Annotated in this window: 100 protein-coding genes and 1 tRNA gene (2 of these 101 only partly in view); 71 read left to right on the top strand and 30 right to left on the bottom strand. The window is 65.7% G+C overall.

Going from position 1 to position 115,343, the window contains the following annotated elements:
• From U5760_RS20305 to U5760_RS20295, 3 genes are all read left to right on the top strand, one after another.
• Positions 1-577: the 3' portion of a restriction endonuclease subunit S gene (locus U5760_RS20305; RefSeq protein ID WP_322014069.1), read on the top strand. It extends 11 nt beyond the left edge of the window; 577 of the gene's 588 nt are visible here — the last part of the coding sequence; its start codon lies off the left edge, out of view; its stop codon occupies positions 575-577.
• Positions 570-2,048, top strand: a complete 1,479-nt coding sequence (locus tag U5760_RS20300; protein ID WP_322014068.1) for a class I SAM-dependent DNA methyltransferase — start codon at positions 570-572, stop codon at positions 2,046-2,048. The genes U5760_RS20305 and U5760_RS20300 overlap by 8 nt, the downstream gene beginning before the upstream one ends.
• A 123-nt stretch (positions 2,049-2,171) precedes the next feature.
• Positions 2,172-3,158, top strand: coding sequence for an Abi family protein (locus U5760_RS20295; protein WP_322014067.1), 987 nt, complete (start codon positions 2,172-2,174; stop codon positions 3,156-3,158).
• A 101-nt stretch (positions 3,159-3,259) separates the two neighbouring features.
• On the opposite strand, the gene U5760_RS20290 is transcribed toward U5760_RS20295, so the two are convergent.
• The gene (locus U5760_RS20290) at positions 3,260-4,459 is read right to left on the bottom strand and encodes a tyrosine-type recombinase/integrase (RefSeq protein WP_322014066.1); all 1,200 of its coding nucleotides are present in this window, start codon (positions 4,457-4,459) and stop codon (positions 3,260-3,262) included.
• Between the two features lie 391 nt (positions 4,460-4,850).
• On the opposite strand from U5760_RS20290, the gene U5760_RS20285 reads away from it, so the two are divergent.
• Positions 4,851-5,468 (top strand): 2-hydroxychromene-2-carboxylate isomerase, encoded by a 618-nt coding sequence (locus U5760_RS20285; protein WP_322014065.1) that lies wholly within the window; start codon positions 4,851-4,853, stop codon positions 5,466-5,468.
• A 60-nt stretch (positions 5,469-5,528) separates the two neighbouring features.
• Here the strand turns inward: U5760_RS20285 and U5760_RS20280 are convergent, their stop codons facing one another.
• Positions 5,529-6,512 (bottom strand): nitronate monooxygenase family protein, encoded by a 984-nt coding sequence (locus U5760_RS20280; RefSeq protein ID WP_322014063.1) that lies wholly within the window; start codon positions 6,510-6,512, stop codon positions 5,529-5,531.
• Positions 6,513-6,745: 233 nt separating this feature from the next.
• Between U5760_RS20280 and U5760_RS20275 the strand changes: the two genes are divergently transcribed.
• Positions 6,746-7,276 (top strand): PadR family transcriptional regulator, encoded by a 531-nt coding sequence (locus U5760_RS20275; protein WP_322014062.1) that lies wholly within the window; start codon positions 6,746-6,748, stop codon positions 7,274-7,276.
• Positions 7,277-7,431: 155 nt separating this feature from the next.
• A tRNA-Met gene (locus U5760_RS20270) sits at positions 7,432-7,508 on the top strand.
• Here the strand turns inward: U5760_RS20270 and U5760_RS20265 are convergent.
• Positions 7,487-7,657 carry a hypothetical protein gene (locus tag U5760_RS20265; RefSeq protein WP_322014131.1) on the bottom strand — a complete coding sequence of 57 codons (171 nt, stop codon included), beginning with the start codon at positions 7,655-7,657 and terminating at the stop codon, positions 7,487-7,489. The two genes, U5760_RS20270 and U5760_RS20265, sit on opposite strands and share 22 nt — an antisense overlap.
• A 335-nt stretch (positions 7,658-7,992) precedes the next feature.
• Here U5760_RS20265 and U5760_RS20260 point away from each other — a divergent pair, with 335 nt between their 5' ends.
• The gene (locus U5760_RS20260) at positions 7,993-8,217 is read left to right on the top strand and encodes a YozE family protein (RefSeq protein WP_322014060.1); all 225 of its coding nucleotides are present in this window, start codon (positions 7,993-7,995) and stop codon (positions 8,215-8,217) included.
• Between the two features lie 217 nt (positions 8,218-8,434).
• Here U5760_RS20260 and U5760_RS20255 read toward each other — a convergent pair whose 3' ends face one another.
• Positions 8,435-9,130, bottom strand: coding sequence for an aspartate/glutamate racemase family protein (locus tag U5760_RS20255; RefSeq protein WP_322014129.1), 696 nt, complete (start codon positions 9,128-9,130; stop codon positions 8,435-8,437).
• A gap of 145 nt (positions 9,131-9,275) precedes the next feature.
• On the opposite strand from U5760_RS20255, the gene dinB reads away from it, so the two are divergent.
• Positions 9,276-10,439, top strand: coding sequence for a DNA polymerase IV (gene dinB / locus U5760_RS20250; RefSeq protein ID WP_415914137.1), 1,164 nt, complete (start codon positions 9,276-9,278; stop codon positions 10,437-10,439).
• Between the two features lie 85 nt (positions 10,440-10,524).
• Positions 10,525-11,811, top strand: coding sequence for an amidohydrolase family protein (locus U5760_RS20245; RefSeq protein WP_322014059.1), 1,287 nt, complete (start codon positions 10,525-10,527; stop codon positions 11,809-11,811).
• Positions 11,812-11,897: 86 nt separating this feature from the next.
• Here the strand turns inward: U5760_RS20245 and U5760_RS20240 are convergent, their stop codons facing one another.
• From U5760_RS20240 to fixL, 4 genes are all read right to left on the bottom strand, one after another.
• On the bottom strand, positions 11,898-13,997 hold the full coding sequence (locus tag U5760_RS20240; protein WP_322014058.1) for a M3 family metallopeptidase: 2,100 nt from the start codon (positions 13,995-13,997) through the stop codon (positions 11,898-11,900).
• 221 nt (positions 13,998-14,218) lie between these two features.
• Complete coding sequence (folD, locus tag U5760_RS20235; RefSeq protein WP_322014057.1) at positions 14,219-15,079, bottom strand: bifunctional methylenetetrahydrofolate dehydrogenase/methenyltetrahydrofolate cyclohydrolase FolD; 861 nt, start codon at positions 15,077-15,079, stop codon at positions 14,219-14,221.
• A 237-nt stretch (positions 15,080-15,316) separates the two neighbouring features.
• Positions 15,317-15,964 carry an oxygen response regulator transcription factor FixJ gene (fixJ, locus tag U5760_RS20230; RefSeq protein ID WP_028224405.1) on the bottom strand — a complete coding sequence of 216 codons (648 nt, stop codon included), beginning with the start codon at positions 15,962-15,964 and terminating at the stop codon, positions 15,317-15,319.
• Positions 15,961-18,489, bottom strand: a complete 2,529-nt coding sequence (gene fixL / locus U5760_RS20225) for an oxygen sensor histidine kinase FixL (RefSeq protein ID WP_322014056.1) — start codon at positions 18,487-18,489, stop codon at positions 15,961-15,963. Before fixL ends, fixJ begins: the two co-directional genes overlap by 4 nt.
• Positions 18,490-18,779: 290 nt before the next feature.
• Here fixL and aceE point away from each other — a divergent pair, with 290 nt between their 5' ends.
• The 3 genes from aceE (at position 18,780) to lpdA (ending at position 25,094) form a co-directional block, all read left to right on the top strand.
• Entirely contained in the window at positions 18,780-21,476 is a 2,697-nt protein-coding gene (aceE, locus tag U5760_RS20220; RefSeq protein ID WP_322014054.1) for a pyruvate dehydrogenase (acetyl-transferring), homodimeric type, read from the top strand.
• An 80-nt stretch (positions 21,477-21,556) separates the two neighbouring features.
• Positions 21,557-23,230: a dihydrolipoyllysine-residue acetyltransferase gene (aceF, locus tag U5760_RS20215; RefSeq protein ID WP_322014053.1), complete on the top strand. Its 1,674-nt coding sequence runs from the start codon at positions 21,557-21,559 to the stop codon at positions 23,228-23,230.
• An 85-nt stretch (positions 23,231-23,315) separates the two neighbouring features.
• Complete coding sequence (gene lpdA / locus U5760_RS20210) at positions 23,316-25,094, top strand: dihydrolipoyl dehydrogenase (protein ID WP_322014052.1); 1,779 nt, start codon at positions 23,316-23,318, stop codon at positions 25,092-25,094.
• 218 nt (positions 25,095-25,312) lie between these two features.
• Here lpdA and U5760_RS20205 read toward each other — a convergent pair whose 3' ends face one another.
• Positions 25,313-25,885 (bottom strand): phasin family protein, encoded by a 573-nt coding sequence (locus tag U5760_RS20205; protein ID WP_322014051.1) that lies wholly within the window; start codon positions 25,883-25,885, stop codon positions 25,313-25,315.
• A gap of 673 nt (positions 25,886-26,558) precedes the next feature.
• Here U5760_RS20205 and pbpG point away from each other — a divergent pair.
• On the top strand, positions 26,559-27,749 hold the full coding sequence (gene pbpG, locus U5760_RS20200; RefSeq protein WP_322014050.1) for a D-alanyl-D-alanine endopeptidase: 1,191 nt from the start codon (positions 26,559-26,561) through the stop codon (positions 27,747-27,749).
• 154 nt (positions 27,750-27,903) lie between these two features.
• Here pbpG and U5760_RS20195 read toward each other — a convergent pair whose 3' ends face one another.
• Complete coding sequence (locus U5760_RS20195; RefSeq protein ID WP_322014049.1) at positions 27,904-28,710, bottom strand: IclR family transcriptional regulator; 807 nt, start codon at positions 28,708-28,710, stop codon at positions 27,904-27,906.
• Between the two features lie 224 nt (positions 28,711-28,934).
• Here U5760_RS20195 and U5760_RS20190 point away from each other — a divergent pair, with 224 nt between their 5' ends.
• From U5760_RS20190 to iscX, 12 genes are all read left to right on the top strand, one after another.
• Positions 28,935-29,657, top strand: coding sequence for a (Fe-S)-binding protein (locus U5760_RS20190; RefSeq protein ID WP_322014048.1), 723 nt, complete (start codon positions 28,935-28,937; stop codon positions 29,655-29,657).
• Between the two features lie 54 nt (positions 29,658-29,711).
• Entirely contained in the window at positions 29,712-31,151 is a 1,440-nt protein-coding gene (locus U5760_RS20185) for a lactate utilization protein B (protein ID WP_322014047.1), read from the top strand.
• A gap of 163 nt (positions 31,152-31,314) precedes the next feature.
• Positions 31,315-31,545, top strand: coding sequence for a hypothetical protein (locus U5760_RS20180; RefSeq protein ID WP_322014045.1), 231 nt, complete (start codon positions 31,315-31,317; stop codon positions 31,543-31,545).
• A 110-nt stretch (positions 31,546-31,655) separates the two neighbouring features.
• Positions 31,656-32,138 (top strand): low molecular weight protein-tyrosine-phosphatase, encoded by a 483-nt coding sequence (locus tag U5760_RS20175; RefSeq protein ID WP_322014044.1) that lies wholly within the window; start codon positions 31,656-31,658, stop codon positions 32,136-32,138.
• Between the two features lie 188 nt (positions 32,139-32,326).
• A complete protein-coding gene (gene iscR / locus U5760_RS20170) occupies positions 32,327-32,860 on the top strand; it encodes a Fe-S cluster assembly transcriptional regulator IscR (RefSeq protein ID WP_322014043.1) in 534 nt (177 codons plus the stop codon).
• A gap of 58 nt (positions 32,861-32,918) precedes the next feature.
• Positions 32,919-34,142 carry an IscS subfamily cysteine desulfurase gene (locus U5760_RS20165; protein WP_322014042.1) on the top strand — a complete coding sequence of 408 codons (1,224 nt, stop codon included), beginning with the start codon at positions 32,919-32,921 and terminating at the stop codon, positions 34,140-34,142.
• A 92-nt stretch (positions 34,143-34,234) separates the two neighbouring features.
• Positions 34,235-34,645, top strand: coding sequence for a Fe-S cluster assembly scaffold IscU (gene iscU, locus U5760_RS20160; protein ID WP_322014041.1), 411 nt, complete (start codon positions 34,235-34,237; stop codon positions 34,643-34,645).
• A 160-nt stretch (positions 34,646-34,805) separates the two neighbouring features.
• Positions 34,806-35,129: an iron-sulfur cluster assembly protein IscA gene (gene iscA, locus U5760_RS20155; protein ID WP_028224420.1), complete on the top strand. Its 324-nt coding sequence runs from the start codon at positions 34,806-34,808 to the stop codon at positions 35,127-35,129.
• Positions 35,130-35,231: 102 nt separating this feature from the next.
• On the top strand, positions 35,232-35,777 hold the full coding sequence (hscB, locus tag U5760_RS20150) for a Fe-S protein assembly co-chaperone HscB (RefSeq protein ID WP_322014040.1): 546 nt from the start codon (positions 35,232-35,234) through the stop codon (positions 35,775-35,777).
• Positions 35,778-35,886: 109 nt separating this feature from the next.
• Positions 35,887-37,758: a Fe-S protein assembly chaperone HscA gene (gene hscA, locus U5760_RS20145; RefSeq protein ID WP_322014039.1), complete on the top strand. Its 1,872-nt coding sequence runs from the start codon at positions 35,887-35,889 to the stop codon at positions 37,756-37,758.
• A gap of 180 nt (positions 37,759-37,938) precedes the next feature.
• Positions 37,939-38,280: an ISC system 2Fe-2S type ferredoxin gene (fdx, locus tag U5760_RS20140; protein WP_028224423.1), complete on the top strand. Its 342-nt coding sequence runs from the start codon at positions 37,939-37,941 to the stop codon at positions 38,278-38,280.
• A 22-nt stretch (positions 38,281-38,302) separates the two neighbouring features.
• Positions 38,303-38,500, top strand: a complete 198-nt coding sequence (gene iscX / locus U5760_RS20135; RefSeq protein ID WP_322014038.1) for a Fe-S cluster assembly protein IscX — start codon at positions 38,303-38,305, stop codon at positions 38,498-38,500.
• 147 nt (positions 38,501-38,647) lie between these two features.
• Here the strand turns inward: iscX and U5760_RS20130 are convergent, their stop codons facing one another.
• From U5760_RS20130 to U5760_RS20110, 5 genes are all read right to left on the bottom strand, one after another.
• Positions 38,648-39,394 (bottom strand): glycine zipper 2TM domain-containing protein, encoded by a 747-nt coding sequence (locus U5760_RS20130; protein WP_322014037.1) that lies wholly within the window; start codon positions 39,392-39,394, stop codon positions 38,648-38,650.
• Between the two features lie 327 nt (positions 39,395-39,721).
• Entirely contained in the window at positions 39,722-41,257 is a 1,536-nt protein-coding gene (lysS, locus tag U5760_RS20125; protein WP_322014036.1) for a lysine--tRNA ligase, read from the bottom strand.
• A 283-nt stretch (positions 41,258-41,540) separates the two neighbouring features.
• A protein-coding gene (gene prfB, locus U5760_RS20120; RefSeq protein ID WP_156966893.1) for a peptide chain release factor 2 occupies positions 41,541-42,645 on the bottom strand; the annotation gives its coding sequence in 2 pieces (ribosomal slippage) (positions 41,541-42,563 and positions 42,565-42,645; 1,104 coding nt in all).
• A 73-nt stretch (positions 42,646-42,718) separates the two neighbouring features.
• Complete coding sequence (recJ, locus tag U5760_RS20115; RefSeq protein WP_322014035.1) at positions 42,719-44,425, bottom strand: single-stranded-DNA-specific exonuclease RecJ; 1,707 nt, start codon at positions 44,423-44,425, stop codon at positions 42,719-42,721.
• A gap of 21 nt (positions 44,426-44,446) precedes the next feature.
• Positions 44,447-45,562: a regulator gene (locus U5760_RS20110; RefSeq protein WP_322014127.1), complete on the bottom strand. Its 1,116-nt coding sequence runs from the start codon at positions 45,560-45,562 to the stop codon at positions 44,447-44,449.
• A 335-nt stretch (positions 45,563-45,897) separates the two neighbouring features.
• Between U5760_RS20110 and U5760_RS20105 the strand changes: the two genes are divergently transcribed.
• From U5760_RS20105 to ftsB, 9 genes are all read left to right on the top strand, one after another.
• Positions 45,898-47,151: a lipoprotein-releasing ABC transporter permease subunit gene (locus U5760_RS20105; RefSeq protein WP_322014034.1), complete on the top strand. Its 1,254-nt coding sequence runs from the start codon at positions 45,898-45,900 to the stop codon at positions 47,149-47,151.
• Positions 47,144-47,875 (top strand): lipoprotein-releasing ABC transporter ATP-binding protein LolD, encoded by a 732-nt coding sequence (lolD, locus tag U5760_RS20100; protein WP_322014033.1) that lies wholly within the window; start codon positions 47,144-47,146, stop codon positions 47,873-47,875. The genes U5760_RS20105 and lolD overlap by 8 nt, the downstream gene beginning before the upstream one ends.
• Before the next feature lie 10 nt (positions 47,876-47,885).
• A complete protein-coding gene (locus U5760_RS20095; protein WP_322014032.1) occupies positions 47,886-48,674 on the top strand; it encodes a TatD family hydrolase in 789 nt (262 codons plus the stop codon).
• Between the two features lie 104 nt (positions 48,675-48,778).
• Positions 48,779-51,397, top strand: a complete 2,619-nt coding sequence (locus U5760_RS20090; RefSeq protein WP_322014031.1) for a ComEC/Rec2 family competence protein — start codon at positions 48,779-48,781, stop codon at positions 51,395-51,397.
• 85 nt (positions 51,398-51,482) lie between these two features.
• Positions 51,483-52,286, top strand: a complete 804-nt coding sequence (locus U5760_RS20085) for an alpha/beta hydrolase (protein WP_322014126.1) — start codon at positions 51,483-51,485, stop codon at positions 52,284-52,286.
• A 144-nt stretch (positions 52,287-52,430) separates the two neighbouring features.
• A complete protein-coding gene (locus U5760_RS20080; protein ID WP_322014030.1) occupies positions 52,431-54,092 on the top strand; it encodes a CTP synthase in 1,662 nt (553 codons plus the stop codon).
• A complete protein-coding gene (kdsA, locus tag U5760_RS20075; protein WP_322014029.1) occupies positions 54,089-54,943 on the top strand; it encodes a 3-deoxy-8-phosphooctulonate synthase in 855 nt (284 codons plus the stop codon). Before U5760_RS20080 ends, kdsA begins: the two co-directional genes overlap by 4 nt.
• Before the next feature lie 386 nt (positions 54,944-55,329).
• The gene (gene eno, locus U5760_RS20070) at positions 55,330-56,613 is read left to right on the top strand and encodes a phosphopyruvate hydratase (protein WP_322014028.1); all 1,284 of its coding nucleotides are present in this window, start codon (positions 55,330-55,332) and stop codon (positions 56,611-56,613) included.
• 123 nt (positions 56,614-56,736) lie between these two features.
• Positions 56,737-57,162: a cell division protein FtsB gene (ftsB, locus tag U5760_RS20065; RefSeq protein ID WP_322014027.1), complete on the top strand. Its 426-nt coding sequence runs from the start codon at positions 56,737-56,739 to the stop codon at positions 57,160-57,162.
• Positions 57,163-57,236: 74 nt separating this feature from the next.
• On the opposite strand, the gene U5760_RS20060 is transcribed toward ftsB, so the two are convergent.
• The 3 genes from U5760_RS20060 to U5760_RS20050 form a co-directional block, all read right to left on the bottom strand.
• Positions 57,237-57,575, bottom strand: a complete 339-nt coding sequence (locus tag U5760_RS20060) for a hypothetical protein (protein ID WP_322014125.1) — start codon at positions 57,573-57,575, stop codon at positions 57,237-57,239.
• Positions 57,576-57,678: 103 nt separating this feature from the next.
• On the bottom strand, positions 57,679-58,641 hold the full coding sequence (gene hslO, locus U5760_RS20055) for an Hsp33 family molecular chaperone HslO (protein WP_322014026.1): 963 nt from the start codon (positions 58,639-58,641) through the stop codon (positions 57,679-57,681).
• 62 nt (positions 58,642-58,703) lie between these two features.
• Positions 58,704-59,228, bottom strand: a complete 525-nt coding sequence (locus U5760_RS20050; protein ID WP_322014025.1) for a gamma carbonic anhydrase family protein — start codon at positions 59,226-59,228, stop codon at positions 58,704-58,706.
• Between the two features lie 197 nt (positions 59,229-59,425).
• Here U5760_RS20050 and U5760_RS20045 point away from each other — a divergent pair, with 197 nt between their 5' ends.
• The 10 genes from U5760_RS20045 to U5760_RS20000 all read left to right on the top strand — a co-directional run bounded on the left by U5760_RS20045 (position 59,426) and on the right by U5760_RS20000 (position 68,815).
• Positions 59,426-60,346, top strand: coding sequence for a ferritin-like domain-containing protein (locus tag U5760_RS20045; RefSeq protein ID WP_322014024.1), 921 nt, complete (start codon positions 59,426-59,428; stop codon positions 60,344-60,346).
• 72 nt (positions 60,347-60,418) lie between these two features.
• Positions 60,419-61,303, top strand: a complete 885-nt coding sequence (locus U5760_RS20040) for an alpha/beta hydrolase (RefSeq protein WP_322014023.1) — start codon at positions 60,419-60,421, stop codon at positions 61,301-61,303.
• 153 nt (positions 61,304-61,456) lie between these two features.
• The gene (locus tag U5760_RS20035; protein ID WP_322014022.1) at positions 61,457-62,287 is read left to right on the top strand and encodes a 3',5'-nucleoside bisphosphate phosphatase; all 831 of its coding nucleotides are present in this window, start codon (positions 61,457-61,459) and stop codon (positions 62,285-62,287) included.
• Between the two features lie 230 nt (positions 62,288-62,517).
• On the top strand, positions 62,518-63,156 hold the full coding sequence (locus U5760_RS20030; protein ID WP_322014021.1) for an L-threonylcarbamoyladenylate synthase: 639 nt from the start codon (positions 62,518-62,520) through the stop codon (positions 63,154-63,156).
• 100 nt (positions 63,157-63,256) lie between these two features.
• On the top strand, positions 63,257-63,922 hold the full coding sequence (locus U5760_RS20025) for a site-2 protease family protein (RefSeq protein ID WP_028224443.1): 666 nt from the start codon (positions 63,257-63,259) through the stop codon (positions 63,920-63,922).
• A 4-nt stretch (positions 63,923-63,926) separates the two neighbouring features.
• Positions 63,927-65,129, top strand: coding sequence for a tryptophan--tRNA ligase (locus tag U5760_RS20020; RefSeq protein ID WP_322014020.1), 1,203 nt, complete (start codon positions 63,927-63,929; stop codon positions 65,127-65,129).
• Positions 65,130-65,140: 11 nt separating this feature from the next.
• Positions 65,141-65,839, top strand: coding sequence for a class I SAM-dependent methyltransferase (locus U5760_RS20015; protein ID WP_322014019.1), 699 nt, complete (start codon positions 65,141-65,143; stop codon positions 65,837-65,839).
• Positions 65,840-65,883: 44 nt separating this feature from the next.
• Positions 65,884-66,789, top strand: a complete 906-nt coding sequence (gene dapA / locus U5760_RS20010; protein WP_322014018.1) for a 4-hydroxy-tetrahydrodipicolinate synthase — start codon at positions 65,884-65,886, stop codon at positions 66,787-66,789.
• A gap of 102 nt (positions 66,790-66,891) precedes the next feature.
• Positions 66,892-68,034, top strand: a complete 1,143-nt coding sequence (gene bamC, locus U5760_RS20005) for an outer membrane protein assembly factor BamC (RefSeq protein WP_322014017.1) — start codon at positions 66,892-66,894, stop codon at positions 68,032-68,034.
• A gap of 7 nt (positions 68,035-68,041) precedes the next feature.
• Positions 68,042-68,815, top strand: a complete 774-nt coding sequence (locus U5760_RS20000; RefSeq protein WP_322014016.1) for an MBL fold metallo-hydrolase — start codon at positions 68,042-68,044, stop codon at positions 68,813-68,815.
• A gap of 143 nt (positions 68,816-68,958) precedes the next feature.
• Here U5760_RS20000 and U5760_RS19995 read toward each other — a convergent pair whose 3' ends face one another.
• Positions 68,959-69,657, bottom strand: a complete 699-nt coding sequence (locus U5760_RS19995; RefSeq protein ID WP_322014015.1) for a Bax inhibitor-1/YccA family protein — start codon at positions 69,655-69,657, stop codon at positions 68,959-68,961.
• A gap of 353 nt (positions 69,658-70,010) precedes the next feature.
• Here U5760_RS19995 and ndk point away from each other — a divergent pair, with 353 nt between their 5' ends.
• The 17 genes from ndk to U5760_RS19910 all read left to right on the top strand — a co-directional run bounded on the left by ndk (position 70,011) and on the right by U5760_RS19910 (position 89,491).
• The gene (gene ndk / locus U5760_RS19990) at positions 70,011-70,436 is read left to right on the top strand and encodes a nucleoside-diphosphate kinase (RefSeq protein ID WP_027793532.1); all 426 of its coding nucleotides are present in this window, start codon (positions 70,011-70,013) and stop codon (positions 70,434-70,436) included.
• Between the two features lie 148 nt (positions 70,437-70,584).
• Complete coding sequence (gene rlmN, locus U5760_RS19985; protein ID WP_322014014.1) at positions 70,585-71,739, top strand: 23S rRNA (adenine(2503)-C(2))-methyltransferase RlmN; 1,155 nt, start codon at positions 70,585-70,587, stop codon at positions 71,737-71,739.
• A 238-nt stretch (positions 71,740-71,977) separates the two neighbouring features.
• Complete coding sequence (locus U5760_RS19980; RefSeq protein ID WP_322014013.1) at positions 71,978-73,114, top strand: RodZ domain-containing protein; 1,137 nt, start codon at positions 71,978-71,980, stop codon at positions 73,112-73,114.
• A 103-nt stretch (positions 73,115-73,217) separates the two neighbouring features.
• Positions 73,218-74,537: a flavodoxin-dependent (E)-4-hydroxy-3-methylbut-2-enyl-diphosphate synthase gene (ispG, locus tag U5760_RS19975; protein ID WP_415914136.1), complete on the top strand. Its 1,320-nt coding sequence runs from the start codon at positions 73,218-73,220 to the stop codon at positions 74,535-74,537.
• A gap of 57 nt (positions 74,538-74,594) precedes the next feature.
• A complete protein-coding gene (gene hisS / locus U5760_RS19970; RefSeq protein WP_322014012.1) occupies positions 74,595-75,932 on the top strand; it encodes a histidine--tRNA ligase in 1,338 nt (445 codons plus the stop codon).
• Positions 75,933-76,032: 100 nt separating this feature from the next.
• Positions 76,033-76,662, top strand: coding sequence for a tetratricopeptide repeat protein (locus U5760_RS19965; protein ID WP_322014011.1), 630 nt, complete (start codon positions 76,033-76,035; stop codon positions 76,660-76,662).
• Positions 76,663-76,731: 69 nt separating this feature from the next.
• The gene (gene bamB, locus U5760_RS19960) at positions 76,732-77,880 is read left to right on the top strand and encodes an outer membrane protein assembly factor BamB (protein ID WP_322014010.1); all 1,149 of its coding nucleotides are present in this window, start codon (positions 76,732-76,734) and stop codon (positions 77,878-77,880) included.
• 366 nt (positions 77,881-78,246) lie between these two features.
• The gene (gene der, locus U5760_RS19955; protein WP_322014009.1) at positions 78,247-79,584 is read left to right on the top strand and encodes a ribosome biogenesis GTPase Der; all 1,338 of its coding nucleotides are present in this window, start codon (positions 78,247-78,249) and stop codon (positions 79,582-79,584) included.
• Positions 79,585-79,745: 161 nt separating this feature from the next.
• A complete protein-coding gene (gene hfq / locus U5760_RS19950; RefSeq protein WP_028224456.1) occupies positions 79,746-79,982 on the top strand; it encodes an RNA chaperone Hfq in 237 nt (78 codons plus the stop codon).
• A gap of 58 nt (positions 79,983-80,040) precedes the next feature.
• Positions 80,041-81,228 (top strand): GTPase HflX, encoded by a 1,188-nt coding sequence (gene hflX / locus U5760_RS19945; protein WP_322014008.1) that lies wholly within the window; start codon positions 80,041-80,043, stop codon positions 81,226-81,228.
• A 121-nt stretch (positions 81,229-81,349) separates the two neighbouring features.
• Positions 81,350-82,816, top strand: a complete 1,467-nt coding sequence (gene hflK, locus U5760_RS19940; RefSeq protein ID WP_322014007.1) for an FtsH protease activity modulator HflK — start codon at positions 81,350-81,352, stop codon at positions 82,814-82,816.
• A gap of 12 nt (positions 82,817-82,828) precedes the next feature.
• Positions 82,829-83,731 (top strand): protease modulator HflC, encoded by a 903-nt coding sequence (locus U5760_RS19935; RefSeq protein ID WP_322014006.1) that lies wholly within the window; start codon positions 82,829-82,831, stop codon positions 83,729-83,731.
• A 42-nt stretch (positions 83,732-83,773) separates the two neighbouring features.
• Positions 83,774-83,965: a DUF2065 domain-containing protein gene (locus tag U5760_RS19930; protein ID WP_028210024.1), complete on the top strand. Its 192-nt coding sequence runs from the start codon at positions 83,774-83,776 to the stop codon at positions 83,963-83,965.
• Between the two features lie 102 nt (positions 83,966-84,067).
• Positions 84,068-85,219, top strand: coding sequence for an ATP phosphoribosyltransferase regulatory subunit (locus U5760_RS19925; protein WP_322014005.1), 1,152 nt, complete (start codon positions 84,068-84,070; stop codon positions 85,217-85,219).
• Positions 85,220-85,398: 179 nt separating this feature from the next.
• Positions 85,399-86,745, top strand: a complete 1,347-nt coding sequence (locus tag U5760_RS19920) for an adenylosuccinate synthase (protein WP_322014004.1) — start codon at positions 85,399-85,401, stop codon at positions 86,743-86,745.
• 26 nt (positions 86,746-86,771) lie between these two features.
• Positions 86,772-87,347 (top strand): phosphoribosyltransferase, encoded by a 576-nt coding sequence (locus U5760_RS19915; protein WP_322014003.1) that lies wholly within the window; start codon positions 86,772-86,774, stop codon positions 87,345-87,347.
• Positions 87,348-87,604: 257 nt separating this feature from the next.
• Positions 87,605-89,491 carry a potassium transporter Kup gene (locus U5760_RS19910; protein ID WP_322014002.1) on the top strand — a complete coding sequence of 629 codons (1,887 nt, stop codon included), beginning with the start codon at positions 87,605-87,607 and terminating at the stop codon, positions 89,489-89,491.
• Positions 89,492-89,578: 87 nt separating this feature from the next.
• Here U5760_RS19910 and U5760_RS19905 read toward each other — a convergent pair whose 3' ends face one another.
• A complete protein-coding gene (locus U5760_RS19905; protein ID WP_322014001.1) occupies positions 89,579-91,948 on the bottom strand; it encodes a Tex family protein in 2,370 nt (789 codons plus the stop codon).
• 354 nt (positions 91,949-92,302) lie between these two features.
• Between U5760_RS19905 and U5760_RS19900 the strand changes: the two genes are divergently transcribed.
• The 3 genes from U5760_RS19900 (at position 92,303) to U5760_RS19890 (ending at position 95,849) form a co-directional block, all read left to right on the top strand.
• Positions 92,303-93,196, top strand: a complete 894-nt coding sequence (locus tag U5760_RS19900; RefSeq protein ID WP_415914141.1) for a colicin transporter — start codon at positions 92,303-92,305, stop codon at positions 93,194-93,196.
• 81 nt (positions 93,197-93,277) lie between these two features.
• A complete protein-coding gene (locus U5760_RS19895) occupies positions 93,278-93,511 on the top strand; it encodes a DUF465 domain-containing protein (protein WP_322014123.1) in 234 nt (77 codons plus the stop codon).
• 76 nt (positions 93,512-93,587) lie between these two features.
• Complete coding sequence (locus tag U5760_RS19890) at positions 93,588-95,849, top strand: ATP-dependent DNA helicase (protein WP_322013999.1); 2,262 nt, start codon at positions 93,588-93,590, stop codon at positions 95,847-95,849.
• A 279-nt stretch (positions 95,850-96,128) separates the two neighbouring features.
• On the opposite strand, the gene U5760_RS19885 is transcribed toward U5760_RS19890, so the two are convergent.
• Together U5760_RS19885 and U5760_RS19880 are read right to left on the bottom strand one after the other, a co-directional pair.
• Positions 96,129-96,404, bottom strand: a complete 276-nt coding sequence (locus tag U5760_RS19885; RefSeq protein ID WP_322013998.1) for a hypothetical protein — start codon at positions 96,402-96,404, stop codon at positions 96,129-96,131.
• Between the two features lie 231 nt (positions 96,405-96,635).
• Positions 96,636-97,868, bottom strand: a complete 1,233-nt coding sequence (locus tag U5760_RS19880) for a cupin domain-containing protein (protein WP_322013997.1) — start codon at positions 97,866-97,868, stop codon at positions 96,636-96,638.
• Positions 97,869-97,900: 32 nt separating this feature from the next.
• Between U5760_RS19880 and U5760_RS19875 the strand changes: the two genes are divergently transcribed.
• Positions 97,901-98,446 carry a peptidylprolyl isomerase gene (locus U5760_RS19875; protein WP_322013996.1) on the top strand — a complete coding sequence of 182 codons (546 nt, stop codon included), beginning with the start codon at positions 97,901-97,903 and terminating at the stop codon, positions 98,444-98,446.
• A 90-nt stretch (positions 98,447-98,536) separates the two neighbouring features.
• Here the strand turns inward: U5760_RS19875 and U5760_RS19870 are convergent, their stop codons facing one another.
• The 4 genes from U5760_RS19870 to U5760_RS19855 all read right to left on the bottom strand — a co-directional run bounded on the left by U5760_RS19870 (position 98,537) and on the right by U5760_RS19855 (position 104,969).
• A complete protein-coding gene (locus U5760_RS19870; RefSeq protein ID WP_322013995.1) occupies positions 98,537-99,928 on the bottom strand; it encodes a hypothetical protein in 1,392 nt (463 codons plus the stop codon).
• Entirely contained in the window at positions 99,894-102,596 is a 2,703-nt protein-coding gene (mutS, locus tag U5760_RS19865) for a DNA mismatch repair protein MutS (protein WP_322013994.1), read from the bottom strand. The genes U5760_RS19870 and mutS overlap by 35 nt, the downstream gene beginning before the upstream one ends.
• 120 nt (positions 102,597-102,716) lie before the next feature.
• A complete protein-coding gene (lplT, locus tag U5760_RS19860; RefSeq protein ID WP_322013993.1) occupies positions 102,717-104,015 on the bottom strand; it encodes a lysophospholipid transporter LplT in 1,299 nt (432 codons plus the stop codon).
• A gap of 156 nt (positions 104,016-104,171) precedes the next feature.
• Complete coding sequence (locus U5760_RS19855; RefSeq protein ID WP_322013992.1) at positions 104,172-104,969, bottom strand: inositol monophosphatase family protein; 798 nt, start codon at positions 104,967-104,969, stop codon at positions 104,172-104,174.
• A gap of 381 nt (positions 104,970-105,350) precedes the next feature.
• Between U5760_RS19855 and U5760_RS19850 the strand changes: the two genes are divergently transcribed.
• On the top strand, positions 105,351-106,190 hold the full coding sequence (locus U5760_RS19850) for an RNA methyltransferase (RefSeq protein WP_322013991.1): 840 nt from the start codon (positions 105,351-105,353) through the stop codon (positions 106,188-106,190).
• A gap of 182 nt (positions 106,191-106,372) precedes the next feature.
• A complete protein-coding gene (gene cysE, locus U5760_RS19845; protein WP_322013990.1) occupies positions 106,373-107,203 on the top strand; it encodes a serine O-acetyltransferase in 831 nt (276 codons plus the stop codon).
• A 71-nt stretch (positions 107,204-107,274) separates the two neighbouring features.
• Here the strand turns inward: cysE and U5760_RS19840 are convergent, their stop codons facing one another.
• The 4 genes from U5760_RS19840 to U5760_RS19825 all read right to left on the bottom strand — a co-directional run bounded on the left by U5760_RS19840 (position 107,275) and on the right by U5760_RS19825 (position 110,110).
• Positions 107,275-108,072 (bottom strand): UDP-2,3-diacylglucosamine diphosphatase, encoded by a 798-nt coding sequence (locus U5760_RS19840; RefSeq protein WP_322013989.1) that lies wholly within the window; start codon positions 108,070-108,072, stop codon positions 107,275-107,277.
• Positions 108,073-108,109: 37 nt separating this feature from the next.
• Entirely contained in the window at positions 108,110-108,604 is a 495-nt protein-coding gene (locus tag U5760_RS19835; protein WP_322013988.1) for a peptidylprolyl isomerase, read from the bottom strand.
• A 129-nt stretch (positions 108,605-108,733) separates the two neighbouring features.
• Positions 108,734-109,321 carry a peptidylprolyl isomerase gene (locus U5760_RS19830; protein ID WP_322013987.1) on the bottom strand — a complete coding sequence of 196 codons (588 nt, stop codon included), beginning with the start codon at positions 109,319-109,321 and terminating at the stop codon, positions 108,734-108,736.
• A 69-nt stretch (positions 109,322-109,390) separates the two neighbouring features.
• On the bottom strand, positions 109,391-110,110 hold the full coding sequence (locus U5760_RS19825) for a tetratricopeptide repeat protein (RefSeq protein WP_322013986.1): 720 nt from the start codon (positions 110,108-110,110) through the stop codon (positions 109,391-109,393).
• 261 nt (positions 110,111-110,371) lie between these two features.
• Here U5760_RS19825 and cysS point away from each other — a divergent pair, with 261 nt between their 5' ends.
• From cysS to tilS, 4 genes are all read left to right on the top strand, one after another.
• On the top strand, positions 110,372-111,769 hold the full coding sequence (gene cysS, locus U5760_RS19820) for a cysteine--tRNA ligase (protein ID WP_322013985.1): 1,398 nt from the start codon (positions 110,372-110,374) through the stop codon (positions 111,767-111,769).
• Between the two features lie 46 nt (positions 111,770-111,815).
• Positions 111,816-112,850, top strand: coding sequence for a DNA-3-methyladenine glycosylase (locus U5760_RS19815; RefSeq protein ID WP_322013984.1), 1,035 nt, complete (start codon positions 111,816-111,818; stop codon positions 112,848-112,850).
• 199 nt (positions 112,851-113,049) lie between these two features.
• A complete protein-coding gene (locus U5760_RS19810) occupies positions 113,050-114,021 on the top strand; it encodes an acetyl-CoA carboxylase carboxyltransferase subunit alpha (protein WP_322013983.1) in 972 nt (323 codons plus the stop codon).
• Positions 114,022-114,064: 43 nt separating this feature from the next.
• Positions 114,065-115,343 carry the 5' portion of a tRNA lysidine(34) synthetase TilS gene (gene tilS, locus U5760_RS19805; protein WP_322013982.1) on the top strand. The gene runs 164 nt beyond the window's last position, so the window shows 1,279 of its 1,443 coding nt (coding positions 1-1,279); the start codon lies at positions 114,065-114,067; its stop codon lies off the right edge, out of view.

The raw sequence follows: 115,343 nt of genomic DNA, 5'->3' as shown, positions 1-115,343 counted from the left end.
GCTCGGCACCATTGCCAAAGTCCACACCGCCGTCGTTTTTCGCGACCAGGCCCCGAAGGAGGGGCCTGACGGTAACGTGCGCGCACTGGCCATCCGAGACCTGGTGGCTGGCAAACCCCTGCGCTGGCACGAACTGCCGTGGCTGCATGTGCAAGAGCGGCATCTCGCGCACTGCCTTCAGCGCGGCGACATCGTGATCCCGTCGAGGGGAGACTACTACAGTGCTTGGCTCTTCGAAGGTGCCGACGATCCGGTCTTCCCCTTGGGGCAGCTCAACGTGATCCGCCCGACCTCCCAACTGGACGCGCGCTACCTGGTCTGGCATCTGAACGAGCCGTCGACGCAACAGCAGATTTCTCTGCTGTTGACCGGCACCACTATCAAGGCGCTGACCAAAGCTGCGCTTCTTTCGCTGGAAGTTGAAGTTCCGCCCATGCCGAAGCAGCGCCAGATTGCCGAACTCGATCAGACGACACAGGAGATTGTGGCCATTCGACATCGCCTGAACGAGATCGACCGGGCCGAGATCGCCCATGTGACGAGACAAGTACTGCGCAGTGGGGCCACACATGCTTGACCCCGCTCGACAAGATGCCATTCGGTCTGCCGTTCTTCAGGCCTGCGACGCATTCCGCGGAATTTGCAGGCCGATGGACTACCGAGACCTCGTCTTGGCAATGCTGATGGTAAGGTTCCTATCTGACGTTGCGTCAGCCCACGGCAGTCAGGCCGCCGTAGTCTCTAGCGACGCCTCTTACTGGGTGCCGGACGAATTCCGCTTCGGTTGCCTCGCCGCTGCCCGCAACAGCGCTGACCCTGACTTGGGGGAACGCATCGATTCGGCCCTTGCTGCCATCGAGCGAGCCAACTCTGGCCTGCGCGACGTCTTCCGGGGCATCAGCTTCAACTCGACCGTGCTTGGCAACGTTGAACAGAAGGAGCGTGTGCTCGGCCGTCTGTTGGATGCGATCGGCGTCAGCGCTTTGAATTTTGGCGAGAGTGGCGGTCTGGCGAATGAGGGCGTCGCCTTTACGTGTGACTTCCTGATCAGGCATACCGCAGAAGTCGGGGGTAGATGGGGCGGCGAGTTCTACACTCCGCCCGAGTTGTCTCAACTGCTGGCACGTTTGATGGCACCCTCGGGCGGCGAGGCGATCGGTGACCCCTGTTGCGGAACAGGTTCACTGCTGATCGCGTGCAGTCAGTTCGCTAGGGCGGGGTCGGGGCAGGGTGGGTGTTCCCTCTTTGGTCAGGAGAAGAGCGGCTCGACTTGGGCGCTGGCCAAGATGAACATGGTTCTTCATGGTGAGACTCATCATCAGCTTGAGTGGGGTGATACCCTCCGTGCTCCCAAGCTGCTCGACGCTTCTGGCGGATTAAGGCGTTTCGATGTCGCCGTTTCCAGCCCCCCGTTCTCGCTCCACGACTGGGGGCACGAGATGGCGGAGAGAGACATCTATCAGCGCTACCGGCGCGGCGTTCCTCCGAGAATGGTCGGCGACTACGCATTCATAAGCCACATGGTCGAGACGCTCGCGCCTGAGACGGGCCGCATGGCAGCGGTCGTGACCTTGGGTGTGCTCTTTCGTACTGGGGCAGAGCGGCAGATCCGAGAGCAACTAGTCCACGAGAACCTGATCGATGCAGTAATCGCTTTGCCAACCAAGATGTTCGCCCATACGGCTATCCCGGTCGCAATTCTTGTGCTGCGCAAGAAGAAGGCTGACGACGGCGTGATATTCATCGATGCCAGCGACACCTATCAGCATGGCAAAACGCAGAACGTGCTGCGTGAATCCGATCTGAGCATGATCGTGGACATCTACCGTCAGCGGCAAGACGTTGAACGGTATGCTCGCCTCGTGGACCCAGCCGAGATCGCGGCGAACGACTTCAACCTCAGCGTGGCTCGGTATGTGGCGGCTGCGGCAGATGAGGAGGCGGTTGACCTCGACGCCTTGCGCGCCGAGCGTGTTCAACTCAAGTCCGAACTGGCACGGCTGGAAGCCAAGCTGTCAGCGTTGCTGAAGGAGGCTGGTCGTGCGTAGCACAAAGGAAAACGGCCGCTTACGCGGCCGCCCCCTCTTTTGCGTCTTGGGATCCAGCGTCCGTCCGAAGAGGGAGCTACTGAACCATGTTACCCAAGCGCTTACAAGAAAAGTATAACACGTATGCTGAAACTGATCACGGGCAATCCTGCGGGGAATTTGGCACACATCCAAGCGCTTTCGCATGCGCGACTGAGCAACTACCGAAGCTTTTTCGGTGCAACTGATGACGGCGAGGTGCTGGGACTCTACCACTGGAACGACGAGCTGAGCGCTGTACTCTTTCGCACGATCTCTCTGGTGGAGGTGGTGCTTCGGAATCAGTTCCATCATGCCATGAGCCAGCGCTATGGTGCAGTGGGCGGCCAAGGCTCCAAGGACTGGTACGCTCACGTTGCCCTGAGTAGCCTGTCGAAGGCTAAGATCATGGACATCACGCACTACAAGCGGGGATATCAGTTGCTGCCGCGCGTGCCTGCCCCCTCTCCCGATGATGTGGTGTCTGGTCTGACATTCGGGTTCTGGCCGCGCCTTCTTGACCTCACGGTCGATATTCACCAACAATCCGTGGCGTGGGGTCCCATCCTCGTGGACGTTCTTCCCGGACATCGGCAGCGACAGGCAAGCTACTGGGCCAAACTGAAACACCGAGATGCCCTCTTTGCTAGGCTCGATTTGTGTAATGAGCTGCGAAATCGCATCGCTCACCACGAGCCCATCTGGAAATTGGGGCCACTGATGGTTGAGAGTCGTTCCCGCCACGGCTCGCCGGTGGCGATCCACGCGCCGGCACCCGTGACGCCCGCGGATGCGCTGGACCGGTTACGTACGCTATACGACCGTGTTACTGAACTCTTGGGCTGGTTGTCTCCGGCCGTGGCGGCTAAGTACATGGTCAGCGACATGCATCTGCGCTGCCTGAACCTGCTGCAAATCGGCACGCTGCGCGATTTTCGTCGCGCATTGCCGCCGGCCGAAATTAATCTCGCGACAGTATCCAACCTGAGATCCCTGCGAAAGGCACTCCGGTACGCGGCGCGCCATAAGCAGCCAGTGCTTATTAAGGATGGGCATCGCTTGATCGGCCATCTGTCCTGCAACACATTGTGAGCATCAAATCTGATGCCGCATATGCAGTCAGGTCAGCTGTAACCCGCATTCACGCTGGTGGTTAAGGCACTGCGGTTTGCAAATCCCAGTCCATCATGGACTTACGAGGGCGCTCGCGCTAAGTTGTCTATTAGATCCGCCCAACGTTGCAGCAACTCTCGACGCTCATCTAACAACTGCGCGCGATTGTACGTGCGACTTACCGTAGAACCGATGCTGTGCGCCAAACATAGTTCGATGACGTCGTTTGGCTCAAGAGCTTCGTGCCAATAGGTACTGAACATCGCCCGAAAGCCATGCGGTTTTGCTTCTTCCGCGAATCCCATGCGGTCCATCACGTTGTTGACGCTTCGGCCTGCCATTGGGCGTAGAGGATCGCGTTTGTTCGGAAACATGATGTCCCTGCCAGATATGGAGCGTAGCTCGCGTAGAAGCGCAACGGACTGCCGCGACAGCGGCACGACATGTTCCTTTCCACCCTTCATGCGTTGAGGTGGAATGCGCCACTCTGCTGCATCAAAATCGATTTCCGCCCACCGACCGCCGAGTACTTCGCTTTTGCGTGCGGCATTCAAAATGATAAGCCGAATTGCGATTTTTCCCTGCAACTCGGCGGAATCGGCCTCTAGTGCGCGCAGGAAGTCACCCAGGCGCTCAAGCTTTAATGCTGCGTGGCTGACCTTGGGTCCTCGGCCGATCAATTTCAACGGGACGATGTTGGCGGCAACAATCCCGTGGTCGGCAGCGTGCTCCCATATCGCACTCAAATAGTTGCGTAGGTTGTGAGCGACTTCGGGTGTGCGGGAAGACACGTCTTTTAGCAATTCCGCCAAATCGAACCGCGTGACGTCTGCCATCAGACGGTCGCCCAGTTTCGGCATCAGATGTCTGGCTATCTCTCGCTCGCGTTGATTGATGGATGCCGGGCGCAACGCCCCGTCAGTACGTGCACGCCAAGCTTCGCACACAGCCCGGAACGAGCCGATCTGGCGTTTTAACTCAGCGATTTTTCGTTCGGCTTCTTGGCGCCTTCGATCCTCGGTCGGATGTATGCCGAGCGCCACCAGCTTGCGGCTATCTTGATGCTTGCGTCGCGCGTCGGACAGCCCAACATCCGGATACTGTCCAAGCGACACCAAAACGGGCTTGCCCAGCACCGTGGCGCGGTATTGCCACAGACGTGTGCCGTTGGGTTTGACGAGCAGATGAAGTCCACCACCGTCTGTCAGCGTGTAGTTGCGCTCGTGCGGTTTTGCGTTCCGGCAGGTGGCGTCCGACAGCTTGGTTGAGTGAGCATGCATGGCCGTATATCGGACTATGGATATACGGAAGGATATACATTTTTCTTCCGGATCACCTGAATCATCTTCGGATCGCTACGGAAGAAAACCCCTGTAAACACGAGGCCTTCAGCCATTTCTACGGATGCTACCGGACCCCATCGGACAACAATTACGTTATCAGGTGGCGATTTTCATAAGCGGCTCGATCGGCTGAGAGCGGTAAAACGGGATGCAGGGATGCGCGCCGGGGTTTCCGGGCGCGCGCGACGCGTCATTATGTACCGCTTCAGCTGGCAGACGGGAGATAACGTTCGAGGCGGCAACGCGCCGGGTCGGCCTCGATTGTCGCGTGAACGCTGCGCCGGTATATTGGCCGATATGGCAGAACACGATTCATGGCGGAGGCACGATGAGCGACACGAAAGTGCAGTTTCTGTTCGATTTTGGCAGTCCTAATGCTTACCTGAGTCACAAAGTGATCGGGCAAATCGAGGCGCGGCAGGATGTGCGCTTCGAGTATGTGCCGGTTTTGCTGGGCGGCCTCTTCAAGCTGAGCGGCAACCGCTCGCCGGCGGAAGCGTTCGCGGGCATCGAGAACAAACAGAAGTACATGATGCTGGAGATGCGCCGCTTCATCGCGCGGCACGGACTGAGCACTTATCGCCACAATCCCCACTTTCCCGTGAACACGCTGCAACTCATGCGCGGTGCGATCGCGGCGCAACGCAACGGGACCTTCGAGCGTTACGTCGATCGCATGTTTGCGCACATGTGGGAAGACGGCCTCAAGATGGACGACCCGGCGGTGCTGCGCGCAACGCTCGAAGCCGACGGCTTCGACGGTGCGGCATTCGAGGCCGCTATCGGCGACCCGGAGGTGAAGGGCGCACTGCTGACGAACACCCATGCCGCGTTCGAACGCGGCGCGTTTGGCTCGCCGACGTTCTTCGTCGGCGACGAGATGTTCTTCGGCAAGGACCAGTTGCGCGACGTCGAAGAGGAGATCGCGCGCATGAAGGCGCGCTAGCGGCAAGTAAAAAGCCGATGCCCCCGTGAGAGGCATCGGCTTCGTGCGGTGGCGCGCGGCTTAGGCTTCGGCCGTTTCCGCCGTCGCGGCGGTGACGCCGAGCCGCGCGCGGGCGGCTTCGTATTCGCGCTTCAGGCGCGCGATCAATTCGGCCGCCGGCAGGATACTCTTCACCGCGCCGATCCCCTGGCCCGAGCCCCAGATGTCTTTCCACGCCTTCGCGTGCGACGATCCGAAGTTCATCTTCGAAGGATCGGACACGGGCAGCGCATCCGGATCGAGGCCGCTTGCCACGATGCTCTGACGCAGATAGTTGCCGTGCACGCCGGTGAAGAGATTCGAATACACGATGTCGCCAGCGTTGCCCTCGACGATCATCTGCTTGTACGCATCGACCGCGTTGGCCTCGTTCGTCGCGATGAACGCCGAGCCGACATAGGCGAGATCGGCGCCCGCGGCCTGTGCGGCCAGAATCGCATTGCCGTTGCCGATTGCGCCCGAAAGCAGCAAGGGGCCGTCGAACCACTCGCGGATCTCATGGATCAGCGCGAACGGCGAGAGCGTGCCGGCATGACCGCCCGCACCGGCGGCGACTGCGATGAGGCCGTCGGCACCTTTCTCGATCGCCTTCTTCGCGAACGTGTTGTTGATGATGTCGTGCAGCACGATGCCGCCCCAGCCATGCACGGCCCGGTTCACTTCCTCGCGCGCACCGAGCGACGTGATCACGATCGGCACCTTGTATTGCGCGCAGACGCCGAGATCGTGCTCGAGGCGGTCGTTCGACTTGTGCACGATCTGGTTCACGGCGAACGGAGCGGCCGGATTGTCGGGATGCTTCGCGTTGTGTTCGGCCAGTTCGGTGGTGATGCGGTCCAGCCATTCGCCGAGCACGTGCTCGGGCCGGGCGTTGAGCGCGGGGAAGGAACCGACCACGCCCGCCTTGCACTGCGCGATGACGAGATCGGGGTTCGAAATGATGAAGAGCGGCGAGCCTACGACGGGAATCGAGAGGCCGCGGCGCAGCACGGCGGGCAGGGACATCCAAATCTCCTGGAAGGGGACGGCGGCCGCGGTTTGAGGGCGGCCGCCGTCGTGATCTTCGTTGCATCCATATGGCACCGAATTGGCACCGAATCCGGGGCGCGCAAGGCGCCGGGCGGTTCGACAGGACTAAACATAGCAAAGCCGAGGACACTATGCAACTGGTTGCATAGTGTCCTCGCTCGGGAGGATTAAGGGTCGGCATGGTGAGGGCGGTGGTTTAGAATCGCCGCATGTCCACGCCCCACGCCATCCTGATTGCCTTGCTGGAGAAGCCTTCGAGCGGCTACGACCTCGCGCGGCGCTTCGATCGTGCGATCGGCTACTTCTGGCAGGCCACGCATCAGCAGATCTACCGGGAACTCGGCCGCATGGTCGAGGCAGGGTGGGTCGCGGTGATCGAGGACGAGGCGGCGGCCGCGTCGCGCAGGAAGGTGTATTGCGTGCTGCCGGTGGGGCGCGAGGAGGTGAGCCGCTGGGTGCGCGAGACCCCGCTCGGGCCCGACGACCGCAATGTGTTCCTGCTCAAGCTGCGCGCCGATGCGGTGATTGGACCGCTTGGGCTGGGCGAAGAATTGCTGCGGCTGATCGACGAGAACCGGGTGCGGCTTGAAACCTATCGGCAGATCGAGGCGCGGGACTTCGGTGCGCCGTCGCTCGCGCGCGCCCAGCAGGTGCAGTATGCGATTCTCAAGGCGGGGATACAGTCGCAGGAGATATGGCTGGAATGGGCTGAGGATGTGAGGCCGCTGCTGGGAGTGTAGGAGATGGATTTGGTTGGGACTCCGGATTAACTCGGGGGCGTTGGCGATCGATGCTGCCGTGCTTCGTTCGTGCTCGATCCCGGATTTCGTGGTGCCATTGAGAAAAGTGTTTGACGTAACGGCTGCAAGGCCCTATAATTCTTTTCTCTGACGGACGCGGGGTGGAGCAGTCTGGCAGCTCGTCGGGCTCATAACCCGAAGGTCGTAGGTTCAAATCCTACCCCCGCAACCAGGCAAATCAAGGCTTACACGGTATCGACGTGTAGGCCTTTTTTGCTTTCTGGCGTCCATTTTGCCTTGGGTGTAGCCGGCACGCAGTAATCTCTCCACTTCCTCGATTTCGCGGTCCAGCACGGTTTCGGCCAGCAGCTTCTTCTTCATCTGCGAGTTTTCGCTCTCAAGGTCTTTCAACCGTCGCGCATCCGACACCTCCAAAGAATTCAGTTCAAAGTTTCCATCGCGATCCTGTTCGTTGTCGTCGGGGCGTGTGGCGGGCTGCCGCAGTCAAGATCGGATTAATCCGATGTGCCTGACGGCTATACGCCCCTATCCTGATTTACGAGTCGAGATCGAGTGAACGAAGGGAAGGTTAGGGGCGGCAACTACTGATCGATACCATATTCATATCGATGAATATATATATCGGATTCCTTATTTTATTGGAGTCTCGTGGTGTGAATCTACTACGTGCTGGATACTTTTAATGGAGCAAAGTAATGATCAAATCATTCCAGGAGTGGATCAAAACTCAAACTGAACGCAACGATACCGTGGGTCGTTTGGCGCGCGATGTGAGCGCAGATGAGCGAGCCCCCGGCGGACCGTGGAAGGCAAACTGGCTCGATTATCTTGTGCTACGCAATGCCGGCCTTGGTGCGATGGCTGCGTTTGAAGCGGCTTGGGACGAATATGCCGTCTTGTTTCTGGATAAGTACCGTTAATCCACAGCCATGGAATCGACTGCGTGATGTCTGGTGTGCTCTTCTTCGCGGTCATCCCTGTGTTGTTCGGCGGCATGGCCGCTATCCCTGCGCTGTTCTGGAGTTGTATGCAGTGGCGGCTCAGTTCAATAAGAGTGAAGGGGCGTGTGTCGATTCCCGGCGCACAACCATCCCGGATATTTTCGCAATTCTGCGCGTGAACGACTTGTGTGTCTGCTTAGTCTTCAACCGCCCAATCCACCGCCGCCTGTGCATGTAGCGCGGTAGTATCGAATACCGGCAAAGCCGAATCGCCGGCGCCGATCAACAGAGTAATCTCCGTGCACCCCAGAATGACCGCTTGCGCACCGCGCACCTTGAGGTCTTCGATCACGCGTTGATAGACACACCGCGATTCGTCCTTGACGACGCCGTGGCACAGCTCGTCGTAAATGATGCGATGCACGTCCTCGCGTCCGCTTTCATCGGGCACGATAGCTTCGATACCGTGCCGCTCGCGCAGTCGCCCCACATAAAAATCCTGCTCCATCGTATAGCGCGTGCCAAGCAACCCGGCGCGTGTTACGCCCGCGGCCTTGAGCGCCGCACCCGTGGGATCGGCGATATGCAGAAAGGGCACCGCGATCGCCGCCTCGATCGAAGCGCAAACGCGATGCATCGTGTTCGTCGCCAGCAGAACCATCTGCGCGCCACCGCGTTCGAGCTGCGCGGCAGCTTCGGCCATCTGCACGCCCAGTCCATCCCAGTCGCCCGCCCGCTGCATCGCCTCGATGCCCGCGAAGTCCACGGTCACCATGAGGCTGCGCGCATTGTGATGTCCGCCTAAGCGCGCTTTGGCGTAGCGGTTCAGCAGCCGGTAGTACTCCGCGGACGACTCCCAGCTCATGCCGCCTATCACGCCTATCGTCTTCATGGTTTTCGCTCTTTTCGCTGGATCAGTAGCCAGGTTGAGCGCACGAGTATAGGCCGCCGTGCGCCCGCGTACAGATACGGTGTAGTCCCGCAATAGCGGTACGGTCAGGGGACCGATCACTGACAGTTCTCTTGAAAATGGCACTGTGTTTTTGTACAGTATCGATACCTTGAACGCGCCCACTTTCGCCCCGCCGCAGCCCGCCGCGAGCAGCTCCGCCCGCAAGATCATCCATTGCGATTGCGACTGTTTTTATGCGTCGGTTGAAATGCGCGACGATCCTTCGTTGCGCGGGCGTCCGCTTGCCGTCGGCGGGCGGCCCGACCAGCGCGGCGTCGTCGCCACCTGCAACTACGAGGCGCGGCGTTTCGGCGTGCATTCGGCCATGTCGTCGGCGCTCGCCATGCGCAAGTGTCCCGATCTGCTGATCTTGCCCTCGGCGATGGAGAAGTACCGCATCGCGTCGCGCCAGATCATGGCGATCTACCGCGACTACACGTCCGACGTCGAGCCGCTCTCGCTCGACGAAGCCTATCTTGACGTCACCCACGCCACGCGCTGCAAGGGCAGCGCCACGCTGATCGCGGAGGAAATTCGCGAGCGGGTACGGCAGACCGTGGGCGTGACGGTGTCCGCGGGCGTCGGGCCGAACAAGTTCATCGCGAAGATCGCGTCCGACTGGAACAAGCCCGACGGCCTCTTTGTCGTGCGTCCGCACGAGGTCGACGCTTTTGTCGCCGCATTGCCGGTGCGCAAGATTCACGGCGTCGGCAAGGTGACGGCCGGCAAGCTCGAGAAGCTGGGTCTCGCCACCTGTGCACAGCTGCGCACGTGGTCGCTGATCGATCTGCATCGTCACTTCGGCGTATTCGGCAAGCGGCTTTACGAGCGCGCGCGCGGCATCGACGAGCGGCCCGTGTGCGCGGACCAGGAGCGCAAGTCGGTGAGCGTCGAGACGACCTACGTGAACGATCTGATGACACTCGAAACCTGCAGCGAGGAGCTCAAGCCGCTCGCCATGCAACTCGACGCGCGCATTGAGCGGGCCGGCTGTGCGCACGCGGTGCGCAAGCTCTATGTGAAGATCCGCTTCGCCGACTTCCAGCGCACGACGGTGGAGTGCGTGCGCGACGCAACCGATCTGCCCACGTTTCTCGCGCTGCTCGAGAAGGGGCTTGCGCGGCGCAAGCTGGGCGTGCGACTTCTGGGCGTGGGCGTACGACTCGAAGAGGAGAACCCCGCGCTGCGCGGCCAGTTCGCGCTCTTCGACGAGGACCCCGAAGACGAAGACGGCGAGTTTCGTGCCTGAGAAGCCCGCGTCGCCCCGGTGCGGCATCGCGCTGGCGCGCCTTTTCTGGCGCCGATAGAATCGGCGCAACGAGGAGGAGCCGTTCATGGACCTGATCATCCGCCGCGCCGTGCTCGCGCAAGGGCATCCCGCCGACCATGCCACCGTCGATATCGGCATCGATGCGGGCCGCATTGCGGCCGTCGAACCGCACCTCGCCGCGCAGGCGCGTGAAGAGATCGACGCTGCGGGTGCGCTTGTGAGCGCACCGTTCGTCGATGCGCATTTCCACATGGATGCCACGCTTTCGTACGGTCTGCCGCGCGTCAACGCCTCGGGCACCTTGCTCGAAGGCATCGCGTTGTGGGGCGAGCTCAAACCGTATCTCACCCAGGAAGCGCTCGTCGAGCGCGCGTTGCAGTATTGCGACTGGGCCGTCGCGCGCGGGTTGCTGGCGATCCGCAGTCACGTCGATGTTTGCGACGAGCGCCTGCTGGCGGTCGAAGCGCTGCTCGAAGTGAAGCGCCGCGTGGCGCCGTATCTCGATCTGCAACTGGTGGCGTTTCCGCAGGACGGGCTGTTGCGCAGCCCCGGCGCGTTCGAGAACCTGAAGCGCGCGATTGCGCTGGGTGTCGATGTGGTGGGCGGCATCCCGCACTTCGAGCGCACGATGGCCGACGGCGCCGAGTCCGTGCGTCTCCTCTGCGAGTTCGCGGCGCAACAGGGCCTGCGCGTGGACATGCATTGCGACGAGTCCGACGATCCGCTCTCGCGCCACATCGAAACGCTGGCGGCGCAAACGCACCGTTTAGGTCTGCATGGTCGCGTGGCGGGCTCGCATCTCACGTCCATGCATTCGATGGACAACTACTACGTGAGCAAGCTGCTGCCGCTCATGCGCGAGGCGGGCGTGGCGGCGATCGCGAATCCGCTCATCAACATCACGCTGCAAGGTCGTTCGGATACCTATCCAAAGCGGCGCGGCATGACACGCGTGCCGGAACTGATGGCGGCGGGCATCGACGTTGCGTTCGGCCACGACTGCGTGATGGATCCGTGGTACAGCTTCGGTTCGGGCGACATGCTCGAAGTCGCGCACATGGGGCTGCACGTTGCGCAGATGACGGGCGTGGCGGCCTCGCGCGCGTGCTTCGACGCCGTAACGGTGAATCCGGCAAGGATCCTGGGGCTCGAAGGCTACGGCCTCACGCCCGGGTGCGCGGCGAACTGCGTGGTGCTCGACGCGCGCGACCCCATCGAGGCGATCCGTTTGCGCGCAGCGCGGCTTGCGGTGGTCAGCCGGGGCCGGGTGGTGAGCCGGCAGCCGGCGCAACGCGCGGCGCTCGCGCTCGAAGGCCGGCCGCAGAGCGTCGATTTCAAGCTGCACCGTTAGGGCAGAAGGCAATAAAAAAACGCGCAAGGGAGCCGGTCCCATGCGCGTTTTTTCTGCCAGGCGCGTAACGACGTACGCGCCTTGACTCAATGCTGGGCCGGTGGCTGCTCCATGCCGTTGTGACGCAGCAGCGCATCGATGCTCGGTTCGCGTCCGCGGAACGCCTTGAACGATTCCATCGCCGGGCGGCTGCCGCCCACCTCCAGAATCTCCTTGCGATAGCGCGTGCCCGTGGCCGCATCGAGCACGCTCGACTTCGCCGCCTGCGCCGCTTCTTCGAACGCCGCATAGGCGTCTGCGGAAAGCACCTCGGCCCACTTGTAGCTGTAGTAGCCCGCCGCATAGCCGCCCGCGAAGATGTGGCTGAACGTGTCCGGCCAGCGCGAGAACGAGGTTTGCGGAATCACGTGATAACGCTCGTTGATCTCGCGTGCGAGGTCGTTGACGCTCTTGCCTGCCGACGCGTCGAAGTCGACGTGCAGCGCCATGTCGAACATCGAGAACACGATCTGGCGCAGCGTGCCGAGGCCGCTCTGGAAGTTCTTCGCGGCGAGCATCTTGTCGAACAGTTCGCGCGGCAGCGGCTTGGCGGTATCGACGTGCGAGGTCATCTCGCGCAGCACGTCCCACTCCCAGCAGAAGTTCTCCATGAACTGCGAGGGCAGTTCGACCGCGTCCCATTCCACGCCGTTGATGCCCGACACCGCGAGCTCGTCCACGCGCGTGAGCATGTGATGCAGGCCGTGGCCGAACTCATGGAAGAGCGTGATCACTTCGTCGTGCGTGAAGCACGCGGGCTTGCCGCCCACGGGTGCCGAGAAGTTGCACGTGAGGTAGGCCACCGGCGTTTGCACGCCGTTGCCTTCGAGCTTGCGGCGCGAGCGCGCGTCGTCCATCCACGCGCCGCCGCGCTTGCCTTCGCGCGCGTAGAGATCGAGATAGAACTGCGCGACGAGCGTGCCGTCCGTGTTTTCCACGCGGAAGAAACGCACGTCCGGGTTCCACACAGGCGCGCTGTCCTTGCGGATGCGCACGCCGAAGAGCGTCTCGGTCACCTTGAAGAGGCCCGGCAGCACGAAGTCTTCGGGGAAGTACTGCTTCACCTCGTTCTCGGAGAACGCGTAGCGCTGCTGGCGCAGGCGTTCGGAAGCGAAGGCCATGTCCCACGGCTCGATCTGCGCGAGGCCCAGTTCGTTCGCGGCGAATTCGCGCAGCGCGTCCCAGTCCTTTTCCGCGTGCGGGCGCGCACGCGTGGCGAGGTCTTCGAGGAAGCTCATCACCTGCTGCGGCGACTCGGCCATCTTCGGCGTGAGCGAGACTTCGGCGAAGTTGTTGTAGCCGAGCATCGTCGCTTCTTCGTGGCGCAGCTTCAGCTGTTCCGCGATGATTTCGGTGTTGTCCCATTCGGCCTTGCCGCCGCCGTACACGGGGCCCAGTTCCGACGCGCGCGTCACGTACGCGCGATACATCGTTTCGCGCATTGCGCGGTTTTCCGAGTACTGGAGCACCGGGAAGTACGAAGGGAAGTGCAGCGTGAATTTCCAGCCTTCCTTGTTCTCGCGCTCGGCGGCTTCGCGCGCCGCGGCGATCACGTCTTCGGGCAGGCCCGCGAGTTCCGCTTCGTTCGCCGCGTAGTACGCGTAGCCGTTGGTGGCGTCGAGCACGTGGTCCGAGAACGCTTTCGCGAGCGCCGCCTGGCGCTCCTGCAGTTCGGCGAAGCGCGGCTTCTGGTCTTCGGGCAACTCGGCACCCGAGAGGCGGAAGTCGCGCAGCGCGTTATTGAGGATCTTCCTGCGTTCGCCCGAAAGCAGCTCGAACGAGTTGTGCGTGGTGATGGCCTTGTACTTCTCGTAGAGCGCGAGGTTCTGGCCGACGCTCGCCCAGAACTCGGTCACGCGCGGCAGGTTCTCGCCATAGACGGCGCGCAGCTCCGGCGTGTCGGCCACGGCGTTCAGGTGGCCGACCACGCCCCAGGCGCGCGAAAGCGGCTCGCTCGCGCGCTCGACCGGTTCGACCACGTCGTTCCACTGGGCGGGCGTCATCGGTTCGGCGGCGCGGTCCACGGCGGCCTTCGCGTTGGCGAGCAGCACGTCGAGCGCGGGCGTCACGTGTTCGGGGCGGATCTCGCCGAAGCGCGGCAGGCCGGTGAAGTCGAGCAGCGGATTATCGGAGGGAGTAGTAGCCATGGTGCTTCCTGTTCCTGTCTGTCGCGGTTCGCGTTGAATGGGGTCCGGGGGCGCGGCGGCCCCCGACACATCGAGTATTGGGGCGCGGTGCTCGCTTCACAACCGGCCGATGCCAGCAAATTAACAGATGTCGGCGCTCGCCGGCGAAACGGTGGCGCGCGCAAAGCAAAAGCGGCCCGCAAAGGGGCCGCTCTGGCATGGCTGATCCTGCCCGGCTTGCCTCAGGCTGCGTTGGCTGCGGCCCGCTCGGCGGCTTCGATCGTGTTCACGAGCAGCATCGTGATGGTCATCGGGCCCACGCCGCCCGGCACCGGCGTGATGTAGCCGGCCACTTCCTTGACGCCCGCGAAATCGACGTCGCCGCACAGCTTGCCGTTGTCGTCGCGGTTCATGCCCACGTCGATTACCGTCGCACCGGGCTTGACCATGTCGGCCGTGAGGATGTTGCGCTTGCCCACCGCCGCCACGACGATGTCGGCTTCGCGCGTATGCGCGGCGAGGTCGCGCGTTTTGCTGTGGCAGATCGTGACCGTGGCGCCCGCTTCGAGCAGCAGCATCGCCATGGGCTTGCCGACGATGTTCGAGCGGCCGATCACCACCGCATTCGCACCCGTGAGCGCGATCTTGTGGGCCTCGAACATCTTCATCACGCCATAGGGCGTGCAGGGGCGAAAGAGCGGCTGGCCGGTCATGAGCGCGCCGGCGTTGGCGATGTGAAAGCCGTCGACGTCCTTCTCGGGCGCGATCGCCTCGATCACCTTGTGGCTGTCGATGTGCTTCGGCAGCGGCAATTGCACGAGAATGCCGTGGATTTTCGGGTCGCGGTTCAGTTCGTCGATGCGCTTGAGCAGGTCCGCTTCGGAAAGCGTGGCCGGATAGCGGTCGTAGGACGAATGAAGGCCGTTGTCCTCGCACGCCTTCACCTTGTTGCGCACGTAGACTTCGCTCGCCGGATTGTCGCCGACCAGCACAACGGCGAGGCCAGGCTGATGGCCGCGGGCGGTGAGGGCGGCGGCGCGTGTGGCGACGTCGGCGCGCAGTTGCTTGGAGAGGGCGTTGCCGTCGATGAGGGTGGCTGTCATGGTCGGTCGGGCTTCAGAGTGGGCGATGCGGGGCAAGGGCGCCCGAGGTTGCCGGGCGGTTTTCAGGCGCAGGCGGCGCGTGGCCGCCGGGCTCTTGCGAAGGCCGACATTATACCGTCGCGGCGTGGCGCTTCGGATGCGGTGGGCAGGCGGGTACGGAAGGGAACACCGCCCCCGCGCAGGTTCGGCCACGAGGAGCGGCCGGCGCGCGGGAGGCGGGAGGCAGGGTGGTGCCGCTTATTGTTGCGGCTGCTGCGGCTTGTTGGAGAGCGCGAGGCGCAACAGGTCGGCGACCGTGTTGACGTTCAGCTTCTCCATGATGTTCGCGCGGTGCGCTTCGACGGTCTTGATGCTGATGCCCAGATCGTCGGCGATCTGCTTGTTCAGGCGGCCCGCGATGATGCGCTCGAGCACCTGGTGCTCGCGCGCCGTGAGCTTGCCGAGGCGCTCGGCCGCGGCGCGCTGCTGCTGCACGTTGGTGCTTTCGCTGCGGGCCTTTTCGAGCATGCGCTCGACGAGCTTGCGCAGTTCGGCTTCGTCGAAGGGTTTTTCGATGAAGTCCATCGCGCCCTTCTTCATGGTCGAAACGGCCATCGGCACGTCGCCGTGGCCCGTCACGAAGATGATCGGCAGCGAGGCGTTATCGGCGATCAGGCGCTCCTGCAATTCGAGCCCGCTCATGCCCGACATGCGCACGTCCAGGATCAGGCAGGCGATCTGCCCGGCTTGCTGGGCGGGCTGGTACGCCTCGAGGAATTCCTCTGCGCTCAGGAAGCACTGCACGCGGTAGCCATTGGCTTCAAGCAGCCAGCGCAGGGAGTCTCGTACGGCCTCATCGTCGTCGACGACAAAGACGGTTTCCTGGGTAGTGACTGGGCTGTTCATGGCTCTCCCGTAACGGTTGTTGGAGTCGGCTCGTCGGAGCCGTCGCGAGACGGCGTATCCGCTTCGCCTATCGGCAGACTGCAATGGAACGTCGCGCCGCTGATGTGGCCGTCTGCTTCGACGTTGTTGACCACCCAGAGGCGCCCTCGGTGCGATTCGATAATCGAGCGGCAAATATTCAGCCCCATGCCCATACCGTCGGACTTGGTGCTGTAGAACGGTTCGAAGAGGCGTTCGGCCGTGGCTTCGTCCACGCCCGGGCCCTGGTCGACGACGCTGATGCACACGTTGCCGCCTTCGCGCTTCACGAGCACGCGGATCACGGGGTCTGCGGCCGCATCGGGCAAGTTCGGGCGTGCTTCGGCCATGGCTTCGGCAGCGTTCTTCAGGAGGTTGACGAGCACCTGCTCGATCAGCACCGGATCGACGTAGATCACGGGCATGCGCGAGCGCATGTCGGTCACGATGCGGATGCGGCGCTTGCGCGCCTCGATTTCGGCCAGACCCACGGCATCGGCGACGATGTCGGCCACCCGCGTGGCCTGGCGCTTGGGTTCGGAGCGCTTCACGAATTCGCGGATGCGCTTGATGATCATGCCCGCCCGCACGGCCTGCTGGGCGGTTTTCTCCAGCACCGGCAGCAGGTTGTCGGGCGCGGCGCGCCCCGACTTCACGAGCGCCACGGTGCCCGAGGCATAGTTGTTGATCGCGGCGAGCGGCTGGTTCAGCTCGTGCGCGAGCGAGGAAGCCATTTCGCCCATCGTCATCAGGCGGCTCGTGAACTGCAGCTTTTCGTCCTGCTGGCGGGCGAGTTCCTGGGCCTGCTTGCGCGTGGTGATGTCGGTGGCGATCTGCATCTGCGCGAGATGGCCGTCCACCCACTGGATGTACTGGCGCCGCACCTCGAACCACTTCTGGATGCTCTCCACGTACACCTCCTGCGCGTCGGCCGTGCTCTCGGTGAGCGCGGTGGCGGGCAGGCCGGCGAACGCGTCGACCATGTCGATCGAATCGGAGGAGGCGTTCGCCGAGTCGAATCCGCCGCCGCCCGCGAGCTCCAGATGGCCGTCCGGGCGGATGCCGAAGAGGTGGCGGTAGTAGCGGTTCGCGAACAGCAGTTCGGCTTCGTCGGCGGCGAGCACGGAGACGGCGGCGTCGAGGCTTTCCAGCACCGTGGTGAAGCGTTCGTGCGCCGCGGCGAGTTCCTCGCGCGCGCGCTTCGGCTCGGTGATGTCGGTCATCGACGACATCCAGCCCGTTTGACGGCCCGAGCTGTCGATGAGCGGCGAGACATAGAGCCGCGCATGGAACTGCGAGCCGTCCTTGCGCCGCACGCGCAATTCGAACCCCGAGGAGGGCGCCTTGCCGCGCAGCGTCATGTCGAGCTGGCGCTGCATTTCCGGGTAGGCATCGCGCGGCCAGTAGGGGAACGGCGCGTTCTTGCCGACGAGATCCGCTTCGTCCCAGCCCGTCATGCGGCAGAACGCCGGATTCACGTGGGTGATGCGGCCGTGCATGTCGAGCACGCGCATGCCGATCAGCACCGAATTTTCCATTGCGCGGCGGAAGAACGCTTCCGCATAGAGCGCCTGCTGCGCCTCGAAGCGCTGGCGCGTGTGCTTCCACAGGCTCCAGAGGCTCCACAGCACGAAGCACGAGAGCCCCGCGACCAGCCACACGAGCGTGTTGTTCGTGAAGTTGGTCATCTGCGGGTACGAGTACACGCGCACCGACACGCCCTGGCCCGGCGGGTCGAGCGGCAGGTCGTAATAGACGTCGCGCGGCAGGCGCGGTCGCGTCGAGGTGGTGGCGAGCTCGCGGTTGTTGACGTCGAGAATCGAGATCTTGTACTTGGCCGACAGCTCGGGCGGGATGTCGTGCTTCAGGATCCCTTCGACCGAGAACACGGCCGCAATCGAGCCGAGAAAATCGCGGTCGCGGTATACAGGGGTTTGCAGCGTGATGTAGCCGTTGCCGAGGTCGTCGTAAATAAGCGGCGAATACACCTGGCGGCGCGTCTCGCGCGCTTCGGTGAAGGCCGCCTTCACGGCCTCGTCCATCTGCTCGTCGTTGGGTTTGGCGAGGCGCTGGCCGAACACCGGCATCGCCGTATTGGGCCAGCGCGGCTCTTGCGCACTCGTGTACCAGTTCAGATAGAGGATCTCGGGATGGCCCTGCATGATGTCCGTGGTGGACGTCTGGAACGACTGCGGGTCGGCGTGGCCGGCGGCCAGATCGCGCGCGAGCGCCTGCAGCTGCTCCTGCGCGCCTGTCATCGAGAGACGGATCTGCTGCTGGGCCCAGGCCACATTGCGGTAGAGCGTGTCTTCCTGCTGCTGCTGCTCGCGGCGGTTCAGGCTCCACAAGATCAGGCTCATGACGATCAGAAAGACGAGGATCGACAGGAGCGGCGTCAGCAAATAGGAATTGGACCACCAGGGTCCGTGGTGCCAGCGGGACGGCGACGTGTCGCCGGGCGTACCGGGCGGCCGCGCCGAGCGAGCGAAAAGCCGTTCGGTCAACATGGCAAGGATTGTAGCTCAGCGTAAGACACGGAAATGACGCGAAAAAAACGGTAAATCGCCGATAAACGGGCGCAAACTGGCCGTTATCGACGCAGGGGCGCGAACGATTCAGCGTGCGGTGCAGCAATTTTCCACATTATAAAATTCGATCTCGCAATTCGAAAATTTTGTTGCGCGAGGTCCGGGGGGGTCATTACAATCGCCCGAAAGCTGCTGCGGTCGGCCCCGGCTCGTCCCGAACAGTCGCCCGCATGGTCCGTTCAACAGCGTTCCCCAATCAGGAGACGAGCATGTCCGCAGTACCCGACGAAGTCCTGAAGTACGTAGCCGCCGACAAGGACGAAGATCCGCAGGAAACCGCCGAATGGCTTGAAGCGTTGGACGGCGTCATCTCGACGGTCGGACCCGACCGTGCGCACTACCTGATCGAAAAGCAGATCGAATTCGCTCGTGTACATGGCGAGCACCTGCCGTTCTCGGCGAACACGCCGTACATCAACACCATCCCCGTCGCCAACCAGGTGCAGAACCCGGGCGACCAGGACATCGAACACCGCATCCGCTCGTACACGCGCTGGAACGCCATGGCCATGGTGCTGCGCGCGGGCAAGCACACCAACGTGGGCGGTCACATCGCCTCGTTCGCTTCCGCGGCCACGCTCTACGACGTCGGTTACAACCACTTCTGGCACGCTCCCACCGCCGAGCATGGCGGCGACCTCGTGTTCGTGCAGGGCCACTCGTCGCCGGGCGTCTACTCGCGCGCGTTCCTGCTGGGCCGCCTCTCCGAGCAGCAGCTCGACAATTTCCGCCAGGAAGTGGACGGCGGCGGCATTTCGTCGTACCCGCACCCGTGGCTGATGCCGGACTTCTGGCAGTTCCCGACCGTCTCGATGGGCCTCGGCCCGATCATGGCGATCTACCAGGCACGCTTCATGAAGTACCTGCAGGCGCGCGGCATCGCCAAGACCGAAGGCCGCAAGGTCTGGGCCTTCCTCGGCGACGGCGAGACGGACGAGCCGGAATCGCTCGGCGCAATCGGCATGGCCGGCCGCGAGCATCTCGACAACCTCGTGTTCGTCATCAACTGCAACCTGCAGCGCCTGGACGGCCCGGTGCGCGGCAACGGCAAGATCATCCAGGAACTCGAAAGCGAGTTCCGCGGCGCCGGCTGGAATGTCGTCAAGGTCATCTGGGGCAGCCGCTGGGACGCATTGTTCGCACGCGACAAGTCGGGCGCGCTGATGCGCCGCATGATGGAAGTCGTCGACGGCGAATACCAGACGTACAAGTCGGAGTCGGGCGCGTACGTGCGCGAACACTTCTTCAACACGCCTGAGCTGAAGGCGCTCGTCGCCGACTGGTCCGACGACGACATCTGGAACCTGAACCGCGGCGGCCACGACCCGCACAAGATCTACGCGGCGTTCCACCAGGCCCAGCACGCGAAGGGCCAGCCGACCCTGATCCTCGCCAAGACGATCAAGGGCTACGGCATGGGCGAAGCCGGCCAGGCCATGAACATCACCCACCAGCAAAAGAAGATGCAGGTGGATCAGCTGAAGAAGTTCCGCGACCAGTTCCGCCTGCCGATCACGGACGAGCAGATCGTCGACGTGCCGTACCTCACGTTCGAGGAAGGCTCGAAGGAACTCGAATACATGCGCCAGAAGCGCATGGACCTCGGCGGTTACCTGCCGGCGCGCCGCCAGAAGGCCGAGTCGCTGCCGGTGCCGGCGCTCGACGTGTTCGAGCCGCTGCTCAAGGGCACGGGCGAAGGCCGCGAGATCTCCACGACGATGGCGTTCGTGCGGATCCTGAACATCCTCCTGAAGGACAAGGCGCTCGGCAAGCGCGTCGTGCCGATCGTGCCGGACGAGTCGCGTACCTTCGGCATGGAAGGCCTGTTCCGCCAGATCGGCATCTGGAACCAGGAAGGCCAGAAGTACGTGCCGGAAGATTCCGACCAGCTGATGTTCTACAAGGAATCGCAGACGGGCCAGATTCTCCAGGAAGGCATCAACGAAGCCGGCGGCATGTGCGACTGGATCGCGGCCGCGACGTCGTATTCGACGCACGGCGAGATCATGGTGCCGTTCTACATCTTCTACTCGATGTTCGGCCTTCAGCGCATCGGCGACCTGGTGTGGGCTGCCGGCGACATGCGTTCGCGCGGCTTCCTGCTGGGCGGCACGGCGGGCCGCACGACGCTGAACGGCGAAGGCCTGCAGCACGAAGACGGCCACTCGCTCCTGTGGGCCGCTTCGGTGCCGAACTGCGTGAGCTACGACCCGACCTTCGGCTACGAACTCGCCGTGATCATGCAGGACGGCCTGCGCCGCATGGTGCAGGACCAGGAAGACGTGTTCTATTACATCACCGTGATGAACGAGAACTACGAGCACCCGGCGATTCCGCAGGGCGAGCATGTGGCGGCCGACATCATCAAGGGCATGTACGCGTTCCGCAAGGGCGCGGACAACGTCAAGGCACCGCGCGTGCAACTGCTGGGCGCGGGCACGATCTTCAACGAAGTGATCGCTGCCGCCGACCTGCTGAAGAACGACTGGGGCGTCGAAGCCGACCTCTGGAGCGTGCCGAGCTTCACGGAACTCGCGCGCGAAGGCCACGAAGTCGAGCGCTGGAACCTGCTGCATCCGAGCGAGCCGCGCCGCGAATCGCACGTCGAGAAGCTGCTCAAGGACACGCAAGGCCCGGTCATCGCCTCGACCGACTACGTGCGCGCGCTGGTCGACCAGATCCGTGGCCTCGTGCCGCGCAAGTTCGTGGTGCTCGGCACCGACGGTTTCGGCCGTTCGGATACGCGTGAGAAGCTGCGTCACTTCTTCGAAGTCGATCGTTACTGGACGACGGTTGCCGCGCTCAACGCGCTGGCTGACGAAGGCAAGATCGAGCGCAAGGTCGTCGCCGACGCCATTGCGAAGTACAACCTCGATCCGTCCAAACCCAACCCGATGACCGTCTAACGCATCACCCCCGTGTGCATCGCAGGCGCGCCTCCCCGAAGCGGGGAGGCGCGGCTTATGCGGTCCTGGAGACATCAACAATGAGTCAAACGATCGAAGTCAAGGTGCCGGACATCGGCGATTACAAGGACATCCCTGTGATCGAGGTGCTGGTGAAGGCGGGCGATACCGTCGAGAAAGAGCAATCGCTCATCACGCTGGAGTCGGACAAGGCGACGATGGACGTGCCGAGCCCCGCGTCGGGCACGGTGAAGGAAGTGAAGGTCAAGTTGGGCGACAACGTGTCGGAAGGCTCGCTCGTGCTCGTGCTGGATGGCGCTGCGGGTGCGAGTGCCGCTGCTGCGCCGGCCGCAGCGCCTGCTGCCGCCCCCGCGGCCGACAAGGCGGCTGCGAGCGCACCGGCTCCGGCTGCTGCGCCGGCCGCCGCCCCCGCTGCGAGCGGCGGCGTGCAAAGCGTCAAGGTCCCCGATATCGGCGACTACAAGGACGTACCGGTGATCGAAGTCGCCGTGAAGGTGGGCGACCGCGTCGAGAAGGAGCAGTCGCTCGTCACGCTCGAATCGGACAAGGCGACCATGGACGTGCCGAGCCCGGTGGCCGGCGTCGTGAAGGAAGTGAAGGTCAAGGTCGGCGATGCGGTGTCCGAAGGCACCGAGATCTTCGTGATCGAAGCCGAAGGCGCTGCGGCTCCGGCCGCCGCTCCCGCGCAGAAGGCGCCGGTCGAAGTGCCGTCGGACGCTCCCGCGGCGCCCGCGAAGCCCGCGCCTGCCGCACCGTCGGCGCTCGCGCAGGCGCCGATCATCCCGGCCGGCGAAGGCGGCGCGCGCCGTCCGAGCCATGCTTCGCCCTCGGTGCGCAAGTTCGCGCGCGACCTCGGTGTCGACGTGGCGCGTGTCACGGGCACGGGTCCGAAGGGTCGCATCACGCAGGACGACATCACCGCTTTCGTGAAGGGCGTGATGACGGGCGCGCTGGCGGCGCCCGCCGCGGCTGCCGCACCTGCAGCCGGTGGCGGCGCGGGTTTGAATCTGCTGCCCTGGCCGAAGGTCGACTTCACGAAGTTCGGCCCGATCGATACGCAGCCGCTCTCGCGCATCAAGAAGATTTCCGGCGCGAACCTGCATCGCAACTGGGTCATGATCCCGCACGTCACGAACAACGACGAAGCGGACATCACCGACCTCGAAGCGCTGCGCGTGCAGCTGAACAAGGAAAACGAGAAGTCCGGCGTGAAGTTCACGATGCTCGCCTTCGTGATCAAGGCCGCGGTTGCCGCGCTCAAGAAGTTCCCGGCGTTCAACGCGAGCCTCGACGGCGACAATCTCGTTTTCAAGCAGTACTACCACATCGGTTTTGCTGCGGATACGCCCAACGGCCTCGTCGTCCCGGTGATCCGCGACGCGGACAAGAAGGGTCTCGTCGACATCGCGAAGGAAATGGCCGAGCTCTCGAAGCTCGCGCGCGAAGGCAAGCTCAAGCCGGACCAGATGCAAGGCGGCTGCTTCTCGATCTCGTCGCTCGGCGGCATCGGCGGCACGCACTTCACGCCGATCATCAACGCACCGGAAGTGGCGATCCTCGGCCTGTCGAAGAGCGCGATGAAGCCGGTGTGGGACGGCAAGCAGTTCGTGCCGCGTCTCACGCTGCCGCTGTCGCTCTCGTACGACCACCGCGTGATCGACGGCGCGGCTGCCGCGCGCTTTAACGCGTATCTCGGCCAGATCCTCGGCGATTTCCGCCGCGTGATCCTGTAAAACCGCTTCGGCCGGCTCGCGCCGCCGCGCCGCACTTTGAAGTGCGCGACGGCGGCCGTGGCCGGTCGTCTCTGAAGGGGACACCATGAGTCTCGTCGAAGTGAAAGTGCCGGATATCGGCGACTTCAAGGACATCGACGTCATCGAAGTCAACATCAAGGCGGGCGACGTCATCGAGAAAGAGCAGACGCTGCTCTCGCTCGAGTCGGACAAGGCCACGATGGAAGTGCCGAGCGATGTCGCCGGCACCGTGAAGGAAGTGAAGATCAAGGCCGGCGACAAGGCTTCGCAGGGCACCGTGGTCGCATTGGTCGAAGTGTCGGCGGGCGCGGCTGCGCCGGCTCCGGCTCCTAAGGCCGAAGCGCCGAAGGCAGCAGAAGCGCCGGCAGCGCCGAAAGCTGCCGAAGGTTCTAAAGCGCCGGCACCGCAAGCCGGCAGCTTTAGCGGCAGCGCCGATATCGAATGCGACATGCTGGTGCTCGGCGCAGGCCCCGGCGGCTACTCGGCTGCGTTCCGTTCCGCCGACCTCGGCATGAAGACCGTGCTGGTCGAGCGTTACTCGACGCTCGGCGGCGTGTGCCTGAACGTGGGCTGCATTCCGTCGAAGGCGCTCCTGCACACGGCGCTCGTGATCGACGAAGCCGCTGCGCTCGAGTCGCACGGCATCTCGTTCGGCAAGCCGCAGATCGATCTGGACAAGCTGCGCGACTTCAAGTCGGGCGTCGTCAAGAAGCTGACGGGCGGTCTCGCCGGCATGGCGAAGGCGCGCAAGGTCGAAGTCGTGACCGGCGTGGGCACTTTCGTCGATCCGCATCATATGGAAGTGGCGGGCGAGGGCGGCAAGAAGGTCGTCAAGTTCAAACAGGCGATCATTGCGGCCGGCTCGCAAGCCGTGAAGCTGCCGTTCATGCCCGAAGATCCGCGCGTGGTCGATTCGACCGGCGCGCTGGAACTGCGCCAGATTCCGCAGAAGATGCTCGTGATCGGCGGGGGCATCATCGGCCTCGAAATGGCGACCGTCTATTCGACGCTCGGCGCGCAGATCGACGTGGTGGAAATGCTCGACGGCCTGATGGCCGGCGCGGATCGCGATCTCGTGAAGGTCTGGGAGAAGTACAACGCGAAGCGCTTCGCGAACGTCATGCTCAAGACGAAGACGACGAAGGCCGAAGCGAAGGAAGACGGCATCTACGTCACGTTCGAAGGCGAGAAGGCGCCGGCCGGGCCGCAGCGCTACGACCTCGTGCTGGTCGCCGTGGGCCGTTCGCCCAACGGCAAGAAGATCGGCGCGGACAAGGCCGGCGTCGCGGTGACCGATCGCGGCTTCATCGAAGTGGACAAGCAACTGCGCACCAACGTGCCGCACATTTTCGCGATCGGCGACGTGGTCGGCCAGCCGATGCTCGCGCACAAGGCCGTGCATGAAGGCCACGTGGCGGCAGAAGCGGCGCACGGCGAGAAGGCGTACTTCGACGCGCTGCAGATTCCGTCGGTGGCCTACACCGATCCGGAAGTGGCGTGGGCGGGCAAGACCGAAGAGCAGTGCAAGGCCGAAGGCATCAAGTACGGCAAGGCGGTGTTCCCGTGGGCCGCTTCGGGCCGCGCGATCGCCAACGGCCGCGACGAGGGCTTCACCAAGCTGATCTTCGACGAAGAGACGCATCGCGTGATCGGCGGCGGCATCGTCGGCCTGAATGCGGGTGACCTCATCAGCGAAGTCTGCCTCGCCGTGGAAATGGGCGCGGATGCGACCGACATCGGCAAGACGATCCACCCGCACCCGACGCTGGGCGAATCGGTGGGCATGGCGGCCGAACTGTACGAGGGCGTCTGCACGGACTTGCCGCCGCAAAAGAAGAAGTAAGCTGCGCGCGGCACGGTCTGCGCTGCGCACAAAAGCAAACGGCGCACCCCGCGAGGGGTGCGCCGTTTTTCTATGGGTTCTGCGAGAGGCGCCGGAGCGTAAAAAAAGTCCCGGTCAAGAGGCCGGGCAAGCGGCACGCCCGTGGGGCATGCCGGAGCGTCGGGTCCGGCACAACGGTGCGCATCACGCCTGGCGGCGCACCGCGTCAGCACCGGGCGTTAGACCGCCTTCTTGGCCGTAGCGGCAGCCGAGCGCGAAGCTTGCGCGGCAGCCTTGCTCGCGGCAGCCGTTGCCGCGTTGAAGTTGCTTTCGGCGATTTCGACGGCTTGCTTGGTGGCCTTGTGAACCGTTTCGTAGGTCGTGTTCGCGGCGTTGATGGCCGACTTGATCACGGCAACGGCGGTTTCCGAGCCGGCCGGTGCGTTCTTCGCGACGTTGTCGACGAGCGATTGCACCTTGCGGTTCTGTTCTTCGTAGTGGGCTTCAGCGACCTTCGCGAATTCGGCTTGCGTGGCCGATGCGATTTCGTACACGTGACGGCCATACGACAGCAGCTTTTCGGCGAGCGGCTGGGCATAGCTCGTTTGCAGGGCCAGCAGTTCCTGCGCGTCCTTCACGGACAGCGCGCGCTGCGCATGCTCCTGCGTTTCCGCCAGATTCGAGCGGACGGCCTGAAGGTTCAATTCGACGAGCTTTTCCACGCTCTCGAATGCCTTGCCGGTCAGACCGAAGAGGGTTTCGAGGTTGGCTTTCTGGGCAGCGGCGAATTGCTCAGGGGTCAGCAGACTCATGTTTACGCTCCTGGATGGATGACGGGCCGTCTGATGCGGTCCGTGTAGATAAGTGGCAAGACTCGAGGCGATCTGCTGCGGGCTTTGTGCGTCGCAGCATTGACATCGATTTTAGGATGCTGCCGAAGAAAGTCAAGCCCATTTTGTGCGTCGCACAATGTCGATAAATTCTTATTAAACAGACGCTTATGCGTGCTGGGTAGGGTCGAAGCAGAATGGCGACGCTGCTTCGCCGCGCAGGGCCCGCACGGGTAGAGCGGAGTTCGGCAGTCGCACGCGAGATTGGGCAAGATCGCGCTCTGACAATGCTGTAGGCGAGCGTGGATATGCGTACAAGATATTCCCGACACGTCCACCAGAATGGATAATGGAACGTTAAAGATTCATTGCAGTCGAATGCGCGTCGCGTACGCGATCGCTCCCCGGTATTTTCCCTCTATCAAGTTTTACCTGACTCGGGCCGTAATTCCCGTCAAAACGAGGTAGGCGCCGAGTCGGTAGGGAAGGTCCGGCGTTCCGATTGCTGCAGTCAATGGGTGCGTGAAGCCTATCGGTCATTTCAATCGAAAGTCAGACTTCGGTTTAATGAGTGGCGATAAGTGCTTCAATTTGCGAAATTTTCGTGGTTTTACTACACTTGGCGAACAATCCCGCCGCTTCATCCAGAACACCAATGAAATCCGACAAGCTCCTGTCGTTCAGACTGATGCCCGGTGCCGTGGTCAGCACCGCGCTGTCGGTGGCTGTTTCCGTAGCCATCAGTGCGACGATCGCCCTGCCCGCGAGCGCTTTCGCTGCAACGCAAGATGCTGCAGCGCCGGCCAAGACGACGAAGGCGAAGAAAGTAACCAAAAAGGTTGCCAGGCCGGCCGCGGCGGCGCCGGCCAAGGTCTCGCAGAAATCGGCCAGGGGCGCGCGCACGGTCGCAGCCAATGACGACGACACGCGCCCGGTGGCGAAGAAAAAACGCGTGAGCTACACGATGAACGGCCACCACCAGGCGGTGCGCCGCGTTGCCTATGAGCCGCGCCAGCCGACCGTGGGCCAGGCATTCGGCCTGCATGAGTCGCCGGACGCGCTGATGCTGCGCTCGGGCGTGGCCTACGTCGTCGACCAGAACACGCTCGAACCGCTCTTCGACAAGAATTCGCACGCCGTCGTGCCGATCGCCTCGATCTCGAAGCTGATGACGGCGATGGTCGTGCTCGATTCGAAGGCGCCGATGACCGAGCAGGTCGAAGTCACCGACGAAGACCGCGATTACGACAAGAACACGGGCTCGCGCCTCTCGGTCGGCTCGGTGCTCTCGCGCGAAGACATGCTGCACATCGCGCTGATGGCCTCCGAAAATCGCGCAGCCGCGGCGCTTTCGCGCTACTACCCGGGCGGCCGTCCGGCGTTCATCGCCGCGATGAACGCAAAGGCGAAGCAGCTCGGCATGACCGATACGCACTTCGAGAACTCGACGGGCCTCTCCAGCCAGAACGTCTCGAGCGCGCGCGATCTCGCGAAGATGGTCAATGCGGCCTATCAGTACCCGATGATCCGCCAGTTCTCGACCGACCATAGCTACACGGTGTTCACGGGCAAGCGCACGATCGCCTACAACAGCACGAATGCGCTGATCCGCAACCCGTCGTGGGACATCGGCCTGCAGAAGACCGGCTTCATCAACGAAGCGGGCGAATGCCTCGTGATGCAGGCGACCATTCACGATCGCCCGGTCATCATGGTGCTGCTCGATTCGAGCGGCAAGTACTCGCGCTTTGCCGATGCGACACGCGTGCGCGCCTGGCTCGACAACGGCGGTGCCGACCAGCAGCCGCGCATTACGAGCGCGGACGCGGGCGGCGCCGGGACCTGATCGACGGGTTTCGCGTAGTCCGGCGCTTCGTTCCCGTGCCCATGCAAAACGCCCCGCAGTTGCGGGGCGTTTTCGTTGGCAGAGGCTGGAATGCGCGGCCTGGATGCGGCCTTGGATGAGGCACAAGCGCGCCGCCGGAATCAGGCTGGAATCATCAGGCTGGCTGAACGTTGCCCTCGGCGGGCTGCGCGTGATAGCCGAGCGATTCCGAAATCACAAGCGCGGTCTTGCTCAGTTGGCCGAGCCACGAATCCTGCAGGCGATCGGCCGGCGCCGAGAGCGAGAGCCCTGCGACCAGCTTGCCGGTATCGTCGTAAATGCCTGCGGCGATACAGCGCACGCCTAGTTCCAGCTCTTCGTTGTCGCGCGCGCAGGACTGCTGGCGCACATGCGCGAGTTCGCGCTCGAGGCGGCTCAGGTCGGTAATGCTGTTGCGCGTATGGCCCGACAGGCCCGTGCGCGTGGCGTAGGCCCGCACGCGGTTGGCTTCGTCGGCGGCGAGGAAGAGCTTGCCGACCGAAGTGAGGTGCAGCGGCGCCCGGCCGCCGATCGCGCGCACCACCTGCATGCCCGAGCGCTCCGAATAGGCGCGCTCGATATAGACGATTTCGTCGCCCTGGCGCACCGAGAGATTCACGGTCTGGCCGGTGAGGCGGTGCAGCTCGCGCATCGGCGTGAGCGCGGCGTCGCGCACCGAAAGGCGCGCCTTCACGAGATTGCCCAGTTCCAGCAGGCGCATGCCGAGCCGGTAGGTGCCGGGGTCGGAGCGATCGACGAGGCGGCAGCTCACCATGTCGTTGAGAATGCGGTGCGCCGTGGAGGGGTGCAGTTCGGTGCGCTGCGCCAGTTCCTTGAGACTGACAGGGTCGCTGTGCGCGGCCAGCGCGTCCAGAAGGCGCATCATGCGCTCGATTACCTGAATCGAGGTCTTCGGATCTGGCGTGTTTCCACTTTCGCTCATGGGTTCAGATTCGGTTGACGCCGCGGTTGAGGCCGACGTCGACACCGAGGTCGACATATCAGGCGGAAAATCCATTGTATCTCGTATCGTGAAAAAAGTAAGCGGCTGCCGGGGAGTCGCGCCAGGGCCGCGATGCGTTTGATTCGCGCGCGATGCGCGTTCGATGGATTGGTGGCGGCTGCGAAACGTCGGATAATCGGGGACGGTTTTAGAGAGGAGCCCCTATGCGAGTCGGTTTGTTCGTCACCTGCCTCATCGACACGATGCGTCCCGAAATCGGCTTTTCTGCCATCAAGCTGCTGGAGCAGGCCGGCTACGAGGTGGACGTGCCGCCCGCGCAAACCTGCTGCGGGCAGCCCGCCTACAACTCGGGCGACCGGGCGCTCGCACGGGACCTCGCCGAAAAGACGCTGCGCGAATTCGAGCAGTACGACTACGTGGTGGTGCCGTCGGGCTCGTGCGGCGGCATGATCCGCGCGCATTACGGCGATCTCTTTCGCGACGATCCGGAGCTGATGCGCCGCTACGGGCTGTTGCGCGAGCGCGTATACGAGCTCACGGACTTTCTCGTCAGCGTCGCGAAGGTGGAATTGCCGGCGGGCGAATTCCCCGGGCCGGTCACGTATCACGATTCGTGCTCGGGCCTGCGCGAACTGGGCGTCAAGGCGCAGCCGCGCACGCTGCTCGCGCAGCGCGGCGTGCAGGTGCAGGAGATGAAGGACTGCGAGCATTGCTGCGGCTTCGGCGGCACGTTTGCGGTGAAGTACGGCGCGATCTCGACTGCGATCGCCGACGAAAAATGCGCGAACGTGCGCGCGAGCGGCGCCGGCACCGTGGTGCTCGGCGACCTCGGCTGCATGCTCAACATCGAAGGGCGCCTGCGCCGCACGGGCGACACGGCTACGCGCGTGCTGCACGTGGCCCAGGTGCTGGCCGGCGACGTCTGACGCGCCGCCCGCAGCGACCTTCCCTAGCGCTCTTCGCACCAGGATTCCCGAACCATGCAAGTCCAGTCGATGCAGTTCAAGGCGCGCGCCGGCCAGAAGCTGGCCGACCAGCGTCTCCAGCAGAACCTCACGAAGCTCTCGACCAAGTTCGTCACGGCCCGCGCCGCCGGCATGACCGAGATCGACTTTCCGGCCACGCGCGACGCGCTCAAGGCGCGCCGCAACCGCGCGCTGGAGAACCTCGACGTCTGGCTCGAGCAGTTCGAGACCGAGGCCACGCGCCGCGGCGTGACGGTGCTCTACGCCGAAACCGCGCGCGACGCGGCGAGGCTCGTGGCCGAGATTGCCCGGCAGCACGACGTGCGCAAGGTCATCAAGACGAAGTCGATGGTGTCCGAGGAAATGCAGCTCAATACCGTGCTCGAAGGCATGGGCGTGCAGTCCATCGAAACCGATCTCGGCGAATACATCCTGCAGATCAACGGCAACGAGCCGCCGAGCCACATCATTGCGCCCGTGGTCCACAAGGACAAAGAGGAGATCGCCGATCTCTTCGCGAAGACGCACCACAAGCCGCGTCTGACCGAGATTCCCGACATGACGCGCGAGGCGCGCGAGATGCTGCGCCCGCACTTTCTTTCAGCGGACATGGGCGTGACGGGCGGCAACTTCCTTGTGGCCGAAACGGGCTCGGTCGTGCTCGTGACGAACGAAGGCAACGAGGGCATGTGCACGGTGATGCCGCGCGTGCATGTGGCGGTGACGGGCATCGAGAAGGTGCTGCCCACGCTCGAAGACCTCGCGACGGCCATGCGTCTTCTGCCGCGCTCGGCCACGGGGCAGGCCACGTCGAATTATTTCTCGGTGCTGACGGGGCCGCGCGGCAAGGACGACCAGGACGGCCCGGAGCATATGTACGTGGTGCTCGTGGATGGCGGTCGCACGGGGCTCATCGGCGGCGAATTCCAGGAGATGCTCCGCTGTATCCGCTGCGGCGCGTGCATGAACCATTGCCCCGTTTATCAGAAGGTCGGCGGCCACGCCTATGGCTGGGTCTATCCGGGGCCGATGGGCTCGGTGCTGACGCCGAGCTATGTCGGCCTCGACAAGGCCCTCGATCTGCCGCAGGCCGCCACGCTCTGCGGCGAATGCAACAGCGTCTGCCCGGTGGGCATCCCGCTCTCGGATCTGCTGCGCAAGCTGCGCGAGAAGCAGACCGAGCGCCATCTGCGCCCCTGGCGCGAGCGCGCCGCGCTGGCCGTGTGGGGCTGGTTCGCGCTGCATCCCGGCGCCTATGCGCTGCTGACCAAACTGGGGGTGCGGGTGCTGGAGCGCCTCGGCGGCGAGTCGCGGCTCATCCGCAAGCTGCCGCTCGCGCGCGGATGGACCGATGGCCGTGACATGCCGGCGCCCGTCGGGCGCACCTTCCGGGAGCTCTACGCGGCGCAACGCACCCACCTCGACACGACGCGGCGCCAGAACGGCGCGGGTTGAGCGGGCGCGAGTGGCGCGGTCAAGCCGGGTCTGACCACTGTTTAACCTGGAGCAACAGTGTGTTTGGCGTTGCCGGGTTTTTCCTGATTGCGGATGTCTATATCATTTCGACTGGCGATAGTGCGTCCCGTACCCGTCGCCCCAAGTCGAGAGAGTCCGCATCATGAAAAAGAAAATATCGATGTACTGGCCGCTGGCGCTGATCGTGTCCTGCGCGGCCATCGCGTGGGCCCATGCCTGGAATACGGCCCAGCAGCAAATGCCGCTTGCCGCCGACCAACTGAGTGCCGAACTGGCCCGTGCCGTGTCGTACGGCCTCGTCGGCAGCGAAGGCAAGGTCCCCGTCAAGACGCCCGTGGCCGGCGAAACGCTGCCGCGCGCGAGCACCATCTAAGCGTCCGGCGCGGTTGCGCCGGGCGGCTTTGCTCAGTGCTTTGTATAATCGCGCCTTCGCTTCATAGCTTCTTATATTGCCCATCGTTGCCCTTCGCGACGTTCGATCCGATGAAAAAGGTTTCCGTCTGTTTCGTCTGCCTCGGCAACATCTGCCGCTCGCCCACGGCTGAAGCCGTGATGCGGCACCTGGTCGGGCAGGCGGGGCTGGCCGGGCGCATCGACGTCGATTCGGCCGGCACGGGCGACTGGCACGTGGGCGAGGCACCCGACGAGCGCGCCCGGCGCGCGGGTGAGCGCCGCGGCTACGACCTCGCGCCGCTGCGCGCGCGCCAGATCGGCGCAGACGACTTCGCGCGTTTCGATCTGGTCGTCGCCATGGACGACGCGAACGTCACGGCGCTGCAAAAAGTGGCGTCGGCTGCGACGCGCGACAAGATTCGCTTGCTGATGGAGTTCGCGCCGCAGCGTAATGAACGCGTCGTCACCGACCCTTATTTTGGCGGCGAAGCCGGTTTTGAAGCGGTGCTCGATCAGTGCGAGGCGGCTTGCACGGGTTTGCTGGCTGCATTGCGCACCCAACTGGTCGACTGAAGCCGCCGGTGGCGGCGGGTGGCCACCGAAGAGCGCGAGGAGGGACGCAAGCCCCGATTCGCATTTTGGGTAGTTTGTGGCTATTCGCAGCCCGCCTAATAACCCGTATCGCGGTGCGGATACTTGACTAAACTAGTCATGTATTTATACTTGACGAAAATTGTCGAGAATTGCGGTTCCCCTACATCATGAGACTCACCACGAAAGGCCGTTTCGCCGTCACGGCGATGATCGACCTGGCCCTGCGCCAGGAGCAGGGCCCGGTGACGCTTGCGGGTATCAGCCAGCGCCAGCATATTTCGCTGTCGTACCTCGAACAGCTGTTCGGCAAGCTCCGCCGTCATGAAATCGTCGAATCGGTCCGCGGGCCGGGCGGCGGCTACAACCTCGCGCGCCGCGCGGAGGACGTCACTGTGGCGGACATCATCATCGCCGTGGACGAGCCGCTCGACGCCACCCAGTGCGGCGGCAAGGGCGCGTGCGAAGGCACCAAGCAGCACGACGGCCACTGCATGACGCACGAACTCTGGTCCACGCTGAACCAGAAGATGGTGGAGTATCTCGATTCGGTGTCCCTCAAGGACCTGGTGGACAAGCAGCGCGCCCGCGAAGGCGCCGCGCCCGCCGTCCTGCGCGACCGCCGCGCCGAGGCGCCCGCGCTCGATCCGGTGCGCAGCGTGCCGCTCGGGCCGAACTCCATATTCAACATGGCCGGCTCCTGAACCGGGACCAAGGCCAGCGCAATACACAGAGCAGCACACAGAATCCCCGGAGCGATAGATGAATAACGACATTCCCCACCTGCCCATCTACATGGACTACAGCGCGACGACCCCGGTCGATCCGCGCGTGGTGGACAAGATGATTCCGTACCTGCGCGAGCAGTTCGGCAATCCGGCGTCGCGCAGCCACGCCTACGGCTGGGATGCGGAACGTGCGGTCGAAGAAGCGCGCGAGAACGTCGCGGCGCTCGTGAACGCCGACCCGCGCGAAATCATCTGGACCTCCGGCGCCACCGAGTCGGACAACCTCGCGATCAAGGGTGCCGCGCACTTCTACAAGAGCAAGGGTAAGCACATCATCACGGTGAAGACCGAGCACAAGGCCGTGCTCGACACCTGCCGCGAGCTCGAGCGCGAAGGCTACGAAGTCACCTATCTGGACGTCAAGGACGACGGCCTGATCGACCTCGAAGCATTCAAGGCCGCGATCCGTCCCGACACGATCCTCGTTTCCGTCATGCACGTGAACAACGAGATCGGCGTGATCCAGGACATCGAGACGATCGGCGAGATCTGCCGCGAGAAGGGCATCATCTTCCACGTGGACGCCGCGCAATCGACGGGCAAGGCGCCCATCGACCTGCAAAAGCTCAAGGTCGACCTGATGTCGTTCTCGGCGCACAAGACCTATGGCCCGAAGGGCATCGGCGCGCTGTACGTACGCCGCAAGCCGCGCGTGCGCATCGAAGCGCAGATGCACGGCGGCGGCCACGAGCGCGGCATGCGCTCGGGCACGCTCGCCACGCACCAGATCGTGGGCATGGGCGAAGCGTTCCGTATCGCGCGCGAAGAGATGGCCACCGAGAACGAGCGCGTGCGCATGCTGCGCGACAAGCTGCTGCGCGGCCTCTCGGAAATCGAAGAAACCTACGTGAACGGCGACATGGAAAAGCGTGTCCCGCACAACCTGAACATCAGCTTCAACTTCGTCGAAGGCGAGTCGCTGATCATGGCGGTGAAGGACGTGGCGGTGTCGTCGGGCTCGGCCTGCACGTCCGCGTCGCTCGAGCCGTCGTACGTGCTGCGCGCGCTCGGCCGCAACGACGAACTGGCGCACAGCTCGATCCGCTTCACGGTGGGCCGTTTCACGACCGGGCAGGACGTGGACTATGTGATCAACCTGCTCAAGTCGAAGATCGCCAAGCTGCGCGAGCTTTCGCCGCTGTGGGAAATGCACAAGGACGGCATCGATCTTTCGACCATCCAGTGGGCGGCGCACTAAACGCGCGGCATTGCGAACATCGACCCGGCCGCCGCGCAACTGGCTGAAAAGAACAGCGTGCAGCGCGGCCAACGAATTGAAGGAGTGTGATCATGGCATATAGCGACAAGGTTCTGGACCATTACGAAAATCCGCGCAACGTCGGCTCGTTCGCGAAGGACGACGACGCAGTGGGCACCGGCATGGTCGGCGCGCCGGCCTGCGGCGACGTGATGAAGCTGCAGATCCGCGTGGGTGCGGACGGCGTGATCGAAGATGCGAAGTTCAAGACGTACGGCTGCGGTTCGGCCATCGCGTCGAGCTCGCTCGTGACCGAGTGGGTGAAGGGCAAGACGCTCGATCAGGCGCTCGACATCAAGAACACGCAGATCGCGGAAGAGCTCGCGCTGCCGCCGGTGAAGATCCACTGCTCGATCCTCGCGGAAGACGCGATCAAGGCAGCGGTGGCCGATTACCGCCAGCGCCACACGGCCGACGCGAAGGCCGACGCCGACGCGGCCTGAGGGCGCACAAAGGCCGAAGGGTCTTGGGCAGGCAGGAGCGCAGCGGACGGCCAGGCCGCCCGCTGCGGGATTAACGACTTTGAATGCAGGCAGCCCGGGCGCGGCGGCGTGACGGAACGGCAAGGCCGGACCACACGGTGCAGGGCGCGGCGAAAACGCTATGGCAATTACGTTGACGGAAAAAGCGGCACAGCACGTGCAGAAGTATCTGACCCGGCGCGGCAAGGGCGTGGGTCTGCGCCTTGGCGTGCGCACCACGGGCTGCTCGGGGCTTGCCTACAAGCTCGAGTACGTGGACGAACTCGCGTCTGAAGACAACGTGTTCGAGAGCCATGGCGTGAAGGTGATCGTCGATCCGAAGAGCCTCGCCTACATCGACGGCACGCAGCTCGACTTCGTGCGCGAAGGGCTCAACGAAGGCTTCAAGTTCAACAATCCGAACGTGAAGGACGAGTGCGGCTGCGGCGAGTCGTTCCGCGTCTGAGTCCGCGCGTAGCGGTGAAAAGGCGGCCTGTGCCGCCTTTTTGACTTTTGATGGGTGCGCGCGGCGCGCCCGCGGGAAGCCGCCCGGGGCGGCATACATTCGATGACCTCGCTTTCTTCGCTCTCCTCGCTCTCCGATAGCCACTTCGTTCTCTTCGGCCTGCCCGAGCAGTTCGAGATCGACGCCGATGCGCTCGACCATGCCTACCGCACGGTGCAGACGCAGGTGCATCCCGACCGTTTCGCCGCGGCCGGCGACGCGCAAAAGCGCGTGGCGATGCAGTGGGCCACGCGCGCGAACGAGGCGTACCAGACGCTGCGCGATCCGCTCAAGCGCGCGAAGTATCTGCTGCACCTGCGCGGCATCGACGTGGAGGCCGAGAACAATACGGCGATGGAGCCCGCGTTCCTCATGCAGCAGATGGAGTGGCGCGAGGCGATCGAGGATGCGGTGGGCGCGAAGAACGTCGACGCGCTCGACGCGCTGGCGGCCGAATTGCGCGACGACGAGCGCGCGCGGCTGACGAAGCTCGCGGCGCTGATCGGCAGCGGTTCGAACCAGCCGGCCGCCGAGGCGGTGCGCCAGCTGATGTTCATCGAGCGCGTGGCGGCCGAGATCGACGTGCAGATCGAGCGTCTGGAAGGCTGAATGGGGCGAGCGCCGGGCCGCCTGGGTAGAGCGGGGCAGGGCGCGAGCCGAACGGATTGAAAACGGATTTAAGCAAGGGGCCATACGGGCTCCCCACAAGATCACACAGATGGCATTACTGCAAATCTCCGAACCCGGCATGGCGCCGGCGCCGCATCAGCGGCGGCTCGCGGTCGGCATCGACCTCGGCACGACGAACTCGCTGGTCGCCGTGGTGCGCAGCGGCGTGCCCGACGTGTTGCCCGACGAGGACGGCCACGTGCTGCTGCCTTCCGTCGTGCGCTATCTCGCGGGCGGCGGCCGCCGCATCGGCCGCAAAGCCAAGGCCGAAGCCGCCACCGATCCGCGCAACACGATCGTCTCGGTCAAGCGCTTCATGGGCCGCGGCAAGGCTGAAGTCGAAGGCGCGGCAAACGCGCCGTACGAATTCGTCGATGCCCCGGGCATGGTGCAGATCCAGACCGCCGACGGCGTGAAGAGCCCGGTCGAAGTCTCTGCGGAAATTCTTGCGACGCTGCGCCAGCGCGCCGAAGACACGCTCGGCGACGAACTCGTCGGCGCGGTCATCACGGTGCCCGCGTATTTCGACGAAGCGCAGCGCCAGGCGACCAAGGACGCCGCACGCCTCGCCGGCCTGAACGTGCTGCGCCTGCTGAACGAGCCGACCGCGGCAGCCATCGCCTACGGCCTCGACAACGGCGCCGAAGGCCTCTACGCGGTCTACGACCTGGGCGGCGGCACCTTCGACCTGTCGATCCTCAAGCTCACCAAGGGGGTGTTCGAGGTGCTCGCGGCAGGCGGCGATTCGGCGCTCGGCGGCGACGACTTCGATCACGTGCTCTATCGCTACGTGCTGGAGCAGGCCGGGCTCGACGCCAGTACGCTCGCGCCTGAAGACGTGCGCCTCCTGCTCGATCACGTGCGCGACGCGAAGGAAGCGCTCTCGTCGGCGCCGGCAGTGCTGCTCGACGTGACGCTGTCGAGCGGCAAGCAGATCGCGCTGACGATCGACGAAGCACGCTTCGAAACGCTCACCCAGGAACTCGTGCAGCGCACGCTCGCGCCTACCCGCAAGGCGCTGCGCGATGCGAAGGTTGCGGCGAAAGACGTGAAGGGCGTGGTGCTGGTCGGCGGCGCGACGCGCATGCCGGTGATCCGCCGCGCGGTCGAGCAGTACTTCGGCCAGGCGCCGCTCACGAATCTCGATCCCGACCAGGTGGTCGCGCTCGGCGCGGCGATCCAGGCCGACCTGCTCGCGGGCAACCGCGGCGGCGAAGACGACTGGCTGCTGCTCGACGTGATTCCGCTCTCGCTCGGCGTCGAGACGATGGGCGGCCTCGTCGAGAAGATCATCCCGCGCAACTCGACCATTCCGGTCGCGCGCGCGCAGGACTTCACGACCTTCAAGGACGGCCAGACCGCGATGGCGATCCACGTGGTCCAGGGCGAGCGCGAGCTCGTCTCCGACTGCCGCTCGCTCGCGCGTTTCGAACTGCGCGGCATTCCGCCGATGACGGCGGGCGCGGCGCGCATCCGCGTGACCTATCAGGTGGATGCGGACGGCCTGCTTTCCGTGTTCGCGCGCGAGCAGCATTCGGGCGTGGAGGCTTCGGTGGTGGTGAAGCCGTCCTACGGCCTCGCCGACGACGACATCGCGAAGATGCTCGAAGACAGCTTCAAGACCGCCGAGGTGGACATGCGCGCCCGCGCGCTGCGCGAGGCGCAGGTGGAAGCCGAGCGCATCATCGAGGCCACCACGGCCGCGCTCGCCGCCGACGGCGAGCTGCTCGACGCCGACGAGCGTCGTGCGCTCGACGCGCTCGTGGACGCGCTGCGCGGCGTCGCGCAGGGCGAGGACACCGGTGCGATCGAGGCGGCCACCAAGGCGCTCTCCGAAGGCACCGACGAATTCGCCGCGCGCCGCATGGACAAGGGCATCAAGCGCGCGCTCGCGGGCAAGCGGCTCGACGAGATCGGCTGAGCGCCTGGACGGCGCGTCCGGCAAGGATCGAAGCGGCGCATGCGAGTGCTTGCAGGCGCCGCCGCGCCTGCGTGCTTTCCCGATGCAGGAAAGCGCGCGGCGCCAGTAGAATGGGCGCAGGCCGCCGTCGAGGACGGGGGACTGCACCCGATACGAACGTTATTGGAAACGGAATTCACAATGCCTCAAATCGTGGTGCTGCCCCATGTCGAACTGTGCCCGGAGGGCGCGGTGATCGAAGCGAAGCCGGGCGAGAGCGTGTGCGACGCGCTGCTCGAGCACGGCATCGAGATCGAGCACGCATGCGAGAAGTCGTGCGCGTGCACGACCTGTCACGTGATCGTGCGTGAAGGCTTCGACGCGCTCGAGCCGTCCGAGGAAACCGAGGATGACCTGCTCGACAAGGCATGGGGTCTGGAGCCGACCTCGCGGCTGTCGTGCCAGGCGCTCGTGCCGAAGGACGACGACCTGGTGATCGAGATTCCGCGTTACTCGATCAATCACGCGAAGGAAAACCACTAAGCCCGAAGAGGAGCGCGCAGCCATGAAATGGACCGATGTGCAGGACATCGCGGTGGCACTGACCGACACGCATCCGGAAGTGGATCCGCAATACGTGCGCTTCACCGATCTGCATCGCTGGATCACGGAGCTCGAAGGCTTCGACGACGATCCCGAGCGCTCGAACGAGAAGATCCTGGAGGCGATCCAGGCGGCGTGGATCGAAGACGCCGGCTATTGATATTGAGCGGATGGATGACTGCGTCCCGGTGGGCGCAGCCGCTTGCAGGGCGTAAAAAAGGCGATTCGCTCATTGAGTGAATCGCCTTTTTGTTTGCTCGGCTTGCTACGCGCATCTCCACGCGTCAGACGCCGCCTCAGGTCGCGATCAGGTCGCGACGAGCGTACCGTTCTCCACGCGCACGCGCTGGCCTTGCTGGAACGGCGGCGCTTCGTGGTACGTGAAGTAGCGCAGCTTGCCGCTTTCCATGCGCACGCGCACCGAGTAGCTCGTGCTGCTGCGCAGGTGCTTCTCGACCGAGTTACCGGCAACGCCGCCGCCGAGCGCGCCGAGCAGCGTCATGGCGGTGCGTCCGCCGCCCGCGCCGAACTGGTTGCCGATCAGGCCGCCGGCCACCGCGCCGCCCACGGCGCCGATACCGGTGCCATGGCCTTCATGCTTGACGGCCGAAATCGCCACGACCGTGCCACACGATTCGCATGGCGCCGGGGCCGGTTGCGCATCCTGGGCATCTTGCTGCGGTTGCTGGGCATATTGCGGTTGTTGCTGCGCCGGGGCGCCCGGCGCGACTGGCATCGGTTGTCCCGCTTGTTGCTGTGGTTGCTGCAGTTGCTGCGCGGTCGGCTCCGCTGGCGCCGTGTTCTGCGCGACCTGCGCGTTTTCGCCTTGCGGGGCCGGCGCTGGCTGCGTCGAATCGACCACAGGCTGCGAGGCCATCATGGCCGTCTGGCCGGTCTGGGTCTGGGCGTTCTGTTCGCTGCTGCTCGACGCCTTCGGGAAGACGCCCGTGATGGCGGCCGTGGCCGCGAGGCTCGCGACGATGACGGCCGCAGCGGCCGCGGCGATCAGGGGATGCAGACGCTTGCGTGAGGTATTCGGATCGGGTTGATTCATGATGGGCTCCGTCTTCAGCAGAGTTGATGTTTATGAGACAGAGTCTGAGCCAGAACGATTCCCGGCGAGTTTCAATTTGTAACCCCGGCCCAGTGCAGCGGCCTTGCGCCTTGGCGCAGGCGGGCGGCGAGGCGCATGGATGCTTGTTCTGACGAATCGGGTGGGGGCCGGCTGCGGGTTTCGACCCCAGCAGCTTTTACCGATGGTTACAAACAGAATGCAAGCGGGAAGGGCATCCGGAGCCGCAAAGCCCCAAAACAAAGGGCGCATGCGGCGTGAACCGCATGCACCCCATGGGCGCGACCGCTAAGCGGTAAGCAGCGCGACTTAGTCTTCGCGGCGCAGGTGCGGGAAGAGGATCACGTCGCGGATGCTCGGGCTGTCGGTCAAGAGCATCACGAGACGGTCGATGCCGATGCCGCAGCCGCCCGTCGGGGGCATGCCGTACTCGAGCGCGCGGATGTAGTCGGCGTCGTAGTACATCGCTTCCTCGTCGCCGGCGTCCTTCTGCTCGACCTGTTTCTTGAAGCGCGCGGCCTGGTCTTCCGGATCGTTCAGCTCCGAGAAACCGTTGGCGATCTCGCGGCCCGTGATGAAGAGCTCGAAGCGTTCCGTGACGCCCTGCTGCGTGTCCGAGGCACGCGCGAGCGGCGACACTTCCACCGGATAGTCGATGATGTAGGTCGGCTCCCAGAGCTGCGATTCGGCTGTCTCTTCGAAGAGCGCCAGTTGCAGCGAACCCACGCCGGCGTTCAGGAACGCGGGCTGGTTCGTGTCCACGCCGAACTTCTTGAGCTCGCTGCGCAGGAACGCGGTGTCGGCCAGTTGGGCGTCGGTGTAGTTCGGCGCGTACTTCTGGATCGCCTGCGTGATCGTGAGGCGATGGAACGGCTTGCTCAGGTCCAGCTCGCGGCCCTGGTAGGTGAGCACGGCCGTGCCTTGCGCGTCGACGGCGGCCTGGCGGATCAGCGCTTCGGTGAAGTCCATGAGCCACGCGTAGTCGGTGTACGCGGCGTAGAACTCCATCATCGTGAATTCCGGATTGTGACGCGGCGAAACGCCTTCGTTACGGAAATTCCGGTTGATCTCGAACACGCGTTCGAAGCCGCCCACGACGAGGCGCTTCAGATACAGCTCGGGCGCGATGCGCATGAACATCTGCATGTCGAGCGCATTGTGGTGCGTGACGAAAGGCTTGGCCGCCGCGCCGCCCGGGATGGGGTGCAGCATCGGCGTTTCGACTTCCATGAAGCCGGCGTCGGCCATGAAGCGGCGCACCGACGAGATCGCCTTCGTGCGCGAGACGAAGGTGTTGCGCGACTCGGGCGTGACGATCAGGTCGACGTAGCGCTGGCGGTAGCGCGTTTCCTGGTCGGCGAGGCCGTGGAACTTGTCCGGCAGCGGGCGCAGCGCCTTCGAGAGCAGGCGCAATTCGGTGCAGCGCACCGACAGCTCGCCCTTGTTCGTGCGGAACAGCACGCCTCTCGCCGCGACGATGTCCCCCAGGTCCCACTTCTTGAACGCTTCGTAGGTGGCGTCGCCCACGTCGGCGGGCGTGATGAAGAACTGGATCTGGCCCGAGCCGTCGCGCACGGTGGCGAAGCTCGCCTTGCCCATCACGCGCTTGAGCATCATGCGGCCGGCGATCGCCACTTCGAGCGGCTGCGCTTCGAGCGCGTCCTTGTCGGTTTCGGCGTAGTCGCGCTGCAGGTCGGCGGCGTGGTGGGTGGGGCGGAAGTCGTTCGGATAGGCGACGCCCGTTTCGCGCAGCGCGCGCAGCTTTTCGCGGCGCTCGGCGATGATCTGGTTGTCGTCCAGGTCGGGCGCGGCGCTGGCCGCAGTCGGCTGGGTCGGTTCGGTCATGTTGGCTCGGATTCGGTGATACGGCGATGTTGCGGATTTCGTGGTGCCCGCGCGGCGCGCCGTGCTGCACGGGCGCCTGCCGGCGATGCTTGCGCGACTCTAGCGCGATTTTGCCCGGATTTTGCCCGATTTTTGCCGGGCGTTTGTCCGGGGCGCGCCGGACTGCGGCGAACGCGCTACGTTCTTCGCGGGGCGCCGGGGCAGGGCGCGGTGCGCGCCGCCCCGGAAATTGCGATGCGTGAGCGGGCCGGGGCGCCCGAGGATACCCCGGGGCCGCGGCGGCTTACACGCCCTGTTTCAGGCTTGCGCTGATGAAGTCGTCGAGATCGCCGTCGAGCACGGCTTTGGTGTTGCTGATTTCGACGTTGGTGCGCAGATCCTTGATGCGGCTGTTGTCGAGCACGTAGGAGCGGATCTGGTGGCCCCAGCCCACATCCGACTTGCCCGCTTCGAGCTTGTCCTGCTCCGACTGGCGCTTGCGCATTTCGGCTTCGTACAGGCGCGATTTGAGCATCGCCATGGCTTCGGCGCGGTTGCGGTGCTGCGAGCGGTCGTTCTGGCACTGCACGACGATGCCCGACGGAATGTGCGTGATCCGCACGGCGGAGTCGGTCTTGTTGATGTGCTGGCCGCCCGCGCCCGAAGCGCGGTAGGTGTCGATGCGCAGATCGGCCGGATTGACCTCGATCTCGAACGAGTCGTCGATCTCCGGATACACGAACACCGACGAGAACGACGTATGGCGCCCGCCCGACGAATCGAACGGCGACTTGCGCACGAGGCGGTGAATGCCGGTTTCGGTGCGCAGGAACCCGTAGGCGTATTCGCCCTCGACCTTTATCGTCGCGCTCTTGATGCCGGCCACGTCGCCTTCGGACTCTTCGAGCACTTCGGTCTTGAAGCCCTTGCGCTCGCAGTAGCGCACGTACTGGCGCAGCAGCATGGAAGCCCAGTCGCAGGCCTCGGTGCCGCCCGCACCCGCCTGGATGTCGATGAAGGCGTTGTTCGGGTCGGCCGGATTCGCGAACATGCGGCGGAACTCGACGTCGGCCACGCGCTTCTCGATGGCGGCGGCGTCGGCCTCGCAGGCGACGAGCGTGTCTTCGTCGTCTTCTTCGCGCGCCATCTCGAAGAGGTCCTGCGCATCGCGCGTGTCGTTCTCGATGCCGTCGAGCACGTGCACCACGCCTTCGAGCAGCTTCTTTTCCTTGCCGAGACCCTGGGCGTGCTTCGAGTCGTTCCAGACGTTAGGGTCTTCGAGTTCGCGGTTGACTTCGATCAGTCGCGTGGACTTGGCATCGTAGTCAAAGATACCCCCGTAGCTCGCCCGCGCGTGCGCGCAGGTCGGCCAGAGAGGCTTCGATCGCGTTGAGACGTTCCGCTTCCATTTGTGTCGTGATCCGGGGCGTAAAACCTTGAATTATAGCCGATTGGGCCGTCGTCAAGGCCGGCTTTACGGTCTCAGTCCGCCGCGTGCTCCACCACGAGCTGCACCCGCGACACGCCGTTCCAGGTGTCGCGCACGAGCCGGTAGGCCACGGTGGTGTGCTGCGGCAGCGGCTCGGTGTGGTTGAACCAGATGGCGTTAAAGCGCTGGCGGCCGCGCAAAAGCTGCAGCTTCAGATGCTTGTCCTTCACGAGCGCCTGCGAAGCCACTTCGAATTCCCCCGCGAACACGGGCGCCGGGAAGCCCTGGCCCCAGACCGCCGCATCGAGCATTTCGACGAAATCGGGCGTGAAGTAGGCGTCTTCGAGATCGCCGTCGGTTTCCACGGTGCGTGCGAGCGCCTCGGCCGAGAGCCATTCGCGGCCCACGCGCTCGAAGGCGTCGGCAAAGCGCGGCACGTCGGCGGCGGCGAGGGTCATGCCGGCCGCCATCGCGTGGCCGCCGAACTTGTGGATGAGGCCGGGCTCGCGCTTCGAGATCAGGTCGATGGCGTCGCGCAGGTGGAAACCGGGGATCGAGCGGCCCGAGCCCTTTACGAGTTCGCCGCCTTCGTCGGCGGGCGCGAACGTGAACGACGGGCGATGGAACCTCTCCTTCAGCCGCCCCGCGACGATGCCGATCACGCCCTGATGCCAGCCCGGATTGAACAGCGTGAGCGTGGCCTTGCCTTCGGGATCGACGTCGGCGAGATCGGCGAGGGCCTGCTGCTGCATGCCCGCCTCGATTTCGCGCCGCTCGCGGTTCATGCCGTCGAGCTGCTGGGCGAGGGCCCAGGCGCGGCCCACGTCGTCGGTGGTCAGGCACTCGATGCCGAGCGACATGTCGGAGAGGCGCCCCGCGGCGTTCAGGCGCGGCCCGAGCGCGAACCCCAGATCGAAGCCGGAGGCGCTGCGCGCTTCGCGGCCCGCGGCCCGGAAGAGTGCGGCGATGCCGGGCTGCATGCGGCCGTTGCGGATGCGCTGCAGCCCTTGCGCCACGAGCACGCGGTTGTTGCAGTCGAGCTTCACGACGTCGGCGACCGTGCCGAGCGCGACGAGATCGAGCAGGCCGTCCAGACGCGGCTCGGGCCGGCCGTCGCCGAATACGCCGCGGCGGCGCAGTTCCGCGCGCAGGGAGAGCAGCACGTAGAACATGACGCCCACGCCCGCGATGCACTTGCTCTCGAAGTCGCAGCCCGGCTGGTTCGGATTGACGATGGCGCGGGCGGCGGGGAGCGTGTCGCCGGGCAGATGGTGGTCGGTCACGAGCACGTCGATGCCGAGTGCGTTCGCGGCTTCCACGCCCTCGACGCTCGCGATGCCGTTATCGACCGTGATCAGCAGGTCGGGCCGCCCGCCCGGCTGCTTCGCCGCGAGCGCGACGATTTCGGGCGTGAGGCCATAGCCGTACTCGAAGCGGTTGGGGACGAGGTAGTCGATCCGGGCGCCGAGCATGCGCAGCCCGCGCACGGCGACGGCGCAGGCGGTGGCGCCGTCGCAGTCGTAGTCGGCGACCACCAGCATGCGGCGGTTCGCTTCGAGCGCGTCGGCGAGCAGCGCGGCGGCGGCGTCGAGGCCCTTCATGCCGGCGGGCGGCATCAGGCGGCCGAGGCCGGTTTCGATCTCGTCGGGCTGGCACACGCCGCGCGACGCGTAGAGGCGCGCCAGCACCGGATGCAGGCCGTGACGGACGAGGGCTTCGGCGTCGGCGGGGGAACAGGCGCGAGTGACGATTCGGGTCATGCGGGACGGCTTCGGTTGGGTTTATTCGATGAAAAGCGACGCGAGCACACGGCGCCGCCAGAATTTGCGCAGGTCGGCGCGCGTGATCGACAGATCGACCGAGCCCGTGTCGCCGCATAGCGTGAGGTCGAGCGCGGCGAGCTGGCCTGTCTGCAGCGCGGCGAGTGCGGGGGCGAACCAGTCGCGCTCGAGTGCGGCGAACGCGGCGTTCCAGCGCCCCCAGTCCTGCTGGATGAAGGGTGCCGAAAACGGGTCGAGCTCGACGAGGGTCGTGCCGGTCTGGTTTGCGTTTTCTGCCGACGTTGCCCACGCGGCGAACGAGGCGGGAGCGCTGTCTACACCGGCGCCTGCGGCCAGCGCGAGGCCGCGCGTGGCGGCCGCGTCCGAGCGCACCTGCGCAAACGGGCTCTTCACCGGGCGCAGCGTGCCTTGCGCATGGAACCAGATGGAATTCACGGCGGGCAGGCCGTGCGCCTCGCGGGCTTCGTTCACCGGATGCTCGAACCAGGCCATTTGCACCTCGTTCTGCACTTTCATCCAGGCGCGCGAACGCTGGCCCGAGCCCGCTTCGTGCGGCAGCCAGATTTCGATGTTGCGCCCGCTCGCGCGCAGCGGCGAAGCGCCGGCCAAGGTGCCGAAGATGTCGCTCGAGAGATACCAGCGCCGCGGCGTCGGCGCCTCGACGCGCACGCCCAGTTCCTCGATGAGCGGCTTCGCCACGGCGTAGAGCGTGGCGGCATCGGCATCGGCCAGTTCGAGCGAGGCGGGATCGATCAGCACCAGATGGTCGTGCGCGATGCGCACGTGCACGGGCTGGATACAGGCCCAGGTGGCGTCGCCGGGCGTGCCGCCGTCGGCGAGCAGCATGTAGGGCGCGAGCGGGGCTTCGTCGTCGGCGGCCGCCGGGTGGGAGGCACGCGAATCGGCCGTGCCGAATCGCTTCGCGACCCAGCGCTCGTGCGGCAGCGTGCGCTGGAAATCCTCGCCGATTACCGCCCCGCCGGCCGTGGCGCGGGCAACGAGCTTGTCGAGCGCCGGTGTGTCGAGCCCCGCGAGCGCTGTCGAGGCCGCTGCGGCGGAAGGCAGCGCGAAGGGGAGAAGCAGGTGGAGTCGGTCGGCGGGCATGATGGGCCGAATTGTACTTCGGCGCTTCGTCCATCGGGCGCTCCGCTCGGGTAGTCCGGCGGGGTGTCGCGGGAAATCGGGCACTTGTGGGGGAAATCCGGCTCGAAACCAAGGAGCGGCGAAGGCGGATGAAAGGGCCTTACGGCGCGCAAAAACGGCACAAGGGGCCCTATGGCCCGCCAGTGTGGCAAACTTCGCGCTTGATCGCAGCGGCACGGACGCGGGATACCGCCCCCGGAGCGGTCAGGGCGACCCGGCCGGCAACGCGCCGGGTGGCGCCTCAAGACGCTGCGGCGTACCAATCGGGCCGCAGCAGCCGCACAACGAAGACGCAGACAAGGACACGCTTGAAACTTCCCTACGAATGGCAGATAGGCTGGCGCTACACGCGCGCCGGCAAGCGCACGACCGGCAACGGTTTCATCTCGTTCATCGCGCTCGTCTCGATGTCGGGCATCGCGCTCGGCGTCGCGGCGCTGATCGTCGTGCTCTCGGTGATGAACGGTTTCCAGCGCGACGTGCGCGATCGCATGCTCTCGGTGCTCGCGCATATCGAGATCTTCTCGCCCACGGGTTCGATGCCCGACTGGCAGTTGACCGCGAAGGAGGCGAAGACCAATCGCGAAGTGATCGGCGCCGCGCCCTACGTGGATGCCCAGGCGCTGCTCACGCGCGGCGACAGCCTGTCCGGCGTCGCGCTGCGCGGCATCGAGCCGTCCGAAGAACCGCAGGTCTCCGATATCGACAAGGAGATGAAGGCGGGCAGTCTCAACGATCTCACGCCGGGTAGCTGGAACATCGTGCTGGGCGCCGATCTCGCGTCGAGCCTCGGCGTCCAGGTGGGTGACAAGGTCACGCTCGTCGCGCCCGAAGGCTCCATCACGCCCGCGGGCATGCTGCCGCGCCTGAAGCAGTTCAATGTGGTGGGCGTGTTCGAGTCGGGCCACTACGAGTACGACAGCACGCTCGCGCTCATCAATATCCGCGACGCCGAAATCCTCTATCGTCTGCCCGCGCCCAGCGGCGTGCGGCTGCGTCTGAAGGACATGCAGCGCGCGCCCGAGGTAGCGCGGCAGTTGACGCACACGCTCTCGGGCGACCTCTACATCCGCGACTGGACGCAGCAGAACAAGACCTGGTTCTCGGCCGTGCAGATCGAAAAGCGCATGATGTTCATCATCCTCACGCTCATCATCGCGGTCGCGGCGTTCAATCTGGTTTCGTCGCTCGTGATGACCGTCACCAACAAGCAGGCCGATATCGCCATCCTGCGCACGCTCGGCGCGCAGCCGTCGTCGATCATGAAGATCTTCTTCGTGCAGGGCGTGACGATCGGCTTCGTCGGTACCGGCCTCGGCGTCGCGCTGGGCTGTCTGATCGCGTGGAGCATTCCGTGGACCGTGCCGGCCATCGAGCATGTCCTTGGCGTGCAGTTCCTGCCGCCGTCCGTCTATTTCATCAGCGAGCTGCCCTCGGAACTCGTCGCCTCCGACGTGATCCGCATCGGCCTGATCGCGTTCGTGCTGTCCGCGCTCGCGACGCTTTATCCGAGCTGGCGCGCGGCCAAGGTTCGTCCTGCGGAGGCACTGCGTTATGAATGACCGTCAATCGATCCTCGCCGCCGCGGGCGATTATCCCTATGTGCTCGAAGCCCATAACGTCTCCAAGACCTTCGGCCAGGGCGGCTTGCAGGTGGAGGTGCTCAAGCACACGGAACTGAAGGTGCGCCGCGGCGAAAAGCTCGCGATCGTCGGTGCCTCGGGCTCGGGCAAGAGCACGCTGCTGCACGTGCTGGGCGGCCTCGATGAGCCCGGCGCGGGCAATGTTTCGGTGCTCGGCAAGCCGTTTACCGAACTCTCCGAGCGCGAGCGCAACGACCTGCGCAACCGCGCGCTCGGCTTCGTCTATCAGTTCCACCATCTGCTGCCGGAGTTCACGGCGCTCGACAACGTGGCGATGCCGCTGCGCATTCGCCGTCTGCCGCAGGAAGAGGCGCGCGCCGCCGCGCTCGCGACGCTCGACCGCGTGGGGCTTGCGCACCGCGCGAAGCATCGTCCGGGCGAGCTTTCGGGCGGCGAGCGGCAGCGCGTGGCGATCGCGCGCGCGCTCGTGACGAAGCCCGCCTGCGTGCTGGCGGACGAACCCACCGGCAATCTCGACGGCAATACCGCCGACACTGTGTTCAACCTGATGCTCGAGCTGTCCGACTCGTTCGATACGAGCTTCGTGATCGTCACGCACGATCCCGACCTGGCGGCGCGGTGCGATCGCACCGTGCGCCTGCGCGACGGCATGCTGTACGAGGAGCCCGTCGTACCCGTCTGAGGCGCATGCCATGTGGATCGACACGCACTGCCATCTCGACGCCGCCGAATTCGACGCCGACCGCGACGCGGTCGCGGCGGCGGCGCGCGCGGCGGGCGTGTCGCGCATCGTCATTCCGGCGGTGGCGCGCGCGAACTTCGCGACGGTGCGCGCGCTCGCGCATCGCGTGGAAGGGGCGGTGTACGCGCTCGGGATTCATCCGCTTTACACGCCGGGCGCGCACGACGAGGATCTCGATGCGCTGCGCGCAGAGATCGAAGCGAGCCTCGACGATCCGCGCTTCGTCGGCATCGGCGAAATCGGTCTCGACTATTTCGTGCCGGGACTCGACGACGCCCGGCAGCAGCACTTCTACGACGCCCAGCTGAAGCTCGCGCGCGCATACGGACTGCCGGCGATCTGCCATGTGCGCAAGTCGCAGGATCAGGTGCTGAAGGGCCTGCGCCGCAATGGCGTGCACGGCGGCATTGCGCATGCGTTCAACGGCAGCTTCCAGCAGGCGCGCGCCTTCATCGACCACGGGATGCATCTGGGCTTTGGCGGCAACGTCACGTTCGAACGGGCGCTACAGATCCGGCGGCTTGCGGAGCAACTGCCGCTCGACGCGATCGTCATGGAAACCGATGCGCCCGATATCTCGCCCGCCTGGCTCTATCGCGAGCGCAACACGCCGGACCAGGTGCCGCGCATCGGTGCGGTGCTGGCCGGCTTGCGCGGCCTCGCGCCCGGCGAACTTGCCCTTGGCACAACGGCTAACGCTGCGGCGGCGCTGCCGCGGCTCGCGCTTTCGTCTGCATAATCGGTTGCAAGGCGGCGCGCATTTGCGACTGTCGCGCCGGTTGCGTCGTTTCCCTTTTTTGAACTCATCGCACCCGTAAAGCCGCCTCGATCGAGGGAGGGCGTATGCGGGCCGTATGGGGAGGATTTGCGCTGGGCGTTTTCTGCCTGCAGCAACAGGCGGCGCTGCCGGGATGGCGCGGCTGGATCGCGCTGGCTTTGATGCTGGCCGGCGCAGGCACGTGGGCAGTGTGGACGCTCGTGCGTACCGCGGATGGCGACGGCGATCCCGCGCAGGATGGCGTGCAGACGTACGACGCGGCGCTTCGTGCCACGCGGCGCCTGAGCGGCTGGCTGGCCGTGTGGCTGGCGGCTGCATGCGCGGGCTTTGGCTATGCGGCATGGCGTGCCGATCTGCGCCTTGCCGAAGCGTTGCCGCTCGACTGGCAGGCGCGCGATATCGAGGTGAGTGGTTATGTGGCCGGCTTGCCGGCCTTGAGCACGAACAGTGCGCGTTTTCTCTTCGCCGTGCAGTCGTGGGGCGCGCAAGGCGCTGCCGCGCCTCTTCCGCGCATCGTCCAGCTCGACTGGGTGGCGCGCGGTGCGCCGCTGCCGTCACTTGTTCCCGGTGCGCGCTGGCGTTTGCCGGTGCGGCTCAAACGCCCGCACGGCGAGGGCAACTTCGGCCTTCGCAATGCCGGGGTTTCGTTGCTCGAGCGCGGTGTTCGTGCGACCGGTTATGTCAGCGACGCCGGGCATGCGCGACGCCTGCCCGGCGAGGAGCATGGCCTCGGTGTGCTGATCGGACGCTGGCGCGCACGGCTGCGCGCGCGTATCGATACGGTTCTGGCCGGGGCGCCGCATCGCGGCATCGTGGTCGCGCTTGCAACCGGCGCGCAGGATGCGGTCAGCGACGACGACTGGCGTCTCATGCGCAGCACCGGCACGAGTCATCTGGTCGCGATCTCGGGGTTGCATCTCGCGTTCGTGGCGGGGCTGGCCGGCTGGGCGGCGGGCGCGCTCTGGCGGCGCGTGCGCTGGCGCGGCGTGGAGGCGCCGCTCATCCTCCCCGCCCAGAAAGTGGCCGTGGCCGGCGCGTTCTGCGCGGCCACCGTTTATGCCGCACTGGCGGGGTTCAACGTGCCCGTGCAGCGCGCGCTCTGGATGCTCGCCGTGACCGCGCTCGCGCTCCTGAGCGGGCGCAACGTGGCGCGCTCGCAGGTGCTGGCGTGGGCGCTCGGCCTCGTGCTGATCCGCGATCCGTGGGCGGTGACGGCGGCGGGATTCTGGCTCTCGTTCTGTGCTGTCGCAGCCATTCTCTTCGCGGCATCCGGCGTGCCGAAAGTGCGCAGTCCGGAACGTGCCGAGGCCATGCCCGATCGGGGCGATCCAGTTGATCCGATGAGCGACGCTGACGCCGCGCGGCAAGCCACCCTCAAACGACGTTTCCTGGCACGCGCAGCCGATGTCACCCGCCGCACCGGTTCCAGGCTTGCCGACGGTGCACGCGTGCAATGGGCGGTTACGGTGGCGCTCGCGCCGCTCACGGCCCTCTGGTTCGCACAGATTCCGCTGATCGGCCCGTTTGCGAACGCCGTGGCAATTCCGTTCGTGAGCATGCTGATTACGCCCACCGTGCTGCTGGGCGTTGTGCTTCCTGCGCCACTCGACGCCTGCGCGCTGCACTTCGCGCATGCCATGCTCGACCGGTTGGCCGCCATGCTCCGCGGGTTCTCGGTGGTGTCCTGGGCCATGCTGCGCTTGCCGCAACCGGACGCCTGGGCGCTCGCCCTTGCCGCGCTGGGCGTGGCCTGGTGTCTCGCGCCGCGCGGCTGGCCCTTGCGCTGGCTCGGCCCGTTCATGTGGCTGCCGCTCCTCGTGCCCGCGCCCACGGGGCCGCCGCCCGGCGCGTTTCGCTTCACGGCGCTCGATATCGGGCAGGGCAACTCCGTGCTCGTGGAAACCTCGCACCACGCGCTGCTGTTCGATACCGGTCCCGGGCCCGAATCGACCCACGCGGGCGAGCGCATCGTCGTGCCTTATCTGCAGGCGCACGGCGTGCTGCGGCTCGACACCTTGATGGTGAGCCACGACGATTCCGACCATTCGGGCGGCGCTCCCGCCGTGCTGGACGAAATTGGCGTAGGCAGCTTCGTCGCAGGCATTTTGCCGGCGCATCCGCTGTGGGACCACGCGCGCCGCGTCGGGGCGCAGACGATCCAGTGCGCCGCAGGCCAACGCTGGCACTGGGATGGAGTCGATTTCGAGGTGCTCTGGCCGGACCCGGGGCCGCTCGTCGGCAAGCCGAACGCGCATTGCTGCGTGCTGCGGGTTTCGACGGCGGCGCAGGGTGCTTCCGGCGTCCCGGCGTCCGCGCTGCTCACGGCCGACATCGAAGCCCCCGAAGAACGCACGCTCGTGACACGTTCGCGCGCCCAGGGTGGGGCCCGCGTCGAGCTGCGTGCCGATGTGCTGCTCGTGCCGCACCACGGCAGCCGCACCTCCTCGACTGAACCGTTCCTCGACTCTGTCGTGCCGCGCGTGGCGATATTTCAGGTAGGCTATTTGAATCGCTTCCATCACCCCAATCCGGGCGTGTTCGCGCGCTACGCTTCGCGCCACATCGTCCTCGCGCGCAGCGATGCGGACGGTGCCGTGCGCATCGAGGTCGGCCCCGGCGGTTTGAGCGTCGAGCGTTATGGCGACACGCAGCGCCGCTACTGGATGGACGCGGCCGATGAATGACGCCGCAGAGGCGGCGCCCGCTCGTGCCTCGGCGCGCCCGCGCGCCGGCAACAGCGTGCATAACGAATACGGAGACCACAGGCCTTTGAAGAACGTCATCCACTTTTCCCACGCCAACGGCTTTCCCGCCTCGATTTACCGGACGTTCTTCGCCGAACTGGGCGACAGCTACGAGTTGCGCTACGTCGAGCGCTTCGGTCACGACGCGCGTTTTCCGGTCACGCGGGACTGGCCGCATCTCGTCGATCAGCTGCTGGAGGACATCGGCCGCAGCTACGAGCACCCGGTGTGGCTCGTCGGCCATTCGCTGGGCGGCTATCTCTCGCTGATGGCGGCGCTGAAAAAGCCGCAGTGGGTGCGCGGCGTGGTGATGCTCGACTCGCCGGTGATCGCGGGCTGGCGCAGCAGCATGCTCATGATGTCGCAGTGGACCGGGCTCGACGAGCATCTCTCGCCCGCGGCCGCCACGCGCACGCGCCGCACCACGTGGGCGAACCGCGACGAGGCGTGGCGGCATTTCCATTCGAAGCCCGCTTTCGCGCGCTGGGACGAGCGCGTGCTGTCCGACTATATCGACTTCGGCATTCCTCAGACCTCGGCCGACGGCACGCGCACGCTCGCGTTCGACCGCCGCACCGAGTACCTGATCTACCGCACGTTGCCGCACACGCTCGGCACGCGGCTCGCGCACGGCTCGCCGGTGCCGGTCGGCTTTGTCGCCGGCACGAAGTCGAAGGAGGTTCGCCAGGTGGGGCTCACCGCCACGCAGCGCATTGCCGGCGAGCGCTTCGAGTGGATCGAGGGCAGCCATCTCTATCCGATGGAGCGGCCCATCGAAACGGCCCGCGCGGTTCAACGCCTGCTTTACGCCATGGATAGCGGCGACTGAACGGGGCGGGGCGGTGTCGCCGCCCCCGGAGCCGGGCCCGCCGGGACGATCGCCGCCGTCGTTCGACGTACACGCAGCTCGCGCAAAAAGCAGGGTTAGCCCTGCCTTTACGGTATAATCCGTTTTTCCCGCGAGCATTCAGCGATGACCAAATATGTTTTCGTCACCGGCGGCGTAGTTTCGTCCCTCGGCAAGGGTATTGCCGCCGCCTCCCTCGCCGCGATCCTCGAATCGCGCGGTCTGAAAGTCACCCTCCTCAAGCTCGATCCCTACATCAACGTCGACCCCGGCACGATGAGCCCGTTTCAGCACGGCGAAGTGTTCGTGACGGAAGACGGAGCGGAAACCGACCTCGACCTTGGCCACTATGAGCGCTTCATCAGCACGAAGATGCGCAAGGCCAACAACTTCACCACGGGCCAGATCTACGAATCGGTGATCCGCAAGGAGCGCCGCGGCGACTATCTGGGCAAGACCGTGCAGGTCATTCCGCACATCACCAACGAAATCCAGGCGTTCATCGAGCGCGGCGCGGCGTCCGCGACGTGCGGCGAGCCGGACGTCGCGATCGTCGAAGTGGGCGGCACGGTGGGCGACATCGAATCGCTGCCGTTCCTCGAGGCCGCGCGCCAGATGAGCCTGCGCCTTGGCCGCAACAGCGCATGCTTCGTGCATCTGACGCTGGTGCCGTTCATCGCCACGGCGGGCGAGCTGAAGACCAAGCCCACGCAGCACAGCGTGCAGAAGCTGCGCGAAATCGGCATCTATCCGAACGTGCTGCTGTGCCGCGCCGACCGCCGCATTCCCGACGACGAGCGCTCGAAGATCTCGATGTTCTCGAACGTGCCCGAAGACGCCGTGATCTCGGTGTGGGACGCGGACAGCATCTACAAGATCCCGCAGATGCTGCACGACCAGGGGCTCGACTCGATCGTCTGCGACGAACTGAAGCTCTCCGCCAGGCCCGCCGATCTGTCGATCTGGTCGGAAATGGTCGAGAAGCTCGAACATCCGAAGCACGAAGTCACGATCGGCATGGTCGGCAAGTACGTCGATCTGACCGAGTCGTACAAGTCGCTCATCGAAGCACTGCGTCACGCGTCGATCAAGACCTCGACGAAGGTGAACATCGAATACATCGACTCCGAGCAGATCGACGCCGAGGGCGTGGACAGCCTCAAGCACCTCGACGCGATTCTCGTGCCGGGCGGTTTCGGCCGCCGCGGCACCGAGGGCAAGATCAAGGCGATCAAGTATGCGCGCGAAGCGAAGGTGCCGTACCTCGGCATCTGCCTTGGCATGCAGCTCGCCGTGATCGAATTCGCCCGCGACGTGGTGGGTCTGAAGCACGCGAACAGCACGGAATTCGATCCGGACACGCCGGACCGCGTGGTGGCGCTCATCACCGAATGGGCCGACCGCGAAGGCAAGGTCGAGAAGCGCGACGAAGACTCGGACCTCGGCGGCACGATGCGCCTCGGTTCGCAGCGCTGCCCGATCAAGCCCGGCACGATGGCCGCCGAGATCTATGGCAAGGACGTGAACGAGCGTCACCGTCACCGTTATGAAGTCAATAACGGCTACGTGCCCCGGCTCGAGGCGGGCGGCCTTATCATCAGCGCCCGTACCCCGACCGAAGACCTGCCCGAAATGATGGAACTGCCGCGCGACATGCACCCGTGGTTCGTCGGCGTCCAGTTCCACCCGGAATTCACGTCCACGCCGCGCGACGGTCATCCGCTCTTCAAGGCGTATGTCGAAGCGGCACTCGCGCACCAGCTCTCGCGCGCCGAGGAGAAAGCATGAATCTGTGCGGTTTCGAGGTTGGCCTCGACAAGCCGTTCTTCCTGATCGCGGGCACCTGTGTCGTCGAATCGGAGCAGATGACGATCGACACGGCCGGGCGCCTGAAGGAAATCACCGCGAAGCTCGGCATTCCGTTCATCTACAAGTCGTCTTACGACAAGGCCAATCGTTCGAGCGGCAAGTCGTTTCGCGGCCTGGGCATGGACGAAGGCCTGCGCATCCTCTCCGAAGTGAAGCGCCAGCTCGGCCTGCCCGTGCTGACCGACGTGCACGCGGAAGAAGAGATCGGGCCTGTGGCATCGGTCGTGGACGTGCTGCAGACGCCCGCGTTCCTGTGCCGCCAGACCGACTTCATCCACGCGTGCGCACGCTCGGGCAAGCCGGTCAACATCAAGAAAGGCCAGTTCCTCGCGCCGCACGACATGAAGAACGTGATCGACAAGGCACGCGAGGCCGCGCGTGAAGCGGGTCTTTCCGAAGACCGCTTCATGGCCTGCGAGCGTGGCGTTTCGTTCGGCTACAACAACCTCGTCTCCGACATGCGCTCGCTCGCGATCATGCGTGAGACCGGCGCGCCGGTCGTATTCGATGCGACCCACTCGGTGCAGTTGCCGGGCGGGCAGGGCACGAGTTCGGGCGGCCAGCGCGAATTCGTGCCGGTGCTCGCGCGCGCGGCCGTGGCCACGGGCGTGGCGGGTGTGTTCATGGAAACGCACCCGAAGCCTGCCGAGGCGAAGTCCGACGGTCCGAATGCCGTGCCGCTGAATCGCATGGCGGATCTGCTCGAAACGCTCGTGACGCTCGACCGTGCGGTCAAGCGCGCGCCGTTCCTCGAGAACGACTTCAACTGACTGGCGTAGATCTCGCGCAGATCTCTTGCCGTCAGCGCAGTAAGCAGTGCGCGCCGCTTCGATGGATTGCATGAACGGCGCGATGGAGGAGCAGCGCGGTGCCAGGGCCGAACGCGCAGCGGATGTCACACAGGGGCATCATGCTGTGCGAACAACGGCCCGTGCCCCGCGTCGATGTATTCGATGTAAAAAAGGCAGCGTGGCAGTGCAGCGGCCAGGGATCGAACCCAACCCGCGCATTGCGGCAAGTTGAACCCGACGACCGCGCCGCCTGTCCCACGTGACGGTGTGCCCGAGGGTGTGTCCCGAGCGGATGGACCCGAGGCGAGCGTAGACGGTGCGCGCTTTTCGTCGGCAAAGAATTACTGTCATTTCCTGAGGAAACCATGAGTGCAATCGTAGATATCATCGGTCGCGAGATTCTGGATTCGCGCGGCAATCCCACCGTCGAATGCGACGTGCTGCTCGAATCGGGCACGATGGGCCGCGCAGCGGTGCCGTCGGGCGCGTCGACGGGCTCGCGCGAAGCGATCGAACTGCGCGACGGCGAAGCCGGCCGCTACAACGGCAAGGGCGTGCTGAAGGCTGTCGAGCACATCAACACCGAAATCTCCGAGGCGATCATGGGCCTCGACGCGTCGGAACAAGCCTTCCTCGACAAGACCCTGCTCGAGCTCGACGGCACCGACAACAAGTCGCGCCTCGGCGCCAACGCGATGCTGGCCGTTTCGATGGCCGTCGCCAAGGCCGCCGCTGAAGAAGCCGGCCTGCCGCTGTACCGCTACTTCGGCGGCTCGGGAGCGATGCAATTGCCGGTGCCGATGATGAACATCGTCAACGGCGGCGCGCACGCGAACAACAGCCTCGACATTCAAGAATTCATGATCGTGCCGGTGAGCCAGCCGACCTTCCGCGAAGCGCTGCGTTGCGGCGCGGAAGTGTTCCATGCGCTCAAGAAGATCCTCTCGGATCGCGGCATGAGCACGGCCGTGGGCGACGAAGGCGGCTTCGCACCGAACTTCGGCAGCAACGACGAATGCCTCTCGACCATCCTGCAAGCCATCGAGAAGGCCGGCTACCGCGCCGGTGAAGACGTGGTGCTCGCGCTCGACTGCGCGGCGAGCGAGTTCTACCACGACGGCAAGTACCAGCTCGCGGGCGAAGGCCTGCAACTGTCGTCGGCCGAATTCGCCGACTACCTCGCCACGCTCGCCGACAAGTTCCCGATCGTCTCGATCGAAGACGGCATGCACGAGTCCGACTGGGCCGGCTGGAAGCTCCTGACCGACAAGCTCGGCAAGAAGATCCAGCTCGTCGGCGACGACCTGTTCGTCACGAACACGCGCATCCTGAAGGAAGGCATCGAGAAGGGCATCGCCAACTCGATCCTCATCAAGATCAACCAGATCGGCACGCTGACGGAAACCTTCGCCGCCATCGAAATGGCCAAGCGCGCGGGCTACACCGCCGTGATCTCGCACCGCTCGGGCGAAACCGAAGACTCGACCATCGCGGACATCGCCGTCGGCCTGAACGCCGGCCAGATCAAGACCGGTTCGCTCTCGCGCAGCGACCGCATCTCGAAGTACAACCAGCTGCTGCGCATCGAAGAAGATCTCGGCGATATCGCCAGCTACCCGGGCAAGTCGGCGTTCTACAATCTGCGCTGATTTTGCGCTGATTTGTGTCGATCGCCGGCAGACGTCGGCAGCAGCCTTGCTGACTCCCTTCGATTCCGTTCTCCGCCGCCCTGCGTCTAGCGCAGGGCGGCGTGTATTTATCCGGCACCTTTCATGCGGCTTGTCACTGTCGTTTTGATCATCCTGCTGGCGCTGATCCAGTATCCGCTCTGGTGGGGCCACGGCGGCTGGTTGCGCGTGCACGAACTGCAAGGGCAGCTTGCCGCGCAGCTTAAGCAGAACGACGACGAGAAAACGCGCAACGAGCGTATCGCGGGCGAAGTGCAGGATCTGCAGAACGGCACGGCAGCCGTCGAGGAGCGGGCGCGCTACGAGATGGGCATGGTCAAGGACGGCGAGGTATTCGTGCAGTTCGTCTCGCCGAACCAGCCGCTGCCCGCGCCGGTGGGGTCGTCGAATACGTCCACGCGGGGCGTGATGTCGGATGCGCCGGTGAAGGTGGTGCCGAATCCGGTGTCGCGCGTGCCCGACAAGAAGCACGCGCATGCAGCGAAGGATACGAAGAAGAAGGCGGGCTGAGATCCCGACAGTCCCAAAGAAAAAGCGCGGCATAGGCCGCGCTTTTTTTTCGATGCCGACGACGTCGTGACGTCTTACCAGCCCCAACCCCAGCCGGGTCCGTAGCCGACACCCGTTCCCCACCCATGGCCCCAGCCGCCGCTGTAATAGCTTCCGGACACGGTGACGGGCGGCGTGTAGTAGCGCGACCAGGCTTCGGCCGCCGCCTCGGCGGCGATCGCGCGGTTCTGGTCGGCCATCACCTGGCGGTCGATGGCGTCGTAGCGTTCGCGCTCTTCGGGCGTGAGCGGCTGCGCGCCGGTCGAGACGCCCGACTGGTCCGCGGGCAGGCGGCTATAGATCGGCGACGGCCCCGGCGGTTCCAGCGTGCAGCCGCTCGTGAGCGCGATGCCCGCGCCGAGCAGGGCCAGCATGGCCGCCGCCGTGACGCGTGCCCCCGTGAAGTTCGTGTTCTTCTTCATGCTTCTCTCCCATCGGTCGTACGCCTAAGCAACTGCCGGCCGGACCGCACTGCGTTCAGTGCCGCTGGTCGGCTGCGGGGGCGACTCCCTCTGAGAGCCCCGGCGCGCTGAAAAGTTGCGCCACGTCCACGGGGTCGAACTCATAGCGCTGGTTGCAGTAGTCGCAATGAATCTCGACATGGCCGCGCTCTTCGATCACGCCGTCGATTTCCTCGCGGCCCAGCATCTTCAGCATCGCGCCGACCTTGCCGCGCGAGCAGGTGCACTGGAAGCGCGTCTGCACGGGCTCGAAATGGCGCACGTTCTCCTGCCAGAAGAGGCGGCGGAACAGCGTTTCCGATTCCTGTTCGAGCAGTTCTTCCCGCGACAACGTGCCGCCGAGCGTGCACACGCGTTCCCACGTGTCGGTATCGAGTTCGTTCTCGTGTGGCACGATGCCGCCGTCGCCCGGCAGCTTCTGGAGCAGCATGCCCACGGCGCGCTCGCCGTTGGCCGCGAGCCACAGGCGCGTGTCGAGCTGCTCCGAGTGGTGCATGTAATGCTCCAGCACCTCGGCGATCGAAGCGAGCGGGCCGTCTTCGTCGTTCAGCGGCACGATGCCCTGGTAGGGCTGCTGGCCCGGCTGCTTGCTGGCCGGATCGAGCGTGATCACGCAGCGGCCCTTGCCGTTCGGATTGATGAGTCCCGCGAGCGTGGTGTCGGCGGGCAGGGCTGCGGCCTCTTCGGGCGTGAGGCCATCGGCGAGCCGCGCGGTCGCGCGCATCGAGAGATCCGAGCCGCACTGCACGACCAGCATCCGCACGGGACCGTCGCCGAAGATCTGCATGATCAGCGTGCCGTCGAACTTGAGGTTCGCCGAAAGCAGCGCGCACGCGGCCATCATTTCGCCGAGCACGGTCTGCACCGGCGCCGGATAGCGGCGCCGCGCGAGCACCTCTTGCCACGTGCTGCGCAGCGAGACGATCTCGCCACGCACCGGCGCGGCGCTGAACATGAATTTCTGCAACTGGTCGTTCACAATCTTTTCCTTCGTTTCGAATCGCGCGGCACAGTCCGGGCAGCGGCCTCAGGCAGCGAGCCCTAGCCGATCCGCACGAGTTGCGCCTTGAAATACGCGCGCCGCTCCGCGTACACGTCGGCGTTGCGCTTGAGGCCTGCGATGTCGGCCTCGGTGAGTTCGCGCACCACTTTCGCCGGTGCGCCGAGAATCAGCGAGTTGTCGGGGAACACCTTGCCTTCGGTGACCACCGCACCCGCGCCAACCAGACAGTTGCGGCCGATCACCGCACCATTCAAGACCACGGCCTGAATGCCGATCAGCGCGCCTTCCTTCACCGTGCAGCCGTGCAGCATCGCCTGATGGCCGATCGTGACGCCGGCTTCGATCGTGAGGGGGTAGCCGGGGTCCGTGTGCAGTACCGCGCCTTCCTGGACGTTGCTGCGCGCGCCGATCGAGATCGGTTCGTTGTCGCCGCGCAGCGTCGCGCCGAACCAGACGCTCGAGTCTTCGGCGAGCGTGACCTTGCCGACGATGGTTGCGTTATCCGCGACGAACACGCTTTCGTGAATGTTGGGTGCGGCTTCGCCAAGCTTGTAGATGGCCACGGTGCTGCGTCTCCTCAGTGATGTGGGCGTCTGCGGCGCCGCGGCGGGCATGGCCCTGCGGCGCGGAGCAGGTGAATCGCGTATTGTAAACGGTTGCGCGCGGGCTGCCCGGTGGGCTACGCCACGGAGTGCATCCGTTCTGCGTCCGTTCGCGCCGATTTTCGTCCTTGTTTTCCGTATTTTTGCTGCGGTTTCCGATGAATTCCGTTGTTTCCCCCTCTGTCGCTGCGATTGCCGATCCGCTCGACCCGCCCGAAAACTGGCGCATTGCCGCGCTCGACGCGCTGCGCGAGCGCGATCCCGTCGCCAAGGCCGAGGCGGTGCGGGCTCTCGATGCGCGGGTGCAGGCGCAAGCGGGACCGCGCGCCCACCACTGGAACCCGCCGCTGCGGATCGAGGCCCCAGCGGAACTGCCGGGCCGCCCGGAGCGCCCCGAGCTGGTCGAGCCGCGTCTGCTGCAACGGCGCAGCATGAGCACGCCGCAAGGCCGCGTGGTGCTGCTGCACGCGCTGGCGCACATCGAATTCAACGCGATCAATCTGGCGCTCGACGCCGTCTGGCGTTTCGCCGACATGCCCGAGGCCTTCTACGCCGACTGGCTCACGGTTGCGGCGGAAGAGGCGCATCACTTCTCGCTGCTGCGGGTGCGTCTGGCGGACTATGGCCACGTCTACGGCGATTTTCCCGCCCACAACGGCCTGTGGGAGATGTGCGAGCGCACCCGCGACGACGTCCTCGCCCGCATGGCGCTCGTGCCGCGCGTGCTGGAGGCGCGCGGGCTCGACGCCTCGCCGCCCATCCGCACGCGGCTGAAGCAGGCGGGCGACGACGAATCGGCGGCGATTCTCGACGTGATCCTGCACGACGAAGTGGGCCACGTGCGCATCGGCAACCACTGGTTCCGCTACTTGTGCGGGGCGCGCGGGCTGGATCCGCACGCGGCCTGGCTCGCGCTCGCCCAGCAGTACGACGCGCCGAAGATGCGCGGGCCGTTCAACTTCGAGGCGCGCCGCTCGGCAGGCTTCGACGAAACCGAGCTCCAAACGCTGGCTGCCCAGGACGCCGGAGAACACGCTGCGGCCGAGGCGCGCAAGCGCGCAGGCGGCGCTCAGCAATGAGGGCCAGCGTCGTCGGCACCTGACGGCGCATCCCGATATAATCGAACGACCATTCTTTTTCGACGCGCACGCATGAACGTTTCCCGATCCGAATTCGTTGAGGTCAATGGCGTGCGGCTGCACGTGCGCCGCTGGGGTGCCGGCGACGCGCTCATCCTGTTCATGCTGCACGGCTGGATGGATGTCGCGGCCTCGTTCCAGTTCGTCGTCGATGCGCTGGGCGGCAACTGGCAGGTGATCGCGCCCGACATGCGCGGCTTCGGCCTGTCCGACTGGCCGGTGGCGGAGCAGGGCGGCGGCAACTACTGGTTCTACGACTATCTCGCCGATCTGGACGGTCTGCTCGCGCACTACGCGAGCACCGGCGAGGTGAATCTGGTGGGCCACAGCATGGGCGCGAACATCTCGTGTCTATACGCGGGTGTGCGGCCCGAGCGCGTGCGCCGCGTGGTCGATCTCGAAGGCTTCGGCATGCCGTCGCCGCCGGTTGCGCAGGCGCCGCGGCGCTTGCGCGCCTGGCTCGACGAGTTGCGCGATCCGCCCGCGCTACGCCGTTATGCCACGCTCGACGACGTGGCGGCGCGGCTCGTGAAGACCAACCCGCGCCTCGCCGCGGGTCGCGCGCGCTTTCTCGCCCAGCACTGGTCGAAGCCCGACGGGGAGGGCGGCTACATGCTGCTCGCCGACGCCGCGCACAAGATGCGCAGCCCGCTTCTCTATCGCATCGACGAGGTGATGGCGATCTGGTCGCAGGTGCGCGCCAAGGTGCTGCACGTGGAAGCGGCGGGCTCGGAAACGCTCGCGCGGCTCGCGGGCGAAGTGCCGGTCGGCGAATTCAAGTCGCGCTTTTCGGCCTTTCCCGACTGGCGCGAGCGCATCATCGACGACGCCGGGCACATGGTCCATCACGATCAGCCGGAAGTCGTCGCGCAACTGATCGAGGCGTTCTGCTCGTAGCGCGAGGTGTTCCGGCCCGACTTTGTGCGCATAACGCCCGCACGACGACGATGACCGAAGGCCGCCGGACAAGGGCGCCCGCCCGCGTTGGCGGCGCCCGGACGACCACACTGCATTGCAGTAAAATAATCGCTGACTTTTGACTGGATAGCGATGAACGCCGACCTGCACTGCCATTCCACCGTCTCGGACGGCCAACTGGCGCCCACCGCCGTCGCGCAACTGGCGCAGTCGGGCGGGGTGACACTCTGGTCGCTCACCGATCACGACGAGGTGGGCGGCCAGCGCGAGGCACGCGAAGCGGCCGCGGCGCTCGGCATGCGTTATGTCTGCGGCGTGGAAATCTCGGTGACGTGGGCGTCGCGCACGGTGCACGTCGTCGGGCTCAACGTCGATCCTGCCTGCGCGCCCCTCGTGGAAGGGCTGGCGCGTACGCGCAACGGCCGGGCCGCGCGCGCGGAAGCGATCGGCGAGCGGCTCGAGGAGCTCGGCATTCCCGACGCCTACGCAGGCGCGCTGCGCTACGTTTCGAATCCCGACCTGATCTCGCGCACGCACTTCGCCCGCCATCTGGTCGAATCGGGGCGCGCGGAGAACACCCAGGACGCGTTTTCGCGCTGGCTCGGCGAAGGCAAGCCGGGCTATATCTCGCACCGTTGGGCGAAGCTCGCCGACGCCGTTTCGTGGATCAAGGCCGCGGGCGGCGAGGCCGTGATCGCGCATCCGGGCCGCTATCGCTACACGCAGCTCGAATTCGACACGCTCTTCGGCGAATTCATCGACATGGGCGGCAAGGCCATCGAGGTCGTTACCGGCAGCCATACGCCGGACCAGTACGGCGAGTACGCCGCGGTGGCGCGCCGCTTCGGTTTCGAGGCCTCGCGCGGCTCGGACTTCCACGCGCCGGGCCCAGGCACCATCGCGCCGGGCAGCCTGCCGCCGCTGCCTTCGGATCTCAAGCCGGTCTGGGAGCGGTGGCTATAGGCACAACGCGGTGCCACGCGTCTCGTGCCGGTCCGGTTCCGCGCGCTTTCTTTGCCACGCGCCTGCCGTTCTTCCGCAGTTGCCCTTGCCGCTGCCCCTGCCGTTACCCTTATAGTTGCGCTTGCCTGATTGCTTTGACGCGCGCGCGTCCCCACCTGCGCGCTGCGACGAACGACCGCCCAGACCGTCGTCCGCCCTGGTCCCCCGTTAGCTGATCACTGATCATTGCCATGTCCCAGTACTTTCGGCTTCATTGCGAAAACCCGCAGCCCCGCCTCATCAAGCAGGCGGTGCAGATCATCCGCGACGGCGGCGTGATCGCGCTGCCCACCGATTCGAGCTACGCGCTCGCCGCGCGCATCGACGACAAGCCGGCGGCCGAACGCCTGCGCCGCATCCGCGGGCTCGACGAAAAGGCGCTGCTGTCGCTGATGGTGCGGGACCTGTCGGAGCTGGCGAACTTCGCGATGGTGGACAATCAGCAGTACCGGCTCATCAAGTCGGTGACGCCGGGGCCTTACGTGTTCGTGCTGCAGGCGACCAAGGAAGTGCCGCGGCGGCTGTCGCATCCGTCGCGCAAGACCATCGGCCTGCGCGTGCCGGGCCATGCGATTCCGCTCGCGATCCTCGAAGAACTGGGGGAGCCGCTTCTCGCGACCACGCTGATCCTGCCGCCCGATACCGATCCGCTAAACGACCCCGAAGAAATTCGCGAGCGCCTCGAAAAGCAGCTCGATCTCGTGATCGACGGCGGCGCGTGCCCGCGCGAGCCTTCCACGATCATCGACCTCACAGGCAGCGAGCCGGTGCTCGTGCGGGCGGGGCGCGGCAGCCTCGCGCCGTTCGGCCTCGCCGAAGAAGAGGTCTGATGGTCTGATCCCGCTTCGGTGCGTTGCCACACCGCTTTCGCGGGAGCCCTTGCCGGCTGTGCGCCGGCGCATCGATACCGCATTGATACAATACCGCGCCATGGATGCTTCACTGATACAGACGATCGTCGTCTACGCCCTCCCGGTCATCTTCGCCATTACGCTGCACGAGGCCGCGCACGGCTACGTCGCGCGCGCGCTCGGCGACAACACCGCCTACGTGCTCGGCCGCGTGTCGTTCAATCCGATGCGTCACATCGACCCCATCGGCACGATCGCGATGCCGCTGATCCTGTATTTCCTCACGAGCGGCGCGTTCGTGTTCGGCTACGCCAAGCCTGTGCCGATCGCGTTCGGCAATCTGCGCAATCCGCGCTGGGGCACGCTGTGGGTGGCCGCCGCCGGCCCCGCCTGCAACTTCGTGCAGGCGCTGGTGTGGGGCGTGTTCGGTGTCGCGCTCGCGGTGCTTGGCATCGACGAGCCGTTCTTCACGCGCATGGCCGCCGCCGGCGTGGGCGTGAACCTCGTGCTCGGCGTGCTCAACCTCTTTCCGCTGCCGCCGCTCGACGGCGGGCGGGTGCTCGCGGCGCTGCTGCCCACGCGCGCGAGCATTGCGCTCTCGCGCCTCGAGCCCTATGGTTTCATCATCGTGATGGCGCTCCTCGTGAGCGGCATCTTCACCCGATTCTGGCTGCGCCCGCTCGTCTCCATCGGCTACGACGTGGTCACGGCCATCCTTACCCCACTCGTTTCGCTCTTTTCATAACATCATGTTCCCAGACCGTATCTTCTCCGGCATGCGGCCCACCGGGTCGCTGCACCTCGGCCACTATCACGGCGTGCTGAAAAACTGGGTGCGGCTCCAGTCCGAGTATCCGTGCTTCTTCTGCGTGGTGGACTGGCATGCGCTCACCACGCACTACGAAACGCCCGAGGTTATCGAGAAGAACGTCTGGGACGTGCTGATCGACTGGCTCGCCTCCGGCATCGATCCGAACCAGGCCACGCTCTTCATCCAGAGCCGGGTGCCCGAGCATGCGGAACTGGCGCTTTTGCTCGGCATGAGCACGCCGCTGTCCTGGCTCGAACGCGTGCCGACCTACAAGGAGCAGATCGAGAAGCTGCGCGACAAGGATCTCGGCACTTACGGCTTCCTTGGCTATCCCGTGCTGATGGCCGCCGACATCCTGCTGTACCGCGCCTCGCTCGTGCCGGTGGGCGAAGACCAGGTGCCGCACGTGGAGATGGCGCGCGAGATGGCGCGGCGCTTCAACTACATGTACGGCCGCGAGCCGGGCTTCGAGGAGAAGGCCAACGAAGCCGCGAAGAAGCTGGGCGGCAAGCGCTCTAAGCTCTATCACGAGCTGCGCAACGCATACCAGCAGGAGGGCAACGACGAAGCGCTCGAACAGGCGCGCGCGATGCTTTCGGAGTCGCAGAGCCTTTCGATGAGCGATCGCGAACGGCTCTTCGGCTATCTCGAAGGCTCGCGCAAGATCATCCTGCCGGAGCCGCAGGTGCTGCTCACGGAGGCTTCGCGCATGCCGGGCCTCGACGGCCAGAAGATGTCGAAGTCCTACGGCAACACGATCGGTCTGCGCGAGGACGCGCAGACCATCGAGAAAAAGGTCCGCACGATGCCGACCGACCCGGCGCGCGTGCGCCGCACCGATCCGGGCGACCCGGACAAGTGCCCGGTGTGGCAGCTCCACCAGGTCTATACCGACGAAACGACGCACGAGTGGGTGCAGCAGGGCTGCCGCTCGGCGGGCATCGGCTGCCTCGAATGCAAGCAGCCGGTGATCGAAGGCATTCTGCGCGAGCAGCAGCCGATGCTCGAGCGGGCGCAGAAGTACATGGACGATCCGTCGCTGTTGCGCGCGATCGTCGCGGACGGCTGCGATAAGGCTCGCAAGTTCGCGAACGAGACCATGCGCGACGTGCGCGAGGTCATGGGCCTCTCCTACAACTGAGGGGCGCTGCGTTGAGCACGACGTCTCCCGCCGGTGCGCCCCACGGGGCGCTGGCCGAACCCTCGCGCTGGGTGCGCCGCTGGGCGCATCTGGTCGCGCCGGGCGGCGACGTGCTCGACGTGGCATCGGGCAGCGGTCGCCACGCGCGGTTCTTCGCGCAGCGCGGCCACCGCGTGACGGCGCTCGACCGCGACGCCGCCGCACTCGCGACGATGCAGGGCGTGGCGGGCATCGACACGCTCGCCTGCGATCTCGAAGGCGCCCCGTGGCCGCTCGCGCCGGCTCGGCGCTATGCGGCCGTCGTGGTCACGAACTATCTGCACCGGCCGCTTATGGCGCAACTGATCGATGCGCTCGCGCCGGGCGGCGTGCTGATCTACGAAACGTTCGCGCAAGGGAACGAGACGGTCGGCAAACCGTCCAATCCCGCGTTCCTGCTGGCGCCGGGCGAACTGCTCGCGGTCTGCACGCCGGCGCTGCGCGTCATTGCCTATCAGGACGGATTTCTCGCCGAACCGCGCGAGGCGTTCATCCAGCGTATTTGCGCCGTGCGCGAAGCACGCGGTTCGCGGTACGGCGGAACGGATCAAGCGGAAGAAGCAAAAGAAGCGGAAAAAGCCGCTCAGGCGGACGGGAAAGCCGCCGAAAAGCGCCGTAATGAAGATGGAACTCAGGTACTACCCGTACCGCGTTACGATCTGGCCGGCTAATCCGCTACAATCGCGGTTTAACGTACTCATTTCTTTGACGTTTCATGGCTAACGGCATTCAGGACGGCATCACGCTGCGCGGCAGCATTCCCGCGATCGTCACCCCCATGCACGAGGACGGCAGTCTCGATCTGCCGGCCTTTCGCAAACTGATCGACTGGCATGTGGAAGAGGGGACGGATGCCCTCGTCGTGGTCGGCACGAGCGGGGAGTCCGCCACGCTGGACGTCGAAGAGCACATCCTGATGGTCCGCACGGCGGTCGAGCACGCCGCGGGCCGCATGCCGATCATCGCCGGCGCCGGCGGCAACTCCACGGCCGAGGCGATCGAGCTCACGAAGCACGCGAAGGCCGTCGGCGCGCAGGCGTCGCTCCAGGTCGTGCCCTATTACAACAAGCCGACCCAGGAAGGTATGTACCGCCATTTCGCGAAGATCGCGGAAGCGGTGGACCTGCCGGTCGTCCTGTACAACGTGCCCGGCCGCACCGTGGCGGACATGTCGAACGAGACCATCCTGCGTCTCGCGCAGGTGCCGGGCATCGTGGGCGTGAAGGAAGCGACGGGCAACATCGACCGCGCCGCGCACCTGATCAAGCACGCACCGGAAGGCTTCTGGATTTTCAGCGGCGACGATCCCACCGCGATCGCCTTGATGCTGCTGGGCGGCCACGGCAATATTTCGGTGACCGCGAACGTCGCGCCGCGCCAGATGAGCGAGCTTTGCCGCGCTGCGCTCGAAGGCGACGCGAAGACCGCGCGCGCGATTCACCTGAAGCTGCTTTCGTTGCACAAGAACCTGTTCATCGAATCGAACCCGATTCCGGTGAAGTGGGCACTGCAGGAACTCGGCCGCATGGAAGGCGGCATTCGCCTGCCGCTCACGCCGCTCGACGAGCGCTACCACGAAGTGGTGCGCACGGCGATGCGCGAAGCTGGCCTGATCGGCTGATCCCCCAGATCCGCCGAAGAGCCCCGTTTTTTCAACCGACGCCATCTCCGCCCGAATCCACGACCGATCCCGGCTTTGCGCTCCAGTATCACGAAGGACCCCATGAAACGTTCTGCTCTCTCCCTCCACGCAACCCGCCTGGCGGTGCTGGCGCTGGCTATCGGCCCGCTTGCAGGCTGCGAATCGCTGAACGACTGGTTCGCGTCGGATCGCGTCAATTACAAGGACACGCCGAGCGCGCCGCCGCTCGCCGTGCCGCAGGATCTCTCGGCCGCGCCGGGTGGCCAGAAGTACGTCGCACCGCCGCCTTCGATGGCGCTCGGCGGCGCACCGAAGGGCACCGTGACGAGCGCGGGCAACACCACGCTCGGCACGCCCACCACGCAGGATCCGTTCGGCATGCACGTCGAGCGCGACGGCGACCGCCGCTGGCTGGTGGTCGACGGCCGCACGCCGGACGACGTCTGGCCGATCCTGCAGACCTTCTGGCAGGACAACGGCTTCACGCTCACCACCGATTCGGCGGGTACCGGCATCATGATCACGGACTGGGCCGAAAACCGTGCCAACATTCCGGACGACTGGTTCCGCCGCACGATCGGCAAGGTGATCGACTTCGCGTACTCGTCGGGCACGCGCGACCGCTTCCGCACGCTCGTGACGCGGGGCCCGGACGGTCAGACCGACATTTCGATCACGCATAGCGCGATGGAAGAAGTGCTCACGGGGCAGGACAAGGCCTCGTCGAAGTGGGTCGAGCGTCCGCGCGATCCGGCCCTCGAAGCGCTGTTCCTCGCCAAGCTGATGCAGAAGTTCGGCCTGACCGATCCGCAGTCGAAGCAGCTTCTGACCGACGCCCGTGCGTCGAGCGACGCGGCCATGGTCGACCACGCGGCGGGCGGCGTCACGCTCGATCTGCCGGAGTCGTTCGACCGCGCCTGGCTGCGCGTGGGTCTCGCGCTCGACCGCACCAACTTCACGGTCGACAACCGCGACCGCGAGAAGGGCATCTACTACGTGCGTTACGCCGATTCGATGCAGGAATTGAAGGGCGACGGCCTGCTCGGCAAGCTCTTCTACAACCCGAAGACGGCTGCGAAGAATCAAGGGCCGGAGTTCATGGTTGCCGTGCGCTCGAAGAGCGACTCGCAGACGCAGGTGGCCGTGGTGGACCAGAGCGGCCAGATCGACACGTCGTCGGACGCCCAGCGCATCGTGACTGCGCTGCACGCCCAGCTCAACTGACGCGGCCGTGCGCTTTGCGAGCCTCGGCAGCGGTAGCGAGGGCAACGCACTGGTCGTAGAAGCAGGCAGCGGGGCGCGCCCCACGCGCGTGCTGCTGGACTGCGGATTCTCGGGCAAGGAAGTCGAGCGGCGGCTCGCGCGAGCGGGCCTTGCCGCCGACGGCCTCGACGCCATCCTCATCACCCACGAACACAGCGACCATATCGGCAGCGCGCTCACGCTCGCCCGCCGCTGGTCGATCCCGCTCTACATGAGCTGGGGTACGGCGCAGGCCGTGGGCGCCGACGAAGCCGGCGTCGAGCTGCACGTGCTGTGGGGCGACGAAACGGTTGAAATCGGCGCGCTGGGCGTGCTGCCCTACACGGTGCCGCACGATGCGCGCGAACCGCTCCAGTTCGTGTTCAGCGACGGCGCGGCGCGCCTTGGCGTGCTGACCGATGTCGGCGAATCGACCTCGCATATCGGCACGGTGCTCGGCGGCTGCGACGCGCTCGTGCTGGAATGCAATCACGACCTCGCCATGCTGGCGGCGAGCCGGTATCCGCCGTCGCTCAAGGCGCGCATCGGCGGTTCGCACGGGCATTTGAACAATGAAGCGGCGGGGGACATACTCGCGGGGCTCGACCGCTCGAAACTGCGGCACCTGATCGCGGCGCACCTGAGCCAGCAGAACAACACGCCGGAGCTGGCCCGCGCGGCGATGGCCGCGGTGCTCGGCAACGCCGCCACGGAAATCGGGGTGGCTTCGCAGGCCGAAGGGTTCGACTGGGTCGCACTGTGACGATGCCGTGATGTGCGGGACGCCCGCGCAGGACGAAAAAAAGCCCATGACGGCAGTCATGGGCTTTTTTGTGCCTGAAATCCGGCGGTCGAAGCGTCCGCCTATGTGGCCGGGCGCTCGCCGGATTGTGGCTTGGTCGCGGCTTAGTTGCGGTTACCGCCGAAGATGCCGAGCAGCGCCAGCAGGTTCGTGAACACGTTGTAGAGATCGAGGTAGATCGCGAGCGTGGCCGAGATGTAGTTCGTCTCGCCGCCGTTCACGACGCGCTGGACGTCGAACAGCATGTAGGCCGAGAAGATCACGATGGCCATGACCGAGAAGGTGATCATCAGCGCGGGCAGTTGCAGGAACACGTTCGCGACGCCGGCCAGCAGCAGCACGATCACGCCCATGAACAACCACTTGCCGAGGCCCGAGAAGTCGCGCTTGCTGACCGTGGCGATGGTGGCCATGGCGGCGAAAATGATGCCGGTGCCGCCGAAAGCGAGCATGATGAGCGACGGGCCGTTCGAGAAACCGAGGATGAACGACAGCAGGCGCGAGAGCATCAGGCCCATGAAGAACGTGAAGCCGAGCAGCACGAACACGCCGACCGAGCTGTTCTTGGTGCGCTCGATGGCGAACATGAAGCCGAAGGCGATCGCGAAGAACGCCAGCATGCTCATGGCCGGGCTGGTAGCCGCGAACAGCGAGAAGCCAGTGGCGACGCCCACCCACGCGCCGAGCACCGTCGGCACCATGGACAGCGCGAGCAGCCAGTAGGTGTTGCGCAGTACGCGGTTGCGGGTCTCCGCCGAGGTGACGGAGCCGCCGCGGCCGAAGTTATAGGGGTACTCGTTCATGCTTTCTCCTTGCGTGAAACGCGTGGTTGGCGGCACGCGACAGATGCGCGGCCCGCTACTTCGTAAGATATGCGCGGTGGCCCGGAGTTTCAACGCTCGTGTTTCACCAGGCCGCCACATGCTTTCCGGTATTGTCATGGAGCCTAAGCCGTCATCCTTAAGCCTCGCTGAAAACCCCGGCGGGACGGCGCGACGTGGCGTTCCACCCGGCTTGTCCCATGATTTTTGCCCAGTCCCTGGCGTCTTTAACCTGCTTGGCCGGCCAAAGAGGGTTCAATCGCAATCATACATGGGAACATGCTACAATTGCCGATTCGTTTGAACTTGTAACCTCTTAATTTTCTGGAGTTTTTATGGCGATCGAACGCACCCTGTCGATTATCAAGCCGGACGCAGTGGCAAAGAACGTGATCGGCCAGATCTACAGCCGCTTCGAAAACGCTGGTCTGAAGATCATTGCCGCCCGCATGGTTCACCTCTCGCGCGCCGACGCCGAGAAGTTCTATGCTGTTCACGCAGCGCGTCCGTTCTTCAAGGACCTCGTCGACTTCATGATCTCGGGCCCGGTGATGGTTCAGGCGCTCGAAGGCGAGAACGCGATTCTGAAGAACCGCGAACTGATGGGCGCGACCGACCCGAAGAAGGCAGAAAAGGGCACGATCCGCGCCGACTTCGCCGACAGCATCGACGCGAACGCCGTGCATGGCTCGGACGCTCCGGAAACGGCTGCCGTGGAAGTCGCGTTCTTCTTCCCGCAAGTCAACGTTTACTCGCGCTAAGCGGGCAAACGCCAGTAGCACCAGGTCGCGAAACGGCAATGGCGTTCACCGTCCGTCCAGAAGGCTCGCGTGTATCGCGCGAGCTGCGCGGATGGCGCGGTGAACCGGCGGGCGTGCTGGTTTCCGTACCGGAATGGCAGGATTGATCATGACGAGCAGTTCCACCGTCAACCTTCTCGATCTCGACGCCGCAGGGCTCGTCGCGTATTGCGAAAGCCTCGGCGAGAAGCCGTTTCGCGCCAAACAGCTGCAACGCTGGATCCATCAGTACAACGCCGCCGACTTCGACGGCATGACGGATCTGGCCAAATCGCTGCGCGAGAAGCTCAAGGGGCGCGCCACCATCGGCATGCCGGGCATCGTCAGCGATCACGTCTCCAGCGACGGCACACGCAAGTGGCTCGTCGACATGGGCAACGGCAACGCCGTTGAAACCGTGTTCATCCCCGAAGAAACCCGCGGCACGCTGTGCGTGTCGTCGCAGGCGGGGTGCGCGGTCAACTGCCGGTTCTGTTCCACCGGCAAGCAAGGTTTCTCACGCAATCTTTCCACCGCCGAGATCATCGGCCAGTTGCGCATGGCGGAATTCGCGCTGCGCGCCTCGCTTCTGGGTGAAGCGGGCGGCCGGGCCACGGGCGGTGACGGCAAGGGCGAGCGCGTCGTCACGAACGTCGTGATGATGGGCATGGGCGAGCCGCTCCTGAACTACGACGCGGTCGTGCCCGCGATGCGCCTGATGCTCGACGACAATGCCTACGGTCTGTCGCGTCGGCGCGTCACGCTGTCGACCTCGGGCGTCGTGCCGATGATGGATCGCCTCGGCGCCGATCTGCCGGTCGCGCTCGCCGTTTCGCTGCACGCGCCCAACGACGCGCTGCGCGACGAACTCGTGCCGCTGAACCGCAAATACCCGCTGCGCGAGTTGATGGCGGCGTGCCAGCGGTATCTGAAGGTCGCGCCGCGCGACTTCATCACGTTCGAGTACTGCATGCTCGACGGCGTCAACGACACGGAAAAGCACGCACGCGAGTTGCTCGCCGTGACGCGTGACGTTCCGTGCAAATTCAATTTGATCCCGTTCAATCCTTTCCCCGAATCGGGGCTCCTGCGTTCGAAGCCGGAGGCGATCAAGCGCTTTGCGCAGATCCTGATGGATGCGGGCGTCGTCACGACCGTGCGCAAGACGCGCGGCGACGACATCGATGCGGCGTGCGGGCAGCTCGCCGGCGAAGTGAAGGACCGGACCCGCCTTGCGGAGCGCACCGCGCGCAAGGTGATCGAAGTGAGGCCGGTGCAGCATTGAGCGCAGGCACTGCGGCAGGGCGCGCAGTGCAGGTCGCAGTACAGTTGGCAGGCAGGCGCCGGGACAGATGCGCGGGGGACACGCACTGTCATCGGCTGTATTGAAGAGTCAGTTGCAGAAGCGATCGGAAGCGGCACAGACGCCGCGCATTTTGTTATAAACGGTCTGCGAATCGGGGCGGGGCATACTGCGCCCGGCCGGTTCCAGGATTGAAAAGAATCGACGCAAGGATTTAGGGATGAGCGAGCCGCAGCACCCTTTCGGGACAGACACCAACGCAGGCCGACCGGCGCCCGGTGGCGCGCCGTCGCCGGTGCAGCCCGTGCCCGACACGGTGGTCGCGGCAGGTGCGCGCCTCGCGCAGTTGCGCGAGGCGAAAGGGTGGTCGGTCGAGGATGTCTCGGCGCGGCTGAAGGTTTCCGTGCAGAAACTACGCGCGCTCGAAGCTGGCGACCTTTCCCATCTGCCGGACACGACGTTCGCGCTCGGCGTGGTGCGCAGCTACGCGAAGATGCTCGGCGCCGATCCGGCCCCGTTCACGCAGGCCTTGCGCCAGGAGCGCGGCGTGCCGCAGCCGGATCTGTCGATGCCCGCTTCGGCCGGCGCCGACCTGCCGCGCGGCCGCGTCTCGCTCACGCTGGGCGGCAGCGGCGCGCCGCGCCACCGCTCGTGGCTGTGGGGCGTGGCGGCCGTGATCGTCGCGGTGATCGCGCTCGGCATGTGGCATACGAATAGCGGTGAGTCGTCGGCGTGGTTCGCGCGGTTGAAGTCGATGGCCAACGGCGCGGGTGCGCAACCCGGCGCCTCGTCGGCGACCGTGACAGAGGGCCAGACCGCGGGCGCCGACAGCGCCTCGGCGGCCCAGGGCGACCAGGCGGCAGCGGTGCAGGCAAGCGACGCCGCGGCGGCGGGTGTCGCGTCCGGCACCGAGACTAACGCGCCGTCCGATGTGGCGCCGGCTGCCGCAGGCAGCGCGCCGCAGGCGGAGCAGAGCGCACCGCCGGCCAGGGTGGCGGCGAGCGCCCCTGCCCAGGCGAACGCGGCCAGCACGCCGGCCGTGGTGGCGACGGCGGCGCAGCCGGCTTCGGCGCCCGAGGACGCAAGCGGTGCAGCCGCGGCAGGCGGCGACACCTCGACTTTCGCGATCCGCGTGACACAGGACACCTGGGTCAACGTGCGGCAGAAGGACGGCAAGGAAGTGTTCTCCGGCCTGATTCACGGCAGCGACGCTCGTGAGATCACCGGCACGGAGCCGTTGAAGATTACCGTGGGCAACAAGGCCGGCATCGAGTCGATGACGATCGACGGCCAGCCGGTGGACGCGTCGAAATATGCGTCGGCGCGCGGCAACGTTGCGCGTTTCGTGCTGCCCTGATCAGGACATGGCATGCGTCGCGGCCGGTATTTCCCGGCCGCGACGCTTTTTCAATTCGCGCGGCGTAGAGGCGCAGTCAGGCCGCGGCGCGCGTGAGGCGTAAATGGGTTTCCCGATGCAAACCGACCAGCAATCTTCGTCCCGCATCAGCCAGATCTGTTCGAACGAACCGGTCCTCGGCGGCCACGCGCCGCGCCGCAAGTCGCATGGCGTGCACGTGCGCTGGGGCGGCAATCTCGTCACGATCGGCGGCGACGCGCCCGTGCGCGTGCAGTCGATGACGAACACCGATACCGCGGATGCGATCGGCACCGCCATCCAGATCAAGGAACTCGCGCAGGCGGGCTCCGAACTCGTCCGTATCACGGTCAACACGCCCGAAGCGGCCGCGGCGGTCCCCGCGGTCCGCGAGCAGCTCGACCGCATGGGCGTGGCCGTGCCGCTCGTCGGCGACTTTCACTACAACGGCCATCTGCTGCTGCGCGACTATCCGGGCTGCGCCGAATCGCTCTCGAAGTACCGCATCAACCCGGGCAACGTGGGCCAGGGCGCGAAGCGCGACACGCAGTTCGCGCAGATGATCGAAGCGGCCGCGAAATACGACAAGCCGGTGCGCATCGGCGTGAATTGGGGCAGCCTCGACCAGGACCTGCTCGCGAAGATGATGGACGAGAACGGCGCGCGCAGCGAGCCGTGGGAAGCGCAGAGCGTGATGTACGAAGCGCTCATCCAGTCGGCGATCGGCTCGGCCGAGCGCGCCGTCGAGCTCGGCCTCGGCCGCGACAAGATCATCCTGTCGTGCAAGGTGAGCGGCGTGCAGGACCTGATCGCCGTCTACCAGGAACTCGCGAAGCGCTGCGATTTCGCGCTGCACCTCGGGCTGACCGAGGCGGGCATGGGCTCGAAGGGCATCGTCGCTTCGACGGCAGCGCTTTCGGTGCTGCTGCAGCAGGGCATCGGCGACACCATCCGCATTTCGCTCACGCCGGAGCCGGGTGCTTCGCGCACGGGCGAAGTCGTGGTCGGCCAGGAAATCCTGCAGACCATGGGCCTGCGTTCGTTCACGCCGATGGTCATCGCGTGCCCGGGCTGCGGCCGCACTACCAGCACGCTGTTCCAGGAGCTCGCTTCGCAGATCCAGAACTATCTGCGTGCGCAAATGCCCCTGTGGCGCGAAGCGTACCCGGGCGTCGAAACGATGAACGTGGCCGTGATGGGCTGCATCGTGAACGGCCCGGGCGAATCGAAGCACGCGAACATCGGCATCAGTCTGCCGGGCTCGGGCGAGAACCCGGCCGCGCCGGTCTTCATCGACGGCGAGAAGGTCAAGACGCTGCGCGGCGAGCATATTGCCCAGGAATTCCAGCAGATCGTGAGCGACTACGTCGCACGCAAGTACGGCAAGGCTGCCGCCACGGTTTAAACCGCGCGCCACACCGTACGCACAATCGAACCTCGCGAACATTGCTAGTGCAACCAGATGACTGAACAGAAAAGAAAGCCCGAAAAGCTCACCGGCGTGAAGGGCATGAACGACATCCTGCCGCAGGACGCAGGGCTGTGGGACTTCTTCGAAACCACCGTGAAGTCGATGCTCCGTTCGTACGGATACCAGAATATCCGCACGCCGATCGTCGAGCACACGCAGCTCTTCACGCGCGGCATCGGCGAAGTGACCGACATCGTCGAGAAGGAGATGTACAGCTTCACCGACGCGCTCAACGGCGAGAACCTCACGCTGCGCCCCGAAGGCACCGCCGCGGCCGTGCGCGCATCGATCGAGCACAATCTGCTGTACGACGGCCCGAAGCGCCTGTGGTACATCGGCCCGATGTTCCGCCACGAGCGTCCGCAGCGCGGCCGCTATCGCCAGTTCCATCAGGTGGGCGTGGAAGCGCTCGGTTTCTCGGGCCCGGATGCGGACGCGGAAATCATCCTGATGTGCCAGCGCCTGTGGGACGACCTGGGCCTTGTCGGCATCAAGCTCGAGATCAACACGCTGGGCGTGGCCGAGGAGCGCGCCGCGCATCGCGTGGAACTGATCAAGTATCTCGAGCAGCACGTGGACGCGCTCGACGAAGACGGCAAGCGCCGCCTCTACACGAACCCGCTGCGCGTGCTCGACACGAAGAATCCTGCGCTGCAGGCCATCGCGAACAACGCGCCGAAGCTGATCGATTTCCTCGGCGCCGAATCGCGCGCGCACTTCGAGGGGCTGCAACGCATCCTCAAGTCGAACAACATTCCGTTCACGATCAATCCGCGTCTCGTGCGCGGTCTCGATTACTACAATCTGACCGTGTTCGAGTGGGTCACCGACAAGCTTGGCGCGCAAGGCACGGTGGCCGCGGGCGGCCGCTACGATCCGCTGATCGAGCAGCTGGGCGGCAAGCCCACGGCCGCGTGCGGCTGGGCGATGGGCATCGAGCGCATTCTCGAGCTGCTCAAGGAAGAAGACCTTGTTCCTGAGACCGAAGGTTGCGACGTCTACGTCGTCCACCAGGGCGACGCCGCGCGCGACCAGGCTTTCATCGTGGCCGAGCGTCTGCGCGACACGGGTCTCGACGTGATCCTGCATTGCAGCGCCGACGGTCAGACCGCGAGCTTCAAGTCGCAGATGAAGCGCGCGGACGCGAGCGGCGCGGCGTTTGCCGTGGTGCTCGGCGAGGACGAGGTGGCGCAGGGCGTGGCGGGCGTGAAGGCCCTGCGCGGCGAGGCTGCCGAGGCGCGCAACGAGCAGCAGACGGTTGCGCTCGAGGACTTGACCGAATATCTGATCAATGCGATGGTTGCATCCGCCGAAGACGGCGACGACTAAGGATCGCAGCCGTTTTGACAAGATGGGCGGCGCGTGCCGGCAAAACCGGCCAAAGCGCGCCTGCCGACAGGCTAGATAAAGAACAAGGAATCGCTTCGCGATGAGTTACCACGACGAACAAGAATCGATCGAGAGCTTCAAGGCATGGTGGGCGCAGTGGGGCAATGTCTCGACGTGGATCGTGCTGATCGCCTTGCTCGCCCTCGCGGCGTGGAACGGCTGGAACTACTGGCAGCGCCATCAGGCGGCCGAGGCTTCCGTGCTGTATGACCAGGTCCAGCAGGCCGCGAACGGCACCGACAAGGCGCTGCTCACGCGTATCGCCTCCGATATGGAAGACCGTTTCGGCGGCACGGCTTACGCGCAGATGACGGCGCTGGCCGTCGCCAAGGCGCTCTACATGGACGGCGACGAAGCGGGCGCGAAGGCGCAGCTGCAATGGGCCGCCGACCATGCGAAGGACGACGAATTCCGCCAGATCGCGAAGCTGCGTCTCGCTTCGCTGCTGCTCGACGAAAAGGCCTACGATCAGGGTCTCGCGCTGATTCCGCAGCCGGATTCGGGGCCGTTCAAGGGTGTCGTGGCCGACGGCCGCGGCGACCTGCTCGCGGCATCCGGCAAGCGCGAAGACGCGCGCGCGGCGTATCAGCTCGCGCTCGACAGCCTGCCGAAGAGCGATGCTTCCGAACGCCAGCTGATCCAGTTCAAGCTGGATGCGCTGGGCGGCTAAGGCGCCCGGATCCGGACCTACGCCCAGGCGCATTCCCATCAATCCCATCCCTTCATGCTTCGCTCACCGATGAATCTGCTGAAACGATACGTTGTGCCCGCCGCCTGTGCGATGACTCTCCTTGCACTCGCGGCCTGCTCGTCGCACAACGACGAGCGCCGCACGCCGGTACCGCTCACCGAGTTCAAGCCGGTGCTCAACGTCCAGCAGGTATGGAAGGCGAGCGTCGGCAAGGCCGGCCGCTACCTGTTCTCGCCGGTCGCCGTCGGCGACGCCGTCTATGCGGCAGGCGCGAACGGCTCGGTCGGCAAGTTCGATGCGCAGACCGGCAAGGAAATCTGGAAGGTCAAGCTCAAGGACGACCTCTCGGCAGGCGTCGGCAGCGACGGCAACCTCACGGCCGTGGGCGGCCTGAAGGGCCAGGTCTACGTGCTCGACAACAACGGCAAGCTGCTGTGGCAGGCTAAGGCGCCGGGCGAGATCATCTCGCCGCCGCTCGTCGGCAACGGTCTCGTGATCGTGCGCACGATCGATGGCCAGATCGTCGCCTTCAATGCGCAGACGGCCGAGCAGAAGTGGCTCTACCGCAACCGCGCCGTGCCGCTTAACCTGCGCGTTTCGGCCGGCATGACGTTCGCCGGCGACCAGGCCGTGCTCGCGGGCTTCCCGGGCGGCGGTTTCTCGGCGATCAACCTGCAGACGGGCGATGCGTTCTGGGAAACACCGGTGTCCTATCCGAAGGGCGTGACCGAAGTCGAGCGCATCAACGACGTAAGCGGGCCGCCCACGCTGGTCGGCGCAACCACCTGTGCCGTCACGTTCCAGGGGCAGCTGGGCTGCTTCGATGCGAACTCGGGCCGTCCGATGTGGCAGAAGCCGTTCTCGAGCGTGAGCGGCATTGCCCAGGACGACACCACGGTGGTGGGCGCCGACGACTGGTCGGTCGTGCACGCGTACAGCGTGGCCAACGGCAGCCAGACGTGGAGCTTCGACAAGCTCAAGAATCGCGACCTCAGCGTGCCGGTGCTGCTGGGTCACGCGGTCGTGATGGGCGACTACCAGGGCTACGTGCATTTCCTCTCGCTCGACGACGGCAGCTTCGTCTCGCGCGTGAAGACCGACGGCAGCCCGATCGTCGCGGCGCCGGTGCTGGCCGGCAATACGCTCGTCGTGCAGACGAAGGACGGCGACCTGTTCGGTCTGCGTCCGCAGCAGTAAAGCGACGTTCGACGCGCCCCGTTCCGGGCCGTCCGGTGGCGGCGGCGCAGCCGTTTTCGAGCGGCTTTTCGAACCTCTCCCCAGGGGCAGCCGGCCTTGAGCCGTGCGATGCCCCGCACCGGGCCGGCGCAAGCCGGCCGCATGCGTTCTGACCGGGCGCAACCGCAATGGACACCGCTCCCGCTGCCAGCCCGGCGCCTTGCGTCTTGCGGGCGCTGACCGTGTTGGCGGCGCGCCGCTTCGGCCGCGTGTCCGTTTCGTGATATTTCGTGATAATTTGCAACTGATGCCGCCCCTGCAGGCGCAGGCCGTTGCCGCGCAGCGCGCCGGAATTCCGGTGCCGCGCCTTACCGTAGAAAAGATCAGATGAAACCCGTAATCGCCCTCGTCGGGCGCCCCAATGTGGGGAAATCCACGCTGTTCAACCGGCTCACGCGCTCGCGCGATGCGCTGGTGGCCGACCTGCCGGGCCTCACGCGCGACCGTCACTACGGCGAGGGGCGCACGGGCGATCGTCCGTACCTCGTCGTGGACACGGGCGGCTTCGAGCCCGTCGCGAAGGACGGCATCCTGCACGAGATGGCGCGCCAGACCCGCCAGGCGGTGGCGGAGGCCGACATCGTCGTGTTCATCTGCGACGGTCGCAACGGCCTCGCGCCGCAGGACAAGCACATTGCCGACTATCTGCGCAAGACCGGCCGGCCGATCTTCCTCGTGGTGAACAAGGCCGAGGGCATGAAGTACTCGGCCGTGGCCGCCGACTTCTACGAGCTGGGCCTTGGCGACCCGCGCGCCATTTCTGCCGCGCACGGCGACGGCGTGACCGAGATGATCAACGAGGCGCTCGATCAGGCCTACGCCGAACAGCCCGAAGAAAGTGAAGAGGACGCCGAAAAGCACGGCATCAAGATTGCGATCGTGGGTCGGCCGAACGTGGGCAAGTCGACGCTCGTGAACACGCTGCTCGGCGAAGACCGCGTGATCGCGTTCGACATGCCGGGCACGACGCGCGATTCGATCTATATCGACTTCGAGCGCGGCGGCAAGAAGTACACGCTCATCGACACGGCGGGCCTGCGCCGCCGCGGCAAGGTGTTCGAAGCCGTCGAAAAGTTTTCGGTGGTGAAGACGTTGCAGTCGATTGCCGACGCGAACGTCGTGATCCTGATGCTCGACGCGCACCAGGAGATCTCCGACCAGGACGCGCATATCGCGGGCTTCGTGGTGGAGCAGGGCCGGGCGCTCGTGGTGGCCGTGAACAAGTGGGACGGTCTCGACGAGCACGCGCGCGAGCAGATCAAGCACCACCTGCTGCGCAAGCTCAAGTTCCTCGACTTCGCGAAGTTCCACTTCATCTCGGCGACCGAGAAGTTCGGCATCGGCGCGCTGATGCGCTCGGTGGATGCGGCCTACGCGGCCGCCATGGCGAAATTGCCTACGCCGAAGCTCACGCGCGCGCTGATCGAAGCCGTGGAGTTCCAGCAGCCGCGCCGCCGCGGCCCGGTGCGCCCGAAGCTGCGCTACGCGCACCAGGGGGGACAGAACCCCCCGATCATCGTCATTCACGGCAACGCACTCGACGCCGTGACGGAGACTTACAAGCGTTATCTGGAGAACCGCTTCCGGGAAACTTTCTCGCTGACGGGGACTCCATTGCGCATAGAGTTTCGTTCCTCGACGAACCCCTACACCGAGAAAAGCTGAGCCGTGTTCGCTGGCGCACATGGCCGCACGCGCAGTCCTGGCGGGGCGGTCCGGATCCGCGCCGGTGAACGAGAATCGGCTATAGTGTAGCGATTGGTGCCGGATTTCTTTTTCTTCGGCATCAGTCCAAGTTAAACCTGCAAAAAAATACGGAGTTTGCTATGAGCAACAAAGGGCAACTGTTACAAGACCCGTTTTTGAACGCGCTGCGCAAGGAGCACGTGCCTGTTTCGATCTATCTGGTCAACGGCATCAAGCTTCAAGGGAACATTGAATCGTTCGACCAGTACGTCGTGTTGCTCCGTAATACGGTTACGCAGATGGTTTACAAGCACGCCATTTCCACGGTCGTCCCCGCCCGTCCGGTGAACTTCCACCCGGATTCGGAAACGTCCTGATCCACGGTACGGCCGGTCCGGGACGCTCCAAAGGCGAACCGGACCGGCCGTTTCCATTTTGACATCCGCTAATTTGACCAACGCCGCACTTGTCGGCATCGACTTCGGCAAGACCGATTTCGAAGCCAGTCTCGAAGAACTCAGCCTGCTCGCACAGAGTGCGGGCGCTCATCCCGCCGTCACGCTCACCGGCCGACGCTCGAGCCCGGACGCCGCCATGTTCATCGGCAGCGGCAAGGCCGAAGAACTGCGTCTCGCGTGCGAATCGCACGACGTCGAAATCGTCATCTTTAATCACGCTCTCTCGCCGGCCCAGCAGCGCAATCTGGAGCGCGCGCTCAATCGCCGCGTGGTGGACCGCACGAGCCTGATTCTCGATATCTTCGCGCAGCGCGCCCGCAGCCATGAAGGCAAGCTGCAGGTCGAGCTCGCACAGTTGCAATACCTCGCCACGCGCCTCGTGCGCGCGTGGACCCACCTCGAGCGCCAGAAGGGCGGTATCGGCCTGCGCGGCCCCGGCGAAACGCAGCTCGAAACCGACCGCCGGCTGCTCGGCGACCGTATCAAGATGCTGCAGGGACGCCTCGCCAAGCTGCGCCGTCAGCACGGCACGCAGCGGCGCCAGCGCCAGCGCAACCAGACCATGTCGGTCTCGCTCGTCGGCTATACGAACGCAGGCAAATCCACGCTCTTCAATGCGCTCACGAAGGCGCAGGCCTATGCCGCCGACCAACTGTTCGCCACGCTCGACACCACCTCGCGGCGTGTCTGGCTGGGGGGCGAGGTCGGCCAGATCGTGCTCTCCGATACGGTGGGGTTCATCCGCGAACTGCCTCACCAGCTCGTCGCGGCGTTTCGCGCGACGCTCGAAGAAACCGTTCAGGCCGATTTGCTGCTGCACGTGGTCGATGCATCGAGCGCCGTGCGTCTTGACCAGATCGATCAGGTCAACGGGGTCCTGCACGACATCGGCGCGGACACGATCCGTCAGGTGCTGGTGTTCAACAAGATCGACGCCGTGCCCGAACTGGCGGCCCGCGGCGGCACGGTCGAGCGGGACGAGTATGGTAATATTTCGCGCGTCTTTTTGAGCGCGCGCACGGGCGTCGGACTGGATGCGCTGCGCGCCGCCATCGCCGAAATTGCGACTGCCGAGCCGATCGCCGACGTGTCGCAGCCGCCTGCCGCCGCCGACTGGAACGCGGTGCCCCACGAACCTCGCAGGGAACCGGAACACGGCCACTGACGCCGCGCCCCGGCGCCATCGATCCGTGCGGCCACGCCGGCTTTTTCGTCGGGCGCAGTGCCCCAGGGCCGGCGAAAGCCGCACGCATTGACCCGCTGTCTACTCTGGTGAACGAACTCAGGTGAACGATTACAACAAGCGGTCTGGCTGGCAGCGCGCGCGCGCCATTTTCTCGTTGAACGACCCGCGTTGGGGTCGTGGCGACGGCGAGCGCCCGGACGACTCGCGCCGTCCCCCGAGCAAGGGCGGGGACAACGACGGGCCGCCCGATCTCGACGAGATGTGGCGCGACTTCAATCGCCGTCTCTCCACGTTTTTCGGCCGCAAGGGCAACGGTAAGGGCCCGGGCAACCTCGGCTCGCGTCCCGACAACGGCAATGGCGCCCGCATCGGCGTGGGCATCGTGATCGGCGTGCTGATTGCGATCTACGTGGGCAGCGGCGTCTATGTCATCCAGGACGGGCAGGCCGGCGTCGTGCTGCAGTTCGGCCAGTACCGCTATACCGTCGGCCAGGGCGTGCACTGGCGCCTGCCGTATCCGTTCCAGACCCACGAAGTGGTGAACATCGACCAGATCCGTTCGGTCGAGATCGGGCGCAACAATCTCGTGCGTCCGGCCAACGTCAAGGACGCCTCGGTCATCACGCACGACGGCGACATTCTCGACGTGCGCTTCACGGTGCAATACCAGGTGAAGCAACCGACCGACTACCTGTTCCAGAGCGTCGATCCCGATCTCACCGTCACGCAGGCAGCGCAGGCGGCCGTGCGCACGGTGGTGGGCGCGCGCAGCACGAACGATCTGCTCTACGCGGACCGCGAGCCGATTCGCGCGCAACTGGCCGACGCGATCCAGCATTCGCTCGACGCGTACAAGACGGGTCTCGCCGTGACCGGCGTGACGATCCAGAGCGTGCAGGCGCCTGAGCAGGTGCAGGCCGCTTTCGACGACGCCGCAAAGGCGCATCAGGATCGCGAGCGCGCGAAGCGCGACGCGCAGGCCTACGCCGATCAGCTGCTGCCGCGCGCGCAGGCCGACGGCACCCGTCTGATCGACGATGCGAAGGCCTACAGCGAACGCGTGGTCGACGAAGCGCAGGGCGACGCCCAGCGCTTCATGCAAGTCTATGAGCAATACGCGAAGGCGCCGGCCGTGATTCGCGAGCGCATGTATCTGGAGACCATGCAGCACATCTACTCGAATACGACGAAGGTGTTCGTCGACAGCAAGTCCGGCAACAACGTGATCTACCTGCCGCTCGACAAGCTCGTCGACGCCACGCGTCAGCGCGCCGCGGCCGCTGCTGCGGCATCGGGCGCGTCTGCGGTCGCGCCTGGTGTTTCGACACCGGATGCCTCGTCGGCCGCCGCGCCCGCCTCGGGCGACGCGCAGCAGCAAGGCGATCAGCAGGGCGCACAGCAGGGTGTACAGCAGGGCGCATCACAAAGCGCCCAGGGCGCCCAGCAGAATGCGCAGCCGGGCGCCGCGCCCGCACCCTCGGCCAGCGACGCCGCTGCCGCCGCGAGCGACGCATTCCGCTCGCGCGACGCGTTCCGCAGCCGCGGCCGCGAAGACGACGTGCAATAACGGAGCGCACTCATGAACCGAATCATTGCGCTCGTCGTTGTGGTCGTCGTGGCCGTGCTGGTCGCATCGTCGTCGGTGTTCGTCGTCGATCCGCGCCACGTGGCCGTCATTTCGTCCTCGGGCGGCAGCCCGGCCACGCTCGCGGGCCCGGGCATTCACGTGAAGCTGCCGCCGCCGTTCCAGACGGCGACGTTCATCGATACGCGCGTGGAGGCGTTCGACGCCCCCGACGCCGACCGCTACACGACGGCCGACAAGACCGAACTGCTCGTGAACCCGGTGATCCGCTATCGCATTGCCGATCCGCTCAAGTTCTTCGCCGCGACGAAGGGCGACCCGCAGACGCTCGCCGACCGTCTCGCCTCGCTTTCGCGCGATGCGCTGGCGGATGCGTTCTCCAAGGTCACGCTCAGCGCCGCGCTCGCGCAGCAGGAAGCCATCGCCAACGACGCGCGCGACGCACTGCGCACCGCCGCGGCGCCGCTCGGCATCGACGTGATCGACATCGAGCTCACGCGCCTCGACTATCCGCCGGAGCTTGCGGACGCGGTCTACAAGCGCATGAGCGCCGCCCGCGAGCAGATGGCCGCCGACGAGCGCGCCCAGGGCGCGGCCGATGCACAGCAGATCAAGGACGACGCGGAGCGCAAGCAGCAGGACGCCGTCGCGCAGGCTTATGCCGAGGCCCAGGCCATCAAGGGCGAGGGCGACGGCAAGGCCGCGGCGATCGCCGCGGAAGCTTATGGGCACGACCCGCAGTTCTATCAGTTCTATCAGAGCATGCAGGCGCTGCGCGACAGCTTCAAGCCCGGCGACGTGGTCGTGGTCGATTCGTCGAGCGACTTCTTCCGCTTCATGCGCGGCCCGAACGGCGGCGAGAATACGCCGGCCCCGGCCGCCCCGCGCAAACACTAGACAAAACGAGACGCCGCGCCGCTTGCGGCGCGTTCCTTTAGCATGGACATTGCTGGATCCCTGTTGCTCGCGATCGCGCTGATGCTGATTATCGAGGGCATGTTCCCCTTCGTCTTTCCGACGGCGTGGCGCGACACATTCCGTAAAATCGCGGAAAGGCCGCCGCATCACATCCGGATCGGCGGGCTGATCGTGATGGGGCTCGGCCTCGTGCTCCTGATGCTCGCAACCTGATTGCAAACGAACGCACGCGCCGCTTTGCGCCGTGCGTTCCGGTTCCCCGGCCCGCGCGATTTGCGATTCGCGCGCCGCCTTCATAGTGGTAGGACTCAACCGATGTCGACCTGGTTACTTCCCGAGAATATTGCCGACGTGCTGCCTTCCGAGGCACGCAAGATCGAAGAGCTGCGCCGGCGCCTGCTGGACCGTTTTCGTGCCTACGGCTACGAAATGGTCATGCCGCCGCTGCTCGAGTATCTCGAGTCGCTGCTCACGGGCAGCGGGCGCGACCTGAATCTGCGCACGTTCAAGCTCGTCGACCAGATCTCGGGCCGCACGCTCGGCCTGCGTGCCGACATGACGCCGCAGGTGGCGCGCATCGACGCCCACCTGCTGAACCGCCAGGGCGTGACGCGCCTGTGCTACGCGGGCAACGTGCTGCATACGCGTCCGCGCGGTCTGCACGCCACGCGCGAACAGATCCAGATCGGCGCTGAAATCTACGGGCATGCAGGGCTCGAAGCCGACCTCGAGATCCAGCAGCTGATGCTCGACGCGCTGCGTCTCGCGGGCCTCGCCAAGGTGCGCCTCGACCTGTGCCATGCAGGCGTGCTCGCGGCGCTGTTCGAAGCCGATCCGGCGGCGGCCGCGCTCGGCGATGCGCTCTACGAAGCGCTCGCAGGCAAGGACGTGCCGCGCCTCGCCGAGCTGACCGCCGACCTCGCGCCGCTCACGCGCGACGCACTGCGCGCGCTGCCCTCGCTCTATGGCGACGCCGGTGTGCTGGAGGAGGCGCGCACGCGCCTGCCGGCGCTGCCGGGCATTGCCCGCGCGCTCGACGACCTCGCGTTCCTCGTAGGCGAGATCGACGGCGCGGAACTGATGATCGATCTTGCCGATCTGGGCGGCTATGCCTACCACAGCGGCGTGATGTTCTCGGCCTACGTGGACGGCGTGCCGAACGCCGTGGCGCGCGGCGGCCGCTACGACAAGGTGGGTGAGGCTTATGGCCGGGCCCGTGCCGCGACGGGCTTCTCGCTCGATCTGCGCGAAGTGGCCCGTATTTCGCCCGTCGAGGCGCGCAGCAGCGCGATCCTCGCCCCGTGGCGCCACGACGAAGCCCTGCGCGCCGCCGTGGCGGCGCTGCGCGATGCAGGCGAGGTGGTGATCCAGGCACTGCCCGGCCACGAACACGATATGGACGAATTCGCGTTCGATCGCGTGCTGGTCGAGCGCAACGGCGCCTGGCTCGTCGAAGCCCGCGCCTGAACAGGCGAAAACTCGGGTGAAAGCGGCCCCGCAGCGGGCCGCGCGAGGACGCTCGCATTCGCCGCGCCGGCCGCGCAGTTCCTTGAGTGCAAAGGAAAATTCCCGCTATTTCGGGAAAAAAAGGCGGGCGTGCGTCCGAACCCAGGTAGAATACGTTTTTAACCAGCTAACGAAACACCATGTCTGCCAGCGCAGTGAATGTAACCCCGGGGCGCAACGTCGTCGTCGTGGGCACCCAATGGGGCGATGAAGGCAAGGGCAAGATCGTCGACTGGCTGACGGACCACGCGCAAGGCGTGGTGCGTTTCCAGGGCGGTCACAACGCCGGCCACACACTCATCATCGGCGGCAAGAAGACCATTCTCCGGCTGATCCCGTCGGGCATCATGCGCGCCGGCACCGCCTGCTACATCGGCAACGGCGTGGTGCTCTCGCCCGAGGCCCTCTTCAAGGAAATCGGCGAGCTCGAAGAAGCGGGCATCGACGTCCAGAAGCGCCTCTTCATCTCCGAAGCCACCACGCTCATCCTGCCGTACCACATCGCCATCGACCAGGCGCGCGAAGCGAAGCGCGGCGCCGCGAAGATCGGCACGACCGGCCGCGGCATCGGCCCGGCCTACGAAGACAAGGTGGCGCGTCGCGGCCTGCGCGTGCAGGACCTGTTCGAGCCGGAAATCTTCGCCGAACGTCTGCGCGAGAACCTCGACTATCACAACTTCGTGCTCACGCAGTACCTGGGCGCCGCTGCGGTGGACTTCCAGCAGACGCTCGACACGATGCTCTCCTACGCCGACCGCCTGAAGCCGATGGTAACGGATGTTTCGCGACGTCTGTATGACGCGAACCGCCAGGGCGGCAACCTGCTGTTCGAAGGCGCGCAAGGCACGCTGCTCGACATCGACCACGGCACCTATCCGTTCGTCACGTCGAGCAATTGCGTCGCGGGTGCCGCGTCGGCGGGCGCGGGCGTCGGCCCGCAGCAGCTCAACTACATCCTCGGCATCACCAAGGCGTATTGCACGCGCGTGGGCTCGGGTCCGTTCCCGAGCGAGCTCTACGACGCCGACAATGCCGACCGCCAGGAAGAAGTGGGCCTCACGCTTGCGAAGGTGGGCAAGGAATTCGGTTCGGTCACGGGCCGTCCGCGCCGCACCGGCTGGCTCGACGCCGCCGCGCTGCGCCGCTCGATCCAGATCAACGGCGTGACGGGCCTGTGCATCACGAAGCTCGACGTGCTCGACGGTCTCGACGAAGTGAAGCTCTGCGTGGGCTACAAGGTCGACGGCAAGGATGTCGATATCCTGCCGCGCGGCTCGTCGCAGGTGGCCGCGTGCGAACCGGTCTACGAGACCTTCCCGGGCTGGAAGGAAAGCACCATCGGCATCACGCAATGGGATGCGCTGCCGAAGAGTGCGCAGGCCTATCTCACGCGCGTGCAGGAAGTGGCGGGCGTGCCGATCGACATGGTCTCGACGGGCCCGGATCGCGACGAGACGATCCTGCTGCGTCATCCGTTCAAGGTGTAAAAGAAGCAAATGAGGGGTAGTGCAGAATGATTCAGATGACGGACCCGCGCAACGACGACAAGAACCTGTGGGTCGGCTGGGATGAGTATCACCGGTTGATCGAACTCCTCGCGCTCGCAGTCCACGAGTCGCGCTGGAAGTTCGACCAGATCCTGTGTCTCGCGCGCGGCGGCCTGCGCGTGGGCGACCAGCTCTCGCGCATCTACGACCTTCCGCTCGCGATTCTCGCGACGAGTTCGTATCGCGAAGCGGCGGGCACGGAACAAGGCGAACTCGACATCGCCCAGTACATCACGATGACGCGCGGCGAGCTCTCGGGCAACGTGCTGCTCGTGGACGATCTGGTCGATTCGGGCGTCACGCTCGCACGCGTGCAGCAGCACCTCAAGGAGCGTTATCCGGCCGTGACCGGCGTGCGCTCGGCGGTGCTCTGGTACAAGGGCTGCTCGAAGGTGAAGCCCGACTATTTCGTGCAGCACCTGCCGACCAATCCGTGGATCCACCAGCCTTTCGAGGAATGGGACACGGTGCGCCCGCACAATCTGGGTGCGTGGATCAAGCGTGGCCTGCAGCAGGCGGCCGCGAACGGCGCGCAGTCGTAACGTCCTCGTTTGCGCGCGCCGCGAAACCGGAACGGAGCCTCTCGGGGCTCCGTTTTTTTTTGCCTGATTCCTTTGCGTGACGATTTCGTGTCCGAGATCCAATGGGCACGCGCGGGCAGACGTGATGAGGGGCGGATGCTACACTTCGCCCGAATGGACGACGTGGCACTGCCACAACGGGTGCCTCATCGCGGTGGAGCGCCCGGTTTAGAATAGCGGTCGCTTTTTTTTCCGCCTCGAAACGGATTTCCGCGTCTATGACAACTAGCACACACGTGGCAAAGCAGTCCCTGCCGTCTCTAGCCGTTGCGGCGATCGGCGTGGTGTTCGGCGATATCGGCACCAGCCCGCTTTATTCGCTCAAAGAGGCGTTCAGCCCCGACCACGGGATTCCGCTCAACGATACGTCCATCCTCGGCGTCATCTCGCTGCTGTTCTGGGCGATCATGATCGTCGTGAGCGTCAAATACGTACTGTTCGTGATGCGCGCCGACAATAACGGCGAGGGCGGCGTGCTCGCGCTGATGGCGCTGGCGCTGCGTACCTTCAAGCGTTCGAGCCGCGCCGCACTGGTCCTCACGGGCCTCGGCATCTTCGGCGCCTGCATGTTCTATGGGGATGCGGTCATCACCCCCGCGATCTCGGTGATCTCGGCGGTCGAAGGTCTCGAAATCGCGGCGCCCAAGCTCTCCCATCTCGTCGTGCCGCTCACGATGGTGATCCTCGTCGCGCTCTTCTGGATCCAGCGTCACGGCACGGCGCTCGTCGGCCGCCTGTTCGGGCCGATCATGGTGCTGTGGTTCGTGACCATCGGCATTCTCGGCCTCTCGCACATCGTGCAGACGCCGGGCGTCATCGCCGCGCTCAATCCGTACTACGCGATCAGCTTCATGGGCGCGCACATGCTGCAGGCCTACGTGGTGCTCGGCTCGGTCGTGCTGGTGCTGACGGGCGCCGAGGCGCTTTATGCCGACATGGGCCACTTCGGCGCCAAGCCGATCCGCGTGGCCTGGTACGTGCTCGTGATGCCGTCGCTCGTGCTGAACTATTTCGGCCAGGGCGCGCTGCTCATGCAGGACCACAAGGCGATCGAGAACCCGTTCTTCCTGCTCGCGCCCGACTGGGCCCTCCTGCCGCTCGTCGTGCTCTCGACGGTGGCCACCGTGATTGCGTCGCAGGCCGTGATTTCGGGCGCGTATTCGCTGACGAGCCAGGCGATCCTGCTGGGCTACGTGCCGCGCATGAAGGTGCTGCACACATCCGACCTCGCGATCGGGCAGATCTACGTGCCGGTGGTGAACTGGCTGCTGCTCTTCGTCATCCTGTGCATCGTGATCGGCTTCAAGAGCTCCGACAATCTCGCGGCGGCCTACGGCATCGCGGTTACCGCGACCATGGTCATCACCACGGTGCTCCTGAGCGTCGTGATGATCGAGATCTGGAAGTGGCACAAGGCGCTCGTCGCGCTGATCATCGGCATCTTCCTCGCGGTCGATCTCGGCTTCTTCGGCGCGAACCTGCTCAAGGTGGAAGAGGGCGGCTGGCTGCCGCTCGGCATCGGCGCGCTGCTCTTCTTCCTGCTCATGACCTGGTACAAGGGCCGCATGATCGTGAAGGAGCGCACGGCTGCCGACGGCATTCCGCTCATGCCTTTCCTGCAGGGGTTGCTCGCGCATCCGCCGCATCGCGTGTCGGGCACGGCGATCTACCTCACCGGCAGCGACACGATGGTGCCGGTGAGCCTGCTGCACAACCTCAAGCACAACAAGGTGCTGCACGAGCGCACGATCTTCCTGACCTTCGTGATCCGCGACATTCCCTATGTGCCGGACGCGGAGCGCCTGAGCGTGAAGGATATCGGCGGCGGTCTCTATCTCGTAAAGGCCGACTACGGCTTCAACGAAACACCGGACGTGAAGGCCGTGTTGCAGGAAGTGGGCAAGACAGAAGGCATGAACTTCGAGATGATGGACACCTCGTTCTTCATCGCGCGCGAGACCGTCGTGCCGACGCAGCTGCCGGGCATGTCGATCTTCCGCGAGCGCGTGTTCGCGTGGATGCATCAGAACGCGGCGAAGCCGACGGACTTCTTCAGCATTCCTGCGAATCGCGTGGTGGAGCTGGGAACGAAGATCGAAATCTGAGCGCGGGTTGTTTGCCTGAAGGTAAAAAAAGGCAAAAAAGCAAAAAAAACGGCACCGAGGTGCCGTTTTTCATTGGGGTCTGCGGTTTCAGCGCTGCTTGAGCTTCGCGAAAGCAGCAGCCATGGCGCCCGCCGGTTCCGGTTCGCGCGAGCGCTGGCCGCGGTTCGCCTGGCCGGCGTTGCCACCGCGATGGCCCGGAGCGTTGGCCGAGCCGCTGCCCGAGCCACCACCTGCCGCACCGCCGCCGCTACGCTGGCCGGCGCTCGCGGGGTCGTCGCTCAGGCGCATCGTCAGCGCGATGCGCTGACGCTTCACGTCGACGTCGAGCACCTTTACCTTGACGACCTGGCCGGCTTTCACGACTTCGTGCGGGTCCTTGATGAACTTCGTGGACATCGCGGAAACGTGCACGAGGCCGTCCTGATGCACGCCGATGTCGATGAAGGCACCGAACGCGGCCACGTTCGTCACCACGCCTTCGAGCAGCATGCCCGGTTCGAGGTCCGAGACCTTTTCGACGCCTTCGCGGAAGGTCGCGGTCTTGAACTCGGGGCGCGGATCGCGGCCCGGTTTTTCGAGCTCGGAGAGAATGTCGCGCACGGTGGGCAGCCCGAAGCGCTCGTCGACGAACTCGGCGGGCGAGAGGCCCGAGAGCGCTTCGCGGCTGCCGAGCACGTCGCCGATCGTGCGCCTGATCTTCGCGAGCATGCGCTCGACGACCGGGTACGCTTCCGGGTGCACCGACGAGCGGTCGAGCGGGTTCTCGCCGCCGTTGATGCGCAAAAAGCCCGCCGCCTGCTCGAAGGTCTTGTCGCCGAGGCGCGGGACTTTCTTCAAATGCTCGCGCGAGGGGAAGGGACCGTTGGCATCGCGGTAATCGACGATATTGCGGGCGAGCGTCGCATTCAGTCCCGACACGCGCGCGAGCAGCGCGACCGATGCGGTATTGGCATCCACGCCCACGGCGTTCACGCAGTCTTCGACCACGGCGTCGAGCGAGCGGGCCAGCTCGCGCTGGTTCACGTCGTGCTGATACTGGCCGACACCGATGGCCTTCGGCTCGATCTTCACGAGTTCGGCGAGCGGATCCTGCAGGCGGCGCGCGATGGAGACCGCGCCGCGCAGCGACACGTCGAGTTCGGGAAATTCCTTCGCCGCCAGTTCGGACGCCGAATAAACTGACGCACCGGCCTCGGATACGACGATCTTCTGCAGCTTGAGCTCCGGATGGCGCGACATCAGCTCGCTCGCGAGCTTGTCGGTTTCGCGCGAGGCCGTGCCGTTGCCGATGCTGACGAGTTCGGCCTGGGTCTGCGCGGCAATGCGCGCGAGCTTCGCGATCGAGCCGTCCCAGTCGCGGCGCGGTTCGTGCGGGTAGATCGTGTCGGTGGCGAGCAGCTTGCCGGTGCGATCGACGACGGCCACCTTCACGCCCGTGCGCAGGCCCGGATCGAGGCCGATCACGGCCTTCGGGCCCGCGGGCGCGGCGAGCAGCAGATCCTTGAGGTTGCGCGCGAACACGTGAATCGCTTCGGTTTCGGCCTGCTCGCGCAGGCCCGTGAGCAGTTCGTTTTCGAGGTGCGGCTGCACCTTCACGCGCCAGCACCAGCGGCAGACGTCGGAGAGCCACTTGTCGGCGGGGCGGCCCTGGTTCGCAATGCCGAAGTGGCGCGCGATCCGGCCTTCGCCCGGATGCGGCACGAGCGCATCCTGCTCGGTGCCGAGCCCAAGCTTGACCATCAGCACGCCCGCGTTGCGCGCGCGGAAGAGGGCGAGCGCCCGGTGCGAGGGGATGGTCTTGATGGTTTCGGAGTACTCGTAGTAGTCGCGGAACTTCTCGCCTTCTTCGCCTTCCTTGCCTTCCACGACCGTCGAGCTCACCACGCCCTCGTCGTGCAGCCACAGGCGCAGCTTGCCGAGCAGTTCGGCCGTTTCGCCGAACTGTTCCGAGAGAATGTCGCGTGCGCCGTCGAGGGCGGCCTTCACGTCGGCCACGCCCTTTTCGGCATCCACGTATTGCGCGGCTTCCGTTTGCGGATCGAGCTGCGGATTGGCGAGGAGCGCATCGGCGAGCGGCTGCAGGCCCGCTTCGCGCGCGATCTGCGCGCGCGTGCGGCGCTTGGGCTTGTAGGGCAGGTAGAGGTCTTCGAGCACCTGCTTGCTGTCCGCGGTTTCGATGGCGCGGCGCAGCTCGTCGGTGAGCTTGCCCTGTTCTTCGATGCTCGCGAGGATCGTGGCGCGGCGCTCTTCGAGTTCGCGCAGATACAGGAGCCGCTCTTCGAGCGTGCGCAGCTGCGTATCGTCGAGGTTGTCCGTGACTTCCTTGCGGTAGCGGGCGATGAACGGAACGGTCGCGCCTTCGTCGAGAAGCTGTACGGCGGCGGCTACCTGGCGCGGCTGGACGGTCAGTTCGGTGGCGATACGCTGGACGATCTTGAGTGCTACGTTTTCCGTCATAGGGTCTGGATATTCCTGCGAGGATCGGGTTGCATCGGGTTGCGCGTGCCGGGCCGTGCGGGAGAGACCCGGATCAACGAGATCGGGCGGCCCGCGGCCGGTGGAGCGGGGCATTTTGCCATAAATGCCGGAGCGCTCAACCCGGGGGGTGTTAGAATTTCGGCCATGTCCCGCTGCCACCAGAAGACGTTGACGATCTCGCGCTTGCTCCCCGGTTTCCCCCTCGTTAAGCCCAGTTTGCGCGCCGGCGCCCACTGGCGGACCGCCACCCGCGTGGCGGCTTGCGCCATCGCGTTGTGCGCTACGGCAGGTGTGCCGGCACAGGCGCAGGAGAGCGCGGCGTCCGATGCGGCCATGCGTGCGCCGACGGAGCCGAATGCGCAGAATGCGCTCCCGGCCAGTGCCGAGGTGCCGGCCGCGCTGGGCGGCGTAGCGCCGCAGAACGGGGCGGCGGCGCCCTGGGTGGCCTCGGGAACGGGCGTCACGGCGAGGCCGCTCGATGCCGTGTCGGCGTCGTCGGCGGGTGCGACGGACAGCGTGCAGGCCGGGTTCGATGCACGCCAGAAGGTGTTGGACCGCCGCACGGCGGAGAACAATTACCGCTATGGCGTCGCGCAGCATGACTGCTATAGCACGTTTTTCGTGAATCATTGCCTTGGCAAGGCGCGCGACCAGATGCGCGTCGAGCAGGCCGATATCCGCAGCCAGCAGTTGCAGCTCGACGAAGAGCAGCGCGCGGACCACGCGCGGCGCCGCGACGAGCAGGCCGCGCTGCAGCGTGCCCAGGACGAAGCCGACGCGCCGCAGCGCGCCGCCAACGACGCGCGTAATGCAGCAGCCTACGAGCAGAAACAGCAGCAACACGTGCTCGACCAGCAGCAGCGCGCGGCCGAAGCGCCGCAACGTGCCGCGAACGAGCAGGCGTACCAGCAGAAGTTGCAGCAGCACGCGCTGGATCAAGCGCAGCGCCAGGGCGAGCAGGCACAGGCCCAGCGCTCGGCGAACCAGGCCGCGTACGATCAGAAGCAGTCCGACTTCCAGCAGAAGCTCGACGAAGCTCACCGCCAGGGCCAGCAGAAGGCCGCGGAGCGCGAGCAGAAGGCCGAGCGCTACCAGCAGAAGCAGGAAGACGCGGCGAAGCACAAAGCCGACGTGGAAGAGCGTCAGAAGCAGGCGGCCGAGAAGGCGCAGCAGAAGCAACAGCAGCAGCAACAAGCGCAACCGCAGCAGCAACCGCAAGACCAGTAGCACGCTTTTTTGGCCAGACAGCAACCTCAGGTGCGCCGCCTGATCGTGCAGGGGCGCGCCGCTCAGAACGAGGAGGCGAGCATGCGCGAGCAACGTGAAGTCAAGGCCGCGGTCCTTCGTGACCGGATACTCCAGCTGGAGTCCGAGCACGGCGATCTGGACCGTATGATCGACCGCATGGCCGAGACGCCGGGAAGCGACGATCTCGAACTGCAGAGGCTCAAGAAGCGCAAGCTCAAGGTCAAGGACAACATCATCCTGCTGCAACTGCAGCTGGACCCCGATTCACCGAAGACTTCGGACGGGCACGGCTAGAGTCCGGGTCCCGGCAGGCGCCGGGGCACGGCATCGAGAACGCCGCGGCCGCCGGAACGAGCAGGAACCGCTTGCCTTGAATTCAACGACTGTTTCGCGATCCCGGCCCGCGCCCGAAGGCGGCGCGCCGGCCGATGACGCACGTCCCGAGCGTGCCGCCGCGGCACCGCTCACCGCGCGGCGCGCGGCCGAACTCGACGACCTGTTCGCGGCCGACGGGCTGCTTGCCCGCGAGATCGACGGCTATCGTCCGCGTGCCTCGCAGATCGAGATGGCGCGTGCGGTAGCGGCCGCCATGGAAGCCGCGGCCCAGGCGTTGCCGGATCCTTCGACATTCGAGTTGCAGTCGCGCCCCGCGCGCCGCCAGGGTAGTGCGGGCGCCGCGCCGCAGGATCGCGCCGACGAAGCCGCCAAGGCTGTCGCCGATTCCGGCGACAACACGCTGATCGTCGAGGCGGGCACGGGTACCGGCAAGACCTATGCGTATCTTGTGCCGGCCATGTTGTGGGGCGGCAAGGTGGTTGTCTCCACGGGCACGAAGCATCTCCAGGACCAGTTGTTCCAGCGCGATATTCCCACGGTGCGCGATGCGCTCGCGGTGCCCGTGAGCGTTGCGATGCTCAAGGGCCGCTCGAACTACCTGTGCCACTACTACCTGCAGCGCACGGCCGACAACGGCCGGCTGCCGTCGCGCCAGGAAACGTCCTGGCTGCAGGAGATCGTGCGTTTCGCGAAGATCACGCGCTCGGGCGACAAGGCCGAGCTCGCGAGCGTGCCGGAAACGGCGGCGGTGTGGTCGATGGTGACCTCGACGCGCGATAACTGCCTCGGCCAGGAGTGTCCGCACTACAAGGATTGCTTCGTGATGCAGGCGCGCCGTGAGGCGCAGCAGGCGGACATCGTGGTCGTGAATCACCACCTGTTCTTCGCCGACATCATGCTGCGCGACACGGGCATGGCCGAGCTGCTGCCGAGCGCGAACACGATCATCTTCGACGAAGCGCATCAGCTGCCCGAAACGGCGACGCTCTTCTTCGGCGAGACGCTTTCGACCTCGCAGTTCCTCGAACTCGCCCGCGATTGCGTGGCCGAGGGCCTGAGCCATGCGCGCGATGCGGTGGAGTGGGTGAAGCTCGCCGCGGGGCTGGAGCGTGCGGCGCGCGACGTGCGTCTTGCCTTCAAGGAAGACTCGTTGCGGCTTTCGATCACGCAGTTGCCGGACGACCATCCGCTCTTCGACGCGCTCGATGCCTTGCAGACCGAACTCGGTGTGCTGGCCACGGCGCTCGCCGGTCAGGCGGAGCGTGCGGAGTCGCTGGGCGCCTGCCTTCGCCGTGCGCGCGAATTGCAAGGCATTCTGGCGGGCTGGACGGCCCCGCAGGGCGGTGCCGCACCCGCACGCGAGGCTAGCCAGCCCCAAGCCGCCGGCGAGGGCAAGAACGCCGCTGACGACGAACATGCCGATACCGACGAGAAAGTCCGCTGGGTCGAGGTGTTCTCGCACACGGTGCAGTTGCACGAGACGCCGCTTTCGGTCGCCCCGATTTTCGCGAAGCAGCGTGCGGGCGTGCCGCGCACGTGGGTCTTCACGTCGGCGACGCTTTCGGTGCGCGGCGATTTCACGCACTATGCCGCGCAGATGGGCCTCAGTGCACGCCGCTCGATGACGCTGCCGAGCCCGTTCGACTATCCCGAGCAGGGCCTGCTCTACGTGCCGCGCAATATGCCGCAGCCCTCGTCGCCGCAGTTCACCGATGCCGTGTTCGACGCGGCACTGCCGGCCATCGAGGCTTCGGGCGGCGGTGTTTTCATGCTGTGCACGACGCTGCGTGCGGTGGACCGGATCGCTGCGAAGCTGCGCGACACGATCGAGGCGCGCGGCTGGAAGACGCCTTTGCTCGTGCAGGGCGATGCGAGCCGCACGGAATTGCTGGAGCGGTTCCGCGCTTACGGCAACGCCATTCTGGTGGGCAGCCAGAGCTTCTGGGAAGGCGTGGACGTGCGCGGTGATGCGCTTTCGCTCGTCGTGATCGACAAGCTGCCGTTCGCGCCGCCCGACGACCCGGTGCTGGCGGCGCGGCTCGATGCGCTCTCGAAGAAGGGCTTGAGCCCGTTCGCGGTACATCAGCTGCCCCAGGCCGTGATTACGCTCAAGCAGGGCGCAGGGCGCCTGATCCGCGCGGAAACCGATCGCGGCGTGCTGATGATCTGCGATACGCGGCTCGTCGATAAACCGTATGGCCGGCGTATCTGGCAAAGCCTGCCGCCGTTCAAGCGCACGCGGGAAATCGAGGTCGTGAAGGCGTTCTTCGGCAGGGAAGAGGAAGGCGAGGCGTAACGAGCGTCGAGTGAACCGGGGTCGTCGCTTATCAAGACGCTCCCCGGTGCCGGTCGGTGATCCTGCCTATTGTCCTGTCAATTCATGCAGGTTGCATAGAACAGCACGCGACCCTAACCCTAAGCAGACCGGTTGCCCAAAAGCAAAAAAGCCACGAACCTGAGTTCGTGGCTTTTTTGCTTGCCCGCCGTATGCTCGAGCGCAAAGCGCCTGGCAACACGACGGTTCGCGGCAAGCCCGCTGGAGACAAGCTCCGTGCGGGCATCGCGCGAATGCAGCTTAGTTGCTCGCGCCCGAAGCCGGAGCAGCAGCCGAAGCGCCTGCGTCCGAAGCAGCAGCGCCAGCGTCCGAAGCAGCAGCGGTAGCCGAAGCAGCAGCGTCGCTCGCAGCAGCGGCAGCGCCCGAAGCAGCAGCAGCAGCGTCCGAAGCGGCAGCAGCCGGTGCCGAAGCAGCGGTTGCGTCGCTAGCCGGCGCAGCAGCTTGGTCGCTGCTCTTGTTGCACGCAGCGAGTGCAACGGCTGCCAGCAGGGATGCTACGAGGAGGGATTTCTTCATGATCACGTCCTTTTATGGTTAAAGGTAAGCAACAGCGCAAAATAATACCGGTAATGTGCCCCAACACCGACCTGAGCCGCTGGTGGAGACGCACTGCAAGAGCGTGAATCTTCCCTACGGCCTGGGCGGGAATTATAGGCACTTTCGTATCGACCGTCGACAAATCCGGGGACAATACGTTGTCTTTCTCATACAAGCACTATATTAGTACGGAATAACAGCCTGGAGCGCTCAGGCAAGCACCCCCACCCGTATCCAGCCCGCACAATACCATTCGTGCAGCAACGCTGTCATTGACGAATCGTGCGAGAGTGTTACAAAGCGTTTCCCGTCCATCGAGCGGTTGTCGGCGAATGCCGGCAGCCACTTTCTCGACTCTCTGAGCAAGTACTGTTCCCCGTTCAGGTAGTACGAGCGCGCATCGTAAAGCAGGATCGTCCGCCGGTCGAGTACCAGGCCGCTTTTTGCTGCCTGCGCGACAAATCTTGCCTCGTTCAGCGGCCGCTCGGGGGCGTCGAAGACGACATTCGACTTCGGTTCGCTCAACCACGAGCCCACGAAGGAAGATACATCAGCTTCGCTCCAGCGTACTTTTGCGAGCACATCCCCCACGCGTGACACCAGTGCCGGCGGTAACTGCGCCGGGTGCTCGACAGCCGGCTGGTCCGGGTCGCGATAGAGCGCCGGCGTGGCCGGCGCCCGGTCCGTGCCGCGCTCGGCGAGCCAGTAGAGGAACTGGCTCGTGAGCTCCGACGTGGAAGGAGAACGAAAGCCGATCGAGCAGGTCATGCACTCGCCTTCGGCGACACCATCGTGCGCGATGTGCGGTGGCAGATAGAGCATGTCGCCGGGCTCGAGCACCCATTCCTCTTCCGGCTCGAAGTTTGCAAGGATCTTCAGCGGCAGGCCTTCTTCTAGCGACAGGTCGCGTTGCGCGCCGATGCGCCAGCGCCGCTTGCCATGAACCTGCAACAGAAAGACGTCGTAGGAATCGAAGTGCGGGCCCACGCCGCCGCCGTCCGATGCGTACGAGATCATGAGGTCGTCGAGGCGCGCGTCCGGCGCAAAGCGAAAGCGTTCGAGCAGCGCGCGCGCCCGGTCGTCGTGCAGGTCGGCGCCTTGCACGAGCAGCGTCCACTGGCGCGTGTTGGGCGAGGGCAACTCGTCGGGCGAGAACGGCCCGTGCTCGAGCGCCCAGTGGCGTCGGAAATGCGTGATGAGCCGCGATTCGACGTCGTCGCTGTCGGCGAGCGCGAAGAGTTCGTCGCGTGCGAGCGGCGCTTCGATGTCGGGTATCGCCTGGCGGATCAGGAGCGGCTTTTTCTGCCAGTATCGCTTCATGAACTGCGCCGGGGTGAGGCCGCCGAGGAGCGGGGCCGGTTCATCGGGCGCAGGACGTGCCGGAACGGGTGGGGTGTGCCGCTTGCGGGCATGCACCGCGTGGTCTGGGGACCGCTTGGGCATCGTATAATGTGGGCTGTATTCTGGAGGATCGAATGAAAATCGCAAAGGACACCGTCGTGTCGGTCGCTTACAAGCTATCGGATGCGCAGGGCAATCTGATCGAGGAGAGCGACGAGCCGATGGTCTATCTGCACGGCGGCTATGATGGCACGTTCCCCAAGATCGAGGAAGTGCTGGACGGGCAGGAGCCGGGCTTCGAGACCCAGATCCAGCTCGACCCGCAGGACGCTTTCGGGGAGTACGATCCCGAGCTTGTGAAGATCGAGCCGCGCAACCGTTTCCCGGAGCCGCTCGAAGTCGGCATGCAGTTCGAAGGCACGCCTGAAGAAGGCGACGAAGATCTCGACACGCTCATCTATACCGTCACGGACGTGGCTGAAGACAAGGTCGTGCTCGACGGCAATCACCCGCTCGCCGGCATGGCGCTGCGCTTTGCGCTGACCGTCAAGGAAGTGCGCGAAGCAACTGAAGACGAGATCGAGCACGAACACGCCCACGGCGCGGACGGCCTCGAAGTCGTCGACGAGGACGAAGAGGAAGACGACGGCGAAGCCGGTTCGAAACCTACGCTCCACTAAGCTTTATCGATCTCCGGCGCCGGCGGGTGCAAGTTCTCCGCCGGCGTGCCGGACGCCAGGCGCGGCGTGTTGCCCGCGCCCTTCGGCGACCTACTGATTCCAGGGCATGGGCTTGACCGAGGGCTGCAGAGCGGGCGAGGCATCCGGAGGATTCGGCACGCCCGGCTGCGGCGCGGGCATCGGGGCAGGCGCTGTGCCGCTGGCCGCCGACGCTCCGGCTTCTGGCTCTACGTCCGGTGCCTGCGGCATGCCGGGAATTTCCGTGACATCGGGCATCGACGACACCTCGGGCATCGCGGGCGTTTCGGGTCCGGGTTCGCTGCTGTCCGGCAAGAGCGGCGGCAGCGTCGGCGGCAACAGCGGCAGGTGCTTCGGGACGTCGCGCATGCTCACGCGCAGCGGCGTGCGGCGCGTCATGTCGGCATCGATCTGCAACCACTGGATGAGCGGCTCGCGCAACGCGACTTCGATGCGCGTGACGTTCGCAATCCTCGCTCCCTTGTCGTTGCGCAGCGGCTGATCGATCGCGAAGCCGTGCGCAAGCTTCTCGTCGGCGGTGTGCACGAGCACGACGGGACCGCGGAATGTATCGGCCAGCTTCACGAGGCTGCGTTTGAATTCGAGATACCCATCGCGCGGACGATGCCCGAAGCGCAGCCAGGCGAAGCGGTCGGACCGCTCCTCGCGCTCGGCGAACGGGTCGGCTTCGATGAAGATGACGATCGCGCGCGCGTTGCGGCGTTTTGCATATTCGGCGGCGTGTTCGAGCCAGAAGCCGTTGGCGATCACGCGGTCTTCGAACTCGCCGTTGCGTCCGCCCGCGTTCAGATAGTGGTTGTTGCCATCGGGCACGTTGAGCGCGACGAATACCGTGTCGCCCAGTTGCCAGCGCACGTTTTCACGGTAAGGCCGGAATCGCGAGACCTCGCTTTCGCGCGTGAGCGTGAACGGATTCTGGCCGAGTGTGGAGGGATCGGAGAAGAACGTCTGGCGTAGCAGGTCGAGACGTTCGACCGGGTCCCACGCGCCCGAACCGTTCGCCCCGCAACTGGCCCAGTCGCGCTGGCCCGGCACGAAGACAAGCGCCGGGCGCGAGGCTTCGAGCAGCGTGCGGCGGCGATCGTAGAGCGAGTCCGAGCAGGTCTCGCTGCTGCCCTTGAGGTTGCCGTCGTACACCACGAATGCGTTTTGCGGATCGCGGCCAATGGCGTCGATGAGGCGTTGCGCCGCGGGTTCGTCGGCTTGTGACGTGACGACGTTCGCGATGACCGCAAACGCGTAGCGCGGCGTTTGCGCGTGTGCAACCGGCGCCCACAGCGCCGATAGCCCCAACGGCAGCGTAAAGACGCAGGCCGCCGCGAGGCCGAGCCAGGTCCGGCGGCAACGCGATGCGCCGCCGCCCCGGCGCGCGGCCCGCGGCGCCGGTCCAGGCGTCGTGCTGCGACGCTCAGTGCTTCGCGTCCGGCGCCGTGGCCAGCTCATGCAGTTCGTACAGCAGATCGAGCGCCTCGCGCGGACGCAACTCGTTCGGGTCGAGCGCGCGCAGCCGTTCGGCCACGAGCGCGGCCGAAGGATCCTGCGGGCTGGGCGCCTCTTCTGCCTCGAGCGTGGCGTCGTCGTCGGCGAGCGATGCGGCGAACAGATCGAGCTGCGGCGTGGGCTGGCCTGCCGAGAGCTGCTCGAGATAGACGAGATGCTTGCGGGCCGCGCGAATCACGGGCGCCGGTACGCCTGCAAGCTGGGCCACCTGCAGCCCGTAGCTCTGGTTGGCCGGACCTTCCTGCACGGCGTGCAGGAACACGATGCCATGGCCATGCTCGACCGCCGAAAGATGCACGTTCGCCGCCTGCGGGAATTCCGCGGGCAATTGCGTCAGCTCGAAGTAGTGCGTGGCAAAGAGCGTATGGCAGCCGTTGCTTGCGAGCAGATGGCGCGCGATGGCCCATGCGAGCGCGAGCCCGTCGAACGTCGAGGTGCCGCGCCCGATCTCGTCCATCAGCACGAGACTCTGCGGTGTCGCATCGTTGAGGATCGCGGCCGCTTCGGTCATCTCGACCATGAAGGTCGAGCGGCCGCCGGCGAGATCGTCGGCGGCGCCGATACGCGTGAAGATACGGTCGATCGGGCCAAAGCGCGCGCGCTTCGCGGGCACGTAGCTGCCCACGTAGGCGAGCAGCGCGATCAACGCGGTCTGGCGCATGAATGTGGACTTACCGCCCATGTTCGGGCCGGTGATGAGAAGCAGCTTGCGATCGGCGGTGAGCGTGCAGTCGTTCGCGATGAACTGCTCGACCTGCGCCTCCACGACCGGATGGCGGCCTTGTTCGATCTCGATGCCGGGCGCCTCCGAAAACTCGGGTGCGCTCCAGTCGAGCGCACGGGCGCGCTCCGCAAACGCGGCAAGCAGATCGAGCTCGGCGAGCGCCGCGGCGACGCGCTGGCAGTCCGCAATGAACGGCAGAAGCGATTGCAGCAGCGTGTCGTAGAGCGCCTTCTCGCGCGAGAGCGCACGCTCCTGGGCGGAGAGCGCCTTGTCTTCGAACGTCTTCAGTTCGGGCGTGATGTAGCGTTCCGCGTTCTTGAGCGTCTGCCGGCGGCGATAGTCGTCGGGCACCTTGTCGGTCTGGCCGCGCGTGACTTCAATATAGAAGCCGTGGACCTTGTTGTATTCCACGCGCAGATTGCCGATGCCGGTGCGCGTGCGCTCGCGGGTTTCGAGGTCGAGCAGGAACTGGCCGCAGTTCTCCGACATGTCGCGCAGCTCGTCGAGCTCGGCGTCGTAGCCGCGTGCGATCACGCCGCCGTCGCGCACCATCGCGGCGGGTTCGGGCGCCACGGCGCGTTGCAGCAGGTCGGCGCAGCCGGCGGGCGGCTCCAGCGCTTCGGCGATATGCACGAGCGAGAGCGCGGCGCTGGCACCGGTGCTGGAAACGGCGGCGGCCGCTGCAACCTGCTCGCGCAGGGCGGGCAGGGCCGCGAAGGTGTCGCGCAGGCTCGACAGATCGCGCGGACGCGCCGAGAGCAGCGCGAGCCGGCCGGTGATGCGCTCGACGTCGGCGATCTGGCGCAGCGTGGCGCGCAGCGCATCGACACTGGCGGGCGGTGGTGCTTCGAGCAGCGCGCCGATAGCCTGCTGGCGCAGTTGCGCGATCGACGCGTTGCGCGGCGGATGATGGAGCCAGTGGCGCAGCAGGCGGCTGCCCATCGCCGTACTGCAGGTGTCGAGCAGCGAGCAGAGCGTGGGCGATTCGGTGCCGCGCAGCGTTTCCGTGAGTTCGAGATTGCGCCGCGTGGCGGGGTCGAGGCCGATGTATTCCGACTCGACTTCCACTCTCAGGCTGCGCACGTGGCGCAACTGCTGGCCTTGCGTGGCCGCCGCGTAGAGCAGCAGGGCGCCTGCGGCGCCGCACGCGCTCGTAAGCGCCTGCGCGCCGAAACCGTCGAGACTCGCCACGTCGAGCTGGTCGCACAGGCGCTGCTTGCCCGAAGTGACGTCGAAGTGCCACGCCGGCACGCGCGTGAGCGCGCCCGGGTTCGACCCGGATGCGGCGGGCGGTGCCCAGCCCGCCGATTCCGCGGGCAGTTCGGCCACGAGAATTTCCGCGGGGCGAATACGCTCGAAGGCGGCTGCGACCTGCTCCGGTGCGACCTCTGCGAGGCGCAGCGCGCCGCTCGCGAGATTGAGCCACGCGAGGCCCACGTTCACCGCCACGCCGCGCCGGTTGTGGCCCGGGCAGACGGCCATCAGATAGACGTCGTTCTTGTCGGAGAGCAGGGCCGCGTCGGTGAGCGTGCCCGGCGTGACCACGCGCACGACCTTGCGCTCGACCGGCCCTTTCGAGGTGGCCGGGTCGCCGATCTGCTCGCAGATCGCCACCGACTCGCCGAGCTTCACGAGCTTCGCGAGGTATTGCTCCAGGGCGTGGTGCGGCACGCCGGCCATCTTGATTGGCGTGCCCGCCGAAGCGCCGCGCTGCGTGAGCGTGAGGTCGAGCAGGCGCGCGGCCTTTTCGGCGTCGTCGAAGAAGAGCTCGTAGAAGTCGCCCATCCGGTAGAACACGAGCGTGCCCGGGTGTTCGGCCTTGATGCTGAGGTATTGGCGCATCATCGGCGTATGTTGCGCGATGTCGCCTTCGGTATGTGTAGCCATCCTCGGAGTCTTGCTTAAGGTTCAGGGCGTGAGTTTAACCCGCGCCGGGGGCATGTAAACCTGGCCGAACGGCCAGTGCGGACGGCCGATGCTGACGGACAGCGTGAACCACCCGCGCGCTCACTCGTCCACGAGCGCGCGCAGGTCCACCTTGCGCGCGTTCGCGGCGCTGCGCCGCATGGCGAGTGCGATCATCGCGGCGATGAACGTGCCGAACACGACGATGATCCACTGCACCGGCATCTTTGCTGTGAGCAGCAGTGCATAGGCGCCGAGCATCAGCAGCACGGCGAGGTTCTGGTTGAAATTCTGCACCGCGATCGAGTGCCCCGCGGAAAGCAGCGTCGCGCCGCGGTGCTGCAGGAGCGCGTTCATCGGCACGATGAAGAAGCCGGCGAGCGTGCCGAGCAGCACCATCAGCGGATACGCGAACAGCAGATAGAAGGGCAGGATGAAGTGGCCGAAGCGCACGCCTTCGCCTGCCGGGAACAGGCCCTTGTGGTAGAACGCCATCGCCACTGCCACGACGCCGCACAGCACGCCCACGGGCAGCACCCGCAGCGACGCGCGCAGCGACACCCACGCGGCCGCCGCGCCCGCGCCGAGCGCGATGCCGAGCCCCGTCACGCCTTGCATCACGGCTGCCTTCGAGAGCGAGAGGCCGAGATTCGCGTCGGCCCATTTGAGCACCAGCAGTTGCAGCGTGACGGCCGCGCCCCACATGAGCGTCGTGACCCACAGGGCGATCTGCGCGAGCTTGTCGGCCCATAGCACGTTGAAACAGCGCACGAAGTCGGTCACGAGCCGCCGGGGCGCTTTCAGACGGTTCTCGTAGCGCGCGCCGGTGTCGGGAATGCCGAAGTTGATGAGGGCGGCGATCGCATAGGTCACCATCACCGCGAGCATCGCGAGGTCGGCCGACGAGTGAATGAGCGGCAGGGCGTGGTGCGCGACGAAGCGATCGGCGTAGGTGCTCACGAGCGCGCCGCCGAGCATCGTGCCGACGATGGTGGAAAGCACCGTGGCCGATTCGAGCCACGCGTTCGCCATGATGAGCTTCTCGGGCGGCAGCAGTTCAGTGAGGATTCCGTACTTTGCCGGCGAGTACGCCGCCGCGCCGAAGCCCACCACGCCATAGGCGATCATGGGGTGCACGCCCGCGATCATGAGCAGGCAGCCCCCCGCCTTGAGCGCGTTCGAGGCGAACATGACGTGGCGCTTTTGCAGGGCGTCGGCGAAGGCGCCGACGAACGGCGCGAGCACCACATAAGACACCGTGAAGAAGATCTGCAGGAGCGGCGTGACCCAGGCGGGCGAGGCGATCACCGTGAGGAGCGCGATCGCCGCGATCAGCAGCGCGTTGTCGGCAAGCGACGAGACGAACTGCGCTGCGATGATCGTGTAGAAGCCCTTTTTCATCGGATGCGTTCGTGGTGGCGAATGGATAACAAGCAGGGCGAAACAAAAAAGCGGCCGAAGCCGCTCGATTGCGCGGGACCGCGCACAGGCCGCATGGGGCTGGGCCGCACGCGTCGAGTCCCGTTCAGGGCCGGTCCTGTTTCGCTTCCTGTTTCCTCAGGCCGCGTTGATGTGCGTGTACTTCGAAAGGATCGGCACCATTTGCGCGTACACCTTGGGGTTGCCCGCCACCACTTCGCCCACGTGGAGGAAATCCGAGTCGCCCGTGTAGTTGCCGATCAGGCCGCCCGCTTCGGTCACGAGCAGGCCGCCTGCCGCGACGTCCCACGGATTGAGGCCCTGCTCGAAGAAGCCGTCCATGCGGCCGGCCGCGACGTTCGCCAGATCGAGCGCGGCCGCGCCCGGGCGGCGCAGGCCCGCGCAGGCGTGCGTCATTTCGGCGAAGAGCTCGGTGTAGCGCTCGAGGCCGTCTTTTTCGCGGAACGGGAAGCCCGTGCCGATCAGCGAGTCGGCGAGGCGGTCGCGGCGGCCCACGCGGATGCGGCGATCGTTCAGGAACGCGCCGCGGCCGCGCGAGGCGGTGAAGAGGTCGTTGCGCGTCGGGTCGTACACCACGGCCTGGGTCACGATGCCCTTGTGCGCGAGCGCGATCGAGACGCAGTAGTACTGGAAGCCGTGAATGAAGTTGGTGGTGCCGTCGAGCGGATCGATGATCCACTGATATTCGGATTCGTTCTCCGAGAGGCCCGATTCTTCGGCGAGGATGGCGTGATCGGGGTAGGCGGTCTTCAGCGTGTCGATGATGGCCGCTTCCGATGCCTTGTCGACCTCCGTGACGAAATCGTTGTGCTGCTTCTTCGAGACCTGCACGAGGTCGAGGTCGAGCGACGCGCGGTTGATGATCTGTCCGGCGCGGCGCGCGGCCTTGACAGCGATGTTGAGCATGGGATGCATGAGCCTGATCCTTTTTATCCGGCGCTCGCGTGTGACGCGGCGAGCCGGGCTGCAGAAAAGAAAAGCGTCCGACGATGGACAGGGTGCGGCAGCGCGATGCTGCGAGCCCAACCTGTCCCGCCAACGGAGACGAATTGAATAAGAGCGGGGCGCGGGGCAGGGCGGGCCGCAAGGCACCCCGGGCGCAACCGCGCGCGAATTCGCGTATTTTACCCGAGTCCGGGCTCCTGTTGCTGGCGGCGTGGCGCAGGGGGCGTGAGAAGCGTCCCGAACGCCGGATCGGTCGCGATCCGGCGCAGGGGTCGGCCTGTGCGCCGGCCCAGGCCCAGGGCCTCCCGCGCTAAGATACGGCTTTCCTTTCGCTGTCGTTCGAGACTCATCTTGGTGCACCCCGATCTTCACGCCGCCGCGGGCGGCGACGCTCACGAGCCGCTGCGCGGCGGTTTTACCTCCACGCGTTTCGTGCTCGTCGAGCCGAGCCATCCCGGCAATGTCGGTGCGGCGGCGCGCGCGCTCAAGACGATGGGCTTCTCGCGGCTCGTGCTGGTGGCGCCGCGCATCGCTCAGGTGCATCGCGACCCCGAGGCCATCGCCATGGCGAGCGGCGCCGACGACGTGCTGTCCGGCGCCCACATCGTGCCGACGCTGGCCGACGCGCTGACCGGCACGCAATGGTCGCTCGCGCTGACCGCGCGCACCCGCGAGTACGGACCGCCGCCCGGCACGCCGCGCGAGGCGGTGCGCGACGCCTGCCGGCAGGTTTCGACGCATGGCGACATCGCGCTCGTGTTCGGCAACGAGCGCACGGGCCTGTCGAACGACGACGTCGAGCGCTGCAGCGCGCTCGCGCATATTCCCGCCAATCCCGCGTACAGCTCGCTGAATCTGGCGCAGGCCGTGCAGGTGCTCGCCTACGAGTTGCGCCTCGCCTATCTCGCCGGGGCCGACGCGGGCACGCCGCCGCCCGCTTCGGGCGCCGCCGCCGAGGTCGCTGCGGTGGTCTCGCCGCTTGCCACGAGCGACGACATCGAGCGCATGTACGTCCACCTCGAAAACGCGCTGATCGCGCTCGACTTTCTCGATCCGGCGAATCCTAAGAAGCTGATGTCGCGGCTGCGGCGGCTCTTCGCGCGCTCGGGGCTCGAACGCGAGGAGGTCAACATCGTGCGCGGCATCGCCAAACATATCCTTCTGCTCAAGGGCAAGGACGGCAGCCACTGAGATGGCGTGGGTCGGAGTGCGAGGCCCCGACCTTGACGCCATCGGGGGCATCCGGGCGCCCGCCCGCGCATCGCCTACAATCGATCGCACATCATAAGCAAATCAGCGCGCGTGCTTAACGCTTTCCCGCCGGGGGAGGCGAGTTACAGGCACGCAGCCCTCCCCATGACAGCGTGAGCCCCATGTTCAAGAGACTTCGCGAAGACATTGCCACGATCCGCGAGCGCGATCCCGCCGCCCGCAGCGCGTGGGAGGTGCTGACCTGTTATCCGGGCCTGCACGCGCTTGTGCTGCATCGCTTCGCGCACGCCTGCTGGCGCGCGAAGCGGCGCTGGCTCGCGCGCTACATTTCGCAGGTCGCGCGCTTTCTGACCGGCATCGAGATCCACCCGGGCGCGACGCTCGGCCGGCGCGTTTTCATCGACCACGGCATGGGCGTCGTGATCGGCGAAACCGCCGAGGTGGGCGACGACTGCACGATCTACCAGGGCGTGACGCTCGGCGGCACGTCGCTCACGCGCGGCGCGAAACGCCACCCGACGCTTGGGCCCGGCGTGATCGTCGGGGCGGGCGCGAAGGTACTGGGCGGGTTCACCGTGGGCGCGCAGGCCAAGATCGGCTCGAATGCCGTGGTCGTGAAGCCGGTGCCCGCGGGCGCGACGGCGGTGGGCAATCCGGCAAGGATCGTTGCGCCGGCGAAGACCGCTGCACAGCCGCAGGCGAAGGACAAGCCGGCCCGCGAAGCGTTCTGCGCCTACGGCATCACGCCGAATGCCGACGATCCCGTTTCGCTCGCGATTCACGGCCTGATCGATCACGCGTCGCGGCAGACGCAGCGTGTCGATGCGATCGTCGAGGCGCTGGAGAAGCTGGGCACGCGGCTCGAAGCGCTGCACGGCGCCGATGCGGCGCTGGTCGATCTGCGCCGCCTGTCCGCGAGTCTGGAGGGTGAAATGGCCGCGCGCGAAAGCGGCCAGGCGAATCGCAACGAGATGGAGCACGCGCGCATTTAAGGCGCTTGCCTCGCGTCATTCGCGCCGTTCGCGACGAAGCAAAGAATCTGCTCAGTCGCGCTCAATCGCGCTCAGTCGAGCGGCAACATCCTGAACCCTTCCGCGTCGATCCGCAGATAGCCGCCGCGCGGCTTGCCGTGATCGAGGTCCCAGTCCGGCAGCACCCAGCGCGTGCCGCCGGGCTCCTGGTGGCGGGCAGGGCGGTGCGTGTGTCCGTGAATGAGGGTGCCGGCGCGGCTGCGCTTGAAGAGTGCGGCAACGCCGCGCGCCGTCACGTCGTAGTGCGGCAGATACGGGCCTTCGCGGCGCTGCTCGCTCTTGTGGCGCACGTTTTCCGCGAGCGCGTGACGCCAGCGGTACGGCCATGCGAGAAACAGCAGCTGCGCGGCCCGGTTGCGCGCCACCTTGCGAAAGAGCTGATAGCCGCGGTCGTCGGTGCAAAGGGCGTCGCCGTGCGCGAGCGCGATGCGCGTGCCGAACGCCGTGATCGCGATGGGGTCGGGCAGCCAGATTGCGCCCGCCGCCTTCATGAAGCGCTTGCCCATCAGGAAGTCGCGGTTGCCGTGCATGATGTAGAGCGCGATGCCGCGCTCGGAGAGCGTGTGCATCAGCGCGGCCATGCGCGCGGCGAACGGATCGGCGAGCGTGTCGTCGCCGATCCAGTATTCGAAGAGGTCGCCGAGTATGAACACCGAGTCCGCCTGATCGGCGGTGACGCGGATGAAATGCTCGAACGCGGCGACCGTGCGCGGGCAGCGCTCGTTCAGGTGCAGGTCCGAGATGAACAGAAACGGGCGTGCCGCGTGAGGGCGTTTGCCCTCGCCGGGCACGCCCGCAGCGGCGTGTCGAAGTGCCTTTTCCTGCAGCATGAATGAAGCGCGCGTCCCGTGATGTGAGTCGTTACGGTTACTCGACGACGACGGCCTTCTCGATCACGACGTCGTCCATCGGCACGTCCTGATGGAAGCCCTTCGAACCCGTGCGGACCTTCTTGATCTTGTCCACGACGTCGAGGCCGTCGACCACCTTGCCGAACACGGCATAACCCCAGCCCTGCGGCGTGGGCGAGGTGTGGTTCAGGAAGTCGTTGTCGGCGACGTTGATGAAGAACTGGGCGCTCGCCGAATGCGGGTCGTTGGTGCGGGCCATCGCGATCGAGCCGCGCTCGTTCTTCAGACCGTTATTCGCTTCGTTTTCGATGGTGGCGTCGGTGGGCTTTTGTTTCATGCCGGCTTCGAAGCCGCCGCCCTGGATCATGAAGCCGTCGATGACGCGATGGAACACGGTGCCGTCGTAGTGGCCCTTCTTCACGTACTCGAGAAAGTTCGCGACGGTCTTGGGCGCCTTTTCGGCATTGAGTTCGAGCTTGATGACGCCGTGGTTCGTATGCAGTTCGACCATGATGGAATCCTTTGCGTGAGGGTGCCCGGAGTGTTTCGGGGCAGGGGGGAAGGACGGCGCGGCACCGTCACGAGGCGGGGGTCGTGCCCCTCGCGTGTAACGGTGCCGCGCCGCGCGACGAGAGGTAGATTACTTGCCGACGACGCTCGCCGACTCGATCACGATTTCCTTTTGCGGCACGTCGGACATCGGGCCGCGCGTGGTGGTGGGCGCCGCTTCGATCTTCTTCACGACGTCCATGCCCTGGACAACCTTGCCGAACACGGCGTAGCCGTTGCCGTCCGGATTCGGGTAGTCGAGGCCGGCGTTATCCACCGTATTGATGAAGAACTGCGCCGTTGCCGAATCGGGGTCGCTCGTGCGCGCCATCGCGATCGTGCCGGTCATGTTCTTCAGGCCGTTCTTGCTTTCGAGCGGGATCGGCGCGCGCGTGGGCTTCTCGACGAAGCTCGTGGTGTAGCCGCCGCCCTGGATCATGAAGCCGCGAATCACGCGGTGGAAGATCGTGCCGCTGTACTGGCCGGACTTCACGTACTGGAGGAAGTTGTCCACGGTTTTCGGCGCTTTCTCGGGGTAGAGTTCGACGCGAATGTCGCCTTCACTGGTCTTGAAGAGCACCTGCGGATGCGCGGCCTGCGACGGGGAGGCCGATTGCGCAAAGGCGGGCGCGTTCGCGATCAGGGCGGCGCTGCCGAGCGCCAACATCAACCATTTCATGAGTATCCTCGGAAAAGCGAAAACAAGCGGGAAAACGTCGTGCGCCGCGCGGGCCTCGCGCGGCGCGGCTTACTGCGACGGCGCCACGAAAGGCGGCATCGCGAGCGACCCGGAAGGGCCGCCGAACTGGAACGCGGGATTGCTGATCACGGGCGAGGTGCTGATGCTCGTGGCCGCGCCGGTGTCGCTTGCCGCTTCGGCCTGCGCGGCGCGCGGCTTCTTCGCCGAGGCGGGCGGCGAGACGATCTTCTGGAGATCGGCGAGGCGCTGCTGCGTGGCGCCGCTCGCGTGGCCGAGCGCGGTTGCGCGCCGATATGACGCATCGGCCATGCGCAGATACAGATCGCCGAGATTTTCCCACGCGAGACCGTAGGACGGGTTCGCCTTCACCGCCGTCTCCAGCGCGGCGCGGGCGTCGTCGTAGCGGCCTTCCTTCGCGTAGAGCGCGGCGAGGTTGTTGTAGGGCTCGGGCAGTTCGGGGTAGGCCTGCGTGAGTTCGGTGAAGGCCTCGATCGCATCCTGGTCGCGGTTCAGGCGCGCGAGGATGGTCGCGCGCTTGAACTTCGCCTGCACGTCGCGCGGGTTCGACTTGATGCGCGCATCGAGCGCGTCGAGCGCGCTCGCCCAGTTGTGCTGCGCGATGGCGGTGTCCGCCTCGGGCGTGCCGTCCGTCGTTGCGGGAGGCAATGCGAACGCGGCGCGCGCGCCGCCGAACAGGAGCGCAACGCTTGCGAGCGCCGCCGCAGCAAGGGTCGCAGCGCGAGGCGCGCGGCCGCTGGAAGGTTTCATAGGGTGAGGTCGCGGTGTTATACTCCGAGCCATTCTAACAAAAGGTCTGTGCGTTTTCGCCGCGTGCTTGATCCGGCACGGTCCTGTGGGTTTCCGCAGGTTTCTCCAGAGTCCGGGCGCGCCGCGTGAAATGTCAGGCTGTCTTCGCCACTCGTGGCCGTCTCCGCCTCTATCGCAGCCTGAGTGCCGCGGTGCGACGCACCGCCCGGCCGCGATCGGCGCCGTCGCGGATTTTCTTCGGCCCACGTATCCTCCGTCTTTATGGAAGCACTGCGCATCTACAACACGCTCGCGCGTGACAAGCAAGTTTTCGTGCCGCTCGAGCCCGGTGTCGTACGCATGTACGTCTGCGGCATGACGGTGTACGACTACTGTCACGTGGGGCACGCGCGTGTGATGGTGGTGTTCGACGTCGTGCAGCGCTGGCTGCGCGCGCTCGGCTACAACGTGACCTACGTGCGCAACATCACCGACATCGACGACAAGATCATTCGGCGCGCCGTGGAAAACGGCGAGACCATCAAGGCGCTCACCGACCGCTTCATCGACGCACTGCACGAAGACGCGGATGCGCTCGGCATCGCGCGCCCCGACCACGAGCCGCGCGCGACGCAATACATCCCGCAGATGCTCGACATGATCGGCGCGCTCGAGCGCAACGGCTATGCATACCAGGGCTCGGACGGCGACGTGAACTACGCCGTGCGCAAGTTCGCGAACTATGGCGCGCTCTCGGGCAAGTCGATCGAAGACCTGCGCGCGGGCGAACGTGTGGCGGCGAACGATGCCAAGCAGGATCCGCTTGACTTCGTCCTGTGGAAACAGGCAAAACCGCAAGAGCCCGCGGACACGGGCTGGGATTCGAAATACGGACGCGGCCGGCCGGGCTGGCACATCGAATGCTCGGCCATGGGTTGCACATTGCTCGGCGAACATTTCGACATTCACGGCGGTGGCCAGGACCTGCAGTTTCCGCACCACGAGAACGAAATTGCGCAGAGCGAAGGGGCGACGGGCGAGAAGTTCGTCAACTACTGGATGCACAACGGGTTCGTGAATATCGACAACGAGAAGATGTCGAAGTCGCTCGGCAACTTCTTCACGATCCGCGAAGTGCTCGCGAAGTACGACGCGGAAGTGGTGCGCTTCTTTATGGCGCGTGCACACTATCGTTCGCCGCTAAATTACAGCGACGTGCACCTCGACGATGCGCGCAACGCGCTCACGCGTCTGTACACGGCGCTCAAGGACGTGACGCCCGAGGCGGGCGAGCTCGACTGGAACGAGCCGTATGCGCAGCGTTTTCGCACGGCGATGAACGACGACTTCAACACGCCGGTGGCGATTGCCGTGCTGTTCGAACTCGCCACCGAGGTGAACCGCACGCGCGATGCCGTGCTCGCGCGCCAGTTGCAGCGTCTTGCGCGCGTGATCGGCTTGCTCGTGCGCGAGCCGCGCGTGTTCCTGCAGCAGGGTGCGGGTGCAGACGAGGCCGGGGCGCTCGACGTCGGCGCGATCGAAGCGAAGATCGCCGCGCGTCTTGCCGCCAAGCTGGCGAAGCAGTATGCGGAGGCGGACCGGATCCGGGCCGAGCTGCTCGAAGCCGGTGTCGCGCTCGAAGACAAACCGGGCGGATTGACGGAGTGGCGCCGCGTCTGAAGCGGCGGGTTCCAACCACTAATCGATTCGCGAGGCAGGAGGCAGGATGGCAATGGCCACGAAGACGCAGGCCAGGCGGTCTGCGTCGCTAACGGGCGCGGTGGGCGCGGCAGGCAAGCGCACCGCGCGCGGCACCGCTGCGGCGCAGGCTGCAAAGGCGGCAAAGAGCGGGTTCGACGGCAAGGCGGCGCCGGGCAAACGCACTGCCGCGAAGTCGACCCAAAGCGTGACGAACGGCAATGGCGCGGCGAGACCCGCGCCTAAACGGGCAACCGCGCGGGCAACCACGCAGGCAGCCGTGCAGGCAGCCGTGCAGGCAGGCGCGAAATCGGCGCGCATGAAGGCGAACGGCGTGCACGTCGCGCTCGACGCAGAAACGCTGCATGCCGTGCCTGCGGTGCAGCCCGACGGCGCGGCCACGCTCGATGCAGCGGAGCTCGCCGCGGCATCGTCGGGCGCGCTCGAACTCGAAGTGCAGCGTCCCGATTACTGGGAGCGTGCCTGCGCCGATCTCGTCAAGCGCGACCGCATCCTCAAGAAGCTGATTCCGAAGTTCGGCCCCGTGCATCTGCTGAGCCGCGACGATCCGTTCGTCACGCTCGCGCGCTCGGTGGTCGGCCAGCAGGTTTCCACGGCCGCGGCCCAGGCGCTCTGGCAGAAGGTGGAAGACGCGTGCCCGAAGCTCGTGCCGCAGCAGTTCCTCAAGCTCGGCCATGAAAAGCTCGCTGCATGCGGGCTCTCGAAGCGCAAGACGGAGTACATCCTCGATCTCGCGCAGCACTTCGTTTCCGGTGCGCTGCACGTGGGCAAGTGGACCTCGATGGACGACGAAGCCGTGATCGCGGAGCTCACGCAGATCCGCGGCATCGGCCGCTGGACCGCCGAGATGTTCCTGATCTTCAATCTCGCGCGCCCGAACGTGCTGCCGCTCGACGACCTCGACCTCATCCGCGCGATCAGCGTCAACTATTTCAGCGGCGAGCCGGTCACGCGCAGCGAGGCGCGCGAAGTCGCCGCCAACTGGGAGCCGTGGCGCACGGTCGCGACCTGGTACATGTGGCGCAGCCTCGAGCCCGCCTGAACGACGCGGACGGCGTTCGCCGCGGCCCGTCGGAGGGCCGCCGGGCGGGCGCCGCGCCGGTTTTGCCCCTATTTGAGCCTCCCGAAGTCGCCCGAGACTTTGGCTATCGAGTGTGTGCGGTCGATAGATCAGAGGCGATTTCGACGTTGTCAGTCGCGGTTAGAATACGCGCTGCCGGTAAGTGCAAGGATTCCACCACATGAAAACCACGTTTCTGGATTTCGAACAGCCGATCGCTGAACTCGAAGCGAAAATCGAAGAACTGCGCTTCGTTCAGGACGATTCGGCCGTCGATATTTCGGAAGAGATCGACCGGCTCTCGAAGAAGAGCCAGCAGCTCACGAAGGACCTCTACGCGAACCTGAACCCGTGGCAGGTTTCGCAGATCGCGCGTCATCCGCAGCGCCCGTACACGCTCGACTACATACACGAACTCTTCACCGACTTTCACGAACTGCACGGCGACCGCGCCTTCTCGGACGACCTGTCGATCGTCGGCGGCCTTGCGCGTTTCAACGGCCAGGCCTGCATGGTGATCGGCCAGCAAAAGGGCCGCGACACGAAGGAGCGCGCCGCGCGCAACTTCGGCATGCCGCGCCCCGAAGGCTACCGCAAGGCCGAGCGCCTGATGCGTCTGGCCGAGAAGTTCGGTCTGCCGATCTTCTCGTTCGTCGATACCCCGGGCGCGTATCCCGGCATCGGCGCGGAAGAGCGCGGTCAGTCGGAGGCGATCGGCCACAATCTTTACGTGATGGCCGAACTCAAGACGCCGCTCATCACGACGATCATCGGCGAAGGCGGTTCGGGCGGCGCGCTCGCGATTGCCGTGGCCGACACCGTGCTGATGCTGCAATTCTCGACCTATTCGGTGATCTCGCCGGAAGGCTGTGCGTCGATCCTGTGGAAGAGCGCAGCGAAGGCGCCGGAAGCCGCGGAAGCCCTTGGCCTCACTGCACACCGCCTGAAGGCGCTGGGTCTCATCGACAAGATCGTCAACGAGCCGCTTGGCGGCGCGCATCGCGATCCCAAGGGCATGGCCGCGCTGCTGCGCCGTGCGCTTTCCGACTCGCTGCGCCAGTTCCAGGGCATGAGCATTGCCGACCTGAAGGAGCGCCGCTTCGAGCGCCTGATGGCCTACGGCAAGTTCAAGGAAACGACGCCGGGCGCGTAACGCCTCGCGTCTGATCGAGGGGCGCGCGAGCGCCTTCCTCTCAATGAACGCCCATTCCGATTCCGACGCCGGGCGCATCGTTCTCGATGCGCTCGGCGTCGTGCTTTCCACGCTCCCCGACGACAGCCGCGTTGCGATTGCCTATAGCGGCGGCCTCGACTCGTCCGTGCTGCTCGATGCGGCCGTGCGCGCGGCGGGTCCATCGCGCTGCGTGGCGTTGCACGTGCATCACGGCTTGAGTCCGAATGCCGATGCCTGGCTCCTGCATTGTGCTGCGACGGCGCGCACGCTTGGCGTGCGCTTCGACGCGCAGCGCGTGGAGGTCGCACAGGATGCGGCAGCGGGCGTGGAGGCGGCGGCGCGCGACGCACGTTATCGCGCGCTCGAAACGATGTGTGCCGCTCACGGCGCGCAGTCGTTGTGGCTCGCACAGCATGCCGACGATCAGGCCGAGACGGTGCTGCTGCAGTTGCTGCGCGGCGCGGGTCTGGCGGGCCTGGCGGCGATGGCGCCGGCGCGCGCGCCGGCGGGTGGCGTGCCGCGTGTGCGGCCGCTGCTGTCATTGTTGCGCGTGCAACTGGAGCAGTACGCGAGCGCGTATGGCCTGCACTGGATCGACGACGAATCCAACGCCGATACGCGCTACGCACGCAATGCGCTGCGTCACGACGTGATGCCGGCGCTGAGCGCGCATTTCCCCGGCTTTCGCGACACACTCGCGCGCACGGCGTCGCACGCGGCGTCGGCGCAGCGGTTGCTCGACGCGCTTGCGCAGATCGACCTCGCGCAGCTGGCAACCGGCGACGACGGCAAGTCGCTGGCACACGAACAACTGCTCGCACTCGACGACGAACGCGCGCTCAACGCGCTGCGTTACTGGATGCGCGCGCTCGGTCTGCCGGCGGCTTCGAGCGCGCGCGTTGCCGACGCGTTGCGTCAGTTGCGCGAGATCGCGCGCGCAGGGTCCGCGAATGCGGGCGACCATGCGCTACGTATCGATCACGCGGGGTGGCGGCTGCGCTGCTATCGCGGCGCGATCTTCTGGGAGAAGGTGCGCGAGGCCGAAGCGCCGCGCGTGGCGCGCCAGCCGGCCGAGCTGGTCTGGCGCGGTGAGGAAGTCTGGCGTCTGCCGGCCTGGCGCGGCTCTTTTGTCTTCGCCCATAGCGATGCAGGCGATCCCGATGCGGTGCCCGAAGCCCTGCTGGCACGTGAGCCTCTCGTGGCGCGCGAACGCAGCGGGGGAGAGCGCGTGCGGGATGCCGGCGCGGGGGTGAGCCGCACGCTCAAGCACGTGTTCCAGGCGCACGGCATCCCCGCGTGGG

Source organism: Paraburkholderia sp. J12 (assembly GCF_905220215.1).
In the GTDB taxonomy this organism is placed as follows: Bacteria; Pseudomonadota; Gammaproteobacteria; order Burkholderiales; family Burkholderiaceae; genus Paraburkholderia.
This window is presented reverse-complemented; position numbering and strand designations above follow the sequence as displayed.

Coding starts and splice junctions, on each gene's coding strand:
- U5760_RS20300 (WP_322014068.1), top strand. CDS start 570: ATGCTTGACCCCGCTCGACAAGATGCCATTCGGTCTGCCGTTCTTCAG.
- U5760_RS20295 (WP_322014067.1), top strand. CDS start 2,172: ATGCTGAAACTGATCACGGGCAATCCTGCGGGGAATTTGGCACACATC.
- U5760_RS20290 (WP_322014066.1), bottom strand. CDS start 4,459: ATGCATGCTCACTCAACCAAGCTGTCGGACGCCACCTGCCGGAACGCA.
- U5760_RS20285 (WP_322014065.1), top strand. CDS start 4,851: ATGAGCGACACGAAAGTGCAGTTTCTGTTCGATTTTGGCAGTCCTAAT.
- U5760_RS20280 (WP_322014063.1), bottom strand. CDS start 6,512: ATGTCCCTGCCCGCCGTGCTGCGCCGCGGCCTCTCGATTCCCGTCGTA.
- U5760_RS20275 (WP_322014062.1), top strand. CDS start 6,746: ATGTCCACGCCCCACGCCATCCTGATTGCCTTGCTGGAGAAGCCTTCG.
- U5760_RS20265 (WP_322014131.1), bottom strand. CDS start 7,657: ATGAAGAAGAAGCTGCTGGCCGAAACCGTGCTGGACCGCGAAATCGAG.
- U5760_RS20260 (WP_322014060.1), top strand. CDS start 7,993: ATGATCAAATCATTCCAGGAGTGGATCAAAACTCAAACTGAACGCAAC.
- U5760_RS20255 (WP_322014129.1), bottom strand. CDS start 9,130: ATGAAGACGATAGGCGTGATAGGCGGCATGAGCTGGGAGTCGTCCGCG.
- U5760_RS20245 (WP_322014059.1), top strand. CDS start 10,525: ATGGACCTGATCATCCGCCGCGCCGTGCTCGCGCAAGGGCATCCCGCC.
- U5760_RS20240 (WP_322014058.1), bottom strand. CDS start 13,997: ATGGCTACTACTCCCTCCGATAATCCGCTGCTCGACTTCACCGGCCTG.
- folD (WP_322014057.1), bottom strand. CDS start 15,079: ATGACAGCCACCCTCATCGACGGCAACGCCCTCTCCAAGCAACTGCGC.
- fixJ (WP_028224405.1), bottom strand. CDS start 15,964: ATGAACAGCCCAGTCACTACCCAGGAAACCGTCTTTGTCGTCGACGAC.
- fixL (WP_322014056.1), bottom strand. CDS start 18,489: ATGTTGACCGAACGGCTTTTCGCTCGCTCGGCGCGGCCGCCCGGTACG.
- aceE (WP_322014054.1), top strand. CDS start 18,780: ATGTCCGCAGTACCCGACGAAGTCCTGAAGTACGTAGCCGCCGACAAG.
- aceF (WP_322014053.1), top strand. CDS start 21,557: ATGAGTCAAACGATCGAAGTCAAGGTGCCGGACATCGGCGATTACAAG.
- lpdA (WP_322014052.1), top strand. CDS start 23,316: ATGAGTCTCGTCGAAGTGAAAGTGCCGGATATCGGCGACTTCAAGGAC.
- U5760_RS20205 (WP_322014051.1), bottom strand. CDS start 25,885: ATGAGTCTGCTGACCCCTGAGCAATTCGCCGCTGCCCAGAAAGCCAAC.
- pbpG (WP_322014050.1), top strand. CDS start 26,559: ATGAAATCCGACAAGCTCCTGTCGTTCAGACTGATGCCCGGTGCCGTG.
- U5760_RS20195 (WP_322014049.1), bottom strand. CDS start 28,710: ATGAGCGAAAGTGGAAACACGCCAGATCCGAAGACCTCGATTCAGGTA.
- U5760_RS20190 (WP_322014048.1), top strand. CDS start 28,935: ATGCGAGTCGGTTTGTTCGTCACCTGCCTCATCGACACGATGCGTCCC.
- U5760_RS20185 (WP_322014047.1), top strand. CDS start 29,712: ATGCAAGTCCAGTCGATGCAGTTCAAGGCGCGCGCCGGCCAGAAGCTG.
- U5760_RS20180 (WP_322014045.1), top strand. CDS start 31,315: ATGAAAAAGAAAATATCGATGTACTGGCCGCTGGCGCTGATCGTGTCC.
- U5760_RS20175 (WP_322014044.1), top strand. CDS start 31,656: ATGAAAAAGGTTTCCGTCTGTTTCGTCTGCCTCGGCAACATCTGCCGC.
- iscR (WP_322014043.1), top strand. CDS start 32,327: ATGAGACTCACCACGAAAGGCCGTTTCGCCGTCACGGCGATGATCGAC.
- U5760_RS20165 (WP_322014042.1), top strand. CDS start 32,919: ATGAATAACGACATTCCCCACCTGCCCATCTACATGGACTACAGCGCG.
- iscU (WP_322014041.1), top strand. CDS start 34,235: ATGGCATATAGCGACAAGGTTCTGGACCATTACGAAAATCCGCGCAAC.
- iscA (WP_028224420.1), top strand. CDS start 34,806: ATGGCAATTACGTTGACGGAAAAAGCGGCACAGCACGTGCAGAAGTAT.
- hscB (WP_322014040.1), top strand. CDS start 35,232: ATGACCTCGCTTTCTTCGCTCTCCTCGCTCTCCGATAGCCACTTCGTT.
- hscA (WP_322014039.1), top strand. CDS start 35,887: ATGGCATTACTGCAAATCTCCGAACCCGGCATGGCGCCGGCGCCGCAT.
- fdx (WP_028224423.1), top strand. CDS start 37,939: ATGCCTCAAATCGTGGTGCTGCCCCATGTCGAACTGTGCCCGGAGGGC.
- iscX (WP_322014038.1), top strand. CDS start 38,303: ATGAAATGGACCGATGTGCAGGACATCGCGGTGGCACTGACCGACACG.
- U5760_RS20130 (WP_322014037.1), bottom strand. CDS start 39,394: ATGAATCAACCCGATCCGAATACCTCACGCAAGCGTCTGCATCCCCTG.
- lysS (WP_322014036.1), bottom strand. CDS start 41,257: ATGACCGAACCGACCCAGCCGACTGCGGCCAGCGCCGCGCCCGACCTG.
- recJ (WP_322014035.1), bottom strand. CDS start 44,425: ATGACCCGAATCGTCACTCGCGCCTGTTCCCCCGCCGACGCCGAAGCC.
- lolD (WP_322014033.1), top strand. CDS start 47,144: ATGAATGACCGTCAATCGATCCTCGCCGCCGCGGGCGATTATCCCTAT.
- U5760_RS20095 (WP_322014032.1), top strand. CDS start 47,886: ATGTGGATCGACACGCACTGCCATCTCGACGCCGCCGAATTCGACGCC.
- U5760_RS20090 (WP_322014031.1), top strand. CDS start 48,779: ATGCGGGCCGTATGGGGAGGATTTGCGCTGGGCGTTTTCTGCCTGCAG.
- U5760_RS20080 (WP_322014030.1), top strand. CDS start 52,431: ATGACCAAATATGTTTTCGTCACCGGCGGCGTAGTTTCGTCCCTCGGC.
- kdsA (WP_322014029.1), top strand. CDS start 54,089: ATGAATCTGTGCGGTTTCGAGGTTGGCCTCGACAAGCCGTTCTTCCTG.
- eno (WP_322014028.1), top strand. CDS start 55,330: ATGAGTGCAATCGTAGATATCATCGGTCGCGAGATTCTGGATTCGCGC.
- ftsB (WP_322014027.1), top strand. CDS start 56,737: ATGCGGCTTGTCACTGTCGTTTTGATCATCCTGCTGGCGCTGATCCAG.
- U5760_RS20060 (WP_322014125.1), bottom strand. CDS start 57,575: ATGCTGGCCCTGCTCGGCGCGGGCATCGCGCTCACGAGCGGCTGCACG.
- U5760_RS20045 (WP_322014024.1), top strand. CDS start 59,426: ATGAATTCCGTTGTTTCCCCCTCTGTCGCTGCGATTGCCGATCCGCTC.
- U5760_RS20040 (WP_322014023.1), top strand. CDS start 60,419: ATGAACGTTTCCCGATCCGAATTCGTTGAGGTCAATGGCGTGCGGCTG.
- U5760_RS20035 (WP_322014022.1), top strand. CDS start 61,457: ATGAACGCCGACCTGCACTGCCATTCCACCGTCTCGGACGGCCAACTG.
- U5760_RS20030 (WP_322014021.1), top strand. CDS start 62,518: ATGTCCCAGTACTTTCGGCTTCATTGCGAAAACCCGCAGCCCCGCCTC.
- U5760_RS20025 (WP_028224443.1), top strand. CDS start 63,257: ATGGATGCTTCACTGATACAGACGATCGTCGTCTACGCCCTCCCGGTC.
- U5760_RS20020 (WP_322014020.1), top strand. CDS start 63,927: ATGTTCCCAGACCGTATCTTCTCCGGCATGCGGCCCACCGGGTCGCTG.
- dapA (WP_322014018.1), top strand. CDS start 65,884: ATGGCTAACGGCATTCAGGACGGCATCACGCTGCGCGGCAGCATTCCC.
- bamC (WP_322014017.1), top strand. CDS start 66,892: ATGAAACGTTCTGCTCTCTCCCTCCACGCAACCCGCCTGGCGGTGCTG.
- U5760_RS19995 (WP_322014015.1), bottom strand. CDS start 69,657: ATGAACGAGTACCCCTATAACTTCGGCCGCGGCGGCTCCGTCACCTCG.
- ndk (WP_027793532.1), top strand. CDS start 70,011: ATGGCGATCGAACGCACCCTGTCGATTATCAAGCCGGACGCAGTGGCA.
- rlmN (WP_322014014.1), top strand. CDS start 70,585: ATGACGAGCAGTTCCACCGTCAACCTTCTCGATCTCGACGCCGCAGGG.
- U5760_RS19980 (WP_322014013.1), top strand. CDS start 71,978: ATGAGCGAGCCGCAGCACCCTTTCGGGACAGACACCAACGCAGGCCGA.
- ispG (WP_415914136.1), top strand. CDS start 73,218: ATGGGTTTCCCGATGCAAACCGACCAGCAATCTTCGTCCCGCATCAGC.
- hisS (WP_322014012.1), top strand. CDS start 74,595: ATGACTGAACAGAAAAGAAAGCCCGAAAAGCTCACCGGCGTGAAGGGC.
- U5760_RS19965 (WP_322014011.1), top strand. CDS start 76,033: ATGAGTTACCACGACGAACAAGAATCGATCGAGAGCTTCAAGGCATGG.
- bamB (WP_322014010.1), top strand. CDS start 76,732: ATGAATCTGCTGAAACGATACGTTGTGCCCGCCGCCTGTGCGATGACT.
- der (WP_322014009.1), top strand. CDS start 78,247: ATGAAACCCGTAATCGCCCTCGTCGGGCGCCCCAATGTGGGGAAATCC.
- hfq (WP_028224456.1), top strand. CDS start 79,746: ATGAGCAACAAAGGGCAACTGTTACAAGACCCGTTTTTGAACGCGCTG.
- U5760_RS19935 (WP_322014006.1), top strand. CDS start 82,829: ATGAACCGAATCATTGCGCTCGTCGTTGTGGTCGTCGTGGCCGTGCTG.
- U5760_RS19930 (WP_028210024.1), top strand. CDS start 83,774: ATGGACATTGCTGGATCCCTGTTGCTCGCGATCGCGCTGATGCTGATT.
- U5760_RS19925 (WP_322014005.1), top strand. CDS start 84,068: ATGTCGACCTGGTTACTTCCCGAGAATATTGCCGACGTGCTGCCTTCC.
- U5760_RS19920 (WP_322014004.1), top strand. CDS start 85,399: ATGTCTGCCAGCGCAGTGAATGTAACCCCGGGGCGCAACGTCGTCGTC.
- U5760_RS19915 (WP_322014003.1), top strand. CDS start 86,772: ATGATTCAGATGACGGACCCGCGCAACGACGACAAGAACCTGTGGGTC.
- U5760_RS19910 (WP_322014002.1), top strand. CDS start 87,605: ATGACAACTAGCACACACGTGGCAAAGCAGTCCCTGCCGTCTCTAGCC.
- U5760_RS19905 (WP_322014001.1), bottom strand. CDS start 91,948: ATGACGGAAAACGTAGCACTCAAGATCGTCCAGCGTATCGCCACCGAA.
- U5760_RS19900 (WP_415914141.1), top strand. CDS start 92,303: ATGCGTGCGCCGACGGAGCCGAATGCGCAGAATGCGCTCCCGGCCAGT.
- U5760_RS19895 (WP_322014123.1), top strand. CDS start 93,278: ATGCGCGAGCAACGTGAAGTCAAGGCCGCGGTCCTTCGTGACCGGATA.
- U5760_RS19885 (WP_322013998.1), bottom strand. CDS start 96,404: ATGAAGAAATCCCTCCTCGTAGCATCCCTGCTGGCAGCCGTTGCACTC.
- U5760_RS19880 (WP_322013997.1), bottom strand. CDS start 97,868: ATGCCCAAGCGGTCCCCAGACCACGCGGTGCATGCCCGCAAGCGGCAC.
- U5760_RS19875 (WP_322013996.1), top strand. CDS start 97,901: ATGAAAATCGCAAAGGACACCGTCGTGTCGGTCGCTTACAAGCTATCG.
- U5760_RS19870 (WP_322013995.1), bottom strand. CDS start 99,928: ATGAGCTGGCCACGGCGCCGGACGCGAAGCACTGAGCGTCGCAGCACG.
- mutS (WP_322013994.1), bottom strand. CDS start 102,596: ATGGCTACACATACCGAAGGCGACATCGCGCAACATACGCCGATGATG.
- lplT (WP_322013993.1), bottom strand. CDS start 104,015: ATGAAAAAGGGCTTCTACACGATCATCGCAGCGCAGTTCGTCTCGTCG.
- U5760_RS19855 (WP_322013992.1), bottom strand. CDS start 104,969: ATGCATCCCATGCTCAACATCGCTGTCAAGGCCGCGCGCCGCGCCGGA.
- cysE (WP_322013990.1), top strand. CDS start 106,373: ATGTTCAAGAGACTTCGCGAAGACATTGCCACGATCCGCGAGCGCGAT.
- U5760_RS19840 (WP_322013989.1), bottom strand. CDS start 108,072: ATGCTGCAGGAAAAGGCACTTCGACACGCCGCTGCGGGCGTGCCCGGC.
- U5760_RS19835 (WP_322013988.1), bottom strand. CDS start 108,604: ATGGTCGAACTGCATACGAACCACGGCGTCATCAAGCTCGAACTCAAT.
- U5760_RS19830 (WP_322013987.1), bottom strand. CDS start 109,321: ATGAAATGGTTGATGTTGGCGCTCGGCAGCGCCGCCCTGATCGCGAAC.
- U5760_RS19825 (WP_322013986.1), bottom strand. CDS start 110,110: ATGAAACCTTCCAGCGGCCGCGCGCCTCGCGCTGCGACCCTTGCTGCG.
- cysS (WP_322013985.1), top strand. CDS start 110,372: ATGGAAGCACTGCGCATCTACAACACGCTCGCGCGTGACAAGCAAGTT.
- U5760_RS19815 (WP_322013984.1), top strand. CDS start 111,816: ATGGCAATGGCCACGAAGACGCAGGCCAGGCGGTCTGCGTCGCTAACG.
- U5760_RS19810 (WP_322013983.1), top strand. CDS start 113,050: ATGAAAACCACGTTTCTGGATTTCGAACAGCCGATCGCTGAACTCGAA.